The organism is Priestia megaterium, from assembly GCF_041941685.1.
GTDB classification, from domain to species: domain Bacteria; phylum Bacillota; class Bacilli; order Bacillales; family Bacillaceae_H; genus Priestia; species Priestia megaterium_C.
The window spans coordinates 4,775,554-4,890,896 of sequence record NZ_CP130958.1 but is presented as its reverse complement, the minus strand read 5'-3'; the positions used below and the strand labels follow the sequence as shown (position 1 = coordinate 4,890,896).

Here is a 115,343-nt window from a genome sequence, read left to right as displayed (position 1 = left end):
AAGCTGGTGAAGTGATTATTGCAGCAAAAAATCGTGACCATGATGAGCTGAAGTGGGAAGTTGCAGATTTATTGTACCACGTACTTGTTTTACTTCGTGAGCAAAAGCTGCCTTTAGACGATGTCCTATCAGTATTAAAAGAGCGTCACTCTAGCTAATAGCTACATAGTGAAAGGAGAGAAGGAGTTGTCTCATTTTAGATAAAAGAGGCAAAACCTTCTCTTATTTGTGTCAAGAAACGACTGCTTACAGGCTCCTTTTTTGAATAGAGGTATTAAACTTCTTGGCAAATGTGATATACTACGAACGTCGAAATTATCAACTTATTTGGAGGGCTTAATGGAAAAACACTCAAAAGTAATTCAAAAAATGGCACAAGTAATTCCATTTTCGCAAACGGGTGACTTCTATTTCGAAAAAGCGCTGCAGGCGTTTGAAGAAGAGGAGTCGGATAAAGCGCTCAAGTATTTAACGCGTGCAAACAAAGAAAATGCCCGTAATCCACAGCTTCTTACAAACGTTGGAGTAGCTTTAACGGAGCGCGGAGATTATCAAGATGCCAACGAGCTTTTTCTCCATGTGATTCATCATATGGACGATACATTAGGAAGCTGTTACTACTATATAGCCAACAGCTATGCGCATCTTGGACTGTTTGAAGAATCAAAAAAATACGCGATGTATTACATTGAGCATTTTCCAAATGGTGACCTCTTTCGATCAGCTACAGATCTGTTAGATTTACTATCAATTGATGTGGATGAAGAAGATGAAGAGCCTAAAAATCAGCTAGGCGACATGCTGATTATAAAACAAGAACAAGCAAAAAGACTGCTTGAAGCAACGAATTTTGAAGAAGCAGTGGATTTGTTAACTGAAATAATTGATGAGTATCCAGAATTCTGGTCTGCATATAATAATTTAGCGTTAGCTTATTTTTATTTAAATAAAATTGATGAGGCAATGGATTTGCTGAATGAAGTATTGGAGAAAAACCCTGGAAACCTTCATGCGTTATGCAATCAGCTGATTTTCTATTATTATTGCCACAAGCATAAAGAAGTTGAAGAGCTTACAGACGGGCTTAGCCGCGTTTATCCAATGTCATTTGAACACCGCTATAAGCTTGGAGCAACATTTGCATTGATTGGTCAATACAAACTATCATACAGATGGTTAAAAAAGCTTTATACACAAGGGTTTCAAGGAGACAACTCATTTCATTATTGGCTCTCATATGCCTCTTATTATACCGGACGTGAAGCGTTCGCTAAAGAAATGTGGAAGCTGGCATTGGAAGACGTTCCTGATAAAGAAGGAGAGGAGCCTTGGCACATCAGTCAAAAAGCTGCGAAGGTTTTTCAATCGAAAGTGGATGTTACAGCGAAAAAGAAGTGTGCAACAAAAAATATTCACGATCAGCTTTACAGCTTGTATATGGCAAAAAAGCTTCCTGAACAGCAGCGTCTGCTTCTTTTAGAAGAAATTAAGTCGTCCATACATATGAGTACACTTTTGGATGAAGTATATACGTATGTATGGCAGGATAAACAACATGTGATTTTTGAGGTGGCAGATGTTATTGAACTGGAGATGGAATCGCAGAATGAAAGTGATACCCAGGATCTTTTAAGCTTTTGGTTTTATGTATATGTACAGGTATATAAACAATCCTATGATTTTCAGCATGTGAACGTAAATGCATGGGCTGCAGCCGTCACATATATATGGGCGAAAGAAAAAAGGCAGGCTATTACTCAAGCCGATGCGGCAAAACAATATTCCATTTCCGCTGCTACAGTTAGAAAGTACAGTAAAATTGTGAATACGTTATTAAATTGAGCAAAAAAATAGACGATGATAGGAAGAACATATTAGGATAGTGGTAACGAAATAATTATCCATAAATTTGGAATCAACTACGAAGGAATTTCCTAAAAGGAGTGTAAAGCAATGACAGAAGAAAAAATTTATGATGTCATTATTATTGGGGCAGGTCCAGCAGGTATGACTGCTGCTGTATATACATCTCGTGCAGATTTATCAACACTAATGATTGAACGCGGAATTCCAGGCGGTCAAATGGCTAATACGGAAGATGTAGAAAACTATCCAGGTTATGACCATATCCTTGGTCCTGACCTTTCTAACAAAATGTTTGAGCATGCAAAAAAATTCGGTGCGGAATATGCGTACGGTGATATTAAAGAAATCATCGACGGAGAAGAATACAAGACAGTTCGTGCAGGCAGCAAAGAATATAAAACACGTTCAGTAATCGTTGCTACTGGTGCAGAATATAAAAAATTAGGCGCGCCAGGAGAAAAAGAGCTAGGCGGCCGCGGCGTATCTTATTGTGCTGTATGTGACGGCGCATTTTTTAAAGGTAAAGAGCTAGTCGTTGTAGGCGGTGGAGACTCTGCAGTTGAAGAAGGCGTATATTTAACACGTTTCGCAACAAAAGTAACAATTATTCACCGACGCGATGAGCTTCGCGCGCAGAAAATCCTACAGCAGCGTGCATTTGACAACGAAAAAGTTGATTTTATTTGGAATACAACGGTCAAAGAAGTAAATGAAAAAGACGGTAAAGTAGGCAGCGTAACGTTAGTAGACACAAAAACAGGTGAAGAGCGCGAGTTCGGTGCGGACGGCGTATTCATTTATGTTGGAATGGTTCCACTAACAAAACCATTCGAAAGCCTAAACATCACGAATAAAGAAGGATATATTGAAACGAACGAGCAAATGGAAACAAAAGTACCAGGTGTGTTCGCAGCTGGAGATGTTCGTGAAAAAGCTCTTCGTCAAATTGTAACAGCTACAGGTGATGGAAGTATTGCTGCTCAAGCGGCTCAGCACTATGTAGAAGAGTTAAAAGAAAAGTTAAAAGCTATTCAGCAATAAAGCTGAAATCAATCTTTTACAAAACGTAATTCGGTTTTAACTGTTCTGTAACACCTGTGAAACATTGATGGGGTACTATATAGATAGTAATTGACCCCCTTTTATAAAATATATGTGTGTCGGGCATAGGACGTGTTCCTATGCCTCTTTTTTTTGACTATAACAGATTGAATTTACGTATATAACAGCAAGGGATTATTTTCAGAAAATTTAGTAATAGTTAGTTCATCTCCGTTGTGAGAGAAGTTTGTTTCGTAGTATAATAAAAGAAAATGTCAGTATACATACAATGAGGTGGAAAACATGCAAAGGGTCACAAATTGTGTATTAATGAAAGACGATAAAGTATTGTTGCTTCAAAAGCCACGAAGAAACTGGTGGGTGGCCCCTGGTGGGAAAATGGAGCAAGGAGAATCTGTAAAAGACTCTGTTGTAAGAGAATTTCGTGAAGAAACAGGAATTTATTTGAAAAATCCCACTGTAAAAGGTATCTTTACTTTTACGATGAAAGAAAACGATCAAATTTCATCTGAGTGGATGATGTTTACTTTTTTTGCTACAGATTTTGATGGGACAAATGTGCTAGAATCAGAAGAAGGCAAACTCGGTTGGCATAATTTGAGTGAAGTAAGTGAATTGCCGATGGCACCGGGAGATCATCACATTATCGATTATGTAGCAAAAGGATCGGGTGTTATTTATGGCAACTTTACGTATACAACGGATTTTGAGTTATTATCTTATCGAATTGATCCTTGTTAATGACAAATAGACATGTATGTATAGATTGAGGGGGATGGAAAATGAGTACTGGGTCTGTAAGCGATATTCAATTAGTGATTATTACTGGAATGTCAGGTGCAGGAAAAACAGTAGCAATTCAGAGTTTTGAAGATTTAGGGTTCTTTTGTGTAGATAATTTACCCCCTACATTGCTACCGAAATTTTTAGAACTCATGAAAGAGTCAGGGAATAAAATGAATAAAGTTGCTCTTGTTATGGATTTACGAGGCAGAGAATTTTTTGAAAGCCTATTTGAAGCATTGGATAACATGAGTGAAACAACGTGGGTCACGCCACAAATTTTATTTTTAGATGCAAAAGATTCTGTATTGGTGACGCGCTACAAAGAAACGAGACGTTCACATCCGCTAGCTCCTTCAGGTTTACCGCTAGAAGGGATTGGGATAGAAAGAGAGTTGCTTGAGGAGTTAAAAGGAAGAGCTCAGCTTATTTATGAGACGTCAGAGTTAAAGCCAAGAGAGCTTAGAGAAAAGATTTTGACTCAGTTTTCGTCGCACGCTTCACAAGTTTTTACTGTTAATGTGATGTCGTTTGGTTTTAAATACGGGGTGCCTATTGACGCTGATTTAGTCTTTGATGTGCGCTTTTTGCCAAACCCTCACTACATTGACCATATGCGTCCTAAAACAGGGCTGGAAGAAGAGGTTTCTTCTTACGTATTAAAATGGACGGAAACTCAAAAGTTCATTGAAAAAGTAGTAGACTTACTTTCGTTTATGCTTCCACAGTACAAGCGAGAAGGTAAGAGCCAGCTGGTCATTGCTATAGGGTGCACAGGCGGACAGCATCGCTCCGTTACATTAGCTGAATATTTAGGTCACCATTTCCAGAATGAATACAAAACCCATATTTCTCATCGTGACATTGAGAGGAGAAAGGAAAATCATAGATGAGCAGTGAACAGCTTCCAAAAGTTGTCGTCATTGGGGGAGGAACGGGTTTACCAGTGCTGTTAAGAGGGTTGAAGGAATACCCTCTTGATCTTACAGCCATCGTAACCGTAGCAGACGACGGGGGAAGTTCTGGCCGATTGCGCGATGAACTTGAAATCCCTGCTCCTGGTGATATTCGAAATGTGCTAGTTGCTTTATCTGATGTAGAGCCACTAGTTGAAGAGCTTTTTCAGCATCGATTTGATACAGGGAATGAGCTTACAGGCCATTCTCTGGGCAATTTGTTGCTTGCAGCTATGACGTCTATTACTGGCGATTTTGTGCATGCTATACGAGAAATGAGCAAAGTACTAAACGTCAGAGGGAAAGTGCTTCCGGCAGCTAATCAAAGTGTTGTGCTGCATGCGGAGATGCAAGATGGATCCATCGTAACAGGTGAATCTAAAATTCCAGAAGTCAATAAAAAAATTAATAAAGTATTTTTATCGCCTGCCGATGTGAAACCGCTTGTCGAGACAATAAAAGCTATTCGACGCGCTGATTTAATTGTATTGGGACCTGGAAGCCTTTATACAAGTATTTTGCCGAATTTACTGGTGCAGGATATTTGTAACGAGCTTTGTTCGACAAAAGCAAAGAAAGTGTACGTATGCAACGTGATGACGCAGCCGGGTGAGACATTAGGGTTTAAAGCAAGTGATCATATTAAAGCGCTTTACAATCATATGCCGTGTGCGTTTTTAGATGCGATTATCGTCAATAATGCACCTATTCCAGCACCCTTGAAAAAGAAATATCAAGTAGAGCAGGCTCAGCCTGTAGAATATGATCGTGAAGTATTGCTAAAATTAGGGTTAGAAGTGATTGAAGATCAAATTATTCAGTATGACGGCAGCGTAATTAGGCATGATACAAAAAAAGTAGCAAAGCTTGTGTATTCTATGCTGACATCGCTGCAAGGTAAAGCGAATACGGGTGTTTAACACTATTTCCGTATGTAGATTGGAGGTGAAGTTATGTCATTTGCATCAGAAACAAAAAAAGAGTTAACGAATTTAGAAGTCAAAGATTGCTGTGCAAAAGCAGAGCTCTCTGCATTAATTCGAATGAATGGTTCACTTTCTTTTTCGAATAAAAAATTCACAGTTGATGTTCAAACAGAAAACGCAGCGATTGCTAGACGCATTTATGTCTTGCTTAAGAAAAATTATGATGTGTCAGTAGAACTGCTTGTGCGTAAGAAAATGCGGTTGAAGAAAAACAATGTGTATATTGTTCGATTAGTAGAGAAAACGAGAATGCTTTTGGAAGACTTAAAAATTGTAGAAGAAGGATTCACGTTTACACATCGTATTTCACCAGAGCTAGTACAAAAGAAATGCTGTAAGCGATCCTACTTAAGAGGCGCATTTTTAGCCGGCGGCTCTATTAATAACCCGGAGACATCATCGTACCATCTTGAAATCTTTTCATTGTATGAAGAGCATAACGAAGCTTTATGCAATTTAATGAACAAATTTCAATTGAATAGTAAAACATTAGAGCGGAAAAAAGGCTATATTAACTATTTGAAAGAAGCTGAAAAAATTACGGAGTTTCTAAATATCATTGGAGCCCATAACGCCCTTTTGCGGTTTGAGGATGTAAGAATCGTCCGAGATATGCGAAATTCCGTTAATCGCTTAGTTAATTGTGAAACAGCTAACTTAAATAAAACGATCGGAGCAGCTATTCGTCAAGTGGAAAACATTCGTTATATTGATGAAACAGCTGGATTAGACATCTTACCAGAAAAGCTAAGAGAAATTGCTCGTTTGCGTGTGGAATATCAAGACGTTACGTTAAAGGAGCTTGGTGAGATGGTAGCTGGAGGTCAAATTAGCAAATCGGGCATTAACCATCGTTTGCGTAAAATTGACCAAATAGCAGACAAGCTTCGCGCCGGTCAGCCAGTCACATAAGGGGAATTGCAAGGGGGAGGATTTTATCATGGAAAAACAAGTAGAAGTAAAATTAAAAACGGGATTACAAGCTCGTGTTGCGGCACTATTTGTGCAAGAAGCAACTCGTTTTACATCTGATGTGTACTTGAAGAAAGATGAGAAAGTAGTCAACGCTAAAAGTATCATGGGGTTAATGAGCTTAGCGATTAATAATGGTTCTCTTATTACGCTCATTGTTGAAGGGGTAGATGAAAAAGAAGCAATGGATGCGTTAGCAGCTTACGTAGAGAACGATGCATAAAAAAGCCTTTCCCACAATGGGAAAGGCTTTTTTCTTATTTAGAGTCGTTTTCTAATACTTTGTCAATTAGGCCGTATTCTAAAGCGCGTTCAGCAGTCATGAAATTATCACGATCTGTATCACGTTGTAGCACTTCTAACGGTTGACCTGTACGCTCAGCTAAAATTGAATTTAGTTTTTCGCGTAAGAATAGAATACGTTTTGCCGCAATTTCGATTTCAGTAGCTTGTCCTTGAGCACCACCAAGAGGTTGATGAATCATTACTTCGCTGTTTGGAAGAGCAAAACGTTTGCCCTTTTCACCAGCAGCCAGTAAGAAAGCACCCATTGATGCAGCCATACCGATACAAATTGTAGAGACTTTTGGCTTAATGAATTGCATCGTATCGTAGATAGCCATTCCAGCTGTAATAGAGCCACCTGGACTGTTGATATAAAGTGAGATATCTTTTTCTGGGTCTTCAGCAGCTAAGAATAGAAGCTGAGAAACGATTGAGTTAGCTACATTATCGTCAATAGCACTACCTAAAATAATAATGCGGTCTTTTAATAAACGTGAATAAATGTCATAAGCACGTTCACCACGGTTTGTTTGTTCAATAACTGTAGGAATTAAGTTCATATTAAATTCCTCCTTAACAAGAATAATTTGTTATGTACCTATAATACACGTATGGTCAATAAAGGTCAAACAAAAGAACCTCTACTACACATATTCGCTTAAAAGACTATGTATTCCTCTTTGACATTATTAAAATTTTTCCCCCTTCTAAAAAAAATAAACGTAGTATTCTATTGAAAAGAGAAGTTTTCTCTCCTATAATGGAAGTTGTGACAAATATGCCCTCGTAGTGTAGTGGATAGCACAAGAGATTCCGGTTCTCTTAGGGTGGGTTCGAATCCTGTCGAGGGCGTCTTAAAACGTTGCGGATTACGCAACGTTTTTTATTTTGAGTAAAAAGGCTCATCTTCTCAAAAAATAATATTTATTTTCCTCCTATAACACTTTATACGCGTAAGGAAGCAAGAAATTAATTCCATTGTACCGGTTGCGGAATTTGTCAGAATACTATAAAACAGTATATAAGGAAAAGAAACACGGAGGAGGAATAAATATGAAATATATGAACAAACTTTTCATTGTCAGTGCATCGGTAGCACTATTGCTGTCTGCATGCGGGACGAACGAAGATTCTGCTCAGCCGAAGTCTAATGATCAAGCAGAAAATGTTCAGCAGGACACAGCTTCTAAATCTGATCAAACATCAGGCGCTGCAAAAGAAGATTCGAAAAAAGATGGGGATTCTTCCGAGGTCTCAGCCAAACCTTCAGGAAGTCAATCATCAACTAGCGAAACAGCGGAAGATGGACAGTCAACGTCTTCTTCAGAAACAAAACTAACAAAAAGCCCAGAACAAGATTATTCTATTCAAGTAATGGACGGTTATAAACTAACGGGTGAAGAACCAGGAAAAGATGCGTTAGTATTAACTTCAGATGATTCTCAATTTATGCGTATCGAAATGCTTTCATCAGAAGCATCGATGGACGACGCTGCTCAATCTGTTAAACAAACGGCAACAGCAGTTAATAAAAATGCAGCAGAGAAAAAGAATCTTGAAGAGAATGGAATCTTCAAAGATTCTGTTTGGTATGAAGCCACATCTGACGATCATACGGTAAACGCTGTGTTGGTTAAAGGAAAGAAACCAATGAAGCTAACCATCTTCACGAAAAACGACGAAGAAAACTTGGACAAGTTTATGCAAATGGCACAAACCATTCAATAAGTAATTCTTCTATATATTATACACATGCAGAAAATTCGACATGACGAAGAAAACGTCATGTCGGATTTTTACTCGGATCATGTGGTTGGTGTGAATTATAATGAAAAGTTATAAAGGTGCATAGCTCTATTACTTTTTTGATGGTTAGTAATTAAAAACAGGATGAACCGCTTCGTTAACAAAGGTTGACGGAGATTTTTTAATGAAAAAATTACATATAAAAAATAGTTACATGCTCTTTGAAAGCGTTTTTATAGTAAAATAGATGAAGGGGAGGGGAGAAATAATGGAGATTGGATTATTTCAGCAGCAGTCGTTAAAGCTGACGATGTCAAAAGAATTATCACAAGCTATTTCTCTTTTACAATATTCATCGATGGATATTGTAGCGTTTTTACATGAGCAGGCGCTTCAAAATCCGCTTATAGATTTTTCAGAGCTGCCCGTCTATACATCTCACAATCAAAAAAATCATGCAACTTCTGATTCAACAGATTATATGAGCAGTATACCAGCTCCTAAAGAAACGCTGTACGAACATTTAATGAATCAATCCGCATTATTAAAATTAGATGAATGTGAGCAGGCAGCCGTTGAGTTTGTTATTCATAGTCTGGATGATGCTGGCTATTTGCACGATGAGTTAATCATACTTGCTAACCAGCTTGGCCAAGGTCAAGAGCAGGTTGAAAAGGCTCTCCAGCTTGTGCAGCAGATGGACCCGGCAGGAGTAGGAGCGAGAAGTTTACAAGAGTGCTTAATGCTTCAATTAAAAAGAAGTAATCAATGGACAGAAAAAATAGAGCAAATTTTGACACACCACTTTGAGGAATTTGCGTATAAAAAATGGATGAAAATCTCAAAGTTATGTCAAATCTCACTTGAAGCTCTTCAACAATTACATGAACAGATTAAGAAATTAAATCCTCGTCCTGGATCGTTTTATATGAAGTCCAATGAACGATTCATTGTACCGGATTTTATTGTAAAAATTGAAGATGGAAATGTCGTTGCTTATGCAAATGAGGATTTGGAACCTTGTCTTTCAGTGAATGAACAATACAAACTTCAGCTGAAAAATAGGCAGAACCAAGAAATGTTTTCTTATTTACAAGAGAAATATCGTGAATTTCAATGGATTATGAAAAGTTTACACACACGCAAAGATACATTAAACGCATTAATGAATACCTTACTCGTTGAACAAGAAGCATTTTTTAAAAAGGGTCCTTCGTATTTGAAGCCGTTAACAATGAAGGAAGTAGCGGAACAAACGTCTGTGCATGAATCAACAATTAGCCGTGCTACTCGGCACAAATATATTCAAACGCCTTTTGGCACCTTTTCAATGAAATCTTTTTTCTCAACTAGTATTCAACTGGGCAACAACGAAGCGACTTCTACAACTCACGTAAAAGAACTGCTTAAAAAGCTAGTAGCAGAAGAAAACAAACAGCGTCCACTTTCAGATCAGCAGTTGGCTAACGTCTTGCAAAGCAATTATAACATTACTATTTCAAGAAGAACGGTAGCCAAATATCGAGATCAATTAAACGTTCTACCATCCAGTCAACGAAAACTTTTTGTCACGCAGTAAAGGAGTGGGAATGTGAAAGTCGTACTGTATACCAAAAATGGCTGTCACTTATGCGATGATGCAAAGAAGCTGCTTGCAGAGCTGCAGTCGGAGTTTCCCTTTCAGCTTATTGAACGAGATATTTACAAAAACGATGAGTGGCTGGAAAAGTATCACCTTGCCATTCCTGTAGTAGAAATGGATGGAGAAGAAGTGGAATATGGAAAAATAACAGGTATTCCGTTAAGAAAACGCTTACTTTTAAAAATAGGCAACACATGAGTTGAATAAAGGATTCACTCCTGTTAGAATAGACTTTGTAGCAGGGTGAATTTTTTTTGCGCAAGGTGGGACATAATATGTCTATGCGGGACAAAATGTGTCCAACGAGTTTATGCCTTAAGGGGATTTTAACATGCGTTCTTTAATAGAAGTACAACGAAAATTATTACCTGAACTTCTCTCAGTTATGCAAAAGCGCTATCAAATCTTGCAATACATACGTTTAATGCAGCCGATTGGCCGCAGAAACTTAGCTGTAAGCCTTGGGCTAACAGAGCGTGTGTTACGAAGCGAAGTAACATTCTTAAAAGAACAAGATTTGATTGACATTTACCCTAGTGGAATGACGCTTACAAATGAGGGAGAACTCCTTCTGGCTGAATTAGAAGAAGTAATGAAGGAAGTTTCAGGACTTCGATTATTGGAAACAACATTAAAAGAGGCGTTTTCTTTATCAGAAGTTGTTGTTGTATCTGGAGATAGTGATCAGTCTCCTTGGGTCAAAAATGAAATGGGTCGAGCATCTGTTTCGTGTATCAAGGAGCGCCTTGTTGGTAAAAAAAATACCGTTGCTGTTACAGGTGGTACCACGCTTGCCGCCGTTGCTGAAATGATGTCACCTGATTTAAAACACCCTGATGTACTTTTTGTACCTGCTCGCGGAGGGCTAGGTGAAAATGTACAAAACCAAGCAAATACGATTTGTGCTAAGATGGCTGAAAAGTCCATGAGTCACTATCGCTTGCTTCATGTTCCAGATCAGCTTAGCGATGAAGCATACCGATCCATTATCGGTGAACCATCTATTAAAGATATGCTTCATTTAATTAAGTCCGCTGGTATGGTTGTTCACGGAATAGGAGACGCTATGACAATGGCAGAACGCCGTAAAACACCACAAGCAGACTTAGAAAAAGTGAAAAATGGACATGCTGTAGGTGAGGCATTTGGATACTATTTTAATCATCAAGGCGAAGTTGTTCATAAAGTTAAAACAGTTGGCATACAACTCGATGATTTAAAGAACAATAAATGTGTTATTGCTGTTGCAGGAGGTTCATCAAAAGCAAAGGCAATTAAAGCGTTTATGCAACAAGCGCATGATTCGATTCTCATTACAGATGAAGGCGCCGCAAAAGAGTTAGTAAGGGATTTTAATTAATCCCTCATATAAAAAAATACTTTTTACATTCAAGGAGGAAATACCCATGGCAGTAAAAATTGGTATTAACGGATTTGGTCGTATCGGCCGTAACGTATTCCGTGCAGCTTTAAAAAATGATAACGTTGAAGTAGTAGCAATTAACGACTTAACAGATGCTAACATGCTTGCTCACCTTTTAAAATATGATTCTGTACACGGAAAATTAGATGCAGAAGTAGTAGTAGATGGTAGCAACTTAGTAGTAAACGGTAAAACAATCGAAATCTCTGCTGAACGTGACCCAGCTCAATTATCTTGGGGCAAACAAGGCGTAGAAATCGTTGTTGAATCTACTGGATTCTTCACAAAACGCGCTGACGCTGCGAAACACTTAGAAGCAGGAGCTAAAAAAGTAATCATCTCTGCTCCAGCATCTGACGAAGATATCACAATCGTAATGGGTGTTAATGAAGACAAATACGATGCGGCTAACCACAACGTAATTTCAAACGCTTCTTGTACAACTAACTGCTTAGCGCCATTTGCTAAAGTGTTAAATGACAAGTTCGGTCTTAAACGCGGAATGATGACAACAGTTCACTCTTACACAAACGACCAACAAATCTTAGACTTACCACACAAAGATTACCGTCGTGCTCGTGCAGCTGCTGAAAACATCATCCCAACTTCAACTGGTGCTGCTAAAGCTGTATCTCTAGTATTACCTGAATTAAAAGGTAAATTAAACGGTGGAGCTATGCGTGTTCCAACTCCAAACGTTTCTTTAGTAGACTTAGTTGCTGAACTTGACAAAGAAGTAACTGTTGAGGACGTAAACAACGCTCTTAAAGAAGCTGCTGAAGGCGATCTTAAAGGTATCCTTGGTTACAGCGAAGAGCCACTAGTATCTGGTGACTACAATGGTAACATCAACTCTTCTACAATCGATGCATTATCTACAATGGTAATGGAAGGTAACATGGTTAAAGTTATCTCTTGGTACGACAACGAGAGCGGATATTCTAACCGTGTAGTAGACCTTGCTCAATACATCGCTGCTAAAGGACTATAAGAATAACTTAAAATTCGCTTCTATTTTATTCAATAAGACAGAAATCGACTAGACTTTCCTTTTTTATTGGATATCTGAAAATAGAACGACTATAATAAGACTTGCTAAGGAAGAGAGGGGCATACCCCCTCTTCCTTGATTTATGTATTGGCTTCTACATGAAAAAGCGTCATAAGCAGCTAACTGGAGTTTCACTTTATATAGAAAGGCGCCAATATATAAAATGAAATGTACGGTGGTTTGTGGATTGATGATTACATAGAAGCCTACTTGCTTAGTACCATAAATACTTAAGGAGGCCTTTTAACGATGAACAAAAAAACGTTGAAAGACATCGATGTAAAAGGAAAGCGAGTATTTTGTCGCGTAGACTTTAACGTACCAATGAAAGACGGAAAAGTAACAGACGAAACTCGTATTCGTGCAGCTATTCCTACTATTCAATATTTAGTAGAACAAGGTGCAAAAGTAATTTTAGCTAGCCATCTTGGACGTCCAAAAGGCGAAGTTGTTGAAGAGTTACGTCTAAATGCTGTTGCAGAACGTTTACAAGCTCTTCTTGGTAAAGACGTTGCAAAAGCTGACGAAGCTTTTGGCGAAGAAGTAAAGAAAACAATCGACGGTATGAGCGAAGGCGATGTTTTAGTACTTGAAAACGTACGCTTTTACCCAGGTGAAGAGAAAAACGATCCTGAATTAGCAAAAGCATTTGCTGAATTAGCAGACGTGTACGTAAACGATGCATTCGGTGCAGCTCACCGTGCGCATGCTTCAACAGAAGGAATTGCACAACATATTCCAGCAGTAGCAGGTTTCTTAATGGAAAAAGAGCTTGATGTGCTTTCAAAAGCATTATCAAACCCAGAACGTCCATTTACTGCAATCGTTGGTGGAGCAAAAGTTAAAGACAAAATCGGTGTAATTGACCACTTGCTTGATAAAGTAGATAACTTAATCATCGGTGGAGGACTTTCTTACACATTTATTAAGGCACTAGGCCATGAAGTAGGTAAATCACTTCTTGAAGAAGACAAGATTGAACTTGCAAAATCTTTCATGGAAAAAGCTAAGAAAAACGGAGTAAACTTCTACATGCCAGTGGACGTGGTAGTAGCAGATGACTTCTCAAATGATGCTAATATTCAAGTTGTATCAATTGAAGATATTCCAAGCGATTGGGAAGGCTTAGACGCAGGACCGAAAACGCGTGAAATCTATGCTGACGTAATCAAAAACTCTAAGTTAGTTATTTGGAATGGACCAATGGGTGTATTTGAATTAGATGCATTTGCTAACGGAACAAAAGCAGTAGCAGAAGCTTTAGCAGAAGCAACTGACACATATTCAGTAATCGGCGGAGGAGACTCTGCAGCAGCTGTTGAAAAATTCAACTTAGCTGATAAAATGAGCCATATTTCTACAGGTGGCGGTGCGTCACTAGAGTTTATGGAAGGTAAAGAACTTCCAGGCGTAGTTGCATTAAACGATAAGTAAGTTTATGTTTCAGTAAGACGGAGGACCGACCTGACGACTGATAATATAAAAAATTATCAAGCAGCGAAGATGGATGACCAAGAGATAAAAGGGACCGAATCACTTTTAACAGCACCCTCTTGGACATCTAACGCGTGAAGGGAAAACCCACAATAAACAAAGGACGGTGTTATACATGCGTAAACCAATTATTGCAGGAAACTGGAAAATGAACAAAGTACTTTCTGAAGCAACTAGCTTTGTTGAAGAAGTAAAAGGAACAGTACCATCTCCTGAAAGCGTAGAATCAGTAGTATGTGCACCTGCACTATTTTTAGATCGTTTAGTAGAAGCGACTAAAGGCACAGACTTAAAAATTGGTGCACAAAACATGCACTTTGAAGAAAACGGTGCGTTCACTGGAGAAGTGAGCCCTGTTGCTTTAGCAGACTTAGGTGTGAACTATGTCATTTTAGGACACTCTGAGCGTCGTGAAATGTTTGCTGAAACGGACGAAACAGTAAACCAAAAAACAATTGCTGCATTCAAACACGGTTTAACACCAATCGTTTGCTGCGGTGAAACAAACGAAGAGTACGAACAAGATCAAACAAAAACAGTTGTAGCTAATCAAGTACAAAAAGCATTAGCTGGTCTAACTGATGAGCAAGTAAAACAAACGGTTATCGCATATGAGCCAATCTGGGCAATCGGTACAGGTAAATCTTCAACTGCTGAAGGTGCAAACGAAGTTTGTGCATACATCCGTAGCGTTGTTGCAGAACAATTCTCTCAAGATGTTGCAGATGCTGTACGTATTCAATACGGCGGTAGCGTAAAACCTGCTAATATTAAAGAATATATGTCTCAATCAGACATTGACGGAGCTTTAGTAGGTGGAGCAAGCTTAGAAGCAGATTCTTTCTTACAGCTTTTGGAGGCTGGTAAGTAATGAGTAAAAAGCCAGTAGCATTAATCATCTTAGATGGTTTTGCATTACGCGATGAAGATAAAGGTAATGCGGTAACACATGCAAAAAAACCAAACTTCGACCGTTTCTGGAACGAGTATCCTCATGCTACACTTCAGGCGTCTGGAGAAGCTGTAGGCTTACCAGAAGGCCAAATGGGTAACTCTGAAGTAGGTCACTTAAACATCGGCGCAGGCCGAATTGTGTACCAAAGCTTAACTCGTGTAAACGTAGCAATTCGTGAAGGCGAGTTTGAACAAAACGAAACGCTTCTAGCAGCTGTAAAGCACGCAAAAGAAAAGGGTACAAACCTTCATCTTTTCGGGCTTTTATCTGATGGCGGTGTACACAGTCATATCGAACATCTATATGCATTATTGCGTCTAGCTAAGAGTGAAGGCTTAGAAAAAGTCTACATTCATGGCTTCTTAGATGGTCGTGACGTAGCACCTCAATCTGCTGAAACGTATTTAAAAGAACTTAATGAAAAAATTGAAGAGTACGGCGTTGGTGAAATTGCAACACTTTCAGGACGTTACTACTCAATGGACCGCGACAAACGCTGGGAGCGCGTAGAGAAATCATACCGCGCAATGGTGTACGGCGAAGGTCCATCATATACAAGCGCTGAAGAGTGCGTAAAAGATTCGTATGAAAATGGAATCTATGACGAATTCGTTTTACCTTCTGTTATTACAAAAGAAGACGGATCGCCAGTTGCGACAATTCAAGACGAAGATGCAGTTATTTTCTACAACTTCCGTCCGGATCGCGCAATTCAAATTTCAAATACGTTCGCAAACGAAGATTTCCGTTCATTTGATCGCGGTGAAAAACATCCGAAAAACTTACATTTTGTATGTTTAACTCACTTCAGCGAAACAGTTGACGGATATGTAGCCTTTAAGCCAATTAACTTGGATAACACGCTTGGTGAAGTATTATCTCAAAATAACTTAAAGCAGCTTCGTATTGCCGAGACAGAAAAATATCCTCACGTAACGTTCTTTATGAGCGGTGGACGTGAAGCAGAGTTTCCTGGTGAAACACGTATCTTAATCGATTCACCAAAAGTAGCAACATATGACTTGAAACCTGAGATGAGTGCTTATGAAGTGACGGACGCGTTGCTTGCAGAAATCGAAGGCGATAAGCAAGACGCTATTTTATTAAACTTTGCAAATCCTGATATGGTTGGCCATTCAGGTATGTTAGAACCAACGGTAAAAGCGATTGAAACAGTAGATGAGTGCTTAGGCAAAATTGTAGGTGCAATTTTAGCTAAAGGCGGTACAGCAATCATCACAGCAGACCATGGTAATGCTGATGAAGTGATTACGCTTGAAGGTAATCCAATGACGGCTCATACAACGAATCCTGTTCCAGTAATCGTAACCAAACAAGGCTTAGAGCTTCGTGAAGATGGTATTCTAGGAGATCTAGCTCCTACGATGCTTACTCTTCTAGACGTAGCACAGCCAAAAGAAATGACAGGTAAAACATTAATTAAATAATTAATTATAAAGGAGAGTTTTAAAATGCCAGCAATTCTTGACATTTATGCACGCGAAGTATTAGATTCTCGCGGTAACCCAACAGTTGAAGTTGAAGTATATACTGAATCAGGCGCTTTCGGACGCGCTTTAGTACCAAGTGGTGCTTCTACTGGTGAATACGAAGCAGTAGAATTACGCGATGGTGACAAATCTCGCTACCTAGGTAAAGGTGTATTAAAAGCAGTAGAAAACGTAAACGAAATTATCGCTCCTGAATTAGTAGGTATGGACGTAACTGATCAAATCGGTATCGACCGCCTTATGATCGAGTTAGACGGTACTGAAAACAAAGGTAAATTAGGTGCCAACGCTATTCTTGGTGTATCTATGGCAGTAGCTCACGCAGCAGCTGATTTCGTAGGTCTTCCATTATACCGTTACCTTGGTGGATTCAACGCTAAGCAATTACCAACTCCAATGATGAACATCATCAACGGTGGTTCTCATGCTGATAACAATGTTGACTTCCAAGAATTCATGATCTTACCTGTAGGAGCTCCTACATTTAAAGAAGCAATCCGTATGGGTGCTGAAGTATTCCACGCGTTAAAATCTGTTTTATCTGCTAAAGGCTTAAACACAGCTGTAGGTGACGAAGGTGGTTTCGCTCCTAACTTAGGTTCTAACCGTGAAGCATTAGAAGTAATCGTAGAAGCAATCACAAAAGCTGGTTACGAAGCTGGTAAAGACATCCAATTAGGTATGGACGTAGCTTCTTCTGAGTTCTTCAACAAAGAAACTGGTAAATATGACTTAGCAGGCGAAGGCCGTACAGGCGTAACTTCTGCTGAAATGGTAGATTTCTACGAGCAGTTAGTTAACGAATTCCCAATCGTTTCAATCGAAGACGGTTTAGACGAAAATGACTGGGATGGTCACAAGCTATTAACTGAGCGTATTGGCGGAAAAGTACAGCTTGTTGGTGACGATCTATTCGTAACAAACACGAAAAAACTTGCTCAAGGTATCGAACAAGGCGTAGGTAACTCTATCCTTATCAAAGTTAACCAAATCGGTACATTAACTGAAACGTTCGAAGCTATCGAAATGGCTAAACGTGCTGGTTACACAGCAGTAGTTTCTCACCGTTCTGGTGAAACTGAAGATGCAACAATCGCTGATATCGCTGTTGCAACAAACGCTGGTCAAATCAAAACTGGTTCTATGAGCCGTACAGATCGTATTGCGAAATACAACCAATTACTACGCATCGAAGACGAGCTAGGTGTTCTAGCTGTATACGATGGCGCTAAATCTTTCTACAACTTAAAAAAATAAGTTGAAAGTATAAAAAACGGATGACGATTGTCATCCGTTTTTTTACGTTAAAATCCGTTGTATTTAACTGCCATTACTTGTACGAGAGGGGTTTTTATGATAAATTAACCTTAGCGTAGTGCGCGTACTTTATCCCCGGTAATGCCAATCAGAAGGGATGAAGAAACCCCGCTGATTGACTATTACTTGGTGTAGGAGGTGTGTCTTAGTGCATACATTGCTGATTACTTTGCTAGTGATTGTTTCAATTGCTTTGATTGTTGTGGTCGTTTTACAATCAAGTAAAACTACTGGATTATCTGGAGCTATTTCCGGTGGAGCTGAAACGTTATTTGGGAAACAAAAAGCACGTGGAATTGACTTAGTTTTACACCGTTTGACAGTAGTGTTATCTATCTTATTCTTTGTATTAACACTTGCTGTATCTTATTTCAAACTTTAATATGTTACTGGATAGACTGCCACCTAATGCATATGTACTTGGTGTATACCAACTTATGTATTAGGTGGTTTTTTAATGGGTGTGTTGAATACTTTAATTTCATTTTTAAGTAATGATATAATATAGCTTTAGAAAAAAGTGCTAAATATAGTATAAAAGCGTAAAAGTTGATGGCCACATCTCTTGTTATGTGATGACCGTCACATAAATACATGTTTTTTTCTATTAGGACTGCAGATATTATAACTAAAAGGAGTTAAATGATATATGAAAATTGCACAACCAAAGCCATTTACATTTGAAGGCGGCGAAAAAGCTGTTTTATTACTTCATGGTTTTACCGGAAATTCTGCTGACGTTCGTATGTTAGGTCGTTTTTTAGAGAAAAAAGGATACACATGCCACGCACCTCATTACAAAGGACATGGCGTAGCCCCTGAAGAACTTGTTCATACTGGTCCAAAAGATTGGTGGAAAGATGTCATGGACGGCTATGAGTTTTTGAAAAGCAAAGGTCATGAAAGTATTGCCGCTGTAGGTCTTTCACTAGGTGGCGTATTTTCACTGAAATTAGGTTACACTGTACCTATAAAGGGTATTGTGCCTATGTGCGCCCCTATGTATATAAAGAGTGAAGAAGTCATGTATGAAGGTGTTTTAGCGTATGCACGCGAATATAAAAAGCGTGAAGGTAAATCGTCTGAACAGATTGAACAAGAAATGGAAGAGTTCAAGCAAACACCAATGAACACATTAAAGTCTTTACAGGAATTAATCGCTGAAGTGCGAAATTCAGTTGATATGATTTATGCACCGACATTTGTTGTACAAGGTCGTCATGATCATATGATTAATACAGACAGCGCCAATATTATTTATAATAGCGTCGAGTCTCCTACAAAAGATATAAAATGGTACGAAGAATCTGGTCATACCATTACCTTTGATAAAGAGCGTGATCAGCTTCACGAGGATGTATATGCATTTTTGGAATCACTTGATTGGTGATAGAGATAATACGAATAAAGAAAAAGGAGGGACATGATGTGAAAGAAGAAAATCAGCCCTATATAAATGAAATATTGGATTTTATGAAAAGGGATAATTACAAACCTTTGACTGTCCAAGAGCTTGCAAAAGAATTTAATACTGAGGATGCAGAGTCATTCAAAGAGTTTGTGAAGGCACTTGTTATTATGGAAGAGAAGGGTTTAATTATCCGAGCAAGAAACGATCGCTACGGGCTGCCGGAACAAATGAATTTTGTCAAAGGGAAAGTAAGCGGACATGCAAAAGGGTTTGCGTTCGTAGTTCCTGAAGAAAAAGATGCGGGTGATGTATTTATTCCCCCTACTGAAACAAACAATGCTATGCACGGAGATATTGTGCTTGCAAGAGTGTCATCAGAATCATCAGGTGCTCGTCGTGAAGGAACCATTGTAAAAATCTTAGAACGAGGTACCCAGCAAATTGTAGGTACGTATACGCAAAGCAAAAATTTTGGCTTTGTGATTGCGGATGACAAAAAAATTGCAGGTGATATCTTTATTCCCAAAGCAGCAAGAAACGGTGCAGTTGAAGGCCATAAAGTAGTAGTAGAACTGACAACCTATCCGGAAGGCCGCATGAACGCAGAAGGAAAAGTTGTTCAAATTCTTGGACATAAAAACGATCCGGGGATCGATATCATTTCTGTTATCCATAAGCACGGTCTTCCTCAAGAATTTCCTGCTGATGCTTTAACACAAGCAATTGATACACCTGAAACGATTGACGAAAAAGATATCGGCAACCGCCGCGATCTTCGTGATCAAGTTATTGTAACCATTGACGGAGCAGATGCAAAAGACTTGGATGACGCCGTAACGGTTACAGAGCTTGAAAATGGAAACTACAAATTAGGCGTCCATATTGCAGATGTAAGTCACTACGTTAAAGAAGGTTCTCCGATTGATGTAGAAGCAGCAGAGCGCGGAACAAGCGTCTATTTAGTAGACCGAGTTATTCCGATGATTCCTCATCGTTTATCTAATGGAATTTGCTCATTAAATCCGAAAGTTAACCGTTTTACGCTTTCTTGTGAGATGGAAATCGATCCACAGGGTGAAGTAGTGAAACATGAGATTTTTGAAAGTGTCATCAAAACGACAGAACGAATGACGTATTCAGACGTTAACAAAATCTTAGTGGATAAAGACGAAGAAGTGTTAGAACGCTACGAGCCAATTGTTCCGATGTTTGAGCGTATGGAAAAGCTGGCAGCTATTCTTCGTAAAAAGAGAATGGATCGCGGTGCCATCGATTTTGATTTCAAAGAAGCAAAAGTATTAGTAGACGATGATGGCCATCCTCACGATGTTATTTTGCGTGAACGTTCGGTTGCTGAAAAGCTAATCGAAGAATTTATGCTAGCGGCGAATGAAACAGTAGCAGAACATTTTCACTGGATGAACGTACCGTTCATTTATCGTATTCATGAAGATCCAGATGCAGAGAAGCTTACTCGTTTCTTAGAGTTCATTACAAACTTTGGTTACACGGTGAAAGGAACAGGAAACGATATTCATCCGCGTGCGCTACAGGATATTTTAGAAGAAGTAAAAGGTACGCCTGAAGAGATGGTTATTTCAACTGTTATGCTTCGTTCGATGAAACAAGCGAAATATGAAGCAGAAAGTTTAGGCCACTTTGGTTTATCAGCTGAGTTCTATACGCATTTTACGTCTCCAATCCGTCGTTATCCGGATTTAATCGTTCATCGTCTAATTCGTACGTATTTAATTGAAGGAAAAACAGATCAGCAAACACAAGAAAAATGGCGCGAGCTTCTGCCTGATGTTGCTGAGCATTCTTCTAATATGGAACGTCGTTCAGTTGACGCTGAGCGGGAAACGGACGATATGAAAAAAGCTGAGTTTATGGCTGATAAAGTTGGGGAAGTATTTAATGGTATTATTAGCTCTGTTACTAACTTTGGAATGTTCGTGGAGCTAGAAAATACAATTGAAGGTTTAGTTCACGTCAGTGACTTAACAGATGACTATTATCGTTACGACGAACGTCACTATGCGATGATTGGAGAAAAAACGGGCAATGTCTTCCGAATTGGAGACGAAATTGAAGTGAAAGTCGCCGATGTGAATAAAGACGAGCGTTCGGTTGACTTTATTATTGTAGGAATGAAAGAAAGTCGCAAACGCTTATCTAAAGACCGTCCTAAAGTGATTAAAGCAAAACAAAAGTCACGCAAAGATGATAAAGGAAAAGGTCGCGAGGGCAGCCGAAGCAAAAATGAAGAGTGGTCTACTCAAAAGCCAAAGAAGAAAAAGAAAAAGAGATTCTTCGAGGGTGCCCCAAATGTTAAGCGCAAAAAGAAAAAGCGTAAATAATCGAAATCGACAGCAGTGAAGCAGAAGGGGATTCCTTCTGCTTCAAAACAGCTCCATTAAACGTTTTAGTTGTTGTTTAGATTTCCATACAGTAAAATGATACATAATATCATACATATACGTAAGTACGGCTGAAGGGAAGGAACGTTTTATGCCAAAAGGTGAAGGGAAATTAATTGCACAAAACAAAAAAGCCCGCCACGACTTTTTTATTGAAGAAACATATGAGACGGGTATTGTTCTACAAGGAACGGAAATCAAATCAATTCGTAATGGGCGTGTAAATTTAAAGGACTCTTTTGCTCGTGTGCAAAACGGAGAAGTATTTCTACACAATATGCACGTTAGTCCTTACGAACAAGGAAATCGATACAATCATGAGCCGTTGCGTACACGAAAGCTATTGCTGCATAAGCGTGAAATCAGCAAGCTAATTGGCTATTCAAAAGAAACGGGTTATTCATTAGTTCCTTTAAAAGTGTATTTAAAAAATGGATACGCAAAGGTTTTACTAGGGCTTGGTAAGGGTAAAAAGAAATATGACAAGCGTGAAGACTTAAAGCGAAAAGAAGCGAAGCGCGATATCGAACGAGCATTTCGTGATCGTCAAAAGATGTGATATTACAAAATCTTACAATTGCAAAATGCTCATTTTGTGATATAATAAGTATTGTTATCAGTTAGATTTCATTTTGCACACTGAAGTCGCTATCTGATGTAAGATTTTTTCTTACACATTCCGACTCCCTTTTATATGGGGACGTTACGGATTCGACAGGGGTAGTTCGAGCTTAGGTTGCGAGTCGAGGAGATGGCCTCGTTAAAACATCAACGCCAATAATAACTGGCAAATCTAACAATAACTTCGCTTTAGCTGCATAATAGTAGCTTAGCGGTTCCTCCCTCCATCGCCCATGTGGTAGGGTAAGGGACTCACTTTAAGTGGGCTACGCCGGAGTTCGCCGTCTGAGGACGAAGGAAGAGAATAATCAGACTAGCGACTGGGACGCCTGTTGGTAGGCAGAACAGCTCGCGAATTATCAATATGCCAACTACACTCGTAGACGCTTAAGTGGCGATATTTCTGGACGTGGGTTCGACTCCCACCGTCTCCACCAATACATATTGTATGGTGGCTTACCTTACTTATAACAGGAGCTAATCAAATGTATGTTCTTCATTTGATTAGCTCCTTTTTAATTTATGATTTATGTAAAATTGAAAAAAGCAGGAAAGAAATAAAAGGATGCCTCTTACACAAAGAGACATCCTTTTACTTTTGTTTAAGCTGAACAAAAAGCAGTATAAGAAAGGAAAGAAAGACGATTGAAATAACCCATAGCCAAGCGAGATTCATGTTTCCAGAGTCAATTGCTACGTAGATAGCGGTAGGCACAGTTTGAGTTTCACCTGGAATATTGCCAGCAAACATCAAAGTGGCTCCAAACTCTCCGAGTGCTCTTGCCAGACTTAGCACTCCTCCTGTTACGATGGCTTTAGAAGCTAAAGGGATGGAAATAAAGAAAAAGACTTTCCATTCGCTTGCACCATCTACTCGAGCTGCGTCTTCAATTTCGTAATCTACGCCTTGAAAGCCTGTTTTGGCAGATTGATACATAAGCGGAAACGCAACGACAACGGAGGCAATAACAGCTGCCCACCATGTGAAAATAACAGGTTGTTGAAAGGCCCATTCAATTGCCCGGCCGAGCAGGCTGTGTTTCCCGAATATGACAATCAATAAAAATCCAACAACGGACGGAGGGAGCACCAACGGGAGCATTAACGCCGTTTCAATCATCACTTTTCCCTTAAAGTGTTTCCTGGATAACAGTTTTCCTATAACAGTGCCTAAAATAATAACGACAAATCCTGCTACTAATGCAATTTTAAGCGATAGCTGAAGAGGAGATAAAAATTCTTGAATCATAGCGGCCTCAATTTGCAGTGAAACCGTATTTCTTTAAAGTGTTAAGAGCCGTCTTACTTTGTAAAAATTGATAAAAAGCTTTTGCTTCTTGTGGATGTTTCGAATCCTTCATAACGCCTACAGGATATACAATTGGTTTGTGAGTGCTATTATCTGCAGTAGCGACAATCTTCACCTTTTTTGAAATCAAGGCATCGGTTTTATAAACCACCCCAGCTTCAACGTTTCCTGTCTCCACATAGGAAAGCACCTGGCGTACGTCTTTCGCATAGACGGTTTGTGGCTCAATGTTTTTCCAGAGGTTCATGTGTTCAAAAGTCTCCTTCGCATACTGTCCGGCAGGAACGGATTCTGGTATTCCAAGTGCAATTTTTTGAACAGTCGGCTTTGATAGATCTTCAAAATTTGTGATAGCAGACGTATTATTCTTTGGCACGATAAGTACAAGGTCATTGCCAACCAAGTCAGTACCATTCTCCTTGGAGATAGCTCCTGCTTTTACTAGTGCATCAAACTTGTCTTCTGCTGCTGAAAAAAATAAATCAACAGGTGCGCCGTTTGTAATTTGCTGTTGCAGCGAGCCTGAAGCTCCAAAATTAAATTTCAAGTCTATATTTGGATGCTTTTTTTCATATTGCTTTTGAATATCAGTGAGCGCATCTTTTAAGCTGGCCGCGGCGGATATCGTTAAGCTGATGTTTTTGTGCTGAGCTGCGGATTGATCGGTATTTGTTTCGTTCGAACAAGCAGCAGTAAACATAATTAAAAATAATAGTGCGAATAAGGGTTTAAAGTATTGTTGCATCGTGTCACCTCAGTTAGTTGTAGTAAAGCAATTTAGTATAACTATATCACGTTCATTTAAAATTTGACTTCCTAAAAAGAAAACAGCGACTTGAAAGGGGGAAAACTTTCAAGTCGCTGCTTCATTTATTCTTCCAACGCTTTGCCCATTCCTTTTAAAAAGTGAAGCCCAAATCCAATTGCACGATTGACATCTGGATCGTTTAGCGCTTTTATAAGAGCTAATGCACTTACTTTTTTCCTGTTTTTACATACTCATTCGCTTCGTTCATACCAGCTGTTGCGCTATTTACAAGTTTAGCGGTTACCTCTGGATCTGCCTTCATCAAACCGCTGCTTGCACCCATAAGAGTATTAATTAAATTGGTTACCGGTTCTCTGGAAATTTGATGAAGCGCAATTTTTGAGATTTTTTCTTTCGCTTGAATCATTGAATCAGCAGCTTCAAGAACACCCATGTCGTTAAGTTCGCCAACAATACCGAGAATACGGTTCAACGCTTCTTCATTATCTGCCAGCAGAGAAGTTAAATCTTCTAATTTTTGTTGTTTTTCTTCTTCCTCGCTTAGAAGAGGTTTCTTAATTTCTGTAATAGGTTGTGCCATCTTTTCTCCTCCTATTTACTTGTTAAATGGACGTAGCCAGGACGGTTCCATTTACGCTGAACCTCGACCCCATTTTGAGGATGACGTTTTTTGTTACGCGGATTTGTAGACGGTAAAGGCGTTTCTCCACCTTTACTTAATACTTCCATTCGTACTTTTGTTTGTTTGTAAGCCGGCGTATTTGTTCGTTGGTCGACTGCAGGTCCCGTCAAGAAGTTAATAGCCGAATCTTTATGAACAGAGTGCATTGGAAGATACAGCTCATTTGCTTTTACTCGCTCTGTAATTAATGCCTGTACTTTTACTGCTCCAAACGGTGAGATTAATCTGACAAGCGAACCTTCTTCAATTTCACGCTCCTTGGCAAGCTGAGGTGAAATTTCTACAAATACTTCCGGTACTTTTGATTGGATGCCGCTCGATTTATTGGTCATATTCCCTTCATGAAAATGTTCTAACATTCTCCCATTATTAATGTGTAAATCATATTCTTCTGGGAATTCGGCAGGAAGTACCCAATGTGATAAAGCAAAGCGCGCTTTTTTATCTGGGAAATTAAACCCATCGACGTAAAGTAACGGCGTGCTTTTCCCCTCTAAGCTCCCCCATAAGAAGCTATTCCAGCCTTCAAGGTTTTCGTAGCTGGCTTGGCTGAATAGGGGTGATAGACTAGCCATTTCTGCAAAGATATCACCAGGATGTGTATACGTCCAGTTCGCACCTAAGCGGTTGGCAATCTCTTGAACAATCCACCAATCCGGCTTTGAATCACCGAGCGTTGGTAATGCTTGATACAATCTTTGAACACGTCGCTCCGTATTGGTAAACGTTCCGTCTTTTTCAAGAGAAGGAACAGCAGGGAGTACAACATCAGCATATTGAGCCGTTCTCGAAAGGAAAATGTCTTGGACGACAAAAAAATCTAAATTTGATAATATTTCATGTACGTGGTTAGCATTTGAATCAACAAGAGCCATATCTTCTCCGACAAGGTACATGGCCTTCATTTTTCCTTCATCAATTGAATGCAGCATTTGAATATTATCAAGCCCTGGCTTGTCTTTAATTTTTACACCGTATGCTTTTTCAAATTTCGCTCGGGCGACTGAGTCTGTGACGTGCTGATAGCCTGGAAGCCAAGCAGGAAGAGTTCCCATATCACATGCTCCTTGGACGTTATTGTGGCCTCGGAGCGGATAAGCGCCTGCTCCAGGGCGTCGATAGTTTCCAGTAGCAAGCAACAGGTTTGAGATAGCCGCTGATGTATCAGAGCCTCCCGTATTTTGCGTCACGCCCATGCCCCACAGCACACAGGTTCCATCGGCGTCTCGAATCATTTCAGCTATTTGAATGAGCGTTGCTGCTGGAATACCCGTAATTTGTTCAGCATATTCAAGCGTGTACTTTTCAAGCAAAGAGTTAAAGTCTTCAAAATAGTTGACGTTTTCTTGGATGAATTTTTCATTGTGCCATCCTTGGTCAATCATATATTTTGTTACAGCCATTAGCCATACTTGGTCTGTACCTTGTTTTGGACTGATAAAAATGTCAGAGCGTTCAGCCATTTCGTTTTTGCGCAAATCTGCGACGATTAGTTTTTGGTCATGAAGCTTATGCGCGCGTTTGATACGAGTTGCTAATACAGGGTGACCTTCAGCAGGGTTAGCTCCAACGATGATAACCAGTCCAGCTTTTGCGATGTCTTTTATCGTGCCGGCATCGCCTCCCATTCCCACTGTTCGAAATAATCCATCAGTTGCAGGAGACTGACAGTAGCGAGAGCAGTTGTCTACGTCATTTGTTTCAAACATTTGGCGAGCCAGCTTTTGAATAACATAGTTTTCTTCGTTTGTAATCTTAGAAGAAGAAATAAAACCAACTGATCCATGTCCATACTGCTGATTAATAGAGCTTAACCTGCTTGCTACTAAGTCGAGGGCTTCTTCCCATGACGACTCTACAAATGCGCCATTTTTTCGGATTAAAGGCTTAGTAATACGTTTTTCAGAGTTTACAAAATCCCAGCCGAATTTTCCTTTCACACAGGTTGAAATAGCATTTGCGGGAGCATCAGAGCTAGGCTGAACTTTAAGGATTTCACGGCCTTTTGTCCATACTTCAAATGAACATCCAACTCCGCAAAATGTACAGACAGTTTTTGTTTTTTTCGTGCGTGTTTCGCGCATAGCGGCTTCCACTTCTGAAACAGCAAAAATTCCGCTGTATCCAGGTTCTACTTCTTTAACTAAATCAATCATTGGATTTAAAACGTCTTTTGGAAGCCCAGTCATAAATCCAGCTTCTCCAAGCATGGATTTTTCCATCAAGGCATTACAAGGGCATACGGTTACACATTGACCGCAGCTCACACAAGAAGATTCATTGATTGCTACACCGTCATCCCAGAGAACGCGGGGACGTTTTGCTTCCCAGTCGATAGAGAGTGTTTCATTAACTTGAAGATTTTGACAAACCTCTACGCATTGTCCACAAGCGATGCATTGATTAGGGTCATAACGGTAGAACGGATGAGACATATCGACTTCATTCTCTGAGGCCTTTGGCGTATAGGGGTATTTTTGATGTTCAATCTCCATCATTTCGGCTGTGTTATGTAATTTACAGTTTCCATTGTTATTGTCGCAAACGGTGCAGTATAGCAAATGATTCTCTAATAAACGATCCATTGCTTCCGTCTGTGCCGCTTTTGCGGGTTCTGATTGTAATTCAATCTTCATGCCGTTTTCAGCTTTTGTAGAACAAGAACGAACTAACTCGCCATTCATTTCAACGATACATGTGTCACAAGTTTGAATAGGATCCACTTCAGGAACATAACAAATCTGCGGGTGCTCAATGCTTTGCTGATTAATAATTTCGAGTATGGTAGAGCCTGAAGCTGCTTTGTATTCGTTGCCATTTATATGAACAGTGATGGTTTCACGACTCATTTGTTTTCCTCCTTTATATAAAAACAAAAAACCACCATGAATACACACGCCTAATTAAATAAGGGAAGTGCAATCATGGTGGAATAGTTTACTAGCAGGTCTTACTAATATGCCAATCCGGCCCATTTATATCGTTAAGAAAAAGTGATAGAGTAATAACAATTCATTATTATTATTCCATCTCGGTTATTTACAATTATATCGCTACGTTTTTAAATGCACAACTTTTTTAAATACCCAACTCTCTTCAAAAGTTTTGCTGCAAAGATTTTAGGCTTTTATTTTTTGAAGTGTTGATTTATGATAAAAAAACTGTAGGAATAAAATGCACAATTTAATTTTAATCGGTGGGAGAGCGTTGATTATGTCAAAAACTATTCATGAATTTAATGATATTATTCGGAAGCTTCGAAAAGATTTATTTGGAAAAGGACCGGAAAGAATACATACGGTTTTTGTTGAAAATATGGCTGTCTCAACACTGTATGGAAATTTAACTCCGACAGAAACATTTATTGCAAGCACTGCTGAAGGATGTGACATGGTTCATCTAGCTCGAACAAAAATGATCCAAGATGTATATGCATCGAATCCCCCGGAAGGGCTAGAAGAATTGGTAGGAGCAAAGTTGGTTAATTTATTTTCAGATATGAAAATAAAAGAAAATATAGCGGTTTCCGTATTCGTTTTTGATAAAAACATTATTTAAAAAAGGAGACATCACATGAACTCGACCGTTAAGAAGCGTACAGTTCTTAGATTTAAAAATGGTCAAATGGAAAGCGTGGAAGATAAAATTGTAACGGAGTTTCCTGTGACTGTGAAAATTAATGAAGAAGAGTTTGTCACGATGGTATGTAGCCCACAATACATTGAAGATATGGTAATTGGCTATTTAGCATCTGAAGGGGTTATTCGAGCATATAAAGACATTAAAAACATATGGGTTCAAGAAAAAGAAGGGTATGTTCATGTTACAATAGATAAATTAAACCCGTATTTTCAAAACCTTCAAAATAAACGATATATCACGTCTTGCTGCGGGGCGAGCAGACAAGGGTTTGTCTTTATAAATGATGCGCTGACTGCTAAAAAAATGAACGGTATATCGGTAGAACTTTCAATTAAGGATTGTTTTCAATTGATGAATAAGCTGCAGCAATCTGCTGCTACGTTTCAAGAAACGGGTGGCGTTCATAACGCTGCCATTTGTGATAAAAATGGCTTTATGCTTAGCAGAATGGACATTGGTAGGCATAATGCTCTAGATAAACTATACGGGTATTGCTTAAAACACCATATTTCAATTAGAGATAAAGTAGTCGTTTTCAGCGGCCGTATTTCTTCAGAAATTTTGTTGAAAGTAGCGAAGATCGGGTGTGAAGTGGTTCTTTCAAAATCCGCCCCGACTGAACTTGCTTTAAATTTAGCAGAAGAATTGAGAATTACAACGGTAGGGTTTATTCGAAATGATTCGTTGAATATTTATACATGCCCGGAAAGAATTTTAAGAGAGAGTTAATCTGCTGTGGAGAAGCTGACAGCTAGAGAGAGGAGAGATGAAGCAGATGTCATACGCTATAGTTGATACTTTAAAGCGTCCTTTACGAGACTTGCGTTTGTCAGTAACAGATCGCTGTAACTTTCGCTGTCGATATTGTATGCCTGAAGAAATTTTTGGGGCAGACTATCCATTTTTACCTGCCGAAAACATTCTTTCGTTTGATGAATTAGAGAGACTCACTAGATTATTCGCATCGCTAGGAGTAAAAAAAGTGCGTATAACGGGAGGAGAGCCGCTGCTAAGAAAAGGCTTGCCGGATCTAATCAATCGTCTGAAGCAAATTGAGGGTATAGATGATATTGCCATAACAACAAACGGCTCACTGTTAAAGAAGCATGCAGAAGCCTTATCAAAAGCGGGATTATCAAGAGTAACCGTTAGCTTAGACTCGCTTAATGAAGTGAGATTTCAAGAGTTGAATGGAAACCGAGGAAGCGTAAAACGAGTATTAGAAGGAATAGAAGCAGCAGCTCTTGCGGGGATTTCAGTCAAAATAAACATGGTTGTCCAAAAAGGCAAGAATGAGCAGGATATTCTTCCGATGGCTCAATATTTTAAAGACAAAAAACATACGCTGCGTTTTATTGAATATATGGATGTGGGAAATTCAAACGGATGGAAAATGGATGAGGTTATAACAAAGAAACAAATTCTTGATATAGTTGGACAAGAAATGCCTCTTGAAGAAATTACACCTCATTATACGGGAGAAGTAGCTACCAGGTATCGGTACGTCGGGACAGAAGAGGAAATTGGTATCATTTCATCTGTCACAGATTCATTCTGTTCCACTTGTTCACGTGCAAGAGTATCGGCTGAAGGAAAGCTCTATACCTGTTTGTTCGCGTCAAAAGGATATGACCTCCGCACACTGATACGGTCAGAAGCCTCTGATCATACTGTTTGTGACACCATTTCTGATATCTGGAATCATCGGAAAGATCGTTACTCAGACGAACGAGCTAATGGAAGACAGGTCCAAGGCGCTGAAAAAGTGGAAATGTCTCATATTGGTGGATAATTCAAAGAAGCTTTATACATGCCAATCACTGCGATGATTCACATTTATAAAAGTGGGATCTTCTGCTGAAAAAGGCACGCGAAGGACGTTTGTCTGATTCAACAATTGCGTAAGCCTTCTTTCACCTTTTGTAACGAGTTGTTCAATAAGAGGAAGCGTTCTACGGTGATAGAGTGCTAGAAGCGGGTGAATGTGATCAGGCTGAACAGGAAGAACAATGTCAGGTGAGTCCGTTTGAGTCAGTGTGATCATGTGATGAACAAACTCAGCATTAATAAAAGGAATATCGCAAGAAAGAATAAAGAACCATTCAGCGCAGCAATCGATCGCAGTTAAAGCGTGATGAATTGCATACAAAGGACCTTGATACGGGCATTTTTCAACTGCAAATGCAACATCCTTTCTTTGAAAATAAGGGAGTAAATCTTGGTTGGTAGACACAAGTATAGGTGTGACGTGATTTTCTTTTAATGCATCTATACTATATTCGTAAAATGATTTCTTGTTATAGGTTTCAAACATTTTTGGTTGACCGTAGCGAGAAGATTTTCCTCCTGCTAATACAATGCCGGCAATGGACATTTATTAAATACCTCCATCAAAATATATTTGTATATTTATGCGAAAAAGCCTCCGTAAAGCAGCGTAGCTTTATGTGTATAATAGCATGTTTTTAAAGAAATATCTTTGACGAAGGAATAGATAGTGAAGTCAGAGATTGAATGAGAAAGGGAGAGAAAAGAGTGACAGAACGTTATTCACGTCAGCAGCTTTTCCAGCCCGTTGGAAACAAAGGGCAGCAGCAAATTAGAAGTAAGCATGTTTTAGTTGTAGGCGCAGGGGCTCTAGGCAGCGCTAGCGCAGAAGCCCTCGTGCGTGCTGGAATTGGAAAATTGACTCTTGTAGATCGTGATTATGTAGAATGGAGTAATCTACAGCGTCAGCAGCTTTATACAGAACAAGATGCGCAAAACAAACTACCTAAAGCTGTAGCAGCAAAAAATCGTTTGCGTCAAATAAACACGGAAGTGAAGATTGAAGCGCTGGTGATGGATGCTCAGCCTGCTAATTTAGAAAGTATCGTCCAAACAGCTGATGTGATAATCGATGCGACAGACAACTTCGACATCCGTTTTATTTTAAATGATTTGTCACATAAGTATGAAGTTCCTTGGATATACGGCTCATGTGTAGGGAGTTATGGCACCACTTATACCGTTATCCCAAATGTAACCCCTTGTCTGCACTGCATATTGAAAAAAGTGCCTGTCGGAGGAGCAACCTGTGAGACAGCAGGAATTATTAGTCCCGCTGTTCAAATCGTGGCAGCCTATCAAATAACCGAAGCATTAAAAATTTTAGTCGAAGATGTTGAAGCTTTGCGCCACACATTTCTAACCTTTGACGTCTGGAATAATCAGCACGCTGAATTTAAGACGGGCAAAATGAAAAGTGATAAATGTTCTTCTTGCGGATCGACCCAAACATATCCGTACTTAGCGTATGAAAATCAGCTTAAAACAGAAGTTCTGTGCGGCAGAGAGACGGTTCAAATCAGACCCTCGCAGCGCCATTTGTACAACTTCGATGAATTGGAAAAACAGTTAAAAAAACAGGGGAAAGTGGACCGCAATCCATATCTTCTGTCATGTCAGCTTCCAGAGCAGCGCTTTGTAATTTTTCAAGATGGCCGTGTATTTATTCATGGAACGAATGATATTCAATTTGCGAGAAGCTTATATTATCGTTTACTAGGATGAGTAAAGGAGTGAAAAGAATGAGAGAAAAGCGAACTCCTATCCCTGTCGGGGAATGCGTTGGACGAGTGATGCAGTATGCAAAAAACAGAAAGCAAGAAATCATTGCGCTTGAAGAAGCTCACGGCAGATTTTTAGCTGAAGATTTAATAGCAGATCATGATATTCCTGCTTTTGATCGTTCTCCATATGATGGTTTTGCCGTTCGGTCGCAAGATACGAAAGAAGCATCATCACTTCATCCAGTAGAACTGGCTGTTCGAGGAGAAATAGGAGCGGGTTCTGTTTTTGAACATACAGTCAGCGCGATGCAGGCTGTGCGTATTATGACAGGAGCTCCTATTCCCAAAGGCTGCGATGCGGTTGCGATGCTTGAAGTAACAAAAGAATATACGAAAGACAATCAGCCGATCGTTCAAATCAAGCGTGCGTTTAACAGCGGAGATAACATTTCTTTTCAAGGAGAAGAAACAACAAAAGGCACTGTGTTAGCTTCAAAAGGAACGTATATCACTCCGGGGGTAGCTGCTCTTTTAGCCACATTTGGCTATAGTAACATAGCTGTCTTCAAAAAACCTGTAGTTGGATTACTTGCAACTGGAAGTGAACTAGTGGAAGTAAGTGATCCTGTTGAACGGGGCAAAATTCGTAATAGCAATGCTCATATGCTGCGTGCGCAAATTGAAAAAGCTGGAGGCGAAGTGAACTATTTTGGTATTATGCCTGATGATTTAAGCCAGTGCTACAATGCGGTAAAAGCTGCACTATCAGAAGTGGACATGCTGATTACAACGGGCGGCGTTTCAGTAGGAGACTATGATTATCTACCAGATGTGTATAAACAATTACAAGCCGAAGTTCTTTTTAATAAAATAGCGATGAGACCAGGCAGTGTAACAACGGTTGCTCGTATGGAAGAAAAGCTTTTATTTGGCCTCTCGGGAAATCCTACAGCGTGCTATGTCGGTTTTGAACTTCTGGCTCGTCCGGTAATCAGTACATATGCGGGTAAAAGAACCCCTCATCTTCGGAAAGAAAAAGCTTTGTTAGGAAAGGACTTCTTAAAGCCAAATCCTTTTATGCGATTTGTATCTGGCAGGCTTTCATACAGGGAAGGACAGCTGATTGCTTCTCCATTAAGCTTTACAAAATCTAGTGCTGTTTCTTCTTTAGCTCATGCGGATACGTTAATTATATTTCCTGGAGGGACGAGAGGATACAAAGAAGGAATGCTGGTTGACGTCTTATTGCTAGATGACGTGCGGGGAAGTGAATGGCCTTGGTAGCTTGTTGTACCGTTTTACAAGTAGCTGGATTTCAAAACAGCGGAAAAACTACTTTAGTGGAAAAGCTAATTAAAAGAGCGAAACAATTCAATCTATGTGTAGGTTCTATTAAGCACCATGGACACGGCGGACCTCCAGATAGCAGCAGTGAGCTAAAAGACAGTCATCGCCACCAGCAAGCAGGTGCCGATGTGGCAGGTGTAGAGGGAGGTGGAATCCTTCAGCTTACAGCAGATAGTAAAGACTGGAGCCTAAAAAAGCTGATTGATTTTTATCAATTTTTCTCGCCAGATGTCATTTTTGTTGAAGGATATAAAAAAGAATCCTATCCAAAAGCAGTCTTGATTCGAAGTGAAGAAGATCTTGTTCTGCTTTCCTCTCTAACCAATATTATATGCGTGATTAGTCACGTTCCGCTTAAAAAAGAAGTGCAGCGAGCATATCCAATATTTCACTTACAAGAAGACGAGCTTTATCTTAATTTTTTATTGAAAGAAGTGGGGGAAAGAAGATGAACCAGCACTTATTTGAAGTAGTAAATCAGCCAATTGCCGTAGATGAAATAATTAAAAAAGTTTCTAGAAGAGACGCGGGAGCTATTACGACATTTATTGGAACGGTAAGAGAATTTACAAAAGGCAAGAAGACGCTCTCTCTTGAATATCAAGCCTATGTGCCAATGGCAGTGAAAATGCTTAGCCAAATTGGTGACGAAATTCAGGAAAAGTGGCCCGATGCTTTGACGGCTATTACTCATCGAATCGGGAAGCTTGATATAACAGAAGCCGCAGTAGTTATTGCCGTTTCTTCTCCGCATCGCAAAACAGCTTATGAAGCAAACGAGTATGCTATTGAACGTATTAAGCAAATTGTGCCAATTTGGAAAAAGGAATTTTGGGAAGACGGAACAAAATGGATTGGAGATCAGTTAGAAACGAAAGAATATCCTGAAGGAAAGCCAATGAAGGAGATGTAAAAATGATTAACGTCTTATTTTTCGCTGCTATACGTGAAGAGGCTGGAGTGGAACAAGTAACAGTTGATACGCAAGATATAACAGTGAAGGAATTAAAGGAATATGTGCAAAAAACGTATAAGCTGTCCTCTCTGAAGCAAACGATGACCGCAGTCAACGAAGAGTTTGTAACAGATGAAGAAACCATTAGAACGGGAGATACCGTCGCATTTATTCCGCCCGTTAGTGGAGGATAAAAAAAGGTGCTGAATATACAGCACCTTTTTTTATTATCTAAATTGAGCTACTTTTTCGATTGGTAAACGTACAGACGGGTAACCGCTATTTGCTGCTTTGCCGATTGAAAGTAACATAACCGGTGCATAGCGCTCTTTGTCTAAACCGAATGCTTCGGCAATTTGATCTTTTTCATAACCGCCAATAGCGTTTGTATCATAACCGTGAGCACGTGCAGCAAGCATTAACTGCATGGATACTAAACCGCCGTCAATTAATACTGTTTCTTTATTTAATTCTTCAGGAGCAGCTGCGTAGTGCGCTTTGATTTTAGGAATTTGCATGTCTCTAATTTCTTGTGGCATATAGCCTAGTTCAACAGCTTTATCGTAAATTTCATCTAAATTTTCTTCACTTTTTAAATCGCCGAATATTGCAATAACAGCTGCTGATGTTTCTACTTGTGATTGATTAAATTTAGCAAGCGGAGCTAATGTTGCTTTTCCTTCAGGGCTATCAATTACTAGAAAGCGCCAAGGCTGTGCATTAACAGAAGATGGAGCTAGCGTCGCTTCTGTTAAAATTTCTTTCATTTCTTCACGGCTGATTTTGACAGATGGGTCGTAATAACGAATAGATCTGCGCCCTGTAATAATATCTTGGAAATCATTGTTTAGTGTTTTTGTTTGTGTCATGATGAACTCTCCTTTATGTTAAAAATGTTATGACCGTTCAATGGCCGAAATGTTTACTTTTAAACGCTCGAGCATTTTGGAAAGCAGCAGCTGTTCTTCTTCGCTGAAATCTTTAAATGCTTCATCAATAAAGCGAGCTTTTTCGTTTCGAAATGTACCGATTTTTTCATGTCCGCTTTTCGTAAGCTTTACAAATGTTACGCGGTTGTCATCAGGGTTTTTACGGCGTGATACAACATCTCTTTCTTCGAGCTGCTTTAAATGCCTTGTAATTGCAGCATTGTCAATGTTTACTTGCTGTTGAAGCGCCTTTTGACTCATTTCACCTGTTTCATAAAGCTGATGTAAAATATCAAGACGTGATTGGCTAACACCGGTACAATGCTCAAACTTTTGATTAATTTGTTTATTAACTTCTTGCAGAGCATACAGAACATTTGCTTTTTCAGAACATGAATGTGACAAGAAAGTCGCTCCCTTTTTCTATGATATTTATTGATGAATTAATATTTGATACATCAATGTTTGATACATCAACTAATATAAAATAAATAAAAGTGAAAGTCAAGAAAGTGAACGTTGTTTTTTAAAAATAATAAAAAGAGGCTGAGACGTAACGAAATGAATCCCATCCAAAGGCGAACAATCTGGATATATAATCTTGACTGCTTGCTCGGCCGCAGTTGATTTCCGTGCAAGGCTTCGCTTTCCGCGGGCGGCCGGTGAGCCTCCTCGTTGCTTGCGCTCCTGCGGGGTCTCACCTGTTCTGCTGTTCCCGCAGGAGTCTTCGCGTTGCCCTCCAATCAACCGCTGGAAGGAACGAAACAGATAAAATCTACGTTCACCATAACAAAAAAAACGAACCACTAATCAAACAGTTTAATTAGTGGTTCGTTTTTCACTTCAACTATACTATTTTTGTCTCAGCCTCTTTAAGCTGAATGATTTTTTTTGCTAATTTGTTCATGCGTATAGGGAGATAGAAACGGAATACGCTTGATAATCAAATCGTGAATCCAGAATAATCGCTGAATAAGAGGAGCTGTTTTAGCTGAAACGTATATAATAAAGCATCCGATAGCTCCGGCAATCACCATGCCTCCAAGTACATCTGCTGGATAGTGAACGCCTACGTAAATACGTGAAAGGCCCGAAATGACAGCCCATATAAAAATGATGCTTCTCCATTTGTTTTTTCGTAACCACATGATCCAAGCAGCAGAAAAGACTAAAATCGAATGATCACTCACAAAAGATGAATTAGCCGGGTGCGGAATCAGCTTATGAACGTGATGAGTCACAAACGGACGCGGGTGGTAATACACCAGGTGAATGACTTCATTGATACATAGAGAAAGTACAATTGTAAACAACATGTATAAAGCCGTATAACGGTGATAAATTGTTCTTTCTGTTTTTCCGCTAAACCAAAGCAAAAGCAAACAAGCCATTATAAAATAAGGAACGCTATTCGTGATGATAATCATTACAGAATCCATTGCGCTGGATTTACCAGCAAACGAGTTAATCCATTGAAATACTTCGTAATTGAGGTTCATTTGTTTTCTCCTTATGCAGTACTTTTCACTCTTAGTTTAGATTGACACTCTAAAAAAACGATGAATTTCACATTAAAAATCAATTAAAATCCGAAATTTAAGGGCATTTAATGATATAAAAAGGAGAGGAAGAAACTGCTTTTAGAATAGGAGATGAAACAGTTGAAAAAGGTTTTATTTTTACCTCTTCTAAAAATGCCTTCTGGCCATCATCAAGTGGCAGAGGCGTTAATGGATATATTGGAAAGAAGAACGACAAATATTTGTTATAAAAAAATAGATTTATTAAGCTATACAAACGAACTATTAGAAAAAGTGGTCACAGGCACATATTTGAAATGGATTCGTTATGCTCCAGAAACGTACAATATGGCATACAAACATCTCTTTTATGAACCGCCTGTTCATTCATTCAAATGGTATCATCACGTATTCGCAAAAAAAATGGAGCACTTAGTTAAAGAAGAAAATCCGGATTTAATTATATGCACACATGGGTTTCCTTCTTATTTGCTCAGTCAATTAAAAGCAAAAGGCAAGTGCGATGTACCTATTATAAATGTCTACACGGATTTCTTTATTAATAATTTATGGGGAAAAGAAGAGATTGATTTTCACTTTCTTCCTAGTGAAGAAGTAAAAAAAGGACTTCGTGCGCAAAGCGAAATTCCACTTCAAAATATGATGGTCACAGGGATACCGGTACATGAAGAAATAACAAAAACAAGAATATTTAAGCATCCTGGTAACCGGAATATTTTAATTGCTGGAGGCAGCAGCGGCTTAGGCAATATTATGGATTTCTACAATGATTTAAAAGATGCGCGCCATTTTCATTACTTTGTCTTATGCGGCAAAAATCAAAAGTTATATGAAGAAATCAAGGGATGGGAATTACAGCACGTTACACCAATTCCGTACATTTCATCACGCACAGAAATGAATGAACTGTATGAACGAGTGGATGCTATTGTAACAAAGCCAGGTGGTATAACGGTCAGTGAAGCTCTTCGCAAGAATTTACCGATTTTTGTTCATTCTGCTTTACCAGGTCAAGAAGAAGTGAATTTACGCTATTTAACAGAACGAAACTTAGTTCAAGAACTAAAGGCGGATCAATCGTTAGAAAGTCAGCTGCAGGCAGTGCTCCAGGATGCTGATAAAATGAGCACATTATATAACGCGATTGCTGCTTACCATAAAGAAATCGAAGCACAAACGCCTGAAGAACTTTTAGCAGTAGTCAATTGGATTTTAGGTGAAAAGCAAACGATGGGTCTTCATGCGTAAAACATTCATGTTTACAAACAATAAGGATAAGCTAAAAGACAAGTATGTTGAAAAAGTAGGGTTTAGATAAAAAAACAAACATCTTTTGAAAAAGGTGTTGTTTTTTTATCTAAAGAAGCTATTCTTTCACTTAAGACATGTGGTGAGAGGTGTATAACATGAAAGAGAAAATTTTAATTGTGGAAGATGAAGCGCAAATTGCGAAAGTGTTAAAGATTGAATTGGAATTTGAAGACTATGAAGTAGATGTTGAGTACGACGGGAAAGCGGGGTTAGAGACGGCAATATCCGCTCAATATGACCTCATTTTGCTAGACGTGATGCTTCCAAGTCTGAGCGGTATTGAGGTGTTAAGAAGACTTCGGAAAGCGGAAGTATTTACGCCAGTTATTTTATTAACTGCCAGAAATACGACGCTAGATAAGGTAATGGGCTTAGATCAAGGGGCTAATGATTATGTTACAAAACCGTTTGAAATTGAAGAACTGTTAGCACGGGTTCGCTCTTGTATTCGCTATCGTTCGCTCGTAGAAGCATCAGGAACGAAAGAAGCTGAAGCGGAGCTCTTAACGATCAGTGATTTGACCATTAATCTTGAAACAAGGGAAGTCCTAAGAAACAATGAATCCATTACGTTGACACCGAAAGAGTATGATTTAGTCGTGTATTTGCTTACGAACAAAAATAAAATTGTCACGAGAGAAGGAATTCTCACAAACGTTTGGGGCTATGAATATGAAGGAGAAACAAACGTAATTGATGTGTATATTCGCCACTTAAGAAAAAAAGTAGATGAAGGTTTTTCTACTTCTCTCATTCATACGGTGCGGGGCGTAGGATATATGATGAAAGAGGAGAAACATGAAGATCACGACGAAGATTAACTTGCTGACAACAGCATGGCTAGTGGTTATTTTATTAATCATGAACATCGTTGTTTTTTTCTCCTTTACTAAATCTACGGTGAATATGGAACAGGACATTTTATTCGAAAAAGCACGCGAGATTATTCAAAAAGGTCAGCAAGATCATTCCGTGGAGCTCTCGCCGGAGTTACTAAAATTTTATTTGACCAACCATTCATTTATCCGAACAGTCTCAGAAAATTCTACGGTCATTAACCAGGTATCAAATGATCCTCATCTGGTGAAAATTAAGCCCGAATTTTCAAAGAAAAAAAGGTGAAACTTCGCAAAATCAGAGAAAAGCAAGTATTGGTTATTCGCATGCCTGTCAAAGTCAATAATCAAGTCGTTGAAACGCTTGAGATTGGTGAGCTCCTGACTGGTTTTGAAACCCGTAAAGATATTTTGCTATCAATTTTGATTTTTTGTTCGCTTGTTTCCATTTTACTGTCTCTTTTAGGAGGAAGATGGTTATCACGCGTCATTATGCATCCTATTAAAAATATGGTCACAACGATGAAAGAGATCGAAGAGAGCGGTGTTCCTAAAAAAGTCCTCATTCAAACCGAAACGAGAGATGAACTGCAGGGGATGACCGTTACCTTTAATCATATGATTGACCGCTTGCGAGAAAATATTGAAAAGCAAAATCAGTTTGTTTCCGATGCTTCTCATGAATTAAAAACCCCTCTAACCGTTATTCGCAGTTATTCTAATTTATTAAGAAGAAGAGGGATTAAAAATGAAGAAATTACGCTGGATGCGATCGACACCATCTATGCGGAAGCAACCAAAATGCAAAAAATGATTGAAACGCTGCTTGATCTGGCAAGTGTGGAAAAAGAACAAACGCTTGATATGAAACAAACAGATCTTGTTCTTATTTTTGAACAAATCGTTAAGCAGCTGCAGCAAGTATACAAAAGGGAATTAGTTCTTCATTATGATCAAACGCCCATTATGATTGAAGTGGATGAACTAAAAATGAAGCAAGTGTTGATTATTTTGCTTGATAATGCAATTAAATACAGTACGGATAAAATTGAAGTGACCGTTGAAAAAAAGCAGGAAGGTGTCATTATCAAAGTAAAAGACTATGGAATTGGCATTCCAAAAGAAGATCTTGCACATATTTTTGAACGTTTCTATCGAGTCGATAAAGCTAGAAGCAGAGCTACGGGAGGAACGGGGCTTGGACTATCGATTGCACAAACTATTGTCCGTCAGCATAAAGGCGAGATTTTTATTAAGAGTGAAGAAGAACAAGGGACGGAAGTTGTGATTCACCTTCCCGTTTCATCTGTAAAATGAGGAGATTGGGAAAAAATTAGTTTAGTGGAAGGAAGATTCGAACGATAAATCGTTCGGATCTTTTCATTTTTCTCAGCCTAAAGTATGAAGGTATTTCATTATAAAGTCGTTCGAAACGCACGAAAAAAGTGAATAAAATAAGAGTATCAACAATCAGTGGAGGTTTTAGTATGAGTTATACTCTTTTTATAAAAGCAAATGACAGATCGGCAAGTGAAGCGGTTAGCGTGAAATTATATGATGCGTTTTTAGAAAGCTATCAACAATCGCACCAAGGTGAAGAAATAATAGAGCTAAATTTGTTTCAAGAAGAACTTCCTTATTTAGGTGCCGACATGATAAACGATCAGTTTAAGTTAGCAAGAGGGCTAGAAGTGACGGCAGCGGAAAACAAAGCAGCAGAAACTGCTAATTATTACTTAGAACGATTTGTGAGAGCAGATAAAATTGTCATTGCCTTTCCGCTTTGGAATTTTACTGTGCTGGCCGTGCTTCATACGTACTTTGATTATTTAAATCAAGCAGGCAAAACGTTTAAGTATACGCCAGAAGGTCCGGTGGGACTACTAGGCGATAAAAAAGTGATGTTATTAAACGCGCGAGGTGGAGTGTATTCAGAAGGTCCAGCAGCTGAGGTCGAAATGGCCGTTAAATATGTTAGCAACGTAATTCAATTCTTTGGAATCACGGATGTGAACTCTGTTATTATTGAGGGACATAATCAGTTTCCAGATCGTGCGCAAGAAATTATTGAAAGTGGCCTAGAACAAGCAGCACAAGCAGCCAAAACATTTTAAAAAATATTCGTAAAAGAGGACGGGACAACAGTATTTTAGGTGAAGGTATATCCGAACGATTCATCGTTCGGATTTTTTGATGTTATGGTAAGCGTAGGTTTCATGCATGTAGTAGCTTCTAGGTGTTGATTGGAGCGCAAGTGATGAGGAGGCTCAGCGGCCGCCCGCGGAAAGCGAAGCCTTGCACGGAAATCAACAGCGGTGTCACAAGCGGTCCATACTAGCGCCTTTATCCCATTTGTCCTTATTTAGATTAAATTGATTTATTATTTGTCCATCTTTTCTTTATATTTTTACTGTATACCTTAAAAAATAATAGGTAAAATGAATAAATAATATAAAAGATATTCGCTTTATCTATAGGAGGAGCAGAGATGGATATTCGTCAGCTTAATTATTTTTTAGAAGTCGCTAAATTAAGGAGCTTTACTAAAGCATCTCAAAGTCTCCATATTTCACAGCCGACCTTGAGCAAAATGGTGAAAAACTTAGAAGAAGAATTGGAAGTAGAATTAATTGATCGGTCCGCAAGGCAGATTGATTTAACGGATGCCGGGGAAGTGGTGTATGCGCAAGGACAAAAAGTCATGGCATCCATTGATGAGCTATCGACTTATTTATATGATGTGATGAATCTGAAGAAAGGGATGATTAAAATTGGAATTCCTCCATTGATTGGAGTGCTGTTCTTTCCAAAGATTATCCAAGGGTTTCAGCAGCTCTATCCAGATATTACGATTAAACTTATTGAATACGGAGCCAATCGTGTTCAAAAAGCAGTAGAAAAAGGAGCGTTAGACTTAGGTGTAGCGGTGCTTCCGGTAAATGAACATCTTTTTGATATTAATCCTTTTATCTCTGAAAAAATGCTTTTATATGTTCAACATTCCCATCCTTTAGCCTCTAAAACTCATGTGGAAATTAATGAATTAGCCCAAGAGAAATTTATTTTATTTAATGAAGATTTTACGCTTCACGACCGGCTTATTCAGGCATGTCAACAAGCGGGATTTGAACCTAACGTAGCTTACGAGAGCTCTCAATGGGATTTTATTGGTGAAATGATTGCGGCAAAAGTAGATTCCTCTATTGTAAAAGCAGTTCCTATTACTAACCCTTCAATTTCATGGGATTTAGGATTGATTTTAAAAAAAGATAAATATATTTCATATGCCTCTAAGCAATTTCTTCACTATATGAATGAACAGCATTCTGCTTTATATAGATAAAATGCATACGTTGTATTGAATATATGTATTTTACGAAAGAGAGAATGTGCGTTAAAGTAGATAGTGTAGAAAACATACAAGAAAACAAACATTGATTCCGCGCGGTGTCAGTAAAAGATACGGAGGTTGATTTTACATGGCACAAGATAGTTATCAAAAAGGTTTAGATAAATTAATGGAATATACATTAACGAGTAACGATGATATTTCAACTCATTTAAAAATTACAGAAGACTTAAAAGACCTAGCTCCTGACGTTGGGAAATATATTATTGAATTTGCCTATGGAGACATTTATTCACGACCGGGTTTAACCAATAAGCAACGAGCATTAGTTACCATTTCATCATTGGTCACTCAGGGTACAGAGCCTCAGCTTGAGCTGCATTTAAATACAGGTTTAACAGCTGGACTAGAGCCGAATGAAATTGTGGAGAGCATCATTCAATTAATCCCATACACAGGTTTCCCTCGCGTGTTAAATGCTTTAAGCGTAGCCAAGAAAGTATTCGCTCAGCGTGACGTGGAAGTAGAGACAGATGAAAAAGAGCTGGTAGAAAATAAATAATAAGCACAACAAAGACGCTCTAAAAGAGCGTCTTTGTTTATGCGAGCTGCTTTTGTTTGGTTTCTTTTCCTAGAAAAACAACCGAACCAACACCGATTAAAATAGCTCCACAAAAGATTGAGAACGTAACGGTTAAAGACGTACCTTGCGTTGACATATATCCAACTAACAGCGGTCCTAAAATTCCTCCAATTCGTCCAAAAGAAGCAGCCATTCCAGCTCCTGTGCCTCGGATAGATGTGGGATATTGCTCAGGTGTATACGCGTATAAAGCACCCCAAGCACCTAAGTTGAAGAAAGACAACAGCATACCTGCTGTTAGCAGCAACCAAAGTGACTCCGCATTTCCGAAGATATATGCGCTGGCAGCCGTACCTAACAGATATGTGACCAATACGAATTTTCGGCCCATGCGTTCAATAAACCAAGCAGCCGTATAATAGCCAGGCAGTTGAGCTAATGTCATAATCAATACGTATTCAAAGCTTTTGATCAAGCTAAAACCTTTAATGACCATGACGCTAGGTAGCCATAAAAACATGCCGTAATATGAAAATACAACGCAAAACCACAGAACCCACAGCATAATGGTAGATTGACGATAAGGCTTAGACCACACGCTTCTTACATTGTCCGCAATCGACGGTTTCTTTTCTTTTGTCGCTTCCACAAACTGAGGAGAATCGGGGAGTTTAATGCGCAAATAAATGGCATAAAACGCTGGAATAGCCGTTAGGATAAGCGCTAGCTGCCACCCGTAAGCTGGGATTACAAAGTAAGAAATAAGCGCAGCCAGTAGCCAACCGAACGCCCAAAAACTTTCTAACAGCACGACCACTTTACCGCGTTTTTCCGGCGCCACGGTCTCAGAAACAAGTGTAGAAGCAACAGGCAGCTCTCCTCCTAACCCCATTCCAATTAAAAATCGAAATACTAAAAAAGCAGCAAGGGTAGTAGTAAGAGCCGAAAGGCCGCTTGCCACTGAAAAAAGAACAAGAGTTACAATAAAAACGGTTTTTCGCCCAATTCGATCAGCCAGCAACCCAAACACCAAAGCTCCAACTGCCATTCCGATCGAGTTAACGCTGCCTATCCAACTCATTTCAGTAGGGGAAAGTCCCCATTCAGCGTGAAGAGCTGCAATGATAAAAGACAAAATGCCAACATCCATGGCATCGAAGAGCCATCCGAGCCCTGCGATGCCAAGAAGCTGACGTTCTGATAATTGTTTTGTTTTCATGTCTTCCTCCTAGAAGCAAAGAATTTTGCTTTAAGTTTACACCTGTCTTGACATAATGTCACGTCTATTTTAAAGAAAAAATTCAAACGGAAAAGCTCTATACCTAATGGTATAGAGCTAATTTTATTCTCACATTTTATCGTAAAGCATTTTTCCAGGCCATGTATACGCCATATGACCGCCGTCTACAGTAATGCAATCACCTGTTACATATGAGCTGTCATCAGATGCTAAAAATAATACAGCACCGGCTACTTCTTCCGGTTTGCCTAGACGGCCCATCGGATCGACCCATTCATATGCTTTTCTGAATTTTTTTCCTTCTTCAGCGCCTGATAAATCATCAAGAAGAGGTGTTTCGATTGTTCCAGGAGCAATTGAGTTAACGCGAATACCTTCACGAGCGTAGTCAATTGCCATGGTTCTTGTTAGGTTGGTAATAGCACCTTTCGCCGCGTTATAGCCAGAACGGTCTAAGTCTGCTGCCAGTCCGGATACGGATGAATTATTAATAATCGATCCGCCATTTTCTAACATCAGCGGAATAACGTATTTGCTTACAAGAAACGTTCCGCGTAAATCTACCGACATTAAGCGATCCCAAAGTTCTACTGGATATTCGTGAAGCTTGCCGCCTTCTGTGTCTGTCCCTGCATTATTAAAAAGAATGTCCACTTTTCCAAATTTCTTTTCAATTTCCGCTGTGAACTCTTTTACTTTTTCTTCTTCAGCTACATCGATATAGTAGGCGTAGGCTTCACCGCCAGCGTCTTTAATTTCTTGTGCTGCTTTTTTCACACCGTCTAAATTAATATCGGCACAAATAACAACCGCGCCTTCTTTCGCAAAGCGCTCAGCGGTTGTTTTTCCTATGCCAGAGCTTGACCCTGTAATAACAGCAATTTTTGATTCTAAACGTCCCAATTGTATCCCTCCGAAAAAATAAATATATAAGTATGTATGTTCATGTACCCATCTATTATTTTGATAAAACGTCCCTAGTTTATACATATGTGAATAGAAATAAAGAGACGCAGCAAAACAAATCCATTGTATAATGAACGGCAGTATGTCAGAAAAAATGAGGTGTTTGCATGAAAGCAATCATAAAAAGTTTTATTAACGGACTCTTAACGATTGTCCCTATTATCCTTGTTATTTATATTTTGGTAAGAGTGTTTAATTTTTTAGACAGCATTTTAGGAAACGTATTGAAGCCCTATATGAAGCAGGATTATATACCGGGGGTTGGGATCTTAGCGACTCTTGTTTTAATTACGTTCTTAGGATGGTTATCCACTCGTTTTTTTGCAGGGAAAATCATTAACTTAATTGACCGATTGTTAGAAAGAATACCGCTTGTTAAAACGCTATATACCGTCATTAAAGATACGTTTCAATCTTTTCTTGGAGAGAAAAAGTCCTTTTCAAAAGTAGTTTTAGTGACGATGCCTGGCACGTCAATGAAAGTCATAGGGTTTGTGACCTCTGAAGAAGTAGAAGAGGTGATTCACTCGTTAAAAGACCATTTCGCCGTCTATGTTCCACAAACTTTTCAAGTAGCTGGTTTTACTTTTTTGATTCCAAAAGAAGAAATTGAATGGTTAGATATTAAGCCAGAAGAAGCAATGAAGTTCGTGTTATCTGGGGGAGTATCTAGTTCAAAAGCAGAAAAATAACAGAAGGCTTGTTGAAGCCTTCTGTTATTTTTGTTGGAGTAAGGCTGTTAAAAGATTAAGCGGTTCTTCCAACGGTTTAAGTTCCGTTAAATTTCCAACCATGCCTTTTACAATAGCAGTGGTAGGCTTATCTTTTTTTAGCTCCGTTTGTAAAATGTGAAAGCTGTCTGCGTGATCATCAGAAATATGATCGCTGGTGTCTAGCAGATGTTTAATTTCCTCAAGAGCTTGTTTTACCTGCTCATTTTTACTTAGAAAAGTCGTTCGTTCCTTTCCGTATATATCTTCACCAAAAGAAGCGGGAATAAGGGGACGAGGTTTTCTAGCTAATAAATCTTCTACTAATACATCAACTCGGTCCATTATGTACTGTGCTACTTCTTTAAAGGTAAGCTCGTATTGATTGAAGATAATAATTTCTAAAAAGGAATGATGAATACCTTCAATCATTTTCGTTAAATCCGAGATATAAGGAGTTACGTCTTCTCCGTATACGCTAACGAGGCTTTTGCGATGAAAGTAAAACGTTTCTCGCTGCATTTTATGAACAAAGGTCTCCACTTCTTTGTTAAATGGAATAGATTTTTCACGAATTTGCATGATAATAAAATCTCTGTGCTCCGTAATAAATTCATAGAAATAGATGAGCTGATTCATATAGCGGCTGCGGGCATCGTTTACTTCCTCGTCGAGAGCATAAACAGAGCTAAAGAGCTTTTCATAGTAAAAGTTTAGAATTGATAATAAAAGTGCATCCTTAGATTTGAAGTGCAGGTAAAATGCACCTTTTGAAATGTTGCATTCATCTACAATTTCTTGCACAGAGGTAGCATTAAATCCTTTTTTTGCAAAAAGCTTAATCGAAGCTTCAATTATTCTCTTTTCTTTTTCTTTCATGTATTCTACCTCCTTTATTGAACAATTTAGCCATTCATTTCGTTAGATAATAGTATCATACACTAAAAAAGATAAAGGTATATATCAAAGTTAAAACCGGGAGTCAGTTCCTTTAAAAAACGATTTATCTTAAATATGTCTTTATTATGAACATGTTAGGAGAGAGCCTGCTTAGGGTTGACAGTGACCGGTTAGTCATTTATATTTTAAGTTGTTGTGACCGATCAGTCAATTTTATTAGTATACATATATTTGAAGGAGGATATGCATTGGGGAAGTTTATTAAATTTTCATTGAAAAATAAATTTGCAGTATGGCTGTTAACACTCTTTGTCATTATTGCAGGGCTGTATTCAGGGTTTAATATGAAACTAGAGACCATTCCTGATATTTCAACGCCTGTTGTAACAGTCAGTGCAACTTATCCGGGAGCCACTCCGGAACAAGTGGCAGATAAGGTGAGTAAGCCGATTGAACAAAAGCTTCAGGGACTGAGCGGCGTTGACACAGTTAGCTCATCTTCTTATGAAAATATGGCTACCATTCAAGTTGAATATAGCTTTAGTAAAGATATGGAGAAGGCAGAAGACGAAGTTAGACGAGCTCTTTCAAACGTAGATCTGCCAGATGATGTAGAGGAACCAAATGTTTCAAGACAAAGCATTAGTGATTTTCCGATTATTTCATTAAGCGTTTCAGATGATAAAAAATCATTAGAAGAATTAACGAAGTATGTAAAAAATACCGTTGTTCCACAAGTTGAAAAAGTGCAAGGGATTTCTTCGGTCAGCGTGTCAGGAGAACAAGTTGAAGAAGCAGAACTTGTATTCAAACAAGACAAGCTCAAGCAGCTGGGACTCGATGAAGATACAGTGAAAAAGCTTATCCAAGCATCTGATGCAAAAGTGCCGGCTGGTACGTATACGATGGATGGATCTCAAAAATCTGTTGTGGTAGACGGAAAGATGACAACAGAAAAAGATTTGGAAAACTTAGAGATTCCAGCTGTTCCTAGTCAAGGAGCTGCTCAAGATCAGCAACAAGGAATGAGCCAGCAGCAGGGGCCGTCCGCAGCTTCTATTCCAACTGTGAAATTAAAAGAAATTGCGGATATTAAAGTGGCGGGGAAAGCAGAATCTATTTCTCGCACGAACGGAAAACCTTCAATTGCTGTACAAGTTGTCAAAGCGAAGGATGCGAACACAGTAAATGTTGTAAATGATATTAAAGAAAAAATGAATAGCCTAGAAAAGAAAAACAAAGACCTTCACGTTGACAATATTTTTGATCAAGGTAAACCGATTGAAGATTCTGTTCATACGATGCTAAATAAAGCTATTATCGGTGCGGTCTTTGCGGTTATTATTATTCTTTTATTTTTACGTGATATTCGTTCAACGATTATTGCCGTTATTTCGATTCCGCTTTCGTTATTAATCGCCATTTTAGCGCTCAAATCAATGGATATCTCTTTAAATATTATGACGCTTGGAGCGATGACTGTAGCCATCGGAAGGGTTGTAGATGATTCCATTGTCGTTATTGAAAATATTTACCGCCGCATGGCTTATCAGGAAGAAAAGCTTAAAGGAAAAGATTTAATTGTCGCGGCGACGAAAGAGATGTTTGTTCCAATTTTCTCTTCTACAATCGTAACCGTGGCCGTATTCTTACCGTTAGGTCTAGTAGAAGGACCGGTAGGAGAGCTATTCTTACCGTTTGCGTTAACCGTTGTTTTTGCACTGTTAGCATCACTGCTAGTAGCGGTAACACTCGTGCCAATGCTTGCTCATTCGTTATTTAAAACAAATGTAAAAGTAAAAGAAGAAAAACCAAGCAAACTAGCGCACGGATATAAGCGAATTTTGAACTGGACGTTAAACCATAAGCTTATTTCCTTTGGGTTAGCCGTACTACTGTTAGTAGGAAGTTTATTCTTAGTTCCTTCTATTGGCGTGAGCTTCTTATCATCCGATCAAGAAAAAACGCTGACCCTTACGTATACACCGAAAGCTGGACAGTCTCAAAGCGACGTAGAAAAAGCAGCAAATCGCGCAGAAGCGTACTTGATGAAGCGAGATGGTGTCAAAACGGTTCAGTATTCGTTCGGTGAAGGTAACTCTTTTAATCCGGGAAGCAAAAATAACGTTTTAACATTTGTGCAATATGACGAGGATACACAAAACTTTGATAAAGAGCAGGATAAAGTATTAAAAGCTCTTAATAAACAAGCGAATCAAGGTGAATGGGGCTCAATGAATACGGCGTCTAGCGGCAGCAATAATTCATTAAACGTCCTTATTTACGGAGATAGCTTAGATGAAATCAAACCTTATACTGATAAAGTTCAGCATGTTTTAGAAAAGCATAAAGAACTGAAAAATGTCGATTCTACGCTTTCAGCTACGTTTGATGAATATACGCTAGTACCGAATCAAAAGAAAGCCGCTGAATTGGGCTTGTCTGCTAGTCAAATCGGCATGCAAATTTCGAACCTTGGACAGCGTGAAGTATTAACGACTATCCAAAAAGACGGAAACGAAATTAACGTATACCTTCCAAAAGAAAAAGAGGATTTCTCTACTTTTGCCGAACTTTCAAGCACAAAAGTGACCTCTCAAACTGGACAGGAAGTTACATTAAATGAAGTTGTCGATATTAAAAAAGGTAAAACATCGAATACGGTAACTCGCCGTGATAATAAAATTTATGCAGAGGTAAGTGCCGATATTAAGAGTGACGATGTAGGCGGCGTTTCTTCTAACGTCCAAAAAGAAGTGAAGAAAATTGATTTACCAAGTGATATGGATATTAACTTTGGCGGAGCATCAGAGCAAATTAATGACTCATTTAGTCAATTAGGAATTGCTATGCTCGCAGCCATCGGTATCGTCTACTTCGTACTAGTACTGACATTTGGTGGAGGGCTAGCACCATTTGCTATCTTATTCTCACTTCCATTTACACTCATTGGTGCACTAGTGGCGCTTTTAATCTCTGGAGAAACGATCAGCATTTCTTCGATGATTGGAGCTCTTATGCTGATTGGAATTGTGGTAACAAATGCAATTGTGCTGATTGACCGCGTAATTCATAAAGAGCAAGAGGGTCTGTCGACGCGTGAAGCGTTACTAGAAGCTGGAATGACACGTCTTCGCCCGATCTTAATGACAGCTATTGCAACGATTGGTGCACTGCTTCCATTAGCTTTTGGATTTGAAGGTGGAGGCCTTATTTCAAAAGGGCTAGGGGTTACGGTAATCGGAGGACTAACAAGTTCTACGCTGCTTACACTCATTATCGTTCCAATTGTCTATGAGTTTTTTATGAAGTTTAAGCGCAAAAAAGTAAAAAAGTAGAAGCAAAACAAATTTCCGCTTTTGAGGTGAATAGCGATGAAGTCAATTGATAAACTAATGAAACAGCTGATTCAACAAGGAATTAAAGCAAAGAAAGTAACGATTGATAAATCAAAGCGCCAGCAGTGGATGTCCATGTCATTGCCTAAAACGGCATGGCAGCATTCAAAATAAAAAAGAGCTGACTTAGAGTCAGCTCTTTTTTTATTAACGATCTGTATCTTCAAATGATCCTTCTTGATAGGCGTCGCTTACTTGCTCATGTGTTTCTGCTAGACCTTGTGAGAGTGCATCTTGTCGGTTATAATCTTCCGTTTCGAACTGACGGTCAGCCATTTCATTTGTATCAGGCTGCTTTTTAGGCTGTTTTTTTGAATTCATTTTCACCACTCCTATTTAATAAAGTGAGACCACGGTTAGTGTGCGATGAAAGAGAATACTTTATACATGTAAAAAGAGCTTCGATAAATCGAAGCTCTTTTGGCATATTATTGCTCTTTTTTATCTAAGAAGATTTTTTCAATATCATCAAGTACGATATTAGCTGCTAATATACCGCCTGCTGTGTTCCAAGTAGCATCATCTACTTTATGAACATGGTCTTCTTGAGCTACTTTTAACTTTTTAAAGAGGGGATCGTTTATCCATTCTTTTTCAAGCTTTGTTGCTTCACCGTCTCCCGTTTCATAGGAGAAGTAGAATAGCTGATCACCGTCCATTGCGGGAATGCGTTCTTTTGTTGCATTCATTTCAGCTAAATCATCTTTTTCTTGAGATTCAGGACGAGCAAATCCAAGCTGATCTAAAATAACACCTGAGAACGAATCTTTATGATAGATACGAACGTCTCCAGCTGTAAAGCGTACGACGGAGATTTTTTGTTTTAACTGATCACCAAGACGTTTCTTTAAATCTGCTACGCGATTGTCATAGTCAGCTAATACTTCTTCACCTTTTTCTTCTTTATTTACAGCTTTTGCATATAGCTTAAAGTTTGATTTCCAGTCTCCGCGTAGCTCTTCAGAAAATACAGTCGGAGCAATTTGACTAAGCTGATCGTATACTTTTTCTTGGCGCATTTTATTTCCGATAATCAAGTCAGGCTTTAAAGCAGCGATTGCTTCTAAGCTTGGCTCGCTTTCTGTACCTACACTTTTAACGCCTTTCATCTGACCTTTAATATGGTCGTACCACGGATTTCCTAACCACGATTGAACAGCACCCACAGGCTTTACACCCATTGCAAGAAGAGCTTCAGTACCTTCGTTTGTTAAAACGACAACCCGTTTAGGTGTTCCTTTAATATCTGTTTTATCCATTGCGTGTTTTACTGTATAAGTTTCGCCAGAACCCTCAGTTTTTTCTTTTTTATCATCGTCAGCGCTGTTTGAATTACCGCAGGCTGCCAGCACAAGCAGTGTCATAATGGTAAGAATGGATAACAAATATGACAACTTGCCTTTAGAATATGTATTCACATCTTTTCCCCCTCTTAAGTGATAATGATTTTCATTAACAATTAAGATAATATTCTAACTTTTAAGCGGTGTCAATTAAAAATTGAAAATGATTCTCAAAATCATTGACACTTTTTTCAATGTTTCCTAAACTAAAGGTTAGATATATATAGGAATCATCTTAGAGGAGAGCAATGAAAATGATGCTACGCAGTGTTCAAATGAAAGTAATGGGGCTCATCATTGGAATCATGCTGCTTTTAATCTGTATTGGATTAAGTATCGTACTCGGATACACAGATACAAGTATCAAGACAGCATTTGAAGCTTTTCAAGCGTTTAACGGTTCGAATGAGCACATAGTTATTCAAAATATTCGATTGCCGCGCGCTATAATCGGTGCTGTGGTAGGTATTTGTTTAGGAATTGCAGGAGCAATGATGCAGGCGTTAACGAAAAACCCACTTGCTTCACCAGATATTATTGGTGTGAACGCTGGGGCCAGCTTTTTTATTGTTGTTGCAGTGATGATTTTTTCGGTCAATTCACTTCAAGCTTTTACATGGATTGCATTTATAGGAGCGGCATTAACCGTAGTGGTTGTCTATTTTCTTGGGTCCATCGGAAAAGAAGGATTAACGCCTATTAAATTGACGCTCGCAGGAGCGGCTATTGCAGCCTTTTTCTCTTCTTTAACACAAGGACTGCTGGCTGTGGATGAATCTTCGCTTGATCAAGTTCTCTTTTGGCTGGCTGGGTCTGTGCAAGGACGCAAGGTAGAAATGCTGTATGGCATACTACCATATATAGTGCCAGCAATAATTATCACTTTTTTTATTGCTTCAAAAATTAATATCTTAACGATTGGTGAAGATGTAGCCAAAGGATTAGGTCAAAGAACAGCGCTTGTCAAAATTATAAGCGGCATCATTATTGCTATCTTAGCTGGTGGAGCCGTTGCAGTAGCCGGTCCGATTAGTTTTGTAGGAATCATTGTTCCTCACGTTGTAAGAGCAATTGTAGGACAAGATTATCGCTGGGTATTTCCCTATAGTGCGGTTGTCGGCGGCATTTTAATTTTATTAGCTGATGTTGCGGCCAGATATGTCATTATGCCGCAAGAAATCCCTGTTGGAGTCATGACTGCTGTTATTGGTACACCTTTCTTTATCTATTTGGCGAGGAAAGGGGCGAAGGCGTCATGAAAACATACTTATCTCTTCGCTTAAAGCGGATTTCATTTTTAGTTAACATAAAAGCAGCTTTGATCATTACCGGATTTTCAGCTGCACTTGTTGCACTTTTTTTGTTAAGTGCAGGTACGGGTGACTTATTTATCAATCCATTTCGGGTGATTAACATTTTAGCGGGTCATGGATTAGAGTTTGAACGGTTAGTTGTTACATCCTTTAGACTGCCGCGCATTATCGTTGCCATTTGTGCCGGTATTTGTCTAGCGATTGCGGGCGCTATCTTGCAGGGGCTTGTGAGAAATCCGCTTGCTTCACCAGACTTAATCGGATTAACAGGAGGAGCTTCAGTCGGTGTGGTGTTATTTTTGACACTATTTAGTGATAAAAGCAACTCGTTAACCGTAAGTATTAATTGGATGCCTGTTAGCGCATTTTTAGGTGCAGTGGCAGTGGCGCTTTTACTTTATGTGTTTGCCTGGAAAAATGGCGTCTCTCCTATTACACTAGTATTAATAGGAATTGGGTTAACAGCGTTAACGAAAGCTATGACCACGCTGTTTATGATTATGGGTCCTATCTACCGCGCCAGCCAGGCAAATATTTGGATTACAGGAACGGTGTATGGCTCAAACTGGGCCAGTGTTTCCATACTAGTTCCTGTTACAATAGGGTTGGTTATAATCACGATTTTAATGATTCGAAATTTAAATGTTCAAGAATTAGGTGAAGAAATTGCGACTAACGTTGGAAGTCGCGTTCAAAAAAATCGATTGGCACTATTACTTATGAGTACAGCTTTAACAGGAAGCGCCGTTGCATTTGCCGGCGGAATTAGCTTTGTAGGATTGCTTGCTCCACATATTGCCCGAAAGCTGGTAGGTTCTTCATTCGGAGCTTTAATACCGCTATCGGCACTAATCGGAGCGATTTTAATCACAGCAGCAGATTTAATTGGCCGAACATTTTTCTTGCCAATCGAAGTGCCAGCAGGTGTATTTACAGCTGCAATTGGCGCACCGTACTTCATTTATTTACTATACAAACAAAGAAACGTATAGCATTCTTTGTAGAAGGAGCGATTCGCATGCATTCGTTAGAAACAAAATCGCTAACATTATCATATGGAGAAGCGATGATTATAGATGAGCTTGACGTTACCATCCCAAAGGGTGAGATTACGGTTTTTATCGGCAGTAATGGATGCGGAAAATCTACGCTGCTGCGTTCACTAGCAAGATTATTAAAGCCACATGCCGGCTCTATTTTACTAGAAGGCTCTAAAATTTCCTCTCTTCCGACAAAGGAAATTGCAAAGCAGCTAGCAATCCTTCCGCAAGGTCCTGTTACACCTGAAGGGCTGACAGTGCTTCAGCTTGTTAAACAAGGGCGCTATCCGTATCAAAATTGGTTCCGTCAGTGGTCTCAAGAAGATGAAGAAAAAGTACAAAATGCACTCGAAGCAACAGGGTTAGCAGACTTGGCTGATCGTCAAGTTGATTCGCTTTCTGGAGGACAGCGTCAGCGCGCATGGATTGCCATGACACTAGCACAAGATACGGATATTATTTTACTTGATGAACCGACAACGTATTTAGATATGACGCATCAAATTGAGATCTTGGACTTGTTGTTTGAACTGAATGAAAAAGAAAATCGTACCATCGTAATGGTGCTGCATGATTTAAACTTAGCCTGCCGCTATGCTCATCATATTGTGGCGCTTCAAGATAAAAAAATCTATGCACAGGGAAGACCAGAAGAAGTCATTAACTGCGATTTAGTACAGCGAGTCTTTAATATGAACTGTGAAGTGACGGTGGATCCGTTATTTGGAACGCCTCTTTGTATTCCTCATGGGCGCGGACGATGTATTGTGAATAAGCTGCGCGTTGAAACGCAGCATGCTCAATAAGAAAGAGCAAAGCGAGTTAGCAGAAAAATTCCGCTGTACGTTTAAAGATAACTCGCTGTATAGGTTGTCTCCCTCCAGCTGCATGGACGAAAGCACGCTGAGGATGCAGCTGCTGTGGATTCAACAGACGATGGAGGCTGATAACTTGAGAGCAGCTGCTTCCATGTTAGCGAAGCGGTATAGCTTTGTTGTGGTGGCGGCTTTGTATTCATTTATTGTGTTTCAAAAAAAGATAAATGCATCGACTAAAAATGTTTCGTTGCATACAGAAGACGCTGAAACGATGTGGCTCCCAAAAGTGTTTATCTCAGAAATTGAGACGAAAGAAGTAACAGAGGACAATCGGAAAATTCTTCTTGATGAACTTCTTGATGAATTGTTTGCTCATCACATTGAGCCGATATGGTCATCGCTGCGTAAAGTGACAAAAATCTCGAAGCTGACGCTGTGGGAAAACGTAGCTGTTTATATCCACTGGCTTTATGATTTGCTTTTGGCAAATGAAGAAATAGAAAATGTGCAAGTACAAAAGAATTTACGATACGTGTTGGAAGAAGCTGAGGGTCATCACTTTGGTTCATACCATCATAATCCGTTTGCTAGGTACAGTTCACCTCCTCCATATGTAGAGAAGCAAAAGCAGGAGATAAGAGGTCGGCAAACGTGCTGTTTGTCTTACCAAACAGGAGATAAAAAGACTTATTGTCGAACGTGTCCGGTTATTTGTAAACCAAAGAAAGGAGTGATTGTGCATGAGTAAAACCTTTCAAGAGCAATTCGACGGTTTGATTGAAAAGTATACGGAACTAATGGTTGGTCAAAGTGATGAACAGCTGCAGGAAAAAGTGAAAATGTGGGCACTTTACAACCATATCTCAAAATCCATGCCGCCTTTAACAAAGCATTGGAATCAATTATATCCAGAAGCAAAAGCGGAAATGGTCGAGATTGTGAAGGAAATAAAAGAGCTGAATGAAGCGCATCGAGTGTCACAGCGAAAACCGGAATAAAAACATTCATCACAAAGCTGATGGATGTTTTTTTATCCAAAAGCTCTCGGTCGCTTTTTGATTTTGTATGCATATGTTAATAAAGGGTGCCTATCTAGTTTAAAAAATGGTAAAATTAATGATAATTAAATAAATTTTGTGAGGTGTATGACAAGTGAAGGCGGGGGGTTGCTTTGGAACAAACGATAAGAAACTTTTTTTTATTGTTATCAAAAAGCAAAAAGTTAACAAAGCTGGCTAAGCGCTATGGCTTACGTTTTGGAGCAGCACGTTTTGTTGCAGGGGAAACCATCGATGAAGCTGTTAGTGTGATAAAAAAGCTAAATGAACAGGGATTAAAAGTAACAATTGATTATCTTGGCGAGTTTGTGGAAAGTGAAGCTGAAGTTGATCATGCCGCAGCTCAATGCATAAAGGCCATTCACCTTATACACAAAGAAAGATTAGATTCAGAAATTTCTTTGAAATTAACGTCTATGGGACTGGATATTTCAGAGGATTTGGCACTTCATCATATGCGGCGTATTCTTGAAGAAGCGGAAAAATATAGCGTATTTGTGACGATTGATATGGAGGACTATAAGCGATGCAGCAAGACGATTAAGCTATTTAAACAATTAAAAAATGAGTATGAACACGTAGGGACGGTGCTTCAAGCATACTTATATCGAACAGAAAGTGACGTCCGTGAATTAGATGTTTATGCTCCTAAATTAAGGTTAGTGAAAGGGGCGTACAAAGAAGCAGCAGACGTGGCGTTTCCTGATAAAGAAGACGTAGACGAAAACTTCAAAAACATAATTGGACTCCACTTATTAAACGGTCACTACACAGCAGTTGCTACTCACGATGAACGAATCATTCAGTATGCAAAAGAGTTTGTTAAAAAGCATGGAATTTCAATCGATCAGTTTGAATTTCAGATGCTATACGGCATTCGATCAGAAAGGCAAGTTCAGCTCGTAGCAGAACAATATAAAATGAGAGTGTACGTTCCTTATGGAACGGACTGGTATGGGTACTTTATGAGGCGCCTTGCAGAAAGACCTGCAAATGTCGCATTTGTCTTAAAAGGAATTGTAAAAAAATAATAATGAAATGGTCGTGATGATAAAGTAAGAAATAATCAAAAATCGAACATGATTCGATTACTCATGTTCGATTTTGAGGTTAATGTCCTTGAGTGTTATGCTTTGTGTACTGTTGGTTTTGAGATGTCTTTTTGCCGCGTCCGTGCGGTTCATTGACCGGTCCAGCATTTCCTTTAACGCTTGCTGCGCTTACGCCTGCTGACGATGGATCCTTCTTTAATTTGCTCACAAAATCACCTCCTGTGTATTAAGATAACCAAACACATTAAAAATAGTTAGAGATAATATTGTGAATATATTGCGAAAATTTAAAAAATGTTTTATAGTAAAAACAGAGATTAACAGTGACTCTCTTTTTTTACGCATAAAATGAATGACCATTCATTCAATATATTAAAGGGGATGTGGGGATAATTATGAACATAAAAAAAGCCGCCGTTTTAGGTTCAGGAGTTATGGGCTCTGGAATTGCAGCTCATTTAGCAAATGTAGGAATTCCAACGCTTTTGCTAGACGTGGTTCCAACTTCACTAACAGCAGACGAGGAAAAAAAACAGCTAACGCTTGAAGATAGGCAAGTGAGAAATCGGTTGAGTACAACTGCTCTAGCTAAATTAACGAAGCAAAAACCGGCGCCTTTAACGTTTAAGTCGTCACTATCGTTAATTACGCCAGGAAATCTTGAAGATCATTTACAGCAGTTAAGCGACTGTGATTGGATTATTGAAGTAGTAGTGGAACGTCTTGATATTAAACAGCAGTTGTTTGAAAGAATTGACAGTGTACGAAAAAAAGGAAGTATTGTAAGTTCAAATACTTCAGGAATATCGATCCACGAAATGGCTAAAGGACGCTCAGAAGATTTTAAAGCGCATTTTTTAGGAACGCACTTTTTTAATCCACCGCGTTATTTAAAGTTATTAGAAATCATTCCAACTCATGACACAAAATCAGAAATTGTTGAATATATGAAAACGTTTGGTGAAGATGTATTAGGTAAAGGAGTAGTTATTGCAAAAGATACGCCTAACTTTATCGCCAACCGTATCGGTACGTACGGTTTACTTGTGACCGTTCAAGAAATGTTAAAAGGTAATTACAGCGTGGGAGAAGTTGACTCTGTGACGGGCCCCTTAATTGGAAGACCAAAAAGCGCAACGTTTCGAACACTAGACGTAGTGGGACTAGACACATTTATTCATGTGGCCAACAATGTATTTGACAAAGTAGAAGGCAAAGAAAAAGAAGTGTTCGATGTCCCTTTATTTATGAAACAAATGCAGGAAAACGGCTGGCTGGGAAGCAAGTCGGGGCAAGGCTTCTTTTTGAAGAAAGGAAAGGAAATTTTGGAACTTGATCCTAGTACACTTCAATACGTCGAGCGAAAGAAGTTAAAAACAGCTTCTACCGAATTAAGCAAGCAGGCAAAAGGGCTGCAAAATAAAATGAAAGCGCTTATATATTCTGGTGATCGTGCCGGCCAGCTTCTTTGGAATGTGATCAGTCCCGTTCTTGTATATGCAGCACAGTTAAAAAATGAAATCGCTGACGATATCGTGGCCATTGATCAAGCTATGAAGTGGGGATTTGGCTGGAAAATGGGTCCTTTTGAGACGTGGGATGCAATTGGTTTAGAAAAGTCAATTGAGAAGATGGAGCAGTCTGGTTTAGCAGTTCCGCAATGGGTAAAACAAATGCAGGAAAATGGATTTACAAGCTTCTATAAAGAAATGGAAGGTCAAACGCTTTACTACGAAGATGATGAGTATAAAGCAGTAAAAGAAAATAAAAAGGTGATTCACCTGTCATCTTTACGTTCTCAAAATAATGTCATTTTAGAAAACAGCGGAGCGAGTTTAATTGATTTAGGAGATGATGTGGCGTGCCTGCAGTTCACCTCTCCTAACAATGCAATCGGGCTAGATATTATTAGCTTATTAAATCAGTCTCTTGAAGAAGTGAATAAGAACTATAAAGGGCTGGTCATAGGAAATCAAGGGAAAAATTTCTGCGTTGGCGCTAACTTAGCTATGATTTTAATGGAAGCACAAGATGACAATTATTTTGAAATTGAATTTGTTATTAAACAATTTCAACAGGCAATGATGAAGGTGAAATATAATGAAAAGCCGGTTGTTGCAGCTCCATTTGCAATGACTCTTGGAGGCGGAGCAGAAATTTGCTTACCGTCAGCTAAAATCCAAGCTTCTGCTGAAACTTACATGGGCCTTGTAGAAGTAGGAGTCGGACTCATTCCTGGTGGAGGAGGTAATAAGGAGCTTTATATAAAACAGCTAAATGGTTTACCTAACGGTGTAACGCTCGATCTTCAGCAAATTGCCAATAAAACATTTGAAACAATTGCTACTGCAAAAGTATCTACTTCTGCTGCAGAAGCTAGACAGCTAAACTTTTTAAACCGCCATGATGGCATCAGCGTAAACGGAGATCACTTGCTGAATGATGCGAAGAACTCAGTCCTTGCTTTACATGACACGGGCTATAAACCACCTGTAAGAACTAAGATTCCCGTGGTTGGAGAAACAGGATATGCAACGTTGCTGCTAGGAGCTCAATCCATGAAGTATTCAGGATATATATCAGAACATGATTATAAAATTGCTAGTAAGTTAGCATTTGTGTTAGCCGGAGGACGTGTAGCGTTTGGTTCGGAAGTTGATGAAGAGTATTTGCTGGACTTAGAGAGAGAAGCCTTTTTAAGCCTTGTTGGAGAAGCGAAGTCTCAAGAACGTATGCAGCACATGTTAGTTAAAGGAAAACCACTGCGTAATTAAGGGGAGAAAAAATGAGAGAAGCAGTTATTGTAGCAGGTGCTAGGACACCGGTTGGAAAAGCAAAAAAAGGTTCACTGGCAAGTGTTAGACCTGATGATTTGGGAGCCATTGCGGTTAAAGAAACTCTTCGCCGAGCAGGAGGATACGAAGGACCAATTGATGATTTAATTATTGGTTGTGCGATGCCTGAAGCAGAACAAGGTTTGAATATGGCTCGAAATATTGGCGCTCTTGCGGGTTTGCCTTATACGGTGCCAGCAATAACGATTAATCGTTATTGTTCATCAGGTTTGCAAAGTATTGCCTATGGTGCAGAACGAATTATGCTAGGGCAAGCCAAAGCAGTGTTAGCTGGAGGAGCAGAATCAATGAGTTTTGTTCCGATGTTTGGAAACGTAGCGCGTCCGAATGTTCAGCTGGTTGAAAATGCGCCGGAGTATTATATGGGCATGGGACATACAGCAGAACAAGTGGCCATGAAATACGGCATTTCGCGTGAAGACCAGGACGCGTTTGCTGTACGCAGCCATCAAAAAGCAGCAAAAGCACTTCAAGAGGGGAAGTTTAACGACGAAATTGTTCCGGTGGAAGTGACGCTTCGAAAAGTGGATGAAAACAATAAGCTCTGTGAACAAAAGCTGATGTTCTCTCAAGATGAAGGAGTTCGTCCTGGCACAACTGCGGATGTATTAGGGAAACTTCGTCCAGCTTTTTCGGTTAAAGGATCCGTAACAGCTGGAAACTCTTCGCAGACAAGTGACGGAGCTGCATCCGTTTTTCTAATGGATAAAGAACAAGCTGAAGCAGAAGGGTTAAAGCCTTTGCTTAAGTTTCGCTCATTTGCAGTTGGAGGAGTTCCGCCTGAAGTAATGGGGATTGGCCCGGTAGCTGCCATCCCTAAAGCTCTTAAACTAGCAGGGCTGGAGCTTTCTGATATCGGATTGTTTGAATTAAATGAAGCATTTGCTTCTCAAGCACTTGGCGTTATTCGTGAATTAAATATTAATGAAGATAAAGTAAATGTAAACGGAGGCGCTATTGCCTTAGGTCATCCATTAGGCTGTACCGGAGCTAAGCTGACTCTTAGCTTAATGCACGAAATGCAGCGTCGAAATGAACAGTTTGGAATTGTCACGATGTGTATTGGCGGAGGAATGGGAGCTGCTGGTGTATTTGAATTGTTAGCATAATCATTTCAAAGGGGGATATGAACATGTCAAATAAAACAAAACAAATGATTAAAGGTGGAAGCTTTTTAATTGAAGAAGGCGATGCAAGCCGCGTCTACACGCCGGAGGATTATACATCTGAACAAAAGATGATTGCCAAAACGACAGATGAATTTGTAGAAAATGAAGTCCTTCCACAAGTGGAATATTTAGAAAAGCATGAGTTTGACCGTTCTGTAAAGTTATTAAAACAAGCTGGTGAATTAGGGTTACTTGGTGCAGATGTACCGGAAGAATACGGTGGACTCGGTTTAGATAAAATTACCTCGGCTTTAATTGCTGAAAAAATGTCTCGAGCAGGCGGATTTTCCATCACTCATGGTGCTCACGTAGGAATTGGGTCATTGCCAATCGTCTTATTTGGAACAGAAGAGCAAAAACAAGCATATTTACCTGCTTTAGCAGTTGGGGAAAAAAATAGCAGCATATGCGTTAACAGAACCTGGTTCTGGTTCCGATGCCCTCGGTGCTCGCACAACAGCTCGCCTTAACGCCGAAGGCACACACTATGTGTTAAATGGAGAAAAGCAGTGGATTACGAATGCCGGATTTGCTGATGTGTTCGTAGTGTATGCGAAAATCGACGGCGATAAATTTTCTGCTTTTATCGTTGAACGCGAATTCCCAGGCGTTTCGGTTGGACCGGAAGAGAAGAAGATGGGAATCAAGAGTTCATCAACAAGAACATTGATTCTTGAAGATGCGCTTGTTCCAAAAGAAAACGTGTTAGGTGAAATTGGAAAAGGCCATGTGATTGCGTTTAACATTTTAAATATTGGGCGCTATAAGCTTGGAGTTGGAGCAGTTGGAGCAGGTAAACGTGCGTTAGAAATTACATCTCAATATGTTAACCAGCGTCAGCAGTTTAAAACGCCCATTGCTAAATTTTCATTAACCCAAGAAAAGTTAGCAACAATGGCTTCTAAATTGTACGCAACTGAAAGCTCTGTCTATCGTACGGTAGGACTTTTTGAAGACCATATGGGCCAGCTTTCAGAAGAACAGCAAAAAGACGGAAAACAAATTGCGGCTTCCATTGCTGAATATGCTATTGAATGCTCATTAAATAAAGTGTTTGCAACGGAATCTCTTGACTACATCGTAGATGAAGGCGTCCAGCTTCACGGAGGCTATGGTTTTATGAGTGAGTATGAAATCGAGCGCCTGTATCGTGACTCCCGCATTAACCGTATTTTTGAAGGAACAAATGAAATTAATCGTCTCTTAGTACCAGGCACGTATTTACGCAAAGCGCTAAAAGGAGAGCTTCCGCTGCTTCAAAAAGCACAAACGCTTCAAGAAGAATTGATGATGCTTATGCCACAGGAAGTAGGGAATGAGCCGTTAGATCAAGAAAAAATGCTTGTGCAAAATGGGAAGAAAATTGCGCTCTTGCTTTTAGGCCTAGCTGCACAGAAATACGGTAAAGAATTAGAGAAAGAACAAGAAATTCTCGTTAATATTTCCGATATGATTAGTAACGTATATGCAATGGAATCCACTGTTTTGCGTACTGAAAAAGCCATTTCCAAAACAGGAGCAGATCAAAACAGTTTAAAATTAAAATATACACAAGTATTCTGCCAAGAAGCATTTAATCGAATCGAAGCAGATGCAAAAGAAACGTTAATTGGCGTTGAACAAGGTGATATGCTTAGAGTCATGCTTTCGTCTCTTCGCAAGTTAACTCGCTATACACCAATTAATGTGATTAGCGTAAAGCGCGAGATCGCAAAAACACTTCTAGAAGTAGAGAAGTTCAAAGTTTAAGGAAAAAGGAGCTCGTTTTGCGAGCTCCTTTTTTGTTTAAGAAGCCTCTATCTAGGTAAATGATAAAGGATGTGTTAAAATACGAAAAAAGCTTAAAATAAAGGGTGGTTGACTAAATGTCATTATTTTTTTATTCATATCCAAAGTGTGGTACGTGCCGAAAAGCAAAGAAGTGGCTGGATGATAACGGAGTAGCGTATGAAGAAATTCATATTGTAGAAAACCCGCCAACAAAAGAGCAGCTGCAGTCTTATTATCAGAACAGCGGCTTAGAATTAAAAAAATTCTTTAATACAAGCGGTAAAAAATATCGCGAATTAGGGCTTAAAGATAAAGTAAGCAGTGCAAGTGAAGACGAGCTTCTGTCTATCCTTGCGTCAGATGGTATGTTAATTAAGCGTCCGCTGCTAACAGATGGACAAAAAGTAACGCTTGGTTTCAAAGAAGAGCAGTTTGAAGACGTGTGGAAGTGAGTTTTCAAATAGAAAATTTTTACCTTTTACGTTACACTGTTAATAGGAAGTTATTTTAGGTTGTAGAAAGTGTTCTCCACGTTGAAGGCGCTTTTTATATAAACAAATTACGATACATATTTTGGAGGGATTAAGATGAGTACACCAAAAGATTTGCGTTATTCTGAAGAGCATGAATGGGTAAAAACAGAAGGAGACGTTGTCCGCGTAGGTATTACGCATTTCGCTCAAGCTGAGCTTGGCGACATCGTATTCGTTGAACTGCCAGAAGTAGGAGCAACAGTAGAAGCTGACGAGCCGTTTGGCAGCGTTGAATCAGTAAAAACAGTTTCTGAGCTTTACGCACCAATTAGCGGTGAAGTTGTAGCAGTAAACGACAACTTAAGCGATAGCCCTGAACTTGTTAATGAATCTCCATACGAAGAAGCATGGATGATTACAATCAAACCATCTGATGCTTCTCAAGTAGACAAGCTAATGACAGCAGAGCAATACGAAGAAATGACAAACGAAGGATAATATTCCTCCATAAATTGTCTTTATGAAAAGTTTTTGACTGGACACTCTATTAGTAAACAAGCTAAAGGAGTGTCTTTTTATGTTTGAAAAACAAAAAATGGACGTTACAGATCGCGTTACAGCTAAATTTCATGACGGCGGTATGAAATTATATGTTGATAAGCAGCCAATTGGTGAAGTTAGTTACGGAACAAGCGGCAATGAATACCGCTTTGAAGAAGGGTATTCGCAAGAAAATAATAAGTTCTACCAATATACGGATGTACAAAAACAAGGTGAAACGCAAAAATATACAGACTGCGACGAAGAAGCAGGATGGTGCTAAACAGTGGCAACTGCCGCTGTTTTTCTTGTTTTATGGAAACAATATGGCCTAGGCTGCCTTTTAAAACAGTTCTTTCTTGCAAATTTCTTTTAAAAAACAGGTGAACTGTGATACATTAACGAATATTGTATAGCATAAAGAAATGATGTTACTATACAACTGACGATTATGGGTGATGAAAATGGGGCTAATTGAAATCGAAAAAGTAATTATTGTCGAAGGAAAATCAGATAAAAAACGTATTCAAGATATCATTCGAGAACCAATTGAAATTATCTGTACAAACGGTACGATTAGTTTATCAAAGCTGGATGAAATTATTGACTGTACGTTTAACAAAGAGGTATACATACTCGTTGACTCTGATGATTCAGGGAATAAGCTAAGAAAACAATTTAAACGAGAGCTTCCGGAAGCAGAGCATCTATATATTGATAAAATGTACCGAGAAGTTGCTGCCGCCCCTAGACATCACATAGCAACAGTATTACTGAGTGCCAATATCGATGTTAATGCAGAATTTTTAACATAAAAGGAATGAGCAACATGCAAGAATGGAGCGAAAAACAGCTTGACGATCAGTTAAAAGAAGGACAAAGAGCGTTTATCTTTTTCCATACGCCTTTTTGCGGGACATGTCAGCTGGCAAAAAAAATGTTAACCGTAGCAGAAGCGATGCTGCCCGATGTGACCATCGGAATGAGCAATTTAAATTATATGCCTTCAAAAGCAGAAGTATTTTCAATTGAAAGTGTACCTTGTTTGATTGAAGTGGAAAATGGCGAAATGGTAAAAAAACTCTATGCGTTTCATTCCATCGAGCACGTACTTGAAAAGCTTCGATAATCAAACGTTTGTTTAAAATGAAGAAATTGAAAGAGAGCAAACCGTTGGGGCTGTTGAAATCTTGGGATATTATCCCAAGAGTAAAATCTGTTGACAGCCTATCTGACACATGCTAAAATCACACTCATGAATGTTCATAAATGAATGAATATTTCCAAAAACAAAATAATTGTTGCGAACTCTTATCAAGAGAGGTGGAGGGACTGAGCCCTGTGAAACCCGGCAACCGTCAGACTAACTGAAATGGTGCCAATTCCTGCAAAGCTATGCGCTTTGAAAGATGAGAGAAAGGATTAAATATCGAGCCTTTCTGTCATGCGCAGAGAGGCTTTTTTAATGGGGAAAATTGTTTTACGGCTTTTTCATCCTATAGGGCAACCTAACATAATTAAGTTTTTACTAAAGAAGGTGAAGAAATATGATTACATTAACAGACGTTACAAAAATTTATCAGGCTAAAAGCGGTCAAGTAACAGCTGTTGATAATGTGAATCTAACCGTTAACCAAGGTGAAATTTACGGAATTATTGGTTATAGCGGAGCGGGGAAAAGTTCTTTAATTCGCTTGCTAAACGGGTTAGAAACACCAACGACAGGAACGGTCGAAGTAGCAGGTAATGATATTGGAAAAATTAAAGGCGGAAAACTCAGAAAAGCTAGACAAGAAATTAGTATGGTATTTCAGCACTTTAATATCTTGTGGTCGCGTACGGTGCGAGAAAATATTGCCTTTCCGTTAGAAATAGCAGGGATCTCAAAAGAAAAAAGAATGAAACGAGTAGACGAGCTTATCAAGCTAGTCGGGCTTGAAGGACGTGAAAATGCTTATCCATCACAGCTTAGCGGTGGACAAAAGCAGCGTGTTGGTATTGCTAGAGCGCTAGCCAATAACCCAAAAGTATTGCTGTGTGATGAAGCAACATCAGCGCTTGATCCTCAAACGACAGATTCCATTTTAGATCTGTTAGTAGATATTAATGAGAAGCTAGGGTTAACCATTGTATTGATTACTCATGAAATGCACGTTATTCGTAAAATTTGTCATCGAGTAGCCGTTATGGAAAATGGGGCAGTGGTAGAAGAAGGACAAGTGCTAGAGGTATTCAGAAAACCTAAGCAGCCGATTACAAAGCGATTCGTTCAACAAATTTCTGAACCAGAAGAAACGTTTGAAACAATTGAACAAGTACAGGAGTTATATCCAAGCGGGCAAATTATTCAGCTGACGTTTGTTGGCGGAAAAGCAGAGCAACCCCTCATTACAACGATTTTAAAACAGTTTGATGTAACGATTAATATTTTGCAAGGAAAGATTTCTCATACACAAACAGGTTCATACGGAACGTTGTTCGTTCATTTAGACGGAGAATTAACAGAAGTTGAAAAAGTCATTGCATACATTCATGAGCAGCAGGTAGAAGTGGAGGTAATGACAAATGCTTGAGAAACTATTTCCAAACGTTATTTTAGATGATTTTATTCAAGCGACAAATGAAACACTATATATGACGGCTATTTCAGTTATAGCCACGTTTGTTCTAGGTATTTTATTGGGCTTGCTTTTATTTTTAACGTCCAAAGGACAGCTTTGGCAAAACAAACCTTTATATGCCATTGTGTCAGCGGTCGTAAATATCTTTCGTTCCATTCCATTCATTATTTTAATTGTTTTACTGATTCCATTTACCAAAGCGTTGGTAGGAAGTATTTTAGGCGCTAATGCAGCGTTACCTGCTTTAATTGTTGGAGCAGCACCATTTTATGCGCGTCTTGTAGAAATTGGTCTGCGCGAAATTGATAAAGGTGTTATTGAAGCTGCTAAATCAATGGGAGCAACAACAAGCACTATTATCTTTAAAGTGCTGTTACCTGAATCGCTGCCAGCTTTAATTTCTGGTTTGACGGTAACGACGATCGCGTTAGTCGGCTATACGGCAATGGCGGGTGTGATTGGAGCTGGAGGTCTTGGTAATCTTGCATATTTAGAAGGATTCCAGCGCAGTCATAACGATGTAACGCTAGCTGCTACGATCTTAATTTTGATTATTGTATTTATTATTCAACTTATTGGAGATGCGATTACTGCAAAAATTGATAAAAGATAAAGGGAGGATTATTTATTATGAAAAAATGGCTTTCGGCTTTAGCATTAACATCTGCGCTAATAGTAGGATTAGCTGCGTGTGGATCTAACAATGGATCAAAAGATGAAAAGAAAATTGTTGTGGGTGCCTCTAATACGCCTCATGCTGAAATTTTAGAACAAGCAAAACCGATTTTAGAAAAACAAGGAATTGACTTAGAAATTAAAAAATTCCAAGACTACATCTTACCGAACACAGCTCTTGCAAACAATGAAATTGATGCAAACTACTTCCAGCACGTTCCTTATATGAATTCAGTGCTAAAAGATCACAAGGGTGAAAAAGGGTATGATTTTGTAAGTGCCGGTGCTATTCACATTGAACCAATCGGTATCTACTCTAAAAAATACAAAAGCTTAAAAGATCTTCCGAAAAACGGCACAGTTATTATGCGTGATGCAGTAGCAGAGCAAGGACGTATTTTATCGATTTTTGAAAAAGCCGGCGTAATCAAATTAAAACCAGGCGTAAAGAAAACAGATGCACAAATTAAAGATATCGTAGAAAACCCGAAGAATTTAAAATTTAAAGCCGATGTTGAAGGCGGATTGCTACCTCAGATGTACAAAAATAATGAAGGTGACGCTGTTGTTATCAATGCTAACTATGCTATCGATGCTGGTTTAGATCCAGTAAAAGATCCAATCGCAGTGGAAAGCAAAGACAATAACCCTTATGCAAACATCATTACGGTTCACAAAGGCGACGAAAATAAAGATACGGTGAAAGCTTTAGTGAAAGTTCTTCACTCTAAAGAAATTCAAGACTACATTAAAGAAAAATACAAAGGCGGAGTACTGCCGGTAAATAAATAATAGAAGAAAAGCGCTTGCCCACTATGAGCAAGTGCTTTTTTTGTATGCGGGAAAACGAATAACTCTTATTTTTCTCACGCATACTAACCGTGAAAACTTTACTGATGATGGGAGCTGACGTTATGCAGCAAGAAGCACGTCATTCAACTGAGCAAGCACTTCATGATTATAAAATGGGTGTTGGGAAATTTAGCGAAAAATTGCCGGAAGTAACAAAAACGTTTAATGCGTTTACTGAAGCATGTTTTGGAGAAGGTTCTCTTTCTAAAAAAGAAAAGCAGTTAATCGCGTTAGGAATCAGCGTAGTAGCTCAAGACGAGTACTGTATGATTTATCATACAAAAGGCTGCATTGATCAAGGTGCAACTGAGCAAGAAATTTTAGAAGCATGCGGAGTGTCAGCTGCATTTGGCGGAGGCGCAGCGATGAGTCAGTCCGTTACGCTTGTCCAAGAGTGTATTTCAGAACTGACTAGCCACACGCACTAAGTAAATAAAGCGGGTAAAAAAGCTTGTCTTAGAAGGCTCTATGGAGTCTTTTAAGGCAACTTTTTTATGAGTGGATTTAGTCTTGAAAAACGTACATAATGGATTAAAACCTTTTGGGTCAAAAGGTTGCTATAAGTTTTCATTTGTTATAAGATTGTAATGAGAATAAAATGAGAATAATTAAAAAGATATAGGTATATCGTTTTTTACTATATACGTCTATAACTGGAGGTTTTAATATGGCAGGGTCAACTTTAACAATTAAAGATCTTCATGTTGCAATTGAAGGTAAAGAAATTTTAAAAGGTGTTAATTTAGAAGTTAAGGGCGGCGAAATCCATGCAATCATGGGACCAAACGGTACTGGTAAATCAACATTATCTTCAGCAATCATGGGACATCCTAAATACGAGGTTACACAAGGAAGCATCACGCTAGACGGCGAAGATGTACTTGAGATGGAAGTAGATGAGCGCGCTCGTGCAGGTCTATTCCTAGCTATGCAATATCCAAGTGAAATCAGCGGGGTAACAAATGCTGACTTCTTACGTTCAGCAATTAATGCTCGTCGTGAAGAAGGCGAAGAAATTTCACTAATGAAATTCATCCGTCAATTAGACAAAAACATGGATTTCTTAGAGATGGATCAAGACATGGCTCAGCGTTACCTAAACGAAGGTTTCTCTGGTGGTGAGAAGAAACGTAATGAAATTCTTCAATTAATGATGCTTCAACCAGGAATTGCAATTTTAGATGAAATCGACTCTGGTTTAGATATCGATGCGTTAAAAGTTGTATCAAAAGGTATTAATGAACTGCGCGGCAGCGAGTTTGGTTGCTTAATGATTACTCACTACCAACGTTTACTAAACTACATTACACCAGATAAAGTTCACGTTATGATGCAAGGTCGCGTTGTAAAATCAGGCGGACCAGAATTAGCACAGCGTCTAGAGGCAGAAGGTTATGACTGGATCAAACAAGAATTAGGTATTGAAGACGAAACTGTAGAGCAAGAAGCTTAAGAGTTAGGAGGATCTCTATGACTATTGATACGAAATTACCATTTGATCAAGAGTACATCAGCAGCTTTTCAAAAGAAGCTAATGAACCAAGTTGGCTGCTAGATCTTCGCTTACAAGCTCTTGCGAAAGCAGAAGATCTTGCACTTCCAAAGCCAGATAAAACAAACATTTCGAAATGGAACTTTACTGCATTTGACAAGCACACTTCACAGGCAAGCACAATCTTATCTGTAGAAGAGCTTCCAGAAGTGGTTAAAGCATTGATTGATACAGAAGCTGTTAAAAATCTATATGTTCAGCGTGACCAAACAGCTGCATATTCAACATTAACAGAAGAGCTAAAGTCTCAAGGCGTTATCTTCACAGATATTCAAACAGCTGCTAAAGAGCATAGCGACCTTGTTGAGAAGTACTTCATGAAAGACGGGGTTAAAGTAGATGAGCACCGTTTAACTGCATTAAACGCAGCGTTATTAAACGGCGGTGTATTTGTATACGTTCCTAAAAATGTAGAAGTACAAGAGCCGCTTCAAGCTGTATTTGTCCGTGAAGATGAAGAAGCTGCTTTATTCAACCATGTGATTGTTGTAGCTGAAGACAACAGCTCAGTAACATATGTAGAAAACTACATTGCTACTGCTGAAGAGTCAAACGGTGTTGTCAATATCGTGACGGAAGTATTTGCTAACAGCAATGCAAAAGTAACATTTGGGGCTGTTGACTACTTAGCTAAAGGTACAACTACTTATGTGAACCGCCGCGGCGTAGCGGGCAAAGATGGTCGCATTGAGTGGGCTTTAGGCTTAATGAGTGAAGGAAATACAGTTTCAGAAAATACAACGTATCTAATGGGCGACGGTTCATATGGAGATACAAAAACGGTAACAGTTGGACGTGGAGAGCAGTCTCAAAACTTAACAACAAGTATCGTACATTTTGGAAAACATTCTGAAGGCTACATTTTAAAACACGGCGTTATGAAAGAAAGCGCGTCTTCAATCTTTAACGGTATCGGTAAAATTGAACACGGTGCGTCTAAATCAAACGCTGAGCAGGAATCTCGTGTGTTAATGTTAAGTGAAAAAGCACGTGGAGACGCAAACCCAATTCTTCTAATTGATGAAGACGATGTAACAGCAGGACACGCTGCATCTGTTGGACGCGTAGATCCAATTCAGCTTTACTACTTAATGAGCCGCGGTATTTCGCAAACAGAAGCAGAACGTCTAGTTATCCACGGGTTCTTAGCACCAGTTGTAAACGAGTTGCCAATCGAAACGGTTAAAAAGCAATTAACAGATTTAATTGAAAGGAAAGTTCGATAATGAATATCTCTGATATTCGTAAACAATTTCCTATTTTAGACCAAGAGGTAAATGGCAGCCCACTCGTTTATTTAGACAGTGCAGCAACTTCACAAAAGCCGCTTGCTGTAATTGAAGCAATTGAGAAGTATTATAAAGAATATAACTCAAACGTACACCGAGGTGTTCACACGCTTGGTACAAGAGCAACAGACGGATATGAAGGCGCTCGTGAAAAGGTTCGTAAGTTTATTAATGCAAAATCAACGGAAGAGATTATCTTTACGCGTGGTACAACGACAGCTCTTAATACAGTAGCTGCAAGCTATGGCCGTGCTAATCTCAAACCTGGTGATGAAATTGTGATTACTTATATGGAGCATCACAGCAACATCATTCCTTGGCAGCAAGTTGCCAAGGAAACAGGTGCAACGTTAAAATATATTTCATTAACAGAAGATCATGCACTTTCACTCGAAGAGGTAAAAAGCACGATTACATCCAACACCAAAATTGTATCGATTATGCAAGTATCTAACGTATTGGGCACAATTAACCCAGTAAAAGAGATTGCAGAAATTGCACATGCTAACGGTGCAGTAATGGTTGTGGATGGTGCGCAAAGTACGCCTCACATGAAGGTGGATGTACAAGATTTAGACTGTGATTTCTTTGCTTTCTCTGGACATAAAATGGGCGGACCGACTGGAATCGGCGCTCTTTATGGAAAGAAAGAGCTTCTTGAAAAAATGGAACCAATCGAGTTTGGCGGCGAAATGATTGACTTCGTAAACCTATACGAATCAACGTGGAAAGAGCTTCCTTGGAAATTTGAAGGAGGTACGCCAATCATTGCAGGTGCAATTGGTTTAGGTGCAGCGATTGATTTCTTAGAAGAAGTTGGTTTAGATAATATTCAAGCACATGAGCACAAGTTAGCGCAGTACGCACTGGATCGCTTATCGCAAGTAGATGGAATTACGATTTACGGACCGAAAGAGCGAGCGGGTGTTGTGACGTTTAATATCGAAGATGTGCATCCGCATGACGTTGCAACAGTAGTAGACGCTGATGGAATTGCGATTCGTGCAGGTCATCACTGTGCGCAGCCGCTGATGAAATATTTAAACGTATCTTCTACTGCACGTGCAAGCTTCTATTTGTATAACACGGAAGAAGAAGTAGATAAATTGGTATCATCATTAATAAAAACGAAGGAGTATTTTACAAATGGCTTTTAATAATTTAGATACTCTCTATCGTCAAGTAATTATGGACCATTATAAAAATCCGCGTAATCGTGGAACGTTGAATGAAGATACTGTGAACATTCATATGAATAACCCGACGTGTGGAGACCGCATTGAACTTTCTTTAAAAGTAGAGGACGGCAAAGTGGTGGATGCAAAGTTCGAAGGTGAAGGATGTTCAATTTCAATGTCATCAGCTTCAATGATGACACAAGCAATTAAAGGTCAAGAAGTAGACAAAGCGTTTAAAATGGCCCATATCTTCTCTGACATGATGCAAGGTAAAGAGTATGATGATAGTATAGATTTAGGAGATATTGAAGCACTTCAAGGTGTAGCAAAATTTCCTGCGCGTATTAAATGTGCAACACTAGCGTGGAAAGCGATGGAAAAAGGTCTTAACGAACAAAAATAAGACCTTCATTCATTCCCAATCCTATCAAGTAGGGGGTAATAAAAGATGGCTAAAAAAATGCCAGAAATCGGCGATTATAAATATGGATTTTCCGATAAAGACGTATCAATTTTCCGCTCAAAACGCGGTTTAACAAAAGAAATCGTAGAAGAAATTTCTCGTATGAAAGAGGAACCACAATGGATGCTTGACTTCCGTTTGAAATCTCTAGAGCACTTCTACAACATGCCAATGCCACAGTGGGGCGGAGACATGGCAAGCTTAGACTTTGATGAAATTACGTACTACGTAAAACCATCTGAGAAGTCTGAACGCTCTTGGGATGAAGTTCCTGAAGAAATTAAACAAACGTTTGATAAACTAGGTATTCCTGAAGCAGAGCAAAAGTATCTTGCGGGTGTATCAGCTCAGTACGAATCTGAAGTTGTTTATCACAATATGAAAGAAGATCTTGAAGCACAAGGTATCGTATTTAAAGATACGGATACGGCGCTAAAAGAAAACGAAGATATTTTCCGTGAGCATTTTGGAAAAGTTATCCCGCCAACGGATAACAAATTCTCTGCTCTTAACTCGGCGGTTTGGTCTGGTGGATCATTTATTTACGTACCAAAAGGCGTAAAAGTTGATACACCATTACAAGCTTATTTCCGTATTAACTCTGAAAATATGGGACAGTTTGAGCGTACGTTAATTATTGCTGATGAAGGCTCACACGTCCACTATGTAGAGGGCTGTACAGCACCTGTTTATACAACAAACTCTCTTCACAGTGCCGTTGTAGAAATCATCATCAAAAAAGATGCGTATTGCCGCTATACAACAATTCAAAACTGGGCGAACAACGTATATAACCTTGTAACAAAACGCGCGGTTTGTGAAGCAAACGCAACAATGGAATGGATTGATGGAAACATCGGTTCTAAGTTAACAATGAAATATCCAGCTGTTATCTTAAAAGGTGAAGGTGCACGTGGTATGACATTATCTATTGCCCTTGCTGGTAAAGGACAGCACCAAGATGCTGGTGCAAAAATGATTCACTTAGCACCGAACACATCTTCAACAATCGTATCAAAATCAATCTCAAAACAAGGCGGTAAAGTAACATACCGCGGTATCGTACACTTCGGCCGTAAAGCAGAAGGTGCACGTGCGAACATTGAGTGTGATACGCTAATTATGGATAATCAATCAACTTCTGATACAATTCCGTACAATGAGATTTTAAACGATAACATCTCACTTGAGCATGAAGCGAAGGTATCGAAAGTATCTGAAGAACAATTATTCTATCTAATGAGCCGCGGTATTTCTGAAGAAGAAGCAACAGAAATGATTGTAATGGGCTTTATTGAGCCATTTACAAAAGAGCTTCCAATGGAATATGCAGTAGAAATGAACCGTCTAATCAAATTTGAAATGGAAGGTTCAATCGGTTAATAATAGATAAAAACTCGTTTGCTGTTTATGCAAACGAGTTTTTTTGTATCGTTTGTATTAAGATAAAGAAAAGCGAAGCTAAGAAAATAGAGGAGGAATGGCATGATTTATATTGGAGTCACAGGCTGGGGAGATCATGATTCATTATATGAAGCGGGTGTTTCGTCAAGAGACAAGCTTGCCGTATACGCAGGCCATTTTCCAATTGTTGAAGTCGATTCATCTTTTTATGCAATTCAACCTAAATCAAATGTAGAAAAGTGGGTGAATGATACACCCGAATCTTTTCGTTTTGTGGTAAAAGCCTATCAAGGCATGACAGGGCATATGAGAGAAGGGAATCCGTTTGATAGCAAGGAAGAAATGTTTCATGTATTTTTAGAATCAGTGAAGCCATACGTAAGTTCAAATAAGCTGGCCATGATTTTATTCCAAATGCCACCTTGGTTTAACTGTACTAAAGAAAACGTAGCCTATTTGAGATATAGCCGTGAGAAGTTTGGAGATTTGCCAGTAGCCCTTGAGTTTCGAAATCAGTCTTGGTTTAAGCCATTTTTCTATGATAAAACGTTAACGTTTATGGAACAAGAGAAGTGGATTCATGGTATTTGTGATGAACCGCAGGCAGGAGAAGGATCTATTCCAATTGTGATTCATGCTACAGATAAACAGAAAACACTTATCCGTTTTCACGGACGAAACGTACACGGTTGGAATAAGCCCGCAGAAGGCAATTGGCGAGCAGTAAGGTTTTTGTATCGTTACAATGAAAAAGAGCTCCTAGAGTGGAAAGAACGGCTTGAAAAGCTGCAAAAACAAACGAAGGACATTTACTTGTTATTTAATAATAACTCCGGCGGAGATGCTGTACATAATGCCAAACAGCTCATGAGTTTATTAAATATTGAATATGAGAATTTAGCTCCTAAACAATTAGATTTTTTTAATGAATTTTAGCACTGAGTCCTATAAAAGTTTATATAAATAAGGAAGAAGGAATATAAACGTCAAATAGGTAGAAAAGTATATGTAAAACCTCACTTTTTTCTTTCAAAATCATAAATTGATTAAGAAAGGAGTGAGTTACTATGATTACCTTAGCGCCTATTGTAATTGAAGGTCATACGTTTAATGCAGTTACCGTATTGCTGCCAAAAACAACTCTGTTAACAATCTCATCGGATAAAGGGTACATTATGTGCGGAGCACTGGACGTAGGTCTATTAAATGATAAATTAGCTGATCGTCAAATAATAGCTGGAAGAGCTGTAGGTGTACGTACAATTGAGCAACTTCTTGAAGCGCCTCTTGAATCTGTAACACTTGAAGCTGAAAAAAGAGGAATTTTTAAAGGAACAATTGGCAAAGATGCTTTATTGAAAATGCTTTAATATAGTGGAAAATTTAAGATAAAACTTTTTAAAAGAAGCGTGAACCTCCTTATACATGCATACATATAGCTTGTAAGGAGGGATTTTTTTTTGGTTAAACTTCGTCGGAAATTAACAAGAAAAGGCCCGCTTCCTTTTCGCTACGTTCTGTTGCTCACCTTTCTTTTTTTATGCTTTCCACAGGGGTAGGATTATGGCTAATTAATAGAGGGATTGAACCGACGTTAATGAAATATGCTGAAGCACAAACAAAAGAGATTGCAACTTTAGTTATTAATAAAGCGGTGAATAAACAGGTACTTGATCAACTGGACGTAGATGTTATTAAGGTTGAATCTACACCTAACGGTCAAGTAGCCAAAATTGACACAGCGCTTGTAAATCGGGTTAGAGCTCAGACTACGTCATTCGTTCAAGCTAATTTAAAAGAGGCAGAGAAAGGGAATTTAGATGCACTTGAACTTCCAACAGATATTCGTATTGAAAAAAATGAAAAGCTGCGGAATCAAGGAATTGTATACCAAGTTCCTCTTGGGCAAGCAACTAATAATGCGCTGCTTGGAAATCTAGGTCCGCTGATTCCGGTTAAATTTCATGCTATTGGTGACGTTCAAACAGACGTAGTGCGAAAAATCGAGGAATATGGAATAAATAATGCATTTCTTGAAGTATCCATCAAAGTAAAAGTAAACATGCAAATCATTATCCCGTTTGCAACGAGAAAAACAACCGTTACGGCTACAATTCCGGTAGGAGGGACTGTTATCCCTGGAAATGTTCCCGATTATTTTAACGGTGGAAATTCGTCTTCTCCGGCAATTGAACTTCCGAAGAAAAATTAACAATATTATATTAACGTGATAAAGTGTTATTTAAAAAGCAGGTGCGGAAGTTCAAAAATACTTTCATATCTGCTTTTATTCATTGGAACATTTGTGTGAATTTTCTATAAAAAATATTTTGACATACTATCTTCTCCCTTCTATAATTTGAGATAGGAAGTTATAGAAAGAATAATCTAAAAATTATAAAAATTCTTGTTGATCTACGATAAAAAGAGAGTAGGGAGAGAACAAGAGGGGGAATTACAGTGGAAAATAGGCCGCAGTGGGGATCAAGAGCAGGGTTTATTTTAGCAGCAGCAGGTTCAGCAATTGGACTAGGAAATATATGGAGATTTCCAGCCACTGCATATGAAAATGGAGGAGGGGCATTTTTTCTCCCCTATTTATTTGCTTTGTTGACGGCAGGAATTCCTATCTTAATCATGGAATTTGCTATTGGACATAAATATAAAGGTTCCTCTCCTTTATCATTAGCAAGACTAAGTCCCAAGGCTGAATGGCTAGGCTGGTGGCAAGTAGCTATTTCCTTTTTTATTTCGGTTTACTATTCCGTCATTATCGCGTGGGCGATGTCGTATTTTATCTTTTCATTTAAGTTAAGCTGGGGAAACGATACGGAAGCGTTTTTATATGGAGATTACTTAAAGTTAGCTGAAGCACCAGGACAAACAGGAAGCCTCGTATTACACGTTTTAATTCCGCTTGTACTTGTATGGATTGTGACATTAGGTGTCTTATTAAAAGGAATCAAAAAAGGAATTGAAGCCGCAAACAAAATCTTTCTACCAACACTAATTATTCTATTTTTAATCATTGTCATTCGAGCAGTTACGTTAGACGGAGCAATGGAAGGTCTACATGCTTTCTTTAAACCAAACTGGAGCGCAATTGGAGATGGAAAGGTTTGGATCGCGGCATATGGTCAAATTTTCTTTAGTTTATCTGTTGGTTTTGCTATTATGATCACTTATTCCAGTTACCTTCCAAAGAAATCTGATTTAACTAATAATGCGTTTATTACTGGATTTGGTAATTCAGCGTTTGAATTACTAGCAGGAATCGGTGTGTTTGGCGCACTAGGTTTTATGGCTACTCAGCAAGGTATCCCAATCGATAAAGTAGTTCAGGGAGGGGTAGGACTAGCCTTTGTGGTTTTTCCGCAAATTATTAATGAATTTCCAGCGTTTAAACAGCTGTTTGGAATGTTATTCTTTGCCTCCTTAACATTAGCAGGATTAACGTCGCTTATTTCAATTATTGAAACCTTCGTAGCAGGCATTCAAGATAAATTTACTATCTCACGTACAAAATCTGTATTAATAGGTGGAGGAATCGCTTCAATTTGCTCGCTATTATTTGCAACACAAGGAGGACTTTATTTCTTAGATGTGATCGACTATTTCATTAATAACTTCGGAGTTGCTCTAGCAGGCTTAGTAGAAGTTGTATTAGTTGCTTGGGTATTTAAGAAGTTGAGCAGCCTTCAGCAGCATGCAAACGAAGTTTCTGATATTCGAATCGGTTCATGGTGGAAAGTATGTTTAGGAGTAGTTACACCACTTGTACTTGGATACATGATGTTTGATAACTTCCGGAAAAATATTTCGGAAAATTACGAACAGTATGCAACGACTTTTGTAGGTCCTTTTGGTTGGGGTGTGGCAGCTCTGGCTGTTATTTTGGGAATTGCTTTTTCTTTTGCACGATGGAAAGATGGGACGCTTCGTTTGTCAGTTAAAGATAAGGGGGTTTCTAAATAATGGATGGAAGTTCAATGACAATGATGGTTGTAGGGATGGTTATCATATGGGGCGGCTTGGCCGCGAGTATTGCTCATGCTGTGAAAAAAGCAAAAGAAAGTAAAGCATAAGGATAAAAAAACAGGAAGCATCAGCTTCCTGTTTTTTTATTTTTTCTTTAGTTCTAAACGATCATTTCGTTCCCACGTTCTTAACTGAGGATATGGGTCAAACGACCACTCATTTTTGCCGTTATCTTTATACATTCCATAGTGCAAGTGAGGAGGGAATTTCCCAGAAGTTCCAGGAGGTCCATAACCGGAACTTCCTACTCCGCCAATGAGTGTTCCTGGTTCTACAATTTGGCCTACTTTTAAATTTTTTGCAAATCCGCTTAAATGAGCCAAATAGTGATAGTTATTATGAAGGTCACGAATGCCGATTCGCCAGCCTCCATATTTATTCCATCCTTTAAGCTCAATAATGCCATAGCAAGGGGATTTTACTGGAACTCCGTAATCTGCAAAAATGTCTGTTCCTTCATGAATTCGTTTGCCACCCCAGCCGCGCGCATCTCCCCATGTACTGCGATAACTGTAGTTCGCACGGAGAGGCACCGGAAATGAAGAACCTTTTAAATCAATGCGTTCGTAATGGCGAAAAATTTTGGCATTCCCTAAAATAATATCAACTGCTTTAGCCCGATGATAATAGTTCCAAAGCGCAATTTTAATATAGTCTTCGGACACCCCGAACGTCCGAATATAATCTGCCATTGTAAAAAGCATATCTTCATCATTAAATTGGTCTGCTTTTTTGTCTCCGTTCCCATCTTTGCCCATTCCCCCGAGCAGAGAAATAGTAAGTGGGTTTGTATCTTCCAAATTCGGATTTAAAGAACCTGACCATTTTTCTGGAGGATAATAAATGGCGATTGCGCCTTTTTCTCTTGGAATATCTTTATGAGAGCGTCGAATATTTCGTTCATACTGGTCAATCCCAGCAAAGTAATACCAAGGAATCGTAGTAGCGGCTTCCATTTGTTTATACAGCTCTAATCTCTTTTGAATAAGTATTTTTTCTTGATCTGCTGATGATTCAGCTGTTACGTGGTGCCATCCTGTGAATATAGACATGAACATAAAAAGTAAGATAATCGTTTTGCGCATCGTGTTTCCCCCTTTCTAAAAAAAGTGTGTAATACTAGTTTGCAGCGAGAAAAAAGATTTCATAAATATTAATTAATGGAAATCGCTTCAAAACTTTTTTAAAGAATTTTATTCAGAAGATAAATGGAAATTATACGGAGGATGAAAACGCACACATTTGAATGGGAAATAGAAGAAAACTGAGGAAAATAAAGAGCAGACAACTTGTCGAATCTCACTTTTTTATGATAAAGTGACATATAGTTATGTTTTTAATATGTAGTTAAAATTAAGCATATAGGTTATAGACATTTTCTAGATTGGTGGAGTTGATAATATGGCAACAAAAGAAGAGCATGTCCGCAAACCCGAGTGGCTGAAGATTAAGCTAAACACAAACGAAAATTACACAGGCTTAAAGAAAATGATGCGTGAGAAAAACCTTCATACAGTTTGTGAAGAAGCAAGATGTCCGAATATTCATGAGTGTTGGGCTGTTCGTCGTACGGCAACTTTTATGATTTTAGGAGAAGTATGTACACGTGCCTGTCGTTTTTGCGCGGTTAAGACAGGTTTACCAACAGAATTAGATTTAGAAGAGCCAGAACGCGTAGCGGATTCTGTTCAGCTAATGAACTTAAAACATGCGGTTATTACAGTAGTAGCTCGCGATGATTTAAAAGACGGAGGAGCAAGCGTATTAGCTGAAACAATTCGTGCGATTCGTCGTAAAAATCCATTCACAACAATTGAAGTATTGCCTTCTGATATGGGCGGTGTGGAAGAGAACTTACGTATTGTAATGGACGCACGTCCTGATATTTTAAATCATAATATTGAAACAGTACGCAGCCTTACGCCTCGTGTTCGTGCTCGTGCTAAATATGAGCGTTCTCTTGAGTTCCTTCGCCGTGCAAAAGAAATGCAGCCGGATATCCCTACGAAATCAAGTATCATGCTTGGTCTAGGAGAAACAAAAGAAGAAATTATTGAAACGATGGATGATTTGCGTGCAAATAATGTAGATATTATGACGCTAGGCCAATATCTACAGCCAACTAAAAAGCACATAAAAGTTCAAAAATATTACCATCCAAATGAATTTGAAGAGCTAAAAGAAATTGCATTATCAAAAGGATTCAGCCATGTTGAAGCAGGTCCTCTTGTACGTTCTTCTTACCATGCAGATGAGCAAGTTAACGCTGCTGCAAAAAACAAAGCGCAAGAAAGCAAATAAGGTAAAAAGAGGCTGGAACAAAGGTAGTTTAGCCGAAGTGAAAAACGAACCACTAATCAAACTGTTTGATTAGTGGTTCGTTTTTTTATTACGGTGAACGTAGATTTTATCTGTTTCGTTTATTCCACCATATCTTTGTCCGTCATCGGTTCATTCAATTCGTTTTTCTCTCTTCCATTTGCATCTTCTCCGCCGTTCATTTTACGCCCTTGGGGAGATTTTAGCATTTGTTGAATAACTCCATCGATTCGTTTTCTAGCATCATTCGTTTGCGTATTCATTTCACTGATATTTTCGATTTGGTCCATCTGTTTCGGATTATCTGAGACGTATACATGATAATAACGAGGAACTACAGACATAGCTGTACGTTTTACCTGATCGGCTGCGTTATTCCTGTTTTTAGCATCTGTTTTATAAGCAACAAGCACATCTTTATCGGTTACTAGCGTAGCGGCTTGCTTAATATTTGGTATAGCGGTGCTCAGTTTACTAATATTGTCGGCTGCTTCTTCTCGATTAAATGTTCCTACTTGGTTCATATTGGAATTTTGTTCATTTGTGTTTTTAGTGTATCGAACATATCCATAATTTGTGCCGCTATTATTATTTGGATTATAATAATGATTAGGCTCGTTTACATTAATGGCATCTGGGTTGTTTGGTGATAAATTTTCATTTTCAGCTGTGTTTTTATTTTGACAGCCAATGGTTAAAATACTTGTTATCAAAGCGATTCCAAGAATAGTTTTCTTCACCATTTCCACCTCCTGTAGTTAAATATCGTACGCCAGGTAAACCGGCGAACCTTTATGTGGAGCATAAAAGATCAGTAGGTATACCGATAAAACTCCTACAGGATTAGAGTGCTGCTTATACGTGAAAAATTTCATGTTAATTGATGGTTTCATCATCATAATTATGGTATGGTAAATTTTAAGAGAAGAGGTGTGAGCAATGGTCTGTATCAATAATATTTGTTATGAAGTATTAAAAGATGAGCGCGAGGCATTTAATGAAGAGGCGTTTAGAGGTCGCTTTATTGACGTGCTGAGCCGCTATGACTATATTGTGGGAGATTGGGGATACAATCAGCTTCGACTGCGAGGCTTTTTTGATGACCGAAATCAAAAGGCAACGTATGATACGAAGATTAGTACGCTTCAAGACTATTTACATGAATATTGTAATTTTGGCTGTGCGTATTTTGTCTTAAAAAAAGTCCATAAGTAAAAAAAGGCAAGCAGAAGACACTAACTGTCCTTCACGCTGCCTTTTTTTTAGATGATTTCATATAAAAATTCGCGAAGTTCCTGACCGTCTTCACTGTTTAATTTAAATACTTCTTCAAGATAGTTTGGTTCTTCAAGGTCATCTTGTCCAATGATGGCGAAGCGTCCTCCTTGAATATCAAGAACAACTTGTTTGCCATAATAACGGTCGGTTTGGATAATAGCTAAATCAAATCGTTGATTTTCGCCCATAAAGCTGACAAACCGGGTCTTTGTAGATACAACATCGTCATATAGATAAAAGCGTTCGCTCATAGGTATACTCCTTTCATAGGTTGTATTTGTATCATATCAAATAAGGTCAAAAACAAAAATGAATTTATCAAATGGATAATGGGTCATGATAAAATAGAACAGGAACCCCGTTTGTTTATGAAAAAAGATTTATAGAGAGCTGACAACTAGGGAGGAAATAATATGTACTTTGTAGATCGTGAAAAAATAGAAGCCACGCTTGTTTTTTTTGATGAACATGTTCGTTTGTTTACTGAGCATTCGAGCTGGAACACAGAAATAGAGAAAAAGGCATTAGAGAGAATTGTACACCTTTTAATTGAAAACGTTTTAGATGTAGGAAATGCAATGATTGATGGGTTTATTATGAGAGATCCAGGCAGTTACGACGATATCATTGACATTTTAGTTGATGAGAAAGTGGTTAAAAAAGAGGAAGAAACGCCATTAAAAGAGATCGTTCAATTGCGTAAAAGCCTTGTTCAAGAATATGTGGATGTTAAACATCAGGATATTTATCAAAAAGTGATGCAGCATAAAGACGTACTGGCAGCATTTTCAGAGCGCGTAAGGACATATCTAGAGACAGAGTTAGGACCTGTGTCTGCTTTTCGTAACTAAAGGCAAGCAAGTTGTAGTTGTATAAAAAATAAGCTATGATTTCAAGTATGAGACTTGAAAGGAGATCACACAACATGAAGGAATATAAAGGATATTTGATTGATTTAGACGGAACAATGTACAAAGGAACAGAGCTAATTGCCGAGGCGCGTGATTTTGTTATTAAATTAAAGGAAAAAGGAATTCCTTATTTATTTGTAACAAACAACTCAACAAAAACGCCCGATAAAGTAGCTGAAAAGCTAGAGGCATTTGGCATTCCTGCAACAGAAGAGCAAGTTTTTACAACAAGTCAGGCAACAGCTAATTATTTGCACGAACGTAAAGCAAATGCTTCAGCTTATGTAATTGGTGGAGAAGGAATCCGACATGCGTTGCTTGAAAAAGGATTTACCATTGAAGAGGAAGATACGGATTTCGTAGTTGTTGGTTTGGATCAGGAAATTACATATGAAAAATTAGCAAAAGCATGTTTAAACGTTCGAAACGGCGCCTTTTTTGTTTCAACGAACGGAGATATTGCGATTCCTACTGAAAGAGGCTTACTGCCTGGTAATGGATCTATCACGTCCGTTATTACGGTTTCTACTCAAACAAATCCAGTATTTATTGGCAAACCAGAAAGTATTATTATGGAGCAAGCCCTTGAAGTCATCGGTACGCCAAAAGAAGAAACAATCATGATTGGTGATTACTATGATACAGATATTTTAGCAGGGATGAATGCAGGCTTAGATACATTACTAGTTCATACAGGGGTAACAACAAGAGAGTTACTAGAAGGGTATGAGAAAAAGCCAACTTATACGGTAGATTCACTAAAAGAGTGGATGGAGCGAATTTAAAAAGCTGTCAATTGACAGCTTTTTTTGTTTTTAAAACCTATTCTTGGCTGGCAGCCCGGTGCGCTAACCGGCTAGAAGCAGCGGCGGCAATTGCGCCTACTAAATCATCTAAGAAAGTGTGGCACTCTCCAGTCGATTTATCGTTTAATCGTTCTAGAATACCCGGCTTTTGTTTATCAATATACCCGTAATTGGTAAAGCCGATTGATCCGTACACATTTACAATCGATAATGCTAAAATCTCGTCGATACCGTATAAACCTTCGTCTTTCTCAAGAATATCCAACAGAGGCGGCTCAATAACTTTTTTTCCGTGAGGACATCTAGTTGAATACCCGTTAAAATAGCATTTTGAACTTCTCGTTTAGAAATGACGCGCTCAACGTTATATAAACAGTCTTCAATTGTTAAGTTTGGGTGATACTTTTTTTGCAAGTAATAGACCAGTTCAGCAATGTCTGTAAGAGCCACGCCGCGTTCTATTAACCATTCTCTTGCTTTTTTTCTAACTCACTTTGTGTATGTTTTTTCTCCAAGTATCATCACCTGTTTTCTATATATTTTTAAGTCTAAAGTTGTTTCATACTACTAACCCGGAGTAAATAACTATAAATGGTGTATTTCTAATCTATTCATTCCTCTGTAAATATTATGACAAGTAATGTTGTTTTCCATCATATAATTTCTTGAATGAATGAAGAGAGGGATTAAAATGATACAAACCATTTATGAGCATTACGGATTACGTCCAAATGAATTTATGCCCATAGGTAAATTTGAAGGTTTTCAGTATCGAGATATTTTATATACAATCATTAATGTAAAGCAAATGGAACAAGACGAGTTAAATGAACTATATCAAATGAGTCAATTTCTGATGGGCCAAGGTGATCGCCATGTGGCAACATTTATGCCTAATTTGAATGGTGAAATGATTACAGAAACTGAAACTGAAAAATTTATCATTTGCCGCTGTCTTGCGGAAGAGAAAAACCCCAACTTTTCACCTGGGCACGAGCTAGCTGTTTTTCATCAAAAAGGGAGACTGTTTCCTTATGAAGTGGAAAAAGCAAACCGGCTAGGGCAATGGAAGTCCATGTGGGAGAAGCGTCTCGACCAGATGGAGCAATTTTGGTATGGGAGATTACGTGCTTTGCCTAATCAAGAGATGGAAAAACGTTTTTTAGAAACTTTTCCTTATTACCTAGGATTAACGGAAAATGCTATTCAATACCTAGTAGACACGGAAATTGACGATTTGCCTCGTTCAGTTGACGCTGCGACGATTTGTCATCATCGGTTTGGGCAAAAAACATGGGGGGAAGACTACGTTTACAAGCTCCCAGCAGATTGGGTCTTCGATCATCCGAGCAGAGATATAGCTGAATATATAAGGGAACAATATTTATTAACATACGCTGTCGATGAAAAGCACATGCATCAGTTTTTAAGTGAATACGAAAAGGTAAATCCGCTTTCTTCTTTTTCATGGAGACTGTTATATGCTAGACTTCTTTTTCCCGTTCATTATTTTGAAGTCATTGAAGGGTATTACAGTGTACAAGATGAGAGGCAAAAACAAAAGTATTATGAGAAGCTGGAAGGAGTATTAGCTCATTCTTCTCACTACGAAGCTTTTCTGAAGCGCTTTTACCAGTCGGTGGGTATTTCAACGTCTCGTTATCACATTCCTGAATTAACATGGATTCATTAAAAAGCGATTACTATAGAATATGATAAAATAGAAAAATAGGTGTTGGATAATCCAAACCTGTTTTTCTATTTTGTTTTTATGCATGCAGTTTAAAAAGGATAAAGAGGTGGCGTACATATGGACAAGCCGTTTGTATTTATTACGAGAAAAATACCGAATGAATTAATCGAACCTTTAAAGGCAGTAGCGAATGTGGAAATGTGGGATAAAGAAGATGAGGCAGTCCCTCATGAGCTGCTTTGTGAAAAAGCTAAGCACGCACATGCTCTATTAACAATGCTTTCAGATCGTATTGATAGTGAGTTGCTTACGCAAGCTCCTCATTTAAAGCTTGTAGCTAACTTGGCGGTCGGATTCGATAATATTGACGTAGAAGCGGCAACTGAACGAGGAATTATCGTTTCTAATACCCCCGATGTTTTATCTGATACAACAGCAGATTTAACGTTTGGTTTATTAATGAGTGTAGCTAGACGTTTAGTAGAAGCTGCTGGATATGTGAAAGAAAATCAGTGGAAAAGCTGGAGTCCATTTTTGTTAGCGGGTAGAGATGTTCATCATAAAACATTAGGTATTGTTGGAATGGGGAAAATTGGAGAGAAGCTTGCGAAACGTGCTACAGGTTTTGATATGGAAATTCTGTACCACAATCGAAGCCGCAACCTTCAAGCAGAAAAAAAGCTCGATGCAGTTTACTGTGAGTTAAATGAGCTGCTTGAACGATCTGATTTTGTTGTTTGTTTGACACCGTTAACGGACGAAACCAAACATTTATTTAATGCTTCAGCATTTGAACAGATGAAAACAACTGCGATTTTTATTAATGCTTCAAGAGGAGCAGTGGTTGATGAGCAAGCATTGTTACATGCGGTTCAATCCGGTGAAATTGCTGGAGCTGGCTTGGATGTATTCGATCAAGAGCCTATTTCTGCTTCTCACCCTCTTCTTCAATTGCCTAATGTTGTAGCTCTTCCTCATATCGGCAGTGCGAGTATCGAAACGCGCACGGAAATGATTTCTTTATGTGTTAAAAACATTAAAGCAGTACTTACAAATGAGTCTCCTATTACAATTGTAAATAAAGAAGCGTTTGCGAAAAAATCATAACAGAAAAAGGCAATTTCATTTCGGTGAAATTGTCTTTTTTTTATTAAAAAACAGTGAGAGCCATGTTATGATAATAAAATGAAATATTTTAAAAATTTACATTTATCTTTATATACCAATTTTTTTAACGAGTTTACGAGAAAAGATGGCAAGTAAACCTTGTAAAAAAGAAAAATAAGGTCTATAATGTCCTCTATAAGAGAACAAATGTATACGTAGAAAGAACACAGAGGTGAGGAATATGACAAAAAGTATTTCAGTAGGATTATTAGGGTTAGGAACGGTAGGAAGCGGAGTAGTCAAAATTATTGAAAATCATCAGGATAAATTAAGTCATCAAGTCGGGTGTCCTGTAGAAGTTAAAAAAGTAGTAGTTAAAGATATTGATAAGAAACGTGACGTAGAAATCAGTGAAAATAAATTAACAACGAATGTTGAAGACGTTTTACATAACGCGGAGATTGACGTTGTCATTGAAGTAATGGGTGGCGTTGAAGAAACAAGAGATTATATCTTAACAGCCCTTCGTAATAAAAAGCATGTTGTAACGGCAAACAAAGATTTGATGGCAGTTTATGGATCAGAATTGTTAACAGTAGCTTCTGAAAATAACTGTGATTTATTTTATGAAGCAAGTGTAGCAGGCGGTATTCCAATTCTTCGTGGATTAGCAGATGGATTAGCATCTGATCGTATTACCAAAATGATGGGAATTGTAAATGGTACAACAAACTTCATTTTAACGAAAATGACAAAAGAAGGAAGCGCTTATGATGAAGTGTTAAAAGAAGCGCAGGATTTAGGATATGCTGAAGCGGATCCAACTTCTGACGTAGGTGGTTTAGATGCTGCTCGCAAAATGGCAATCTTGGCTACACTAGGATTTTCAATGAAAATTGACTTGGACGATGTTCGTGTTCAAGGTATTACAGAAGTAACGGAAGAAGACTTGCAATATAGTAAACAATTAGGCTATACGATGAAACTGATTGGATATGCACATCGTGACGGCGACAATGTAGAAGTTAGTGTTCAGCCAACTCTTTTAGCAGACACACATCCTCTTGCTTCAGTAAGCGATGAGTACAATGCTGTATATGTATACGGAGAAGCTGTTGGAGAAACGATGTTTTATGGACCGGGGGCAGGAAGCCTGCCAACTGCCACTGCTGTCGTATCAGATTTAGTAGGTGTTATGAAAAACATGCGTTTAGGTGTGAATGGTAAAAGTGCGGTAACGCCTCAGTATCCAAAACAGTTAAAAGCAGAAGATGAAATGTTCTCGAAGCATTTCTTACGTATTCATGTTAAAGATCAAGTTGGAGCATTTGCAAAATTAACAACACTATTTTCAGAGCGTGGCGTGAGCTTCGAAAAAATTATTCAACTTCCTGTGAAAGGAAGCGAATTAGCTGAGATTGTTGTTGTTACACACAAAACATCTCAAAAAGATTATGAGGAAATCCTTCAGCAGCTTCGGGATTTACCAATTGTAGAAAATGTAAAAAGCAGTTACCGCGTAGAGGGAGTTGGCACAGTATGATGTGGAAAGGTCTATTAGCTGAATATAAAGAGTTTTTACCTGTAACAGAGAAAACACCTATGCTTACACTACATGAAGGAAATACACCTTTAATTCACCTTTCTCATTTATCAAAAGAACTAGGCATTGATTTACATGTGAAAGTAGAAGGGTTAAATCCAACGGGGTCATTTAAAGACCGCGGAATGGTAATGGCTGTAGCAAAAGCCAAAGAAGAAGGAAGCAATACGGTTATTTGTGCATCTACAGGTAACACATCCGCAGCTGCAGCAGCTTATGCATCACGCGCTGGCATGCGCTGTATCGTTGTTATTCCAAATGGAAAAATTGCGATGGGGAAATTAGCTCAAGCTGTTATGTATGGTGCAGAAATTGTAGCAATTGAAGGAAACTTTGACCAAGCGCTTTCTATGGTTCGTAAGCTGAGTGAAACATCACCGGTTGCACTTGTAAACTCTGTAAACCCATATCGTATTGAAGGGCAAAAAACAGCTTCTTTCGAGATTTGTGAACAGCTTGGAAAAGCGCCTGACGTTTTAGCTATCCCAGTGGGGAATGCAGGGAATATTACAGCTTACTGGAAAGGATTCAAAGAATACAGTGAGCGTCACCAAACGTCTCTTCCTCACATGCACGGGTTTGAAGCAGAAGGTGCAGCGGCGATCGTGCGTAATCAAGTTATCGAAAATCCAGAAACAATTGCAACGGCTATTCGAATCGGAAATCCAGCAAGCTGGGATTATGCTGTAAACGCAGCAAAAGAATCAAACGGAAAAATTGATGAAGTAACAGATGAACAAATCTTAGAAGCATATCGTACAATTGCACGCAAAGAAGGTGTATTTGCAGAGCCAGGTTCTTGCGCTTCAATAGCTGGTGTGTTTAAAGATGTAGCTTCTGGTAAAATTGCAAAGGGTTCAACGGTTGTAGCTGTATTAACAGGTAACGGATTAAAAGATCCAAACGTAGCAATCGATGCTCATAATGTAAAGCCAGTGGTTTTACCAAATGATGAAGAAAAGGTATTTGAGTATATCCAAGGTGTCGTTGCTTCATGCTAGAAAATGAGCGTTTTGTCATTACGGTCCCAGCTAGCTCTGCTAATTTAGGGCCAGGATTTGATTCCATTGGAGTGGCTTTATCTCGTTACTTAAGATTAACAGTAGAGCGTCATGAGGAATGGATTTTTATCCCTGAAACGAAAGAAGTGCAAAGTATTCCTAGAAGTACAGATAACTTAATGTATGAAGTGGCACAAGACGTGGCCCGTCAATTTAACATTGATCTTCCAAGTGCGAAGGTCTCTGTTTGGAGCAACATTCCATTAGCAAGGGGACTTGGAAGCAGCGCATCGGCTATCGTAGCTGGAATCGAGCTGGCTAATGTACTGTGTGACTTGCGTTTATCAAAAAGAGAAAAGCTTCGCATCAGCAGCTTAATGGAAGGACATCCCGATAACGTCAGCCCTTCTATTTACGGCGGAATCGTTGTTGGTTACCATCATGAAAATGAAACATATATTGCTCAAATACCTGAATTTGATGTCGATATCGTGATGGCTATTCCAGAATATGAATTAAAAACAACCGATGCTCGTGATGTGCTGCCTTCGGATATTAATTATCGCCACGCAGTAGAAGCTGGGGCAATCGGGAACATGCTAGTAGCAGCCCTGTTAAATAAAGATTTACCTCTGGTAGGCGAATTTATGGAGAAAGATTTATATCACGAACCTTATCGTATGAGACTCGTGCCAGAGCTTTCTCTTGTGCGAAAAGAAGCAAAAGCTCTCGGCGCATACGGTGTGTCACTAAGCGGAGCCGGTCCGAGTGTATTATGTTTAGCACCAAAAGGAAAAGGAAAAGCGATTGCTGAACATATGTATGCTTTACTGCCGAACTGCGAAATAGATGTTTTACAAATTGATCGCAAAGGTGTATTTGTAGAAGCTGAAGTCACAACGAGTTAATAAAAAAATCCTCATTCATTTGAATGAGGATTTTTCATTCGCAAGCCCCAATAAAATGGGAGGTTGCTTTTATAATAAAATCAAAGAGATTAGAATACTTGTTCTACTTCAACTACACCAGGTACTTCTTCTAAAAGGGCACGTTCGATACCAGCTTTTAGCGTGATTGTTGAACTTGGGCAGCTTCCGCAAGCGCCTAAAAGACGTAACTTTACAATACCATCCTCTACGTCTACTAGCTCACAGTCTCCACCGTCGCGAAGTAAAAACGGACGAAGTTTTTCTAATACTTCTTGAACTTGCTCGTGCATTTCTGACATAACTATCGACTCCTTTCTTCTACTCTTATTATAAACGGTCTTTCATGAAAAATCTATCGGAGTATACATCGTAATGTTACCTTAAAAGAAAAAGATGTGCAATGAATCAGTTTTGTGTAAAATAGTATTCATAATGAAGTAAAAGTGTGAATAATCGTACAGTTTGTATGTAAAGATTCAAGGGGGATGTGCTATGCAATCAACTGAGGTAGAAGTGTGTATTTATGGAGCTGAAATTGTTTGTGCAAGCTGTGTTAATCTGCCGTCTTCAAAAGACACCTATGATTGGCTAGAGGCAGCGATTTCTCGCAAATATCCGAACCAACCGTTTGCTATCACATATGTAGATATAAACGAGCCGCATACGGATCCGAAAAAAGCAGCCTTTGCCAAGCGTGTGATTGAAGAAGATTTATTCTATCCTGTAGTGGTTATTAATGGAGAAATTGTTGGGGAAGGCAATCCGAAATTAAAGCGCGTATTTGAGGAAATGGAGAAGTATGGTTTCTGCGCATCATAATGAAAAAAGCCGTTAGATTGTCAGTCATCTAACGGCTTTTATTTTATCCACTATGGTGTTTATACATCCAAAGAATACCTGATTTTAATAATCGAGCTACGCGTCCTGTAATTGGACGTTCGGCAACTAAGCCAAATCCATGCTTTTTGCCTAATGAACCAAGTATGCCTTTTAATTTAATAGTTGGCAATTCATCTGGAAGCGCTTCGCCTTTCCAGCGGTGAAGAAGTACTTGCACAATTTGTTCAGCCTGACCTTCTGCAAGCTGAGCACTTGGTGCATGCGGTAGGCTTGCACAATCACCTAAAATGTAGACATTTTCATCGTCAGGCAAGTTATGGTATTTTGTTAATACGACGCGTCCTTGAGGATCTTTTTCTACGTCTAAATCGCGTACCACTTTATTTGGCTGGATACCTGCTGTCCATACGATTGCATCGCTTTGAATGGGCTCATCATGATTATAAAGAATGTTCGGTTCTACTTTTGTAATATTAGCACTATTTACGATTTCAACACCGTTTGAAGTAAACCAAGTTTGAACGTAATTACTTAAACGTTCTGGGAAAGCAGATAAAATTAATTTACCGCGGTCAAATAAGATGATTTTTAAATCCGGGCGGCTTTCTCTTAGCTCGCTTGCTAGTTCTACTCCGCTTAATCCAGCTCCTACAATTGAAACAGTAGCGTGAGCCGGCAAGTTGTTTAATGTCTGATAAGTTGCTCGTGAAGCATCAATGGATTGAATGCTGTATGTATGCTCAAGAGCTCCGGGAACTCCATGATATTTATCTTCGCATCCGAGTCCTACAATTAGATCATCGTAAGCGATCATTTGATCATCCACATAGACGCATTTCTCTTTCAGGTCTATGCGTTTTACACAGCCGTAGCGAATTTTTAAGCGAGGGTGTTCAGGAAAAGCAACACGAACATGCTGATCAGAGATTGTTCCAGCTGCAAGTGCATAGAATTCAGTTTTTAGTGAGTGATAAGGTGCTTTGTCAATAAGCGTTACTTCTACATCGTTAGGCAATTGATTCGGAAAAAGGCGCTGCAAAACGCGCATACCACCGTATCCGCCGCCCAGTATGACAAGGTTCTTCATGTGAATTTCCCCTTTAGCTTCATGCATTTTTGTTTTCTCTCTATTATTCTTGCTTTTAAGAATAGGAGAGTACAAATTACCGTTAATAAGGATGGTTGCCAAAAAGATATGAAAGGCTATATAAGATAACATATTTTACTTAAATAATAATTTAATATAACCTCGTTTGGTTTTCTATACATAAAAGTATAACTAAATTAATAAAAAACCACAATATGTTTCAACATAATTTCAAGCTATCCCTGTAATAAAGCTTTATTTATACGTTTTGTTGAAAAAGTCTGTGAAGCTAAAAAGCGTGAGCAAAATGAACGTGAATTTCCAAAGTTGACGTTGAAAATGAAAGGAGATAGGATAAACTAATAGTAGAGAGGTGAAAAACGTGATACAGCCAATTATTGAATTTTGCGTTAGCAATTTAGCCAGTGGTTCTCAAACAGCTTTAGAAAAGCTTGAAAAAGATCCAAATCTAGATATTATTGAATACGGATGTTTAGGTTATTGCGGGAAATGTTCACAATCTTTATTTGCTTTGGTAAACGGAGAGATTGTTACAGCGGAAACACCTGAACAGTTAGTAGATAATATTTACATTCATTTAGAAGAAAACCCAATGTTTTAAACTATCCCCGCTGTCGTATCTCTTTTTATCAGAAGAGGGACATGAGGCTAATAGAATAGATGATGTAAGCACGGCTAGTCTTGCCGTGCTTTTTTATGCGTTTTTGCGCAAATATCTGTGCTTTAACCATCCTTTTTACAATCATAATGCTTCTTTTGTTTTTTAATACTCTAAAGGAGGACAAAATAAAAAACCCCTTAATCTTTATGATTAAGGAGCTAAAAAAACGGGGGATGATATTATTGTGTACAAAAGAGAATCACTTTATACTAGAGCTACATAAAAAAATAATGGGTGATAATATGAAAAAATTTCAGTTTACAAAAATGCATGCACTTGGCAACAACTATATCTACGTAAATATGTTTGAAGAACATATAGAAGAGCAAGAGTTAGCACCGCTTGCTGTAAAAGTCTCAAATGTTTATACGGGAATTGGATCGGATGGAATGATTCTTATTTGTCCATCTGAACGTGCAGATGTGAAAATGCGCGTATTTAATAATGACGGCTCGGAAGCAAAAAACTGCGGAAACGGTTTAAGATGTGTAGCTAAATATGCATATGAACATAATTTAGTAACAAGCGAAAGATTTTTTATCGAAACGCTTTCCGGAGTTGTAGAAGCAACGGTGCATCCGCAGGGAAATGAAGTTCCAGAAGTGACAATTGATATGGGAGCGCCTATTTTAGCTAGAGAACAAATTCCAATGACGGGAGCAAGCCAAGACCAGGTCGTTAATGAAGAGATGGAATTTGGAAAAGAACGGTTAAAAGGGACGGCTGTATCAATGGGAAATCCTCACGTCGTCTTTTACGTAAATGATATTGAACAAGCGCCTCTTACTACATTAGGACCCGTGGTTGAAAAAGATTCGCGTTTTCCAGAAGGAGTGAACGTTGAATTTGTCGAGGTAGTGAACGAAAGAGAGCTGAACTTTCGTGTATGGGAAAGAGGTTCGGGTATCACTCAAGCATGTGGAACAGGAGCATGCGCTGCTGTTGTTTCGTCTGTGTTAAATGAGAAGGCGAAAAAAGATGTTCCTACCGTCGTACGCCTCGCTGGAGGAGATTTAACGATTGTTTGGCAAAATAAAGGCAATGTATTAATGACAGGTCCAGCCAATGTGATTTGTGACGGCACGTATTATTATTAAAAAATGAAGAAGCAGACGATTTGTCGTCACAGCCATTTCGTCGTATACTAAACAAAAAAGGAGGTCTGTTTAAAAATGAGTCAAGATATCCTAACAATTACAGAAGCTGCAAGCTTTCAAATAAAAGATATGATGAAAGAACATGAAGAAGAAAATGCTTATTTACGTGTTAATGTAAATGGAGGAGGCTGTTCAGGTCTTTCTTACGGTATGGGTTTTGCACACGAAGTAAATGAAAACGATACGCTGTTTGAACAACATGGTATTAAAATTCTTGTAGATAGCGAAAGTGCTCCAATTTTAAAAGATGTAAAAATTGATTACAAGCAATCTATGCTAGGCGGAGGGTTTACAATTGATAACCCAAACGCCATTGCAGCATGCGGCTGCGGCTCTTCTTTCCGTACAGCAAGCAACGCAGGTGCTCCTGAAGAGTGCTAAATATATGTTTATCAAGAAGCTTTCTTCACCTCATCTGGTGAAGAAAGCTTTTTTAGTGAGAAATTTTTGTATGTTACATCATCTGCCAAACTTGTTGACTGAATAATCAGTCTTTTCTTATACTCAATAAAAAAGAGGAGATGAACGGATTTGATAGATGCGACTCGTTACGAAGCGGAACAAGTAGGAGGTTACGGAAGTTTTCGTAAAAAAAATACCCTGCCTATTCTATGGAAGGGGGTTATAAACTGGTTAAAACTTGAAAGTAGCAAAATGGAGTCTAAGGATGCAAAAAGTATTCACTTCAGTGAATCGCATTTATTTGTTCAACATTTGCCTTTTTCCTCAGGTGAAGCCTGTCATCAAAACTCGTCCTCTGCGCCTCTTAACCATTCTGAACCTTATATTCGCTATTATGAAAATGCTAATGCATCTCTGGCTGAAAGCTACGGAGGAGTTGAAGGAGAGCATATTCTGCTGATTGAACGTATTGTCGGTCAATCAGAGGTAGTAAAATATTTAAGCAAGCTCGAAGGTTTGAAGGCCTACAGAATGAGCGTAACTAGTCAAGAAGGAAACCATTCCTTTTATGAAATCTGTTTAATAAGCAGTGATGCAGAAATGATGAGTGAAATCATCCATCGAATGGTTACACCAATCCAGCAATGAAAAAAAGCAGGCGAGAGCCTGCTTTTTTTATGAGAACATTGACGTACTGTGCATAGGCTGTAAGCGAGCCTTTGGATCAATGTATGCTTTAGCGTTATTAACGGCAGTCGGACCTTCGCCAAATCCTGCCACGATGAGTTTTACTTTTCCATCATATGTGCAGACATCACCTGCTACATAGATACCAGGAATATTTGTTTCTTGCTTTGAGTTAACAACAATTGCATTTTTCTCTAAATCTAAGTCCCATTCTTTAATTGGACCTAGAGAAGAAACAAATCCAAAGTTTACAATAACATCATCTACGTCTACTACTGTCTTTTCTTCACCTTTTGTATTTTCTAACACAACTTGTGTAATACGGTCATCTCCAATAAATTCAACCGGTACATATGGTGTTTTAATATCAACTGATGAATTATGCAAGTTTTCTACGCTGTGTTCATGAGCGCGGAACTTGTCTCGGCGATGCGTTAACGTTACTTTTTCTGCGATCGGCTCTAACATAAGAGACCAGTCTACAGCAGAATCCCCGCCCCCGCATACTAATACTTTGCGGCCTTTGAATTTATTCATATCATCCACAAAATAATGAAGATTCGTTTGCTCGAACTGTTCTGCGTTTTCTAGCTCGATTTTACGGGGCTTAAATGCACCGTTTCCAGCCGTAATAATAATTGTTTTTGAATAGTGGACTTCAGAATTAGTAGTTAATCGAAATACGCCGTCCGCTTGTTTTTCTACCTTTTCTACGGCTTGCTCTAGCGCAACTGCAGGTTTAAATTGATCCATTTGCTCTTTTAGGTTATTGACTAATTCTTGAGCGCGTACTTTTGGAAAACCAGCTACGTCATAAATATATTTTTCAGGATATAAAGCAGAAAGCTGTCCACCAAGCTGTGGTAAGCTTTCAATAATTTTTACGCTCGCTTGACGCATACCGCCATAAAATGCTGTAAATAAGCCTGTAGGGCCGCCTCCGATGATGGTAATATCATATACTTGTTTATCTTCTTTCATTTATAATCACCTCTAGATTGTTCTGTGCCAATGCATATTCTACTTTATGATAGCATAGTAAATTATAAAATATCATTAAAACACGCTGGAATGTTTGAGAAACTTTCTCAACTTAAAGATCAGTATTTGTAATCATTAACATAACCACACGTTTTGGTCAAATATAAAACTGGGTATACAGGAAAGTAATTGAAAATTTAAAAGCTTGTAAATACAAAGTAAAGGGTTGAAAAACCGATTAAAAAAGCATAAGATGTTTGTGTAAATCAAGCTAGGACTTATGCTTACATTTTTTTGAAAAAGAAAAAATGTATTTTTTTAAAAAAGAACGTGAAGTGATTCACATTATTTTTCTTATATGAATAATAAATGGATAGCGATGATCGTTCTTGCTCAAACTAACATAAAAAAGCAAACCAAATAAAATTGCTCTTATCATTATATTTGTAAGACATACTTGTGACTATAACTAAAAAAGGTGGATGACATTCCTATGAAAAAGCCTAAAATCGTCATTTTGGGTGCCGGGTATGGCGGCATTATGACAATTGTTAATTTACAAAAGAAACTGGGTGCTAGTGATGCGGAAATTGTTTTGGTAAATAAAAACGATTACCATTACGAAACGACATGGCTTCATGAAGTATCAGCAGGTACAATTCATCAAGATCGCTCTCGTGTTCCTGTTAAAAATTTAATTAACACAAATAAGGTTACATTTATCAAAGACACGGTCGTAGATATTAAGTTAGATGAAAAGCGTGTTCTTCTTGAAAACAGTGAGCTAACTTACGATTATTTAGTTGTTGCTTTAGGGTATGAAGCAGAAACTTTCGGAATTAAAGGTTTAAAAGAACATGCATTTACCATTACGAGCATTAATGCAGCACGTCAAATTCGTGAGCATATTGATTATGTGTTTGCGACGTACAACAATGAAGTGGAAAAAAGAGACGAACTTCTCACAATTATTGTTGGGGGTGCTGGCTTTACCGGCATTGAATTTGTGGGAGAATTAGCAAATCGAGTCCCTCAGCTTTGCAAAGAGTTTGATATTCCGCGTGAAAAAGTACGCGTTATTTGTGTAGAAGCAGCGCCTACGGCTTTGCCAGGTTTTGATCCAGAACTTGTAGAATATGCGGTAACACAACTAGAACGAAAAGGAATCGAGTTCAAGATCGGAACAGCGATTAAAGAGTGTACAGAAGAAGGAATTATTGTATCAAAAGATGACCAAGTAGAAGAAATCAAATCAGCAACAGTTGTATGGGCTGCGGGTGTTCGAGGCAGTCATGTCATTGAAAAAGCTGGATTTGAGAACATGCGCGGACGTGTAAAAGTAAGCAATAGCTTGCTGGCACCAGGGCATGAAGATGTGTTTGTTATTGGAGATTGTTCACTAATGATTAACCCTGAAACAGAACGTCCTTATCCGCCAACAGCTCAAATTGCTATGCAGCAAGGCGGTACCTGCGCTGAAAATATTAGCCGTTTGATGAAAGGTCAAAAAGAATTAAGCGAGTTCAAACCAGATATTAAAGGAACAGTATGTTCGTTAGGGCATGATGACGCAATTGGCGTTGTATATGGTCGAAAACTATTTGGTTCAAGCGCATCTTTTATGAAAAAAGTTGTTGATAATCGCTCACTTTTCCTTCAAGGCGGAGCAGGTCTTGTATTGAAAAAAGGAAAATTTAATTTCTTTTAAAACAAAAAGCAAAAGGTCTTTAAGCCTTTTGCTTTTTTGGTATTAACTTACTTTTCTGTGATTGACGCCTTCATTACTCTTAAGTAAACTGAGAGTATAAAGAGTAACGGAGGCGAAAAGCAATGGAAATGAGTGTGCCTGTACTAATTATCTCCATCTTGTTGTTTTTTGTTTTGTTTTTTGGAATCGGTTTCTTATTGAATATGCTGCTTCGCATGTCTTGGATTATGGCCATTATTTATCCCGTGATTTTTATTTTTATTATTGATGATGTAAGAGCGGTTGATTACATTCAACATCCCGCTCACTCCTTTCAGCAGCTAGGGACAATAGTGCTATCTTTAGCCACAGCTGACATTGCGATTTTAATGGCTGGTTTTATAGGTGCACTAGCTTCAGGCATTACCATTAAATCTTTACGAACAAGAGGGTACCAAATGTTTTAAATGTAAATTCTTCTCGCAAACGAATAATTTGTTTTTATGTTGGAAACAAATAGATTCGTGAGAGGAGTTGTGGAAATCACAATGATTGGAAAAATAGCAAAGCGATTCATTATGTGCCTACTACTGGTCGGAGCGCTGTTTACAACATATGAAGCAATTACCGGCGTCCCAATAACTACAGTCATCAAATATATGCCTTTTATAAACAGTACAGGGCATCCTCTAATGAATGAAAGGCTCTTGCCATCATTTCTAAAACCACTAAGAGCTGAAGCGGCTAGCAATGACAAAGAGCGTCTGACGATTGAAGAAGCATTTGATTGGTCGCGTTATCCAACTAAGAATGTATTGGCTACGGGTTACACAGCTGGTTACGAATCAACTGGGAAAAATCCCAATCATCCAGGGTATGGTATTACATATTCGGGCGTTAAAGTAAAACGTGACTTGTATTCCACCATCGCTGCTGATTTAACCATATTTCCAATCGGCACGATCTTGTTTATTCCGGGCTATGGCTATGGAGTGGTAGCAGATAAAGGTGGGGCTATTAAAGGCAATCATCTTGATTTATATTTTGAGACTGTTTCCGATGTGTACAACATATGGGGTAAAAAAGAATTAAACGTCTATGTAGTGAAATCAGGGGACGGCCGCTTAACTGAAGAAGAGTTAACAATGCTGAATGAAAAGAAGTCGATGCAGGTTTTTCGCCAGCAGGTAAAATAAACGAGAAACACATGAAGAATTCTTCATGTGTTTTCTTATGTTTTATGGCCATACATAATACGTTACAAAAGCAACTGCTATCCCTGTTAAGGCTCCAAAGAAAACTTCAATAGGCTTATGTCCAAGCAGCTCTTTTAGCTTCACTTGTTTTTCGTCTTCTTCATTGGTCGTCCACAGCTTTGCCTCTTTTACCGCGCGCTGAAAGTCTTCAACCAAACGATTTAAAACCGTTGCTTGCTCTCCTGCGTGTCTTCTTACTCCTTTAGCATCGAACATGACAATAATGGCAAAAATAGCGGAGAGAGCAAAAATGGGGGATTTAAGACCTTCTGCTAGCCCAATGGCAGTTGCTAAGGAAGTTACTGCTGCGGAGTGAGAGCTTGGCATGCCTCCCGTACTAAAAAATAAGCTGCCGTCTATTTTCTTAGTAGCTACAAAAGAAAGGGGAATCTTAATAAATTGAGCAAAGAAAATAGCGATTAATGAACTCCAAAGTGGAAAATTTGAGAATAAATCCATTGAGATGTCCTCCCTCAACTTAAAATGTCTGAAAAGCTAAACCCGTATGATGAAAAAAGCGGTAGATGAAAGTATATGTGTGAAACTAAGGTTTTTGAACTGTGATTAAAAATTGTATTTCTGCTATCATATGTATATAGATGAAAACAGTGGTGAATATGATATATATTCCACTTGCTGAATAGATTAAACAAAGCAGATGATAAATAAAAATAAAATCTCTATACGTAAAAGGGAGGAATTTTATGTTTTCGCATGTAGAAACATTTGGTGTTGATCATCAAACAGAAGCGCTCGTAATCGGGTTATTTAATCAAAACCAACAATTTGAAGGCCTTCTAAAAGAAATTGATGAAGCTTTAGGTGGACAGCTCATTCATTTGATTAAAGAAGGGGATATACGTGTACAAGAAAAACGTACATCAACGATTCATACACTAGGAAAATTAGGAGCAAAACGTCTTTATTTTGTGGGACTCGGACGAAAGCGAGCGCTAACTAAAAATGGACTCAAAGAGAGCTTTGGGCTGTTATTTAAAAAGTTAAAAGAAGCGAAGATTTCAAACGCATCGGTCGCCCTTTCTACATTTGATACAGGAGCGTGGTCAGAGCAAGAAACTGCAGCTTTATTAGGAGAAGCTCAACAGCTCGCTATGTACGAGTTTGAAAACTACAAAAAGAAATCAAACGAACCTGACAAGCAGCTTGAGAAAATTGAACTGTTTTCTTTTTATAAAGACGTTGTACAATCTGCTTTGGTTGGATATACGTATGGAAAAGCAACAAACTCAGCGCGCACCCTTGTTAACTTACCAAGCAATATGCTAACGGCTACAGATTTAGCTAATTATGCAGTAGAAATGGCACATACATATGGTTTTGAATATGAAATTTTAGAAAAAGAAGAGATGGAAACATTGGGAATGGGCGCACTGTTAGCAGTCAATCAAGGTTCCGCAGAGCCTCCTAAAATGATTGTCCTGAAATATCAAGGAAAAGAAAAATGGGAAGACGTTATTGGGTTGGTAGGAAAAGGGATTACCTTTGACACAGGTGGTTACTCTATTAAATCTAAAGACGGGATTGTAGGTATGAAAACAGATATGGGCGGAGCTGCATCTGTTCTTGGTGCAATGGAAGCGATCGGAGAATTAAAACCTCATCAAAACGTAGTAGCTGTCATTCCATCAACTGACAACGTTATTAGCGCGCGTGCTTTTAAGCCAGATGACGTAATTACAGCAATGAATGGAAAGACAATAGAAGTACTGAATACAGATGCTGAAGGGCGTTTAGCGTTAGCTGATGGTATCTCCTATGCCAAACACCACGGAGCAAATTATTTAGTAGACGTGGCGACATTAACGGGTGGTGTAATTGTAGCTCTTGGTACACATACAACTGGGGCAATGACGAATGATTCTGCTTTATTGCAGCAAATAGCGAAAGCGAGCATTGAGACAGGCGAACCGATTTGGGAGCTGCCTATTACAGAACGAGACAAAAAGCGTGTTCAGGGAAGTAAGGTAGCAGATTTAAATAACTCTCCTGGACGGGAGGGGCATGCAATTATGGCAGGAACCTTTATTGGTGAGTTTGCAGAGCAAACACCATGGGTTCACTTGGATATTGCTGGAACTGCAACATCCGCTGCTTCTCATGAGTTAGGACCTTCAGGTGCAACAGGCGTGATGGTGCGAACACTAGCTGTAATGGTTTGTTCATTTGAAGCCAATTAATGAAAAAATATAGCAGTGATAGAAAGAAACGTAAAAAGAAGCATCGATGATGCTTCTTTTTTAATATGCTTACATAATGTTTTTTCTTTTTAGTAAGAAAGTTTATTTAGAAAAATCCTTATATTGTTAAGGGTGTAGAGAAGTTAAACAAACGTTTATTTAGTAAGATGATTGACTTTTTTTCTATACCTAATATAATGAACATGTTGTTTATCTCTCTAATGCTTTAATTAGATAAAGTAGAAAGAAAAATGGAGGTTTCAAAATGAATGCAGTATTAATAGCTGTGCTCGTGATGCTGATTTTGAGCTTATTGCGTATCAACGTTGTCTTTTCTTTAGCAGTCGGAGCGCTAATTGGAGGACTTGTTGGCGGTATCAGCCTCACAGATACAGTAAGTATATACACAGATGGTCTTGGAAACAGTGCTTCTGTTGCATTAAGCTATGCTTTGCTTGGAGGATTTGCAATGGCTGTTTCGCGGACAGGGCTGCCTGATGCCGTTGTTCAGCTAGCGTTAAAAATAGTAGGGAAAGAAGGAGAAACAAAAAAGAAGTCACTGTCAAAAGTACTGATTTTACTGATCATCCTTATTATTTCATGTTTTTCTCAAAACGTTATTCCGGTTCACATTGCATTTATTCCGCTTTTAATTCCACCTCTATTAAAAGTATTTAATCAGTTAAAAATCGATCGCCGATTAGTCGCAACAGTTATTACATTTGGATTGGTTACACCTTATATGTATTTGCCGGCAGGATTCGGTAAGATTTATCACGACATTTTATTTACTAACATCAAAGAAAGTGGATTAACAATTGATAAAGGAGATATTACCACGGCGATGGCTCTTCCAGCTTTAGGAATGGTAGCGGGCTTATTGTTTGCTGTGTTTATTTCGTACCGCAAGCCGCGCAGTTATGAAGACATTGACATTGATCAAGGCAGGAGCGTACAGGTTACACAACAAGAGGAATTATAGTAGCTTTACTTGCGATTGTAGCGGCTTTAACTGTGCAGCTCTTAGTAGATTCTATGATTTTCGGAGCGCTTGCAGGGGTTGTTGTCGTTTACTTCAGCGGGGCTTTGAAGTGGAACGAAGCAGATCCAGTATTAACGAACGGAATGAGAATGATGGCTTTCATCGGATTTGTTATGCTGTCAGCCTCTGGTTTTGCAAAAGTTCTTCAAGAAACTGGAGATGTAGAAGCGCTTGTAGAAGGCTCTGTTGCTCTTATTGGCGGAAACCAAATGCTCGGTGCATTTCTTATGCTTGTCATCGGGCTTTTAGTCACAATGGGCATTGGTTCTTCTTTCTCTACCATTCCAATTATCGCGACGATTTTTGTTCCTCTTTGCTTAGAACTTGGTATGAGTCCAATGGCAACGATTTGTATTGTTGGTACAGCGGGATCGCTTGGAGAAGCTGGTTCACCAGCTTCAGACAGTACGCTTGGACCAACATCTGGATTAGCAGTCGATCGTCAGCATGATCATATTTGGGATACGTGTGTACCAACTTTTCTTCACTATAACATTCCACTCATTATTTTTGGGTGGATTGCCGCAGTTATCTTGTAAATAGAGGACCTATAATGACAAAAAAGCAGCCGGTCAAAACCGGCTGCTTTTTTGTCATGCTTGAGAAAGAGTAGAAGCAGTGCTGTCACAAGCTCCTAATGCTTGCTCTACAGCCTGAAGAGATTGTTCAATACGTTCACGATTTGAATCTTTCTCTACTGTTTGAAGAGCTTGTTCAAGGCTTGCTTTTGCCTGATTTAATGATGTACAAGAATCTTGCACGTAACCTCTAGCGTTTTTAGACATTCTTCTTCCTCCTAACTAACCAAAAATGAGAATCAATAAGTAGTATGAGTAATTTGCAGGGAATTATGAGGAGAAATAATAAAAAGGATTAACTCTTATGAAAGGAGTTAATCCTGTCAGCCTAACTGTTTAAATTGGTTGGAATGTAGAAGTTCAAGCACTTTCTTATCAAGCTCCTTAATTTTCTTTACAGCCAGATTATATTCCATTTCACGGTAATGGTGTTTGCCGCCTGGCTCTTCGTCAGCTTCATCAGCTAGTTTGACTACTCTTTGAAGAGGGCGTTGTTGAATTGTTCCTTCAGGCAAATATGAGTCTGTGTGTAGTAAAATAGCTAAGGCAATTTCTTTTGCCGCCTGAGGTTCCTCACCTAAACGAATGAGTAATTTATGTGCACGTTCAGCACCTTTAATAGCGTGAATATCATTTTGACGATACTTCTCATAATCCCACTGACCATTTGTGTACCATTCGTAGTGGCCAATATCATGAAGCAGCGCTGCTTTTGTAGCTAAATCGGGGTTTACATTATGCTGTACAGATAGACGAAACGCATGATAGGCAACGGATACAGCATGCGCAACGCCAGAGCGAGTTAAATATTTTTGAGCGATAGGATGCGTGAAAATTTCTACTAGTGTAACATGTCTCATCATGTCATCCCTCCTAAAGAAAAAATATATTTCCAAATACAATATCATATTTGTATCCTAAATACAATTATCGTGTAATTTGTTTTTACATACAAAAATGGCATATATTATAATATTCGGAACGAAACAACATGTACATCTTTTTTTGAAGAAAATAAGACTTTTTTCCTTGTATTTTACCATCTGATATTTAACGATACGTGACAGCAGTCAAATTGGTTATCAGGATGAATAAACGTAATTTTAATATAGTCTGGGGTATAAAAAACATCGATTTTTGTCTTAACACCAGTGGAAAGAATGAGTCTTTTTACTTCACTCATTTTGGATTCTTGAGCAGCAGCTTTTATTTTTTTTATTAAATTTGGCGAAGTATTAGCTCTTTTAATAAAGATAGTAGCGCTTTGCATGGTAGAGGGAATAACTTTAAGAGATTGCTGAAATGTAGCGATGTCCGCCTCAGGTAAGTTAGGTACCCTGTATGTATAAGGGTGAGGCATGTAGTACGATGGCCAATAGTAAGACAAGGGAGCAAATGATTTCATATAAGAAACCTCCTAGAAAACGGATTTTTATTATGTATATGTAAAGGGTTCGTATATGTTGTAGCAAAAACGTTATTGTATACTAGATACAAAGGGAGGTATGGATATGAAAACAAAAGATACGCTGTTAGAAGCATTAGGAATTGAGATTATTAGTGCGAGTGAAGAAAAAGTGGAAGCGACGATGCCTGTTGATGAGCGAACGCGTCAGCCATTTGGGCTTTTACACGGAGGAGCATCGGTGGCGTTAGCTGAAACTGTGGCTAGTCTAGGTGCCATTAAAAGTGTCGATCTCGAAAAAGAAATTTGTGTAGGTTTGGAAATTAATGCCAATCATATCAAAGGGAAAAAAGACGGAATCGTTACAGCTATAGGCGTTCCTTTACATAAAGGAAAAAAAACAGCGGTTTGGGAAGTGAAAATTCAAGATGAAGAAGAGAATTTAATCTGTATATCCAGATGTACGCTTGCTATTCTGCCTAAAGCTTAAACATAAGAATGCTTAGTCTAGAAGGTGTGAGGTATGCTTTTGGAGTCAGAAGGAGCCACCTCACACACTCGTGTTAGAGTTTAAAGAGAATTTGGAAGAGCGGATACATAAAAAAGTGAAAAAATAGGTGAAAAAATAAGCGAAATTATGTCTATTCGTGACAGTTACCCTGCGCATGGAGACATGCTCTAGAATATAGTAGTAGTAAAGTATTCTTTTTATTCAGCAACTAGAATATTCATAATATTAAAAATAAGAACAGAAAATAGACCTTCCGATTGTTCAATCGTGCTATAATAGCATTAATATAGTAGGGCGGTTTATTTTACAAAGGGGTGATAATATTGGATAAGAACTCTCAGTATTTATTCATTGATTTTGAATTTACAATGCCAGAGTATAAGGGTTTTCCAAAAGGCTTTTTTCCGGAAATCATTGAAGTTGGTTTGGTATTTGTTAAAAATCAAGAAATCATTGATCGTTTCTCCTCTTACGTACAGCCTACACACTTTACAAAATTAACTGAGCGCTGTAAATCATTTCTCCATATCGAACAAAATCAAGTAAATGAAGGCATTACGCTAGAGCAGCTTGTACAGCGACTGGGCATGTATAAACACAGCACGATCATTACGTGGGGGAACATGGATATGAAAGTATTAAGGCAATGCTGTCAAAAAAATAAGGTGCCATTTCCTTTTGCAGGTAAAGAAATTGATCTATCAATGGAGTATAAGCGCTTTTTTGGAGATCAAAATCAAACTGGCCTTTGGAAAGCTGTGCAAGAGTATGGTAAAGAAGGAACTGGAAAGCACCACTGCGCGCTTGATGATGCGATGACGACACTCAACATCTTTAAGCTTGTAGAAAAAGATAAGCGGTACCTTCAAAAACCAGAGCCAACGACCATAGGAGATCGAATCGATTTTTCAAAAGTATTAAATAAATTTGCATTATAAAAGCCAAATCACTTCTACGTGAATTTGGCTTTTTACTTAATGAATACCGTACTCTTTTTTTAACTCTTCTAAACAAGCAATACTTGCTTGAGCAAAAGGGCTATCTTTGGCTTGTTGCTCAGCTATCTTTAATTCAAGTGCTTTTTTTAGTGAATTTTTATAATCGGGAATGCTGTCTTCATAGAGATGAACCATTTTTTGAGGAATATTGGCCTGCTCTCGAAATGCAAGTGCTTTTCGCTCGTGAAAAAAAAGGTACGTCCACCTGTCCAGGATTATGTAAGTCACCTTGTTCTGGATGCTTTAACACAGCTTGAATCTGCACAACATAATGTAAATCTCGAACTTGTGTAATTTCACCGATGTATTTCCCAGTTTTATAAAGTGCCGTAACGGTTTGACCAATTTTAAATGTCATATTGCCAGATCTCCTTTAAGTAAAGTGTTTGTTATCACCAGTATAAATCAAAACCCCCTACCGTTTCTATGAAAGGATGTTGTACATGATGTATTTAATGTTTTTGCTTTATTTTCCGGAAGATAAAAGAGAATATATTCCTGCTTTTGCTACTATGGCGATTTTTGTACTAGCAGCAGTTGCAGTATGGCGTTTAATCATTAAGATTTCGAAAAAAGAAGAAGAAAAAACGAAGGAATTAGAAGCAAAGCTAAAAGAGCAGGATAATAAGAAATCACTGTAATGAAATGCAAATAAAATGTAAGCGTTTAAAATAATATGTTGCTGGACAATCTATGGAAAGACATCTAAAACTTTCGCTAGTGCATATGCGATTGGAGGGCAACATGAAAAAACTACTACTCATTGGAACCGTGCCTTTTTTCTTGTTAACGGGGTGTATGGAAAAAGAAATATCCAATAAAGAAGTCAAAGTCTATAACGCAGATGGTGATAGCATCGGTACAGTCAAGTTGAAAGAGCAGGCCGATGGAATTGAGTTTACGTACAATTTAAGCGGACTTCCACCTGGCGAACACGGCGTACATATTCATGAAATGGGAATTTGCAAAGCTCCTAACTTTAAAAGTGCGGGCAATCACCTTGATCCTGATAAAAAGAAACACGGACTGTTAAATCCAAAAGGACCGCATTTAGGCGATATGAAAAATATTGTGGTAGAAGACGATCAGACGTATACAGGAACAGATATGGTTCCTCAAGTCACGTTAAAAGAAGGAAAGACATCTCTCGTTAAGCGTATGGATGGTTCATCCCTTGTTATTACCGAACAAGGTGATGACGGAATGACAGAGCCATCAGGTAATTCTGGCAAGCGAATCGCCTGCGGAGTTATTTCAAAAAAACATTAAAAACAGCGTTCTTTCGTGAGAAAGAACGCTGTTTTTTACGTTAAAGCTACTTTTAAGCGATTTAATCCTTCTTGAAGCTGTTCATGTGAACAGCCAATGTTCAAGCGGATAAAACCTTTTCCATATGTGGAACTGTATTTTTCACCTTTTTCTACGGCAATTTTCCCTTTTTCTAATAAGCGTTCATGTAATTCTTCTTCTGATAAATGCAGCTTGTTGCAGTCAATCCATAGTAAATAAGTTCCTTCGGGCTGAACCACTCGCAGTTCAGGCAAGTTCTCACTTATAAAACGCGTCACGAGATCTACATTTTTCTTCAGATATACAAGCAGTGCTTCTAGCCACTCCTCACCTTCACTGTAAGCCGCCTCTAACCCAATTATTCCGAATGTGTTTAAATTAGAAAACCCTTGTTTTTGCTGTTGTTGAGCATACTGTGTGCGCAGTTTCTCGTTTGGAATAATAATAGCTGAAGCTTGAAGTCCGGGTATATTAAATGTTTTGCTAGGGGCCATACACGTAATGGTTCGATTGGCTGCATCTTCACTCACCATGCTAATGGGAATGTGTTTATAAGGCTGGTAAATTAAATCAGAATGGATTTCATCTGAAACAATTAATACATTGTATTTTTCACAAAGATCGGCAAGCTTCTTCAGTTCTTCTTTTGTCCACACGCGTCCTACTGGATTATGAGGGCTGCAAAGAATCATTAATTTTACGCCTTCTGCAAATTTTTGCTCTAAATCTGCAAAATCAATTTCGTATTTATTGCCTGCAAGTTTTAACGGATTTTCAACAACTTCTCGATCATTTACCTTTATCATGTTAAAAAATGGAGTATAGACTGGAGGCTGAATTAAAATTGAATCTCCGGGTTCCGTAAATGCTTGAATAGCCATACTCAGGGCAAATACAACTCCTGGACTGTATGTAATCCATTCATGATCAATGGTCCACTGATGCTTTTTTTCTACCCAAGATGATAAAGCATTTGCCGTAGATTCAGTAGGGGAAGTGTAGCCGAAAATACCGTGTTTGACACGCTCATTAATGGTTTGAAGAACATTAGGCGGCGCTTGGAAATCCATATCAGCTACCCAAAAAGGCAGAACATCTTTTGCTCCAAAAACAAGATCAGTTTTGTCCCACTTTACGGACTGCGTACCTGTACGGTTAATTAATTGATCAAAAGAATAAGTAGACAATAAAAGTACCCCCTTTTTTAATATAATAGTTTGCTTATTTTTAATACGTTTGTCAACGAAGTTAACTTGTGAAGTCAATAACGAAAGTGAAAAAATTGCTGAAGCACGACTAATAAATTTTTTATTAAAGTTAGCGCCTCGTGTGAAATATACGAACTCGCCCCGTCATTATTGAGACAGGGCTTTTTCACCGTACAAAAAATCGACCATATGAGATTGCACAATGTCGGGACACTCTTCTGGTAAAAGGTGTCCAATTTCCTTTAAAGAGATAAAGGTAGAGTCTGTTAAATCATCTTTTAACTTACGTCCGAGATGCAAAGGAACAACCCGGTCTTCTTCTCCCCAAATGAGTAAACTTGGTTTTTTTATATGCTGCAAATCCTTTGAGGATAGGTCTCCTTCTCGATCACGAATCATTCTTGTTAAAGCCATAAACGTACGGTCATCCAAAAATGGTTCAGTATAGCCATCAATCATTTCTTCGTCGATTAACTTATGATCAAATACGACATTTTGCAAGTTACCTAATACACCTTTGCGAGACAGCCACGTTTTTACCCACAGATAAAAGAAGGGAACATAAGAAGACATGACCAATCCGTAATGTGAGGGGCCTAAATAAGCTGAGCTGCAAAGAAGAACTAGTTTCGATACGCAAGAAGGCTTTAACTTTGCTACGTTTAAACAAACCTGTCCTCCCATTGAGTGTCCCGATAGTACAACATCTTTCAACTTTAAATATTCAATCAACTCAATGACAATTCTGGCTAAATTTTTATACGAGTATTGAAAGGTTAACGATTTTTCACTTCGCCCAAATGGCGGAAGGTCCAGCGTAATGATAGAAAACGTATCTTCAAATAAAGGAATTAAACGTCGAAAGCTAAAACTGGATGATAAAAAGCCGTGAATAAATACAATGGCTGGTTTATCAGGGTGATAGTTATGGCATTCGTAGTAAACATTGACTCCATTAAAAGTACGCTGGTGGCAAGTAATTTTAGATTCAGTCAATTTGTTTCACTCCATCTTTTTCTTTCTAGTCTGTCCTAATTTCCAGCAATCTATAAAATGAAACTCAATTACCGGTATAGATTTCACATTAAAGATGTGTTTAAATTTGATATAATGGAAAAAGTGAAAAAATTTAATCGTTGTAGGAGGGGAACGCGGTGTTCTTAGAAGAAAAAGAGTTAGAAATTTTAGAAATTCTAGAAAAAAATAGCCGTATTTCAATAGATAGTATTTCAAAAATGGTGGATTTAACATTTGAAGAAACCTCTAATATTGTTAAAAAGCTAGAGAGAGAAAAAGTAATTGTGCAATATTCAGCTGATATTAACTGGAGACGAGTAGATGGACATGAGGGCGTCACGGCTATGATAGATGTAAAAGTTGCACCAAAGCGAGGAGTAGGCTTTGACGAGATTGCGGAGCGCATCTATCGTTTTCAAGAAGTGAAATCCGTGTACCTAATGTCAGGAGCATATGATTTGTCTGTTATTATTGAAGAAAAATCAATGTCTGAAGTAGCGTTTTTTGTTTCTGAAAAGCTTTCTACGCTAGACTCTGTTTTATCTACAACGACTCACTTTATCATGAAAAAATACAAGCACGATGGTACCATCTATGACCAAGGCGATGAAGATCGCAGAATCGTGGTGTCTCCGTAATGAAAGAGCGCTTGTCAACAACTGTACAACAGCTGAAACCTTCAGGTATTCGCCGCTTTTTTGATTTAGCAGCAAGTATGGATAACGTCATCTCTCTTGGAGTAGGTGAACCTGATTTTGTCACATCCTGGGCTGTTCGAGAAGCGAGTATTTTATCGTTGGAAAGAGGATATACCTCTTATACAGCAAATGCGGGGCTTTTAGAGCTCCGCTTTGAAATTATGAAGTATATGAAAAGAAATTTTAACGTCTCGTATGATTATAAAGATGATATTATTGTGACCGTTGGAGGAAGTCAGGCTCTAGATATTACAATGCGAGCTTTGATTAACCCTGAAGATGAAATTATTGTCGTGGAGCCAAATTTTGTGTCTTACAGTCCGTTAATTTCGCTAGCAGGAGGAGTTCCTGTGGCAATTGAAACAACGGCAGAAACAGAGTTTAAACTTCAGCCTAGACAGATTGAAGAAGTCATTACAAGCAACACGAAAGCCCTTCTTTTATGCTCTCCTAATAATCCAACAGGAAGCTCACTATCTAAAGAAGAGCTGCAGGCTATTGCGGATATTGTCATAAAGCATGACTTGCTTGTTATCACGGATGAAATATATGCAGAATTAACATATGATGAAGAATTTACATCTATTGCTTCTTTAGAAGGGATGAAAGAACGAACTATTATTATTTCTGGCTTTTCTAAAGGGTTTGCCATGACTGGATGGCGTCTTGGATACATATGTGCACCAACTGAGATTGCTAAAGCAATGCTGAAAATTCATCAGTATACAATGATGTGTGCGCCAACCATGGCACAATATGGAGCAATTGAAGCACTACAAAATGGGCAGCATGACGTAGAAGAGATGAGAAAAAGCTATCGCAGAAGACGGAACTATATGGTGAAGTCATTAAATCAAATTGGTCTGGAATGCCATTCTCCAGGAGGAGCGTTTTATGTATTCCCGTCTATCAAGAAAACTGGATTGTCATCGGAAGAATTCGCTGAGCAGCTTTTGCTTGAAGAGCGAGTAGCCGTGGTGCCAGGCAATGTATTTGGAAAAGGCGGAGAGGGACATATTCGCTGTTCATACGCCTCTTCAATGGAATCATTAGAAGAATCCATAAAACGGATTAGCCGTTTTATTGAAAATAAGTTATAATAAAAATAAGATATTATGTCATATCGTATAGACGGTTTGATATAATATCTTTTTTGCTATGATGAAATGTAGTGTTAGTTTATATTTGTGACGAAATTGGTAAATAATAAATATAGTATAACTACTTTTTGATTCAATCTATGAACTGTGCTATAATTTTAAATTGGCTATAATGGTGAAAATAATAAGGTATCTAGGAGTGTTTATATGTCAAAATTTGAAATCGGTACTGTTACAAAAGGTAAAGTAACAGGAATTCAACCATACGGTGCATTCGTTGCATTAAATGAAGAAACTCAAGGATTAGTTCATATCTCAGAAGTAAAACATGGCTTTGTTAAAGATATTAACGAACATTTATCAGTAGGAGACGAAGTAAACGTTAAAGTATTATCTGTTGATGAGTCAACTGGTAAAATTGGTTTATCTATTCGTGCAACTGAGCCAGCTCCAGAAAAAACTGAAGCTTCTGCACCTAAAAAACCTGCTAAAAAGCGTCAAGGTCAAGCAACAGTTCACACTGAATCTACTCAAGGATTCAACACATTAAAAGAAAAATTAGAAGAGTGGATTGAGCAATCAAACCGCGAAGATCTAATTAAGAAATAAGAAAAAAAGAAGGATAGCTTAGCTATCCTTCTTTTTTTAATGTTCCGTTCTAGGTTCTGTACGTTCTACTTCAGCAGAAGGTTTAAATAATAGACCTAGGTTAATCAGTCCTGCGATTCCAACCAATCCATAAATAATGCGGGAGAAAGCAGAGGTTTGACCGCCGAAGATTGCTGCTACTAAATCAAATTGAAAAAAGCCAATAAGTCCCCAGTTAATTGCTCCAATAATCGTTAATACGAGCGCAATACGTTGAATACCACTCATGATGAACCCTCCTTGTTTTGTAGTTCACTTATTAGCCTGCTTTTTTTAGAGGGAAATATGCATATTTGCTTTTGGAAGATACAGACAAATAAATGTTCATTTGGATGGGGTGAGCATCTAGCCAACAGGGAATAATCTTTAGGAAGTCAATTTTCTTTACAATCAAAAAGTTGTTCTTCATAATGATGCATGTAATCAAGCTCGTAAGGAGGAGTTTATAGTGAACAATTTTACATTTTATAATCCTACAAAATTAATTTTTGGTAAAGGTCAATTAGAGCAATTAAAAACTGAAGCAAGTCGCTTTGGTAAAAAGATATTATTAGTATACGGCGGGGGAAGCGTAAAACGCAGCGGTTTATACGATCAAGTAATGGATGTACTGAATGACATGAATGCAGAAGTACATGAGTTAGCGGGAGTAGAGCCGAATCCTCGTCTGACAACTGTTCGCAAAGGAATCGATATTTGTAAAGAAAACGGTATTGAATTTTTACTTGCAGTAGGCGGAGGAAGCGTAATCGATTGTACAAAAGCAATCGCAGCAGGCGCAAAATATGATGGCGACGTATGGGACATCATTAACCGCGACGTATTCGCAGCTGAAGCTCTTCCATTTGGAACAGTGCTGACATTGGCAGCAACAGGTTCAGAAATGAATGCTGGTTCTGTTATTACAAATTGGGAAACACAAGAAAAATACGGCTGGGGCAGTCCGGCAACATTCCCTCAATTCTCTATTTTAGATCCGGTTAATACATTTACTGTACCAAAAAATCAAACAGTTTATGGCATGGTCGACATGATGAGCCACGTATTTGAACAATATTTCCATGCTGCAACAAATACGCCGCTTCAAGATCGCATGTGTGAAGGAGTACTGCAAACGGTTATTGAAACGGGACCAAAATTATTAAACGACTTAGAGAACTACGAGTTACGTGAAACGATTTTATACAATGGGACAATCGCATTAAACGGTATGTTACAAATGGGACACCAAGGCGATTGGGCTACTCACAATATTGAGCATGCGGTATCAGCTGTATATGACATTCCACATGCAGGTGGGTTGGCAATTTTATTCCCGAACTGGATGAAACACGTAATGGATGAGAACGTAGATCGCTTCAAGCAAGTAGCTGTACGCGTATTTAACGTAGATACGGAAGGCAAGACGGATAAAGAAGTAGCACTTGAAGGTGTTGATAAGCTTCGTGAATTCTGGTCAAGCCTAGGTGCACCAACTCGCTTAGCTGATTATGATATTGGTGAAGACAAATTAGATCTTATGGCTGATCGGGCGATGGCTAAAGGTGAATTTGGTAAATTTAAAAAATTAAACAAAGAAGATGTACTAGCAATCCTACGCGCTTCTTTATAAGATTCTCGATAAAAAACGCCGTGCAAACCGCACGGCGTTTTTTTCTATTCATGATGGGTAAGATTTTTCTGCTGTTTGGTTTTCAAATCATCCCGAACGGTTTTATCAGAAAGAGGAACTCCGCTGTAATAAGCCGCTCTTCCTAGTAAATGCCCAGCAATAGGAGAGGTGATAAACACAAAGACAATCGCTAAAATTAACCGTGCACTAATGTGGCCGGTGTCAATCCAAAAGTAGAGTAAGCAGCCCACTAGTATAAACAGGACGCCTAGGGTAGCACTTTTGGAGGCAGCGTGACTTCTTGTATACGTATCAGGCAAGCGAATAAGCCCAATCATGGTCACCACTGTCAGAAGAGATCCTATTAGTACCAAAGCTCCTACAATGATTTCACTGATCACGTTCATATTCAATCACTTCTCCTTTCTCTAAAAACTTAGAAAAAGCAACGGTACCTACAAAGGCTATGATGCCTAGCAGTAAAATGACTTCGAAAAAAGCCTGAGTTCGAAAAATAATCGAGATGATGGCTGTGATGGCAATGATGTTAATTCCAATAGCATCAAGGGCCATTGCCCGATCAGCAGTTGACGGACCTTTTACCACTCGATAAACAAACCCAATAGTTGAAGCAGAAATGAGAATGAGCGAAACGTTTAAAAAAATATCGAGCATTTAACGACTCACCTCCATAATAGCTTTTTCGAATGTTTGTTGAATATCTGTAATAATGTCATCAATATCGTCTGTATTGATTGCGTGAATATAGATAGTAGAATTATCATCTGACACATCCATCACCAGTGTGCCTGGCGTTAGCGTAATTAAAAGAGAAAGAATGGTAATTTCCCATTCACTCTCCAGACGGGTTGGCATTGCAAAGATGGCTGGCTGAATATTTAATTTAGGGCGCAATACGTCCTTAGTCACTGCAATATTGGCTTTGAATAATTCTCGTATGAAAATAAACAGCAGTTTAATGATCGCATACACTTTATGCAAGTAAAAACGTCTGTGAAAAAAACGGCGGAAAACAAACAGCAGCACCGCTCCCCAGAAAAAACCTATAATAAAGGAAGGGAGTGTCCAAACCCCTCTCAAAAACATCCATGTGAATGCAATGGTTACGTTTAATAATAGTTGAAATGACATGCAGATCTACTCCTTTAACACCGATTGGATATAAATTGAAGGATCCATAAGCGTTTGAGCGGCTGTTGACACATAAGGAATAACAGCTTCTGCACCTAGTCCTAAAAAGACAGAAACAACAAGTAAGATAGCGGATGGGTATAGAATGCCTTTAAGGGATACTTTTTCATGCTCAGAAGAAAGCTTAGGTTCCCCCCAGAAGCAGCTCATGAAAATCTTAATGGCAGAATATAAAACAAGCAGGCTTGAAACTAGTAAAACTCCTACAAACGTGTAGCTCTCTGATTCTAAGCCGCCCTGAACTAAAAGGAATTTTCCAATAAAGCCGCTTAGGGGAGGAATTCCTGCCAACGAAATAGTAGCGATAAAAAACATCCAGCCAAGCAGCGGATAGTCTTTAATTAACCCACCCATTTTCTTTAATTTTGTTGTTCCAGTTATTCGAATGATGCTTCCAGCAAGAAGGAATAGAGCTGCTTTAATAATCATGTCGTGAATTAAATAATAAATAGCTCCTTCAAAACCTGCGTTTGTTATCAAGGTCACCCCGTAGACAATGACTCCGACAGCAATAATAATGTTATAAATTAAGATTTTATTTACATCCGAATAAGCAATGGCGCCTACTGCACCAACAACGATAGTCAAAAGCGCAACGTAGCCGATAATTTGATGAGTAAATTCGGGATGATGGTAAAACAGTAAAGTGAAAGTCCTGAAAATCGAATAAACGCCTACTTTTGTGAGCAAAGCACCAAACAACCCGATAATAACGGGTGGAGGCGCACTATATGAACCTGGAAGCCAGAAATACATTGGAAATAAAGCTGCTTTTAAGGCGAAGACGATAAATAAAAGCATGCCAATGGTTGTTAAAATTCCCGTCTGGTTCGCCTCAGCAATTCGCTGTGAAAGGTCTGCCATGTTGAGAGTTCCTGTTACGGCATATAAATAAGCAACGGCAATGACAAATAAAGCGGATGAAATGACGTTGACTAAAATATACTTAAGTGACTCTCGAAGCTGTGCTTTTGTACCGCCAATTACAATAAGAGCGTACGAAGACATAAGCATGACTTCAAAAAAGACAAATAAGTTAAAGATATCACCTGTTAAGAAGGCGCCGAATACGCCTACTAATAAAAATTGTACAAATGAATAAAAGTAAAAGCGTTCACGCTTTTCCCCAATTGTTTGAAAAGCAAAAAGAACGCAGCATAGTGTTACCACACTAGCAGTAAGTACGAGAAGGGACGCGAACATGTCCGCTACTAGAATAATTCCAAAAGGAGGCTTCCAGTTTCCAAGCTCGTGAGTTAAAATACCTTTTGACTGAACCAGTTGTACTAAATAGGCAGCAAAAGCAGTGGTGGTGATTAATGATAAAACACTGATTATCCTTTGAAGTTTAATATTGTCTTTGAAAAAAATGAGCACA

General features: G+C 38.7%; 121 protein-coding genes, 1 tRNA gene, 1 other RNA gene, 7 pseudogenes and 1 riboswitch (2 of these 131 only partly in view). Of the genes and pseudogenes, 95 read left to right on the top strand and 35 right to left on the bottom strand.

Translation table 11 applies throughout. From position 1 onward, the window contains the following. The 8 genes from hisIE to Q5794_RS25935 all read left to right on the top strand — a co-directional run. Window positions 1-158 carry the final stretch of a bifunctional phosphoribosyl-AMP cyclohydrolase/phosphoribosyl-ATP diphosphatase HisIE gene (gene hisIE, locus Q5794_RS25970; protein ID WP_013059715.1) on the top strand. It extends 466 nt beyond the left edge of the window, so 158 of the gene's 624 nt are visible here — the last part of the coding sequence; its start codon lies off the left edge, out of view; its stop codon occupies window positions 156-158. Window positions 159-339: 181 nt separating this feature from the next. Continuing rightward, entirely contained in the window at window positions 340-1,842 is a 1,503-nt protein-coding gene (locus Q5794_RS25965) for a lipopolysaccharide assembly protein LapB (RefSeq protein ID WP_215054808.1), read from the top strand. A gap of 111 nt (window positions 1,843-1,953) precedes the next feature. Next, the gene (trxB, locus tag Q5794_RS25960; RefSeq protein WP_013059713.1) at window positions 1,954-2,907 is read left to right on the top strand and encodes a thioredoxin-disulfide reductase; all 954 of its coding nucleotides are present in this window, start codon (window positions 1,954-1,956) and stop codon (window positions 2,905-2,907) included. Between the two features lie 303 nt (window positions 2,908-3,210). Then, window positions 3,211-3,669, top strand: coding sequence for an 8-oxo-dGTP diphosphatase (locus Q5794_RS25955; protein ID WP_013059712.1), 459 nt, complete (start codon window positions 3,211-3,213; stop codon window positions 3,667-3,669). A 41-nt stretch (window positions 3,670-3,710) separates the two neighbouring features. After that, window positions 3,711-4,604 (top strand): RNase adapter RapZ, encoded by an 894-nt coding sequence (gene rapZ / locus Q5794_RS25950; RefSeq protein ID WP_074896323.1) that lies wholly within the window; start codon window positions 3,711-3,713, stop codon window positions 4,602-4,604. Then, complete coding sequence (gene yvcK, locus Q5794_RS25945) at window positions 4,601-5,587, top strand: YvcK family protein (RefSeq protein WP_013085391.1); 987 nt, start codon at window positions 4,601-4,603, stop codon at window positions 5,585-5,587. The genes rapZ and yvcK overlap by 4 nt, the downstream gene beginning before the upstream one ends. A 33-nt stretch (window positions 5,588-5,620) precedes the next feature. Continuing rightward, complete coding sequence (gene whiA / locus Q5794_RS25940; RefSeq protein WP_374988552.1) at window positions 5,621-6,565, top strand: DNA-binding protein WhiA; 945 nt, start codon at window positions 5,621-5,623, stop codon at window positions 6,563-6,565. A gap of 25 nt (window positions 6,566-6,590) precedes the next feature. Beyond that, window positions 6,591-6,848, top strand: coding sequence for an HPr family phosphocarrier protein (locus tag Q5794_RS25935; RefSeq protein WP_215054923.1), 258 nt, complete (start codon window positions 6,591-6,593; stop codon window positions 6,846-6,848). A 34-nt stretch (window positions 6,849-6,882) separates the two neighbouring features. Here the strand turns inward: Q5794_RS25935 and clpP are convergent, their stop codons facing one another. Next, complete coding sequence (gene clpP, locus Q5794_RS25930) at window positions 6,883-7,470, bottom strand: ATP-dependent Clp endopeptidase proteolytic subunit ClpP (protein ID WP_215054806.1); 588 nt, start codon at window positions 7,468-7,470, stop codon at window positions 6,883-6,885. A gap of 220 nt (window positions 7,471-7,690) precedes the next feature. Here clpP and Q5794_RS25925 point away from each other — a divergent pair. The 15 genes from Q5794_RS25925 (at window position 7,691) to ssrA (ending at window position 22,938) form a co-directional block, all read left to right on the top strand. Further along, window positions 7,691-7,762, top strand: a tRNA-Arg gene (locus Q5794_RS25925). Between the two features lie 201 nt (window positions 7,763-7,963). Then, window positions 7,964-8,638, top strand: coding sequence for a hypothetical protein (locus Q5794_RS25920; RefSeq protein ID WP_215054805.1), 675 nt, complete (start codon window positions 7,964-7,966; stop codon window positions 8,636-8,638). 286 nt (window positions 8,639-8,924) lie between these two features. Then, window positions 8,925-10,235: an RNA polymerase factor sigma-54 gene (gene rpoN, locus Q5794_RS25915; protein WP_374988551.1), complete on the top strand. Its 1,311-nt coding sequence runs from the start codon at window positions 8,925-8,927 to the stop codon at window positions 10,233-10,235. Between the two features lie 12 nt (window positions 10,236-10,247). Further along, on the top strand, window positions 10,248-10,496 hold the full coding sequence (locus tag Q5794_RS25910; RefSeq protein ID WP_215054803.1) for a glutaredoxin family protein: 249 nt from the start codon (window positions 10,248-10,250) through the stop codon (window positions 10,494-10,496). 133 nt (window positions 10,497-10,629) lie between these two features. Continuing rightward, a complete protein-coding gene (locus tag Q5794_RS25905; protein WP_215054802.1) occupies window positions 10,630-11,658 on the top strand; it encodes a sugar-binding transcriptional regulator in 1,029 nt (342 codons plus the stop codon). 46 nt (window positions 11,659-11,704) lie between these two features. Continuing rightward, entirely contained in the window at window positions 11,705-12,712 is a 1,008-nt protein-coding gene (gene gap / locus Q5794_RS25900) for a type I glyceraldehyde-3-phosphate dehydrogenase (protein WP_013059702.1), read from the top strand. Between the two features lie 309 nt (window positions 12,713-13,021). Continuing rightward, window positions 13,022-14,206, top strand: a complete 1,185-nt coding sequence (locus Q5794_RS25895; RefSeq protein ID WP_013059701.1) for a phosphoglycerate kinase — start codon at window positions 13,022-13,024, stop codon at window positions 14,204-14,206. Between the two features lie 175 nt (window positions 14,207-14,381). Beyond that, entirely contained in the window at window positions 14,382-15,137 is a 756-nt protein-coding gene (tpiA, locus tag Q5794_RS25890; RefSeq protein WP_374988550.1) for a triose-phosphate isomerase, read from the top strand. Next, the gene (gene gpmI / locus Q5794_RS25885; RefSeq protein WP_192997129.1) at window positions 15,137-16,669 is read left to right on the top strand and encodes a 2,3-bisphosphoglycerate-independent phosphoglycerate mutase; all 1,533 of its coding nucleotides are present in this window, start codon (window positions 15,137-15,139) and stop codon (window positions 16,667-16,669) included. The genes tpiA and gpmI overlap by 1 nt, the downstream gene beginning before the upstream one ends. Window positions 16,670-16,693: 24 nt before the next feature. Beyond that, on the top strand, window positions 16,694-17,989 hold the full coding sequence (eno, locus tag Q5794_RS25880; protein WP_013059698.1) for a phosphopyruvate hydratase: 1,296 nt from the start codon (window positions 16,694-16,696) through the stop codon (window positions 17,987-17,989). A 208-nt stretch (window positions 17,990-18,197) separates the two neighbouring features. Further along, on the top strand, window positions 18,198-18,431 hold the full coding sequence (gene secG, locus Q5794_RS25875) for a preprotein translocase subunit SecG (RefSeq protein WP_013059697.1): 234 nt from the start codon (window positions 18,198-18,200) through the stop codon (window positions 18,429-18,431). Window positions 18,432-18,698: 267 nt separating this feature from the next. Beyond that, the gene (locus Q5794_RS25870; protein ID WP_013059696.1) at window positions 18,699-19,439 is read left to right on the top strand and encodes a carboxylesterase; all 741 of its coding nucleotides are present in this window, start codon (window positions 18,699-18,701) and stop codon (window positions 19,437-19,439) included. 38 nt (window positions 19,440-19,477) lie between these two features. Next, window positions 19,478-21,820: a ribonuclease R gene (rnr, locus tag Q5794_RS25865; protein WP_013059695.1), complete on the top strand. Its 2,343-nt coding sequence runs from the start codon at window positions 19,478-19,480 to the stop codon at window positions 21,818-21,820. 151 nt (window positions 21,821-21,971) lie between these two features. Next, window positions 21,972-22,439 (top strand): SsrA-binding protein SmpB, encoded by a 468-nt coding sequence (smpB, locus tag Q5794_RS25860; protein WP_013059694.1) that lies wholly within the window; start codon window positions 21,972-21,974, stop codon window positions 22,437-22,439. A gap of 137 nt (window positions 22,440-22,576) precedes the next feature. After that, window positions 22,577-22,938: a transfer-messenger RNA gene (gene ssrA / locus Q5794_RS25855) on the top strand. A 155-nt stretch (window positions 22,939-23,093) separates the two neighbouring features. On the opposite strand, the gene modB is transcribed toward ssrA, so the two are convergent. The 4 genes and pseudogenes from modB to fdhF form a co-directional block, all read right to left on the bottom strand. Continuing rightward, window positions 23,094-23,750: a molybdate ABC transporter permease subunit gene (gene modB / locus Q5794_RS25850; RefSeq protein WP_374988549.1), complete on the bottom strand. Its 657-nt coding sequence runs from the start codon at window positions 23,748-23,750 to the stop codon at window positions 23,094-23,096. Window positions 23,751-23,757: 7 nt separating this feature from the next. After that, window positions 23,758-24,555, bottom strand: coding sequence for a molybdate ABC transporter substrate-binding protein (gene modA / locus Q5794_RS25845; protein WP_268575256.1), 798 nt, complete (start codon window positions 24,553-24,555; stop codon window positions 23,758-23,760). A gap of 125 nt (window positions 24,556-24,680) precedes the next feature. Continuing rightward, a pseudogene (locus Q5794_RS25840) lies at window positions 24,681-25,159 on the bottom strand (DUF1641 domain-containing protein). Between the two features lie 11 nt (window positions 25,160-25,170). Continuing rightward, window positions 25,171-28,110 (bottom strand): formate dehydrogenase subunit alpha, encoded by a 2,940-nt coding sequence (gene fdhF / locus Q5794_RS25835; RefSeq protein ID WP_374988548.1) that lies wholly within the window; start codon window positions 28,108-28,110, stop codon window positions 25,171-25,173. 364 nt (window positions 28,111-28,474) lie between these two features. Here fdhF and Q5794_RS25830 point away from each other — a divergent pair, with 364 nt between their 5' ends. The 3 genes from Q5794_RS25830 to moaA all read left to right on the top strand — a co-directional run bounded on the left by Q5794_RS25830 (window position 28,475) and on the right by moaA (window position 30,695). After that, window positions 28,475-28,819 carry a DUF2294 domain-containing protein gene (locus Q5794_RS25830; RefSeq protein WP_013085380.1) on the top strand — a complete coding sequence of 115 codons (345 nt, stop codon included), beginning with the start codon at window positions 28,475-28,477 and terminating at the stop codon, window positions 28,817-28,819. Between the two features lie 66 nt (window positions 28,820-28,885). Continuing rightward, window positions 28,886-29,632: a formate dehydrogenase accessory sulfurtransferase FdhD gene (gene fdhD / locus Q5794_RS25825; RefSeq protein WP_374989250.1), complete on the top strand. Its 747-nt coding sequence runs from the start codon at window positions 28,886-28,888 to the stop codon at window positions 29,630-29,632. A 46-nt stretch (window positions 29,633-29,678) separates the two neighbouring features. Next, window positions 29,679-30,695 (top strand): GTP 3',8-cyclase MoaA, encoded by a 1,017-nt coding sequence (gene moaA, locus Q5794_RS25820; protein ID WP_215054797.1) that lies wholly within the window; start codon window positions 29,679-29,681, stop codon window positions 30,693-30,695. Window positions 30,696-30,707: 12 nt separating this feature from the next. On the opposite strand, the gene Q5794_RS25815 is transcribed toward moaA, so the two are convergent. Further along, window positions 30,708-31,277, bottom strand: coding sequence for a molybdenum cofactor guanylyltransferase (locus Q5794_RS25815; RefSeq protein ID WP_215054796.1), 570 nt, complete (start codon window positions 31,275-31,277; stop codon window positions 30,708-30,710). A gap of 161 nt (window positions 31,278-31,438) precedes the next feature. Between Q5794_RS25815 and Q5794_RS25810 the strand changes: the two genes are divergently transcribed. From Q5794_RS25810 to moaD, 5 genes are read left to right on the top strand one after another with little or no spacing between them, the layout of a single operon-like run. After that, a complete protein-coding gene (locus Q5794_RS25810; RefSeq protein ID WP_215054795.1) occupies window positions 31,439-32,455 on the top strand; it encodes a molybdopterin-synthase adenylyltransferase MoeB in 1,017 nt (338 codons plus the stop codon). Window positions 32,456-32,472: 17 nt separating this feature from the next. Then, complete coding sequence (glp, locus tag Q5794_RS25805) at window positions 32,473-33,738, top strand: gephyrin-like molybdotransferase Glp (protein ID WP_374988547.1); 1,266 nt, start codon at window positions 32,473-32,475, stop codon at window positions 33,736-33,738. Beyond that, the gene (gene mobB, locus Q5794_RS25800; RefSeq protein WP_215054793.1) at window positions 33,726-34,253 is read left to right on the top strand and encodes a molybdopterin-guanine dinucleotide biosynthesis protein B; all 528 of its coding nucleotides are present in this window, start codon (window positions 33,726-33,728) and stop codon (window positions 34,251-34,253) included. The genes glp and mobB overlap by 13 nt, the downstream gene beginning before the upstream one ends. Further along, window positions 34,250-34,714: a molybdenum cofactor biosynthesis protein MoaE gene (locus Q5794_RS25795; RefSeq protein ID WP_215054792.1), complete on the top strand. Its 465-nt coding sequence runs from the start codon at window positions 34,250-34,252 to the stop codon at window positions 34,712-34,714. Before mobB ends, Q5794_RS25795 begins: the two co-directional genes overlap by 4 nt. Window positions 34,715-34,716: 2 nt before the next feature. After that, complete coding sequence (gene moaD / locus Q5794_RS25790; RefSeq protein WP_215054791.1) at window positions 34,717-34,950, top strand: molybdopterin converting factor subunit 1; 234 nt, start codon at window positions 34,717-34,719, stop codon at window positions 34,948-34,950. 33 nt (window positions 34,951-34,983) lie between these two features. Here the strand turns inward: moaD and Q5794_RS25785 are convergent, their stop codons facing one another. The 4 genes from Q5794_RS25785 to Q5794_RS25770 all read right to left on the bottom strand — a co-directional run bounded on the left by Q5794_RS25785 (window position 34,984) and on the right by Q5794_RS25770 (window position 37,184). Continuing rightward, entirely contained in the window at window positions 34,984-35,625 is a 642-nt protein-coding gene (locus Q5794_RS25785; RefSeq protein WP_215054790.1) for a nitroreductase family protein, read from the bottom strand. A 27-nt stretch (window positions 35,626-35,652) separates the two neighbouring features. Further along, on the bottom strand, window positions 35,653-36,090 hold the full coding sequence (locus Q5794_RS25780) for a MarR family winged helix-turn-helix transcriptional regulator (RefSeq protein ID WP_129705316.1): 438 nt from the start codon (window positions 36,088-36,090) through the stop codon (window positions 35,653-35,655). A gap of 99 nt (window positions 36,091-36,189) precedes the next feature. After that, window positions 36,190-36,432, bottom strand: coding sequence for a hypothetical protein (locus tag Q5794_RS25775; RefSeq protein ID WP_215054789.1), 243 nt, complete (start codon window positions 36,430-36,432; stop codon window positions 36,190-36,192). A gap of 125 nt (window positions 36,433-36,557) precedes the next feature. Continuing rightward, window positions 36,558-37,184: an undecaprenyl-diphosphatase gene (locus tag Q5794_RS25770; protein WP_029319284.1), complete on the bottom strand. Its 627-nt coding sequence runs from the start codon at window positions 37,182-37,184 to the stop codon at window positions 36,558-36,560. 162 nt (window positions 37,185-37,346) lie between these two features. Between Q5794_RS25770 and Q5794_RS25765 the strand changes: the two genes are divergently transcribed. The 6 genes and pseudogenes from Q5794_RS25765 (at window position 37,347) to Q5794_RS25740 (ending at window position 43,284) form a co-directional block, all read left to right on the top strand. Then, on the top strand, window positions 37,347-38,474 hold the full coding sequence (locus Q5794_RS25765) for a glycosyltransferase (RefSeq protein ID WP_215054788.1): 1,128 nt from the start codon (window positions 37,347-37,349) through the stop codon (window positions 38,472-38,474). 158 nt (window positions 38,475-38,632) lie between these two features. Then, on the top strand, window positions 38,633-39,358 hold the full coding sequence (locus Q5794_RS25760) for a response regulator transcription factor (RefSeq protein ID WP_025752630.1): 726 nt from the start codon (window positions 38,633-38,635) through the stop codon (window positions 39,356-39,358). Then, window positions 39,336-40,690: pseudogene (locus Q5794_RS25755) on the top strand (ATP-binding protein). Before Q5794_RS25760 ends, Q5794_RS25755 begins: the two are co-directional and overlap by 23 nt. Before the next feature lie 170 nt (window positions 40,691-40,860). Then, window positions 40,861-41,487 carry an FMN-dependent NADH-azoreductase gene (locus Q5794_RS25750; RefSeq protein WP_374988546.1) on the top strand — a complete coding sequence of 209 codons (627 nt, stop codon included), beginning with the start codon at window positions 40,861-40,863 and terminating at the stop codon, window positions 41,485-41,487. A 374-nt stretch (window positions 41,488-41,861) separates the two neighbouring features. Beyond that, window positions 41,862-42,716: a LysR family transcriptional regulator gene (locus Q5794_RS25745; protein ID WP_374988545.1), complete on the top strand. Its 855-nt coding sequence runs from the start codon at window positions 41,862-41,864 to the stop codon at window positions 42,714-42,716. A gap of 136 nt (window positions 42,717-42,852) precedes the next feature. Further along, window positions 42,853-43,284: a carboxymuconolactone decarboxylase family protein gene (locus tag Q5794_RS25740; RefSeq protein ID WP_029319274.1), complete on the top strand. Its 432-nt coding sequence runs from the start codon at window positions 42,853-42,855 to the stop codon at window positions 43,282-43,284. Window positions 43,285-43,321: 37 nt separating this feature from the next. Here Q5794_RS25740 and Q5794_RS25735 read toward each other — a convergent pair whose 3' ends face one another. Continuing rightward, window positions 43,322-44,524 carry an MFS transporter gene (locus Q5794_RS25735; protein WP_025752638.1) on the bottom strand — a complete coding sequence of 401 codons (1,203 nt, stop codon included), beginning with the start codon at window positions 44,522-44,524 and terminating at the stop codon, window positions 43,322-43,324. A gap of 129 nt (window positions 44,525-44,653) precedes the next feature. Then, window positions 44,654-45,448 (bottom strand): SDR family oxidoreductase, encoded by a 795-nt coding sequence (locus Q5794_RS25730; protein WP_374988544.1) that lies wholly within the window; start codon window positions 45,446-45,448, stop codon window positions 44,654-44,656. A gap of 170 nt (window positions 45,449-45,618) precedes the next feature. Here Q5794_RS25730 and Q5794_RS25725 point away from each other — a divergent pair, with 170 nt between their 5' ends. Next, window positions 45,619-46,203: a DUF502 domain-containing protein gene (locus tag Q5794_RS25725; protein WP_075421564.1), complete on the top strand. Its 585-nt coding sequence runs from the start codon at window positions 45,619-45,621 to the stop codon at window positions 46,201-46,203. 24 nt (window positions 46,204-46,227) lie between these two features. Here Q5794_RS25725 and Q5794_RS25720 read toward each other — a convergent pair whose 3' ends face one another. After that, window positions 46,228-47,100 carry a TetR/AcrR family transcriptional regulator gene (locus tag Q5794_RS25720; protein WP_374988543.1) on the bottom strand — a complete coding sequence of 291 codons (873 nt, stop codon included), beginning with the start codon at window positions 47,098-47,100 and terminating at the stop codon, window positions 46,228-46,230. A gap of 269 nt (window positions 47,101-47,369) precedes the next feature. Between Q5794_RS25720 and Q5794_RS25715 the strand changes: the two genes are divergently transcribed. Both Q5794_RS25715 and Q5794_RS25710 read left to right on the top strand, forming a co-directional pair. Continuing rightward, window positions 47,370-50,459: an efflux RND transporter permease subunit gene (locus tag Q5794_RS25715; RefSeq protein ID WP_374988542.1), complete on the top strand. Its 3,090-nt coding sequence runs from the start codon at window positions 47,370-47,372 to the stop codon at window positions 50,457-50,459. 36 nt (window positions 50,460-50,495) lie between these two features. Next, entirely contained in the window at window positions 50,496-50,633 is a 138-nt protein-coding gene (locus Q5794_RS25710) for a hypothetical protein (RefSeq protein ID WP_014457868.1), read from the top strand. A gap of 33 nt (window positions 50,634-50,666) precedes the next feature. On the opposite strand, the gene Q5794_RS25705 is transcribed toward Q5794_RS25710, so the two are convergent. Both Q5794_RS25705 and Q5794_RS25700 read right to left on the bottom strand, forming a co-directional pair. Then, the gene (locus Q5794_RS25705; protein WP_013085357.1) at window positions 50,667-50,840 is read right to left on the bottom strand and encodes a YozQ family protein; all 174 of its coding nucleotides are present in this window, start codon (window positions 50,838-50,840) and stop codon (window positions 50,667-50,669) included. Window positions 50,841-50,947: 107 nt separating this feature from the next. Then, a complete protein-coding gene (locus tag Q5794_RS25700; protein ID WP_311591136.1) occupies window positions 50,948-51,937 on the bottom strand; it encodes an iron-siderophore ABC transporter substrate-binding protein in 990 nt (329 codons plus the stop codon). Window positions 51,938-52,116: 179 nt separating this feature from the next. Here Q5794_RS25700 and Q5794_RS25695 point away from each other — a divergent pair, with 179 nt between their 5' ends. The 6 genes from Q5794_RS25695 to Q5794_RS25670 all read left to right on the top strand — a co-directional run bounded on the left by Q5794_RS25695 (window position 52,117) and on the right by Q5794_RS25670 (window position 57,122). Next, window positions 52,117-53,121, top strand: coding sequence for an iron ABC transporter permease (locus Q5794_RS25695; protein ID WP_075421568.1), 1,005 nt, complete (start codon window positions 52,117-52,119; stop codon window positions 53,119-53,121). Then, the gene (locus tag Q5794_RS25690) at window positions 53,118-54,167 is read left to right on the top strand and encodes an iron ABC transporter permease (RefSeq protein WP_192997142.1); all 1,050 of its coding nucleotides are present in this window, start codon (window positions 53,118-53,120) and stop codon (window positions 54,165-54,167) included. The genes Q5794_RS25695 and Q5794_RS25690 overlap by 4 nt, the downstream gene beginning before the upstream one ends. 26 nt (window positions 54,168-54,193) lie before the next feature. Further along, a complete protein-coding gene (locus Q5794_RS25685; RefSeq protein WP_374988541.1) occupies window positions 54,194-55,021 on the top strand; it encodes an ABC transporter ATP-binding protein in 828 nt (275 codons plus the stop codon). Next, window positions 55,011-55,781: an IucA/IucC family C-terminal-domain containing protein gene (locus tag Q5794_RS25680; protein ID WP_164796678.1), complete on the top strand. Its 771-nt coding sequence runs from the start codon at window positions 55,011-55,013 to the stop codon at window positions 55,779-55,781. The genes Q5794_RS25685 and Q5794_RS25680 overlap by 11 nt, the downstream gene beginning before the upstream one ends. After that, on the top strand, window positions 55,774-56,031 hold the full coding sequence (locus Q5794_RS25675) for a YusU family protein (protein WP_374988540.1): 258 nt from the start codon (window positions 55,774-55,776) through the stop codon (window positions 56,029-56,031). Before Q5794_RS25680 ends, Q5794_RS25675 begins: the two co-directional genes overlap by 8 nt. 173 nt (window positions 56,032-56,204) lie before the next feature. After that, window positions 56,205-57,122: a proline dehydrogenase family protein gene (locus Q5794_RS25670; RefSeq protein WP_374988539.1), complete on the top strand. Its 918-nt coding sequence runs from the start codon at window positions 56,205-56,207 to the stop codon at window positions 57,120-57,122. A gap of 79 nt (window positions 57,123-57,201) precedes the next feature. Here Q5794_RS25670 and Q5794_RS25665 read toward each other — a convergent pair whose 3' ends face one another. Next, window positions 57,202-57,351: a YuzL family protein gene (locus Q5794_RS25665; RefSeq protein ID WP_013059660.1), complete on the bottom strand. Its 150-nt coding sequence runs from the start codon at window positions 57,349-57,351 to the stop codon at window positions 57,202-57,204. A 184-nt stretch (window positions 57,352-57,535) separates the two neighbouring features. On the opposite strand from Q5794_RS25665, the gene Q5794_RS25660 reads away from it, so the two are divergent. The 22 genes and pseudogenes from Q5794_RS25660 (at window position 57,536) to Q5794_RS25555 (ending at window position 78,069) form a co-directional block, all read left to right on the top strand. Continuing rightward, window positions 57,536-59,917 carry a 3-hydroxyacyl-CoA dehydrogenase/enoyl-CoA hydratase family protein gene (locus Q5794_RS25660; RefSeq protein ID WP_215054920.1) on the top strand — a complete coding sequence of 794 codons (2,382 nt, stop codon included), beginning with the start codon at window positions 57,536-57,538 and terminating at the stop codon, window positions 59,915-59,917. A gap of 11 nt (window positions 59,918-59,928) precedes the next feature. Continuing rightward, window positions 59,929-61,107 carry an acetyl-CoA C-acetyltransferase gene (locus Q5794_RS25655; protein ID WP_215054775.1) on the top strand — a complete coding sequence of 393 codons (1,179 nt, stop codon included), beginning with the start codon at window positions 59,929-59,931 and terminating at the stop codon, window positions 61,105-61,107. Window positions 61,108-61,130: 23 nt separating this feature from the next. After that, window positions 61,131-62,916 (top strand): annotated as a pseudogene (locus tag Q5794_RS25650) (acyl-CoA dehydrogenase family protein). 116 nt (window positions 62,917-63,032) lie between these two features. Continuing rightward, window positions 63,033-63,389: an arsenate reductase family protein gene (locus Q5794_RS25645; protein WP_013059656.1), complete on the top strand. Its 357-nt coding sequence runs from the start codon at window positions 63,033-63,035 to the stop codon at window positions 63,387-63,389. A gap of 135 nt (window positions 63,390-63,524) precedes the next feature. Beyond that, window positions 63,525-63,908: a glycine cleavage system protein GcvH gene (gcvH, locus tag Q5794_RS25640; RefSeq protein WP_013059655.1), complete on the top strand. Its 384-nt coding sequence runs from the start codon at window positions 63,525-63,527 to the stop codon at window positions 63,906-63,908. Between the two features lie 79 nt (window positions 63,909-63,987). Then, window positions 63,988-64,233 (top strand): YusG family protein, encoded by a 246-nt coding sequence (locus Q5794_RS25635; protein ID WP_013059654.1) that lies wholly within the window; start codon window positions 63,988-63,990, stop codon window positions 64,231-64,233. Between the two features lie 181 nt (window positions 64,234-64,414). Continuing rightward, on the top strand, window positions 64,415-64,765 hold the full coding sequence (locus Q5794_RS25630) for a toprim domain-containing protein (RefSeq protein ID WP_025752660.1): 351 nt from the start codon (window positions 64,415-64,417) through the stop codon (window positions 64,763-64,765). A 14-nt stretch (window positions 64,766-64,779) separates the two neighbouring features. Continuing rightward, entirely contained in the window at window positions 64,780-65,079 is a 300-nt protein-coding gene (locus Q5794_RS25625) for a thioredoxin family protein (RefSeq protein ID WP_215054773.1), read from the top strand. 179 nt (window positions 65,080-65,258) lie between these two features. Next, a riboswitch (SAM riboswitch) is annotated at window positions 65,259-65,366 on the top strand. Between the two features lie 131 nt (window positions 65,367-65,497). After that, window positions 65,498-66,523, top strand: a complete 1,026-nt coding sequence (locus Q5794_RS25620) for a methionine ABC transporter ATP-binding protein (protein ID WP_013059651.1) — start codon at window positions 65,498-65,500, stop codon at window positions 66,521-66,523. Continuing rightward, window positions 66,516-67,184 (top strand): methionine ABC transporter permease, encoded by a 669-nt coding sequence (locus Q5794_RS25615; protein ID WP_013085342.1) that lies wholly within the window; start codon window positions 66,516-66,518, stop codon window positions 67,182-67,184. Before Q5794_RS25620 ends, Q5794_RS25615 begins: the two co-directional genes overlap by 8 nt. 17 nt (window positions 67,185-67,201) lie before the next feature. Continuing rightward, window positions 67,202-68,038 carry a MetQ/NlpA family ABC transporter substrate-binding protein gene (locus tag Q5794_RS25610; RefSeq protein WP_215054772.1) on the top strand — a complete coding sequence of 279 codons (837 nt, stop codon included), beginning with the start codon at window positions 67,202-67,204 and terminating at the stop codon, window positions 68,036-68,038. Between the two features lie 122 nt (window positions 68,039-68,160). Beyond that, window positions 68,161-68,526, top strand: coding sequence for a carboxymuconolactone decarboxylase family protein (locus Q5794_RS25605; RefSeq protein ID WP_013059648.1), 366 nt, complete (start codon window positions 68,161-68,163; stop codon window positions 68,524-68,526). Between the two features lie 239 nt (window positions 68,527-68,765). Continuing rightward, window positions 68,766-69,551, top strand: a complete 786-nt coding sequence (gene sufC, locus Q5794_RS25600) for a Fe-S cluster assembly ATPase SufC (RefSeq protein WP_013059647.1) — start codon at window positions 68,766-68,768, stop codon at window positions 69,549-69,551. Window positions 69,552-69,568: 17 nt separating this feature from the next. Beyond that, the gene (sufD, locus tag Q5794_RS25595) at window positions 69,569-70,876 is read left to right on the top strand and encodes a Fe-S cluster assembly protein SufD (RefSeq protein WP_374988538.1); all 1,308 of its coding nucleotides are present in this window, start codon (window positions 69,569-69,571) and stop codon (window positions 70,874-70,876) included. Further along, window positions 70,876-72,096, top strand: coding sequence for a cysteine desulfurase (locus Q5794_RS25590; protein ID WP_013059645.1), 1,221 nt, complete (start codon window positions 70,876-70,878; stop codon window positions 72,094-72,096). The genes sufD and Q5794_RS25590 overlap by 1 nt, the downstream gene beginning before the upstream one ends. Beyond that, complete coding sequence (sufU, locus tag Q5794_RS25585) at window positions 72,086-72,520, top strand: Fe-S cluster assembly sulfur transfer protein SufU (protein ID WP_013085338.1); 435 nt, start codon at window positions 72,086-72,088, stop codon at window positions 72,518-72,520. The genes Q5794_RS25590 and sufU overlap by 11 nt, the downstream gene beginning before the upstream one ends. A gap of 45 nt (window positions 72,521-72,565) precedes the next feature. Beyond that, the gene (gene sufB, locus Q5794_RS25580) at window positions 72,566-73,963 is read left to right on the top strand and encodes a Fe-S cluster assembly protein SufB (RefSeq protein WP_013059643.1); all 1,398 of its coding nucleotides are present in this window, start codon (window positions 72,566-72,568) and stop codon (window positions 73,961-73,963) included. Window positions 73,964-74,065: 102 nt separating this feature from the next. Next, window positions 74,066-74,920, top strand: a complete 855-nt coding sequence (locus Q5794_RS25575) for a DUF72 domain-containing protein (RefSeq protein WP_374988537.1) — start codon at window positions 74,066-74,068, stop codon at window positions 74,918-74,920. Window positions 74,921-75,051: 131 nt separating this feature from the next. Then, entirely contained in the window at window positions 75,052-75,354 is a 303-nt protein-coding gene (locus Q5794_RS25570; RefSeq protein ID WP_013059641.1) for a YunC family protein, read from the top strand. A gap of 90 nt (window positions 75,355-75,444) precedes the next feature. After that, window positions 75,445-76,196: pseudogene (gene yunB, locus Q5794_RS25565) on the top strand (sporulation protein YunB). 248 nt (window positions 76,197-76,444) lie between these two features. Further along, on the top strand, window positions 76,445-77,959 hold the full coding sequence (locus Q5794_RS25560; protein WP_215054768.1) for a sodium-dependent transporter: 1,515 nt from the start codon (window positions 76,445-76,447) through the stop codon (window positions 77,957-77,959). Continuing rightward, the gene (locus Q5794_RS25555; RefSeq protein WP_328244318.1) at window positions 77,959-78,069 is read left to right on the top strand and encodes a methionine/alanine import family NSS transporter small subunit; all 111 of its coding nucleotides are present in this window, start codon (window positions 77,959-77,961) and stop codon (window positions 78,067-78,069) included. The genes Q5794_RS25560 and Q5794_RS25555 overlap by 1 nt, the downstream gene beginning before the upstream one ends. Window positions 78,070-78,105: 36 nt before the next feature. On the opposite strand, the gene Q5794_RS25550 is transcribed toward Q5794_RS25555, so the two are convergent. Beyond that, entirely contained in the window at window positions 78,106-79,107 is a 1,002-nt protein-coding gene (locus Q5794_RS25550) for a M23 family metallopeptidase (RefSeq protein WP_285229780.1), read from the bottom strand. Window positions 79,108-79,423: 316 nt separating this feature from the next. On the opposite strand from Q5794_RS25550, the gene lipA reads away from it, so the two are divergent. Further along, window positions 79,424-80,323, top strand: a complete 900-nt coding sequence (gene lipA, locus Q5794_RS25545; protein ID WP_013059637.1) for a lipoyl synthase — start codon at window positions 79,424-79,426, stop codon at window positions 80,321-80,323. Window positions 80,324-80,442: 119 nt separating this feature from the next. On the opposite strand, the gene Q5794_RS25540 is transcribed toward lipA, so the two are convergent. Continuing rightward, complete coding sequence (locus tag Q5794_RS25540; RefSeq protein ID WP_215054767.1) at window positions 80,443-81,084, bottom strand: YhcN/YlaJ family sporulation lipoprotein; 642 nt, start codon at window positions 81,082-81,084, stop codon at window positions 80,443-80,445. Between the two features lie 196 nt (window positions 81,085-81,280). On the opposite strand from Q5794_RS25540, the gene Q5794_RS25535 reads away from it, so the two are divergent. Next, the gene (locus tag Q5794_RS25535) at window positions 81,281-81,556 is read left to right on the top strand and encodes a YutD family protein (protein ID WP_013059635.1); all 276 of its coding nucleotides are present in this window, start codon (window positions 81,281-81,283) and stop codon (window positions 81,554-81,556) included. Window positions 81,557-81,603: 47 nt separating this feature from the next. On the opposite strand, the gene Q5794_RS25530 is transcribed toward Q5794_RS25535, so the two are convergent. Beyond that, window positions 81,604-81,870, bottom strand: coding sequence for a DUF3055 domain-containing protein (locus Q5794_RS25530; protein ID WP_013059634.1), 267 nt, complete (start codon window positions 81,868-81,870; stop codon window positions 81,604-81,606). A 162-nt stretch (window positions 81,871-82,032) separates the two neighbouring features. Here Q5794_RS25530 and Q5794_RS25525 point away from each other — a divergent pair, with 162 nt between their 5' ends. After that, window positions 82,033-82,470, top strand: coding sequence for a DUF86 domain-containing protein (locus Q5794_RS25525; protein ID WP_215054766.1), 438 nt, complete (start codon window positions 82,033-82,035; stop codon window positions 82,468-82,470). Between the two features lie 74 nt (window positions 82,471-82,544). After that, entirely contained in the window at window positions 82,545-83,315 is a 771-nt protein-coding gene (locus tag Q5794_RS25520) for a TIGR01457 family HAD-type hydrolase (protein ID WP_013059632.1), read from the top strand. Between the two features lie 37 nt (window positions 83,316-83,352). On the opposite strand, the pseudogene Q5794_RS25515 reads toward Q5794_RS25520, so the two are convergent. After that, window positions 83,353-83,851: pseudogene (locus Q5794_RS25515) on the bottom strand (phosphatidylglycerophosphatase A). A gap of 176 nt (window positions 83,852-84,027) precedes the next feature. On the opposite strand from Q5794_RS25515, the gene yutH reads away from it, so the two are divergent. From yutH to thrB, 5 genes are all read left to right on the top strand, one after another. Continuing rightward, a complete protein-coding gene (gene yutH, locus Q5794_RS25510; RefSeq protein WP_215054765.1) occupies window positions 84,028-85,029 on the top strand; it encodes a spore coat putative kinase YutH in 1,002 nt (333 codons plus the stop codon). 117 nt (window positions 85,030-85,146) lie between these two features. Next, complete coding sequence (locus Q5794_RS25505) at window positions 85,147-86,136, top strand: 2-hydroxyacid dehydrogenase (RefSeq protein ID WP_374988536.1); 990 nt, start codon at window positions 85,147-85,149, stop codon at window positions 86,134-86,136. A 241-nt stretch (window positions 86,137-86,377) separates the two neighbouring features. Beyond that, window positions 86,378-87,679, top strand: a complete 1,302-nt coding sequence (locus Q5794_RS25500; RefSeq protein WP_374988535.1) for a homoserine dehydrogenase — start codon at window positions 86,378-86,380, stop codon at window positions 87,677-87,679. Next, the gene (gene thrC, locus Q5794_RS25495) at window positions 87,679-88,740 is read left to right on the top strand and encodes a threonine synthase (protein ID WP_280160836.1); all 1,062 of its coding nucleotides are present in this window, start codon (window positions 87,679-87,681) and stop codon (window positions 88,738-88,740) included. Before Q5794_RS25500 ends, thrC begins: the two co-directional genes overlap by 1 nt. Then, window positions 88,734-89,648, top strand: a complete 915-nt coding sequence (gene thrB / locus Q5794_RS25490; protein WP_215054763.1) for a homoserine kinase — start codon at window positions 88,734-88,736, stop codon at window positions 89,646-89,648. The genes thrC and thrB overlap by 7 nt, the downstream gene beginning before the upstream one ends. 89 nt (window positions 89,649-89,737) lie before the next feature. On the opposite strand, the gene Q5794_RS25485 is transcribed toward thrB, so the two are convergent. Further along, entirely contained in the window at window positions 89,738-89,968 is a 231-nt protein-coding gene (locus Q5794_RS25485; RefSeq protein WP_013059625.1) for a NifU family protein, read from the bottom strand. Between the two features lie 193 nt (window positions 89,969-90,161). On the opposite strand from Q5794_RS25485, the gene Q5794_RS25480 reads away from it, so the two are divergent. Next, window positions 90,162-90,488, top strand: a complete 327-nt coding sequence (locus tag Q5794_RS25480; protein WP_057239787.1) for a YuzD family protein — start codon at window positions 90,162-90,164, stop codon at window positions 90,486-90,488. A gap of 43 nt (window positions 90,489-90,531) precedes the next feature. Here the strand turns inward: Q5794_RS25480 and Q5794_RS25475 are convergent, their stop codons facing one another. Continuing rightward, a complete protein-coding gene (locus Q5794_RS25475) occupies window positions 90,532-91,596 on the bottom strand; it encodes an NAD(P)/FAD-dependent oxidoreductase (protein WP_013085326.1) in 1,065 nt (354 codons plus the stop codon). 382 nt (window positions 91,597-91,978) lie between these two features. Here Q5794_RS25475 and Q5794_RS25470 point away from each other — a divergent pair, with 382 nt between their 5' ends. The 4 genes from Q5794_RS25470 (at window position 91,979) to Q5794_RS25455 (ending at window position 94,485) form a co-directional block, all read left to right on the top strand. Next, window positions 91,979-92,218, top strand: a complete 240-nt coding sequence (locus Q5794_RS25470; protein WP_013059622.1) for a YuzB family protein — start codon at window positions 91,979-91,981, stop codon at window positions 92,216-92,218. A gap of 302 nt (window positions 92,219-92,520) precedes the next feature. Further along, window positions 92,521-93,375, top strand: a complete 855-nt coding sequence (gene dapF, locus Q5794_RS25465; RefSeq protein WP_374988534.1) for a diaminopimelate epimerase — start codon at window positions 92,521-92,523, stop codon at window positions 93,373-93,375. Window positions 93,376-93,450: 75 nt separating this feature from the next. Beyond that, window positions 93,451-93,816 carry an iron-sulfur cluster assembly accessory protein gene (locus tag Q5794_RS25460; protein WP_013059620.1) on the top strand — a complete coding sequence of 122 codons (366 nt, stop codon included), beginning with the start codon at window positions 93,451-93,453 and terminating at the stop codon, window positions 93,814-93,816. Between the two features lie 150 nt (window positions 93,817-93,966). Further along, the gene (locus Q5794_RS25455) at window positions 93,967-94,485 is read left to right on the top strand and encodes a hypothetical protein (RefSeq protein ID WP_374988533.1); all 519 of its coding nucleotides are present in this window, start codon (window positions 93,967-93,969) and stop codon (window positions 94,483-94,485) included. Between the two features lie 27 nt (window positions 94,486-94,512). Here the strand turns inward: Q5794_RS25455 and Q5794_RS25450 are convergent, their stop codons facing one another. Then, window positions 94,513-95,505, bottom strand: coding sequence for an NAD(P)/FAD-dependent oxidoreductase (locus tag Q5794_RS25450; protein ID WP_374988532.1), 993 nt, complete (start codon window positions 95,503-95,505; stop codon window positions 94,513-94,515). 493 nt (window positions 95,506-95,998) lie between these two features. On the opposite strand from Q5794_RS25450, the gene Q5794_RS25445 reads away from it, so the two are divergent. The 3 genes from Q5794_RS25445 (at window position 95,999) to Q5794_RS25435 (ending at window position 98,388) form a co-directional block, all read left to right on the top strand. Then, a complete protein-coding gene (locus Q5794_RS25445; RefSeq protein WP_025752690.1) occupies window positions 95,999-97,213 on the top strand; it encodes an NAD(P)/FAD-dependent oxidoreductase in 1,215 nt (404 codons plus the stop codon). A 122-nt stretch (window positions 97,214-97,335) separates the two neighbouring features. Continuing rightward, a complete protein-coding gene (locus Q5794_RS25440; protein ID WP_215054760.1) occupies window positions 97,336-97,659 on the top strand; it encodes a YuiB family protein in 324 nt (107 codons plus the stop codon). An 81-nt stretch (window positions 97,660-97,740) separates the two neighbouring features. Next, window positions 97,741-98,388, top strand: a complete 648-nt coding sequence (locus Q5794_RS25435; protein ID WP_013085320.1) for a 3D domain-containing protein — start codon at window positions 97,741-97,743, stop codon at window positions 98,386-98,388. A gap of 42 nt (window positions 98,389-98,430) precedes the next feature. On the opposite strand, the gene Q5794_RS25430 is transcribed toward Q5794_RS25435, so the two are convergent. Then, window positions 98,431-98,907, bottom strand: coding sequence for a divergent PAP2 family protein (locus Q5794_RS25430; protein ID WP_013059614.1), 477 nt, complete (start codon window positions 98,905-98,907; stop codon window positions 98,431-98,433). 245 nt (window positions 98,908-99,152) lie between these two features. Here Q5794_RS25430 and Q5794_RS25425 point away from each other — a divergent pair, with 245 nt between their 5' ends. Continuing rightward, complete coding sequence (locus Q5794_RS25425; RefSeq protein ID WP_215054759.1) at window positions 99,153-100,646, top strand: leucyl aminopeptidase; 1,494 nt, start codon at window positions 99,153-99,155, stop codon at window positions 100,644-100,646. A 265-nt stretch (window positions 100,647-100,911) separates the two neighbouring features. Then, window positions 100,912-102,227: pseudogene (locus tag Q5794_RS25420) on the top strand (Na+/H+ antiporter family protein). Between the two features lie 54 nt (window positions 102,228-102,281). On the opposite strand, the gene Q5794_RS25415 reads toward Q5794_RS25420, so the two are convergent. From Q5794_RS25415 to Q5794_RS25405, 3 genes are all read right to left on the bottom strand, one after another. Then, entirely contained in the window at window positions 102,282-102,473 is a 192-nt protein-coding gene (locus tag Q5794_RS25415; RefSeq protein WP_013059611.1) for a hypothetical protein, read from the bottom strand. Window positions 102,474-102,589: 116 nt separating this feature from the next. After that, a complete protein-coding gene (locus Q5794_RS25410) occupies window positions 102,590-103,126 on the bottom strand; it encodes an HD domain-containing protein (RefSeq protein WP_192997185.1) in 537 nt (178 codons plus the stop codon). Window positions 103,127-103,302: 176 nt separating this feature from the next. Next, window positions 103,303-103,671: a hypothetical protein gene (locus Q5794_RS25405; protein WP_374988531.1), complete on the bottom strand. Its 369-nt coding sequence runs from the start codon at window positions 103,669-103,671 to the stop codon at window positions 103,303-103,305. 106 nt (window positions 103,672-103,777) lie between these two features. Here Q5794_RS25405 and Q5794_RS25400 point away from each other — a divergent pair, with 106 nt between their 5' ends. Both Q5794_RS25400 and kapD read left to right on the top strand, forming a co-directional pair. After that, the gene (locus tag Q5794_RS25400) at window positions 103,778-104,161 is read left to right on the top strand and encodes a hotdog fold thioesterase (protein ID WP_215054758.1); all 384 of its coding nucleotides are present in this window, start codon (window positions 103,778-103,780) and stop codon (window positions 104,159-104,161) included. A 344-nt stretch (window positions 104,162-104,505) separates the two neighbouring features. Further along, a complete protein-coding gene (gene kapD / locus Q5794_RS25395; protein ID WP_013059607.1) occupies window positions 104,506-105,120 on the top strand; it encodes a 3'-5' exonuclease KapD in 615 nt (204 codons plus the stop codon). A 36-nt stretch (window positions 105,121-105,156) separates the two neighbouring features. Here the strand turns inward: kapD and Q5794_RS25390 are convergent. After that, window positions 105,157-105,538 (bottom strand): annotated as a pseudogene (locus tag Q5794_RS25390) (kinase-associated lipoprotein B). Between the two features lie 85 nt (window positions 105,539-105,623). Between Q5794_RS25390 and Q5794_RS25385 the strand changes: the two are divergent. Together Q5794_RS25385 and Q5794_RS25380 are read left to right on the top strand one after the other, a co-directional pair. Then, a complete protein-coding gene (locus Q5794_RS25385) occupies window positions 105,624-105,821 on the top strand; it encodes a hypothetical protein (RefSeq protein ID WP_078082210.1) in 198 nt (65 codons plus the stop codon). A gap of 103 nt (window positions 105,822-105,924) precedes the next feature. Then, window positions 105,925-106,449 carry a superoxide dismutase family protein gene (locus tag Q5794_RS25380; protein WP_013059604.1) on the top strand — a complete coding sequence of 175 codons (525 nt, stop codon included), beginning with the start codon at window positions 105,925-105,927 and terminating at the stop codon, window positions 106,447-106,449. 35 nt (window positions 106,450-106,484) lie between these two features. Here the strand turns inward: Q5794_RS25380 and Q5794_RS25375 are convergent, their stop codons facing one another. Together Q5794_RS25375 and Q5794_RS25370 are read right to left on the bottom strand one after the other, a co-directional pair. Then, window positions 106,485-107,657, bottom strand: coding sequence for a MalY/PatB family protein (locus Q5794_RS25375; protein ID WP_215054756.1), 1,173 nt, complete (start codon window positions 107,655-107,657; stop codon window positions 106,485-106,487). Window positions 107,658-107,825: 168 nt separating this feature from the next. Continuing rightward, a complete protein-coding gene (locus Q5794_RS25370; protein WP_013059602.1) occupies window positions 107,826-108,674 on the bottom strand; it encodes an alpha/beta fold hydrolase in 849 nt (282 codons plus the stop codon). Between the two features lie 158 nt (window positions 108,675-108,832). On the opposite strand from Q5794_RS25370, the gene Q5794_RS25365 reads away from it, so the two are divergent. The 3 genes from Q5794_RS25365 (at window position 108,833) to yugI (ending at window position 111,102) form a co-directional block, all read left to right on the top strand. After that, window positions 108,833-109,333, top strand: a complete 501-nt coding sequence (locus tag Q5794_RS25365) for an Lrp/AsnC family transcriptional regulator (RefSeq protein ID WP_013059601.1) — start codon at window positions 108,833-108,835, stop codon at window positions 109,331-109,333. Next, on the top strand, window positions 109,333-110,493 hold the full coding sequence (locus Q5794_RS25360; protein WP_215054755.1) for an aminotransferase: 1,161 nt from the start codon (window positions 109,333-109,335) through the stop codon (window positions 110,491-110,493). The genes Q5794_RS25365 and Q5794_RS25360 overlap by 1 nt, the downstream gene beginning before the upstream one ends. Before the next feature lie 207 nt (window positions 110,494-110,700). Further along, a complete protein-coding gene (gene yugI, locus Q5794_RS25355) occupies window positions 110,701-111,102 on the top strand; it encodes a S1 domain-containing post-transcriptional regulator GSP13 (protein ID WP_013059599.1) in 402 nt (133 codons plus the stop codon). A 36-nt stretch (window positions 111,103-111,138) separates the two neighbouring features. Here the strand turns inward: yugI and Q5794_RS25350 are convergent, their stop codons facing one another. Further along, complete coding sequence (locus Q5794_RS25350; protein ID WP_013059598.1) at window positions 111,139-111,369, bottom strand: DUF378 domain-containing protein; 231 nt, start codon at window positions 111,367-111,369, stop codon at window positions 111,139-111,141. 220 nt (window positions 111,370-111,589) lie between these two features. Between Q5794_RS25350 and Q5794_RS25345 the strand changes: the two genes are divergently transcribed. Next, on the top strand, window positions 111,590-112,753 hold the full coding sequence (locus Q5794_RS25345; protein ID WP_013085305.1) for an iron-containing alcohol dehydrogenase: 1,164 nt from the start codon (window positions 111,590-111,592) through the stop codon (window positions 112,751-112,753). Window positions 112,754-112,797: 44 nt separating this feature from the next. On the opposite strand, the gene mnhG is transcribed toward Q5794_RS25345, so the two are convergent. The 4 genes in view from mnhG to Q5794_RS25325 are tightly spaced (at most 6 nt apart) and all read right to left on the bottom strand, a layout consistent with a single transcriptional unit that may run on beyond the window. Further along, complete coding sequence (gene mnhG, locus Q5794_RS25340) at window positions 112,798-113,160, bottom strand: monovalent cation/H(+) antiporter subunit G (RefSeq protein WP_215054754.1); 363 nt, start codon at window positions 113,158-113,160, stop codon at window positions 112,798-112,800. Further along, on the bottom strand, window positions 113,144-113,428 hold the full coding sequence (locus Q5794_RS25335) for a Na(+)/H(+) antiporter subunit F1 (protein ID WP_013059595.1): 285 nt from the start codon (window positions 113,426-113,428) through the stop codon (window positions 113,144-113,146). Before Q5794_RS25335 ends, mnhG begins: the two co-directional genes overlap by 17 nt. Then, on the bottom strand, window positions 113,429-113,905 hold the full coding sequence (locus tag Q5794_RS25330; RefSeq protein WP_192997166.1) for a Na+/H+ antiporter subunit E: 477 nt from the start codon (window positions 113,903-113,905) through the stop codon (window positions 113,429-113,431). It lies immediately after the preceding gene. A 6-nt stretch (window positions 113,906-113,911) separates the two neighbouring features. Beyond that, window positions 113,912-115,343 carry the 3' portion of a Na+/H+ antiporter subunit D gene (locus Q5794_RS25325; protein WP_215054753.1) on the bottom strand. The gene runs 53 nt beyond the window's last position, so only the last 1,432 of its 1,485 coding nucleotides appear in the window; its start codon lies beyond the right edge, outside the window — the gene reads right to left on this strand; its stop codon occupies window positions 113,912-113,914.

Coding starts and splice junctions, on each gene's coding strand:
- sufU (WP_013085338.1), top strand. CDS start 72,086: ATGGCTTTTAATAATTTAGATACTCTCTATCGTCAAGTAATTATGGAC.
- Q5794_RS25705 (WP_013085357.1), bottom strand. CDS start 50,840: ATGAATTCAAAAAAACAGCCTAAAAAGCAGCCTGATACAAATGAAATG.
- Q5794_RS25570 (WP_013059641.1), top strand. CDS start 75,052: ATGATTACCTTAGCGCCTATTGTAATTGAAGGTCATACGTTTAATGCA.
- Q5794_RS25610 (WP_215054772.1), top strand. CDS start 67,202: ATGAAAAAATGGCTTTCGGCTTTAGCATTAACATCTGCGCTAATAGTA.
- fdhF (WP_374988548.1), bottom strand. CDS start 28,110: ATGAGTCGTGAAACCATCACTGTTCATATAAATGGCAACGAATACAAA.
- Q5794_RS25615 (WP_013085342.1), top strand. CDS start 66,516: ATGCTTGAGAAACTATTTCCAAACGTTATTTTAGATGATTTTATTCAA.
- Q5794_RS25425 (WP_215054759.1), top strand. CDS start 99,153: ATGTTTTCGCATGTAGAAACATTTGGTGTTGATCATCAAACAGAAGCG.
- Q5794_RS25710 (WP_014457868.1), top strand. CDS start 50,496: ATGAAGTCAATTGATAAACTAATGAAACAGCTGATTCAACAAGGAATT.
- Q5794_RS25415 (WP_013059611.1), bottom strand. CDS start 102,473: ATGTCTAAAAACGCTAGAGGTTACGTGCAAGATTCTTGTACATCATTA.
- Q5794_RS25480 (WP_057239787.1), top strand. CDS start 90,162: ATGCAATCAACTGAGGTAGAAGTGTGTATTTATGGAGCTGAAATTGTT.
- Q5794_RS25360 (WP_215054755.1), top strand. CDS start 109,333: ATGAAAGAGCGCTTGTCAACAACTGTACAACAGCTGAAACCTTCAGGT.
- Q5794_RS25605 (WP_013059648.1), top strand. CDS start 68,161: ATGCAGCAAGAAGCACGTCATTCAACTGAGCAAGCACTTCATGATTAT.
- Q5794_RS25830 (WP_013085380.1), top strand. CDS start 28,475: ATGTCAAAAACTATTCATGAATTTAATGATATTATTCGGAAGCTTCGA.
- glp (WP_374988547.1), top strand. CDS start 32,473: ATGAGAGAAAAGCGAACTCCTATCCCTGTCGGGGAATGCGTTGGACGA.
- modA (WP_268575256.1), bottom strand. CDS start 24,555: ATGCAACAATACTTTAAACCCTTATTCGCACTATTATTTTTAATTATG.
- Q5794_RS25965 (WP_215054808.1), top strand. CDS start 340: ATGGAAAAACACTCAAAAGTAATTCAAAAAATGGCACAAGTAATTCCA.
- Q5794_RS25645 (WP_013059656.1), top strand. CDS start 63,033: ATGTCATTATTTTTTTATTCATATCCAAAGTGTGGTACGTGCCGAAAA.
- rpoN (WP_374988551.1), top strand. CDS start 8,925: ATGGAGATTGGATTATTTCAGCAGCAGTCGTTAAAGCTGACGATGTCA.
- Q5794_RS25350 (WP_013059598.1), bottom strand. CDS start 111,369: ATGAGTGGTATTCAACGTATTGCGCTCGTATTAACGATTATTGGAGCA.
- fdhD (WP_374989250.1), top strand. CDS start 28,886: ATGGAAAGCGTGGAAGATAAAATTGTAACGGAGTTTCCTGTGACTGTG.
- Q5794_RS25895 (WP_013059701.1), top strand. CDS start 13,022: ATGAACAAAAAAACGTTGAAAGACATCGATGTAAAAGGAAAGCGAGTA.
- Q5794_RS25380 (WP_013059604.1), top strand. CDS start 105,925: ATGAAAAAACTACTACTCATTGGAACCGTGCCTTTTTTCTTGTTAACG.
- Q5794_RS25475 (WP_013085326.1), bottom strand. CDS start 91,596: ATGAAGAACCTTGTCATACTGGGCGGCGGATACGGTGGTATGCGCGTT.
- Q5794_RS25905 (WP_215054802.1), top strand. CDS start 10,630: ATGCGTTCTTTAATAGAAGTACAACGAAAATTATTACCTGAACTTCTC.
- yutH (WP_215054765.1), top strand. CDS start 84,028: ATGATACAAACCATTTATGAGCATTACGGATTACGTCCAAATGAATTT.
- Q5794_RS25460 (WP_013059620.1), top strand. CDS start 93,451: ATGAGTCAAGATATCCTAACAATTACAGAAGCTGCAAGCTTTCAAATA.
- Q5794_RS25795 (WP_215054792.1), top strand. CDS start 34,250: ATGAACCAGCACTTATTTGAAGTAGTAAATCAGCCAATTGCCGTAGAT.
- Q5794_RS25535 (WP_013059635.1), top strand. CDS start 81,281: ATGGTCTGTATCAATAATATTTGTTATGAAGTATTAAAAGATGAGCGC.
- eno (WP_013059698.1), top strand. CDS start 16,694: ATGCCAGCAATTCTTGACATTTATGCACGCGAAGTATTAGATTCTCGC.
- trxB (WP_013059713.1), top strand. CDS start 1,954: ATGACAGAAGAAAAAATTTATGATGTCATTATTATTGGGGCAGGTCCA.
- Q5794_RS25505 (WP_374988536.1), top strand. CDS start 85,147: ATGGACAAGCCGTTTGTATTTATTACGAGAAAAATACCGAATGAATTA.
- Q5794_RS25525 (WP_215054766.1), top strand. CDS start 82,033: ATGTACTTTGTAGATCGTGAAAAAATAGAAGCCACGCTTGTTTTTTTT.
- lipA (WP_013059637.1), top strand. CDS start 79,424: ATGGCAACAAAAGAAGAGCATGTCCGCAAACCCGAGTGGCTGAAGATT.
- modB (WP_374988549.1), bottom strand. CDS start 23,750: ATGATTCAAGAATTTTTATCTCCTCTTCAGCTATCGCTTAAAATTGCA.
- Q5794_RS25655 (WP_215054775.1), top strand. CDS start 59,929: ATGAGAGAAGCAGTTATTGTAGCAGGTGCTAGGACACCGGTTGGAAAA.
- Q5794_RS25335 (WP_013059595.1), bottom strand. CDS start 113,428: ATGCTCGATATTTTTTTAAACGTTTCGCTCATTCTCATTTCTGCTTCA.
- Q5794_RS25635 (WP_013059654.1), top strand. CDS start 63,988: ATGTTTGAAAAACAAAAAATGGACGTTACAGATCGCGTTACAGCTAAA.
- Q5794_RS25590 (WP_013059645.1), top strand. CDS start 70,876: ATGAATATCTCTGATATTCGTAAACAATTTCCTATTTTAGACCAAGAG.
- Q5794_RS25620 (WP_013059651.1), top strand. CDS start 65,498: ATGATTACATTAACAGACGTTACAAAAATTTATCAGGCTAAAAGCGGT.
- sufC (WP_013059647.1), top strand. CDS start 68,766: ATGGCAGGGTCAACTTTAACAATTAAAGATCTTCATGTTGCAATTGAA.
- Q5794_RS25955 (WP_013059712.1), top strand. CDS start 3,211: ATGCAAAGGGTCACAAATTGTGTATTAATGAAAGACGATAAAGTATTG.
- Q5794_RS25575 (WP_374988537.1), top strand. CDS start 74,066: ATGATTTATATTGGAGTCACAGGCTGGGGAGATCATGATTCATTATAT.
- Q5794_RS25740 (WP_029319274.1), top strand. CDS start 42,853: ATGGCACAAGATAGTTATCAAAAAGGTTTAGATAAATTAATGGAATAT.
- Q5794_RS25485 (WP_013059625.1), bottom strand. CDS start 89,968: ATGTCAGAAATGCACGAGCAAGTTCAAGAAGTATTAGAAAAACTTCGT.
- gcvH (WP_013059655.1), top strand. CDS start 63,525: ATGAGTACACCAAAAGATTTGCGTTATTCTGAAGAGCATGAATGGGTA.
- Q5794_RS25410 (WP_192997185.1), bottom strand. CDS start 103,126: ATGAGACATGTTACACTAGTAGAAATTTTCACGCATCCTATCGCTCAA.
- Q5794_RS25540 (WP_215054767.1), bottom strand. CDS start 81,084: ATGGTGAAGAAAACTATTCTTGGAATCGCTTTGATAACAAGTATTTTA.
- Q5794_RS25430 (WP_013059614.1), bottom strand. CDS start 98,907: ATGGATTTATTCTCAAATTTTCCACTTTGGAGTTCATTAATCGCTATT.
- Q5794_RS25760 (WP_025752630.1), top strand. CDS start 38,633: ATGAAAGAGAAAATTTTAATTGTGGAAGATGAAGCGCAAATTGCGAAA.
- Q5794_RS25530 (WP_013059634.1), bottom strand. CDS start 81,870: ATGAGCGAACGCTTTTATCTATATGACGATGTTGTATCTACAAAGACC.
- gpmI (WP_192997129.1), top strand. CDS start 15,137: ATGAGTAAAAAGCCAGTAGCATTAATCATCTTAGATGGTTTTGCATTA.
- Q5794_RS25685 (WP_374988541.1), top strand. CDS start 54,194: ATGCATTCGTTAGAAACAAAATCGCTAACATTATCATATGGAGAAGCG.
- yugI (WP_013059599.1), top strand. CDS start 110,701: ATGTCAAAATTTGAAATCGGTACTGTTACAAAAGGTAAAGTAACAGGA.
- gap (WP_013059702.1), top strand. CDS start 11,705: ATGGCAGTAAAAATTGGTATTAACGGATTTGGTCGTATCGGCCGTAAC.
- Q5794_RS25675 (WP_374988540.1), top strand. CDS start 55,774: ATGAGTAAAACCTTTCAAGAGCAATTCGACGGTTTGATTGAAAAGTAT.
- Q5794_RS25405 (WP_374988531.1), bottom strand. CDS start 103,671: ATGAAATCATTTGCTCCCTTGTCTTACTATTGGCCATCGTACTACATG.
- rapZ (WP_074896323.1), top strand. CDS start 3,711: ATGAGTACTGGGTCTGTAAGCGATATTCAATTAGTGATTATTACTGGA.
- dapF (WP_374988534.1), top strand. CDS start 92,521: ATGAAAAAATTTCAGTTTACAAAAATGCATGCACTTGGCAACAACTAT.
- Q5794_RS25785 (WP_215054790.1), bottom strand. CDS start 35,625: ATGACACAAACAAAAACACTAAACAATGATTTCCAAGATATTATTACA.
- sufB (WP_013059643.1), top strand. CDS start 72,566: ATGGCTAAAAAAATGCCAGAAATCGGCGATTATAAATATGGATTTTCC.
- Q5794_RS25385 (WP_078082210.1), top strand. CDS start 105,624: ATGATGTATTTAATGTTTTTGCTTTATTTTCCGGAAGATAAAAGAGAA.
- whiA (WP_374988552.1), top strand. CDS start 5,621: ATGTCATTTGCATCAGAAACAAAAAAAGAGTTAACGAATTTAGAAGTC.
- Q5794_RS25770 (WP_029319284.1), bottom strand. CDS start 37,184: ATGAACCTCAATTACGAAGTATTTCAATGGATTAACTCGTTTGCTGGT.
- Q5794_RS25750 (WP_374988546.1), top strand. CDS start 40,861: ATGAGTTATACTCTTTTTATAAAAGCAAATGACAGATCGGCAAGTGAA.
- Q5794_RS25500 (WP_374988535.1), top strand. CDS start 86,378: ATGACAAAAAGTATTTCAGTAGGATTATTAGGGTTAGGAACGGTAGGA.
- sufD (WP_374988538.1), top strand. CDS start 69,569: ATGACTATTGATACGAAATTACCATTTGATCAAGAGTACATCAGCAGC.
- Q5794_RS25450 (WP_374988532.1), bottom strand. CDS start 95,505: ATGAAAGAAGATAAACAAGTATATGATATTACCATCATCGGAGGCGGC.
- thrC (WP_280160836.1), top strand. CDS start 87,679: ATGTGGAAAGGTCTATTAGCTGAATATAAAGAGTTTTTACCTGTAACA.
- Q5794_RS25680 (WP_164796678.1), top strand. CDS start 55,011: ATGCTCAATAAGAAAGAGCAAAGCGAGTTAGCAGAAAAATTCCGCTGT.
- Q5794_RS25690 (WP_192997142.1), top strand. CDS start 53,118: ATGAAAACATACTTATCTCTTCGCTTAAAGCGGATTTCATTTTTAGTT.
- thrB (WP_215054763.1), top strand. CDS start 88,734: ATGCTAGAAAATGAGCGTTTTGTCATTACGGTCCCAGCTAGCTCTGCT.
- mnhG (WP_215054754.1), bottom strand. CDS start 113,160: ATGAACGTGATCAGTGAAATCATTGTAGGAGCTTTGGTACTAATAGGA.
- Q5794_RS25815 (WP_215054796.1), bottom strand. CDS start 31,277: ATGTCCATTGCCGGCATTGTATTAGCAGGAGGAAAATCTTCTCGCTAC.
- Q5794_RS25625 (WP_215054773.1), top strand. CDS start 64,780: ATGCAAGAATGGAGCGAAAAACAGCTTGACGATCAGTTAAAAGAAGGA.
- tpiA (WP_374988550.1), top strand. CDS start 14,382: ATGCGTAAACCAATTATTGCAGGAAACTGGAAAATGAACAAAGTACTT.
- Q5794_RS25695 (WP_075421568.1), top strand. CDS start 52,117: ATGATGCTACGCAGTGTTCAAATGAAAGTAATGGGGCTCATCATTGGA.
- Q5794_RS25720 (WP_374988543.1), bottom strand. CDS start 47,100: ATGAAAGAAAAAGAAAAGAGAATAATTGAAGCTTCGATTAAGCTTTTT.
- Q5794_RS25400 (WP_215054758.1), top strand. CDS start 103,778: ATGAAAACAAAAGATACGCTGTTAGAAGCATTAGGAATTGAGATTATT.
- moaA (WP_215054797.1), top strand. CDS start 29,679: ATGTCATACGCTATAGTTGATACTTTAAAGCGTCCTTTACGAGACTTG.
- Q5794_RS25520 (WP_013059632.1), top strand. CDS start 82,545: ATGAAGGAATATAAAGGATATTTGATTGATTTAGACGGAACAATGTAC.
- Q5794_RS25735 (WP_025752638.1), bottom strand. CDS start 44,524: ATGAAAACAAAACAATTATCAGAACGTCAGCTTCTTGGCATCGCAGGG.
- Q5794_RS25445 (WP_025752690.1), top strand. CDS start 95,999: ATGAAAAAGCCTAAAATCGTCATTTTGGGTGCCGGGTATGGCGGCATT.
- clpP (WP_215054806.1), bottom strand. CDS start 7,470: ATGAACTTAATTCCTACAGTTATTGAACAAACAAACCGTGGTGAACGT.
- mobB (WP_215054793.1), top strand. CDS start 33,726: ATGGCCTTGGTAGCTTGTTGTACCGTTTTACAAGTAGCTGGATTTCAA.
- moaD (WP_215054791.1), top strand. CDS start 34,717: ATGATTAACGTCTTATTTTTCGCTGCTATACGTGAAGAGGCTGGAGTG.
- Q5794_RS25630 (WP_025752660.1), top strand. CDS start 64,415: ATGGGGCTAATTGAAATCGAAAAAGTAATTATTGTCGAAGGAAAATCA.
- Q5794_RS25870 (WP_013059696.1), top strand. CDS start 18,699: ATGAAAATTGCACAACCAAAGCCATTTACATTTGAAGGCGGCGAAAAA.
- Q5794_RS25725 (WP_075421564.1), top strand. CDS start 45,619: ATGAAAGCAATCATAAAAAGTTTTATTAACGGACTCTTAACGATTGTC.
- Q5794_RS25555 (WP_328244318.1), top strand. CDS start 77,959: ATGGATGGAAGTTCAATGACAATGATGGTTGTAGGGATGGTTATCATA.
- yvcK (WP_013085391.1), top strand. CDS start 4,601: ATGAGCAGTGAACAGCTTCCAAAAGTTGTCGTCATTGGGGGAGGAACG.
- Q5794_RS25440 (WP_215054760.1), top strand. CDS start 97,336: ATGGAAATGAGTGTGCCTGTACTAATTATCTCCATCTTGTTGTTTTTT.
- smpB (WP_013059694.1), top strand. CDS start 21,972: ATGCCAAAAGGTGAAGGGAAATTAATTGCACAAAACAAAAAAGCCCGC.
- Q5794_RS25745 (WP_374988545.1), top strand. CDS start 41,862: ATGGATATTCGTCAGCTTAATTATTTTTTAGAAGTCGCTAAATTAAGG.
- Q5794_RS25330 (WP_192997166.1), bottom strand. CDS start 113,905: ATGTCATTTCAACTATTATTAAACGTAACCATTGCATTCACATGGATG.
- Q5794_RS25550 (WP_285229780.1), bottom strand. CDS start 79,107: ATGCGCAAAACGATTATCTTACTTTTTATGTTCATGTCTATATTCACA.
- Q5794_RS25920 (WP_215054805.1), top strand. CDS start 7,964: ATGAAATATATGAACAAACTTTTCATTGTCAGTGCATCGGTAGCACTA.
- Q5794_RS25435 (WP_013085320.1), top strand. CDS start 97,741: ATGATTGGAAAAATAGCAAAGCGATTCATTATGTGCCTACTACTGGTC.